The organism is Mycobacterium deserti (assembly GCF_025345615.1).
Lineage (GTDB): Bacteria > Actinomycetota > Actinomycetes > Mycobacteriales > Mycobacteriaceae > Mycobacterium > Mycobacterium deserti.
This window is the reverse complement of sequence record NZ_JAODWD010000004.1, coordinates 228,900-343,785: the sequence shown is the minus strand read 5'-3', so window position 1 is coordinate 343,785 and position 114,886 is coordinate 228,900. Positions and strand designations below refer to the sequence as shown.

Sequence of the window (114,886 nt, the reverse complement as noted above, 5' to 3'; positions counted from 1 at the left end):
TCGGGGATCGAGACGCCGAACTGGCTCGCGATCCGGATGATCGCGTCGCTGACTCGTCCTTCCCGCAGCGCCGACCAGATTCCGGCGGGCAGCGCGATCATCAAGGCGATCAGGATGCCGGCCAGAGCCAGGGACATCGTCGCGGGCAGGCGTTCGAGCAGGATCACCGTCACCGGGTCACCGTTGCGAAAACTGACGCCGAGATCACCGGTCACCGCCGAACCCAGATAGCCGAAAAACTGCTCGATCAACGGGCGATCCAACCCGCTCGCCGAGCGCAACGCCTCGTAGGCCTCGGGCGTGTACCGCGTCCCCAGCGCGATCCGCACCGGATCGCCGGGAACCAGATGCACGAGCGCGAACACGACGATCAACACACCGACCAGCACGACCGCCGAGTAGAGCAGCCTGCGCGCCAAAAAGCGCGCGATCGGGTGAGTCAGCCACCGTGTCATCGGCTGTCGTCCCGGCCAAGCGCCGCCGTGCGGAACCGGACCGCCGCGTCGCGGCGCGCTTCGTAGCCCGACAGGTTCGTCGCCCACGCTTGGATCACCGACGGGTTGTACAGGTAGAGATAGCTCACCTTGTCGGCGATGATCGTGGCCGCCCTGCGGTAAATCTCGGCACGCGCCGCACGGTCGGTTTCGGTGCGTCCGGCGTCGAGTAGTCGGTCGACTTCGGGGTCGGAGAACTTCTGCGCATTGCTCGTGCCGTCGGTGCGATGTTGCGCGTAGTAGAAGTCGTCGGGGTCGATGTTGCCCAGCCAGCCCATCATCAGCATGTCGAAGTTGCCGGTGTTCTGCTCGTCGAGCCAGGTGGCGAAGTCCACGGTGCGGATGTCGACGGTGATGCCAAGCGGGGCAAGGTTATCGGCGATGACCTGTGCGGCCGTCACCGTCTCGGGGTACTCGCTGGTGACGAGCATGTCGAGGTCCCCGCCCGCGACGCCCGCTTGCGCCAGAAGGCGTTTGGCTTCGTCGGTGTCGTAACGGTACCGGTGATAGTCGGTGTACCAGGGGTTCCCTTCGGGGATTGCGAGCTGGTTGGCGGCCGCGGTGCCGTAAGTCGTTGCGGCGATGATCGCGTCGCGGTCGATGCCGTAGGCGATCGCCTGACGGACCCGCACGTCGTTCCACGGCTTGCGCGCCTCGTTGAGCGCCAGGTACCAGTAGTCGTTGCTGGCGGTCACCGCGAGCCTGATCGAGTCGTCGTCTTTCAGCTGCGCCACCCGCTGCGGGGGAATCGAATCGGTCCAGTCGACTTCGCCGGCCTGAAGCGCCGACAGCGCGGTGGACGGTTCGGAGATGAACCGGAACGTGACGCCCGAAATCTTCGGCGGCCCTGCCCAATACGACCCGTTGGCCTTCAGAGTGATCGAGTCACCGCTCTTCTGGCTAGCGAACGCGAACGGTCCGGTGCCGATCGGATTGGTGGCGATCTGACCACTCTCGACGTTGCGCCGGTTGACGATCGCCATACCTTTGAAGCCGCCGATGTTGGTCAGCAGGTTCGGCGTCGGCTGCTTCACCCGAATCATCACCGTGACCGGGTCGCGTGCGCTGATGTCGGTGACGGCGCTGAACTTGTCGGCATTCGTCAGCTGCTCGTCGATGATCCGGCGGTAGGAGTAGACGACGTCGTCGGCGGTGAACGGGCTGCCGTCGTGGAAGGTGACCCCGCGCCGCAGACGAAATGTCCACAAGAGCTGATCGGGGCTGACGTCCCACGACTCGGCCAGTGCCGGGCGCATCTCGAGGTTGGCATCCGGCTCGACCAGGGTGTCGAAAACGTTCTCGAGCACCTCGAACGAGAAATAGGCGCTGGTCTTGTGGGGGTCGAGCTGATCGGGTTCACCCGCGATCGCGGCGATGAGACCCGCAGAACCGCCGCCGAGATCCACCCGTTCGCCGGTCGAGCAACCGGTCAGCGACACGACCAGCGCGACGATGCCCGAGACCGCGGCAACCACCGCCGGTCGTCTCATCGCCACCACCTGTGAACTCGTCCGCCGGGTGGCGCTTACCCGCTGGGCGCCCTCGCCGAAACGCCGAGCCGTCAAAAGCGGTGACGGCCGCTGGTGGACACTGGGATACTCTCCACGACGCTGTCGAAGCTCGCCGGTGAAAGGGATGCGCATCGTGAGGATCATCCGGACGTTCGCCGCAGTCGCGATCAGTGCGTGCGCTTCGGTCGGGCTCGCAGGTCCCGCCGCGGCCGACAACCCGCCGCCGCACCCCCAGGTGTTGGAGGGTGCCTACGACTACATCGAGAACGGCAAGAAGATCGGCACCTGGGAGATCTATCCCACGTGCGTGCCCACGGTCGGGGATCTGCGCGAGCCGCTCTACATTCCTGTCGGCTGCACCCTGCACGTCGCTCCGTCGGAAGACGTCACCGGCGGCAATGCGGTGATGACCAGCGGGGTGTGGCAATTCAGCACGCCCAAACGCAAAGGAATCCAGTGCCCCGACGGCAGTTGGGAGCAGGTCACCGAGACCATCAAGTTCGATCCCATCGCGTTGACCGGAACGCGCAAGGTGCTCACCACCGCCAACCCGGAGTGCAACCTGCGACCGTCGATGACCGACTTCCCGTTCACCCTCGTCAGGTCTGGACAGCTGCCGATTCCGGTCGATCGCTACCCGTTGATATGTGAGCCCGGTGGGCTCCGACGCTGCTTTTAGTGTGCGACGGTTCGTGAAGTGCCCGACGGCAAGGTCGTCGACCTGACCGGTCCCGGCCTGACCGACCGGTGGGGCGTGACCTGCACCGACCTGGGGCCGTCGGTGGTGGCGCCCAACGGCAAGCTGGTGTCGGTCTTCGGCGACACGTTCTCCGGACCGAAGGTCGGCGAGGGCGACTGGCGCTCGCCTGTCGTGCTGATCGGCACCGGCGACGCTGACCACGCGATCGTTTACGAACGCGCCGGTGGGGCGGATCCCGACTACGCCCATCAGCTCTGGCACTACATTCACGACGCCCCGCCGGGGTGGACCCGCGGCGGAATCAGCACCGTGCTTCCGTCGGACCTGTTGCGCGTGGGTGACTCGATCTATCTGCACGCGATGGTCAATCGGGGGTTTCCCCGGGTCATCTGGACCGAGATCTGGCGTTCCGACGACAGCGGGATCTCGTGGACGCACATGGGGGAGGGCGCCAAGTTCCCGGCGAACCTGCATGGCGGGCTCGGCCAGTGCTGGTCGTGGGACTACGACCCCGACGACGGCTGGGTATACGTGGTCGCCACCTCATTTCGACGGGATAAGGGCATTGTCCTGATGCGGGTCCGGCCGGATGACATCGGGAACCGGAGCCGTTATGCCAGTTGGGGATTCATCTCCGGCCGCTGGCAGTGGGGAACGACGGCGACGCCCATCACCCCGGCAGGGGAACGGTGGGGGGAGCTGACGTTTCGCCGGATCGAGCAAGGCAAGTGGGTTCTCGGGGGGTTCCTGGCCTCGCACTACGCGCTGGGGTACCGGGTGGTGAGCTCACCAGTGGCCAACATGCACACCGCGGCGATCCAGTCGCCGGTTGTCGGGTGCGCATGGGACTGCGAGAACCATCAGAAATGTGCGGTTGCGCAACTGTACGGCGGCTATGTGCTGCCGGGATCGCGCTTCGACCTCGACGGCGGTATGGGGCTGATCGTGTCGCAGTGGCACACCGTCGCCGGGTGGCCCTACCGGGTCATGCAGTTCAAGGCCACGCTGGCCGACAGCACGACGACCGAGCATGAACCGGACCCGATCAACCTGTGAGGGTGCTCAGCACTGCCACCATCAATGCGGGTTGCACGGCGATCATTCCCGTTAGGGTCGACGCGTGGCCACTGACTCTTCGAAGAAGCGCATCGTCGTGTGGGGCACCGGATTCGTCGGCACGATGGTAATCGCCGAGATCGTCAAGCACCCGCTGTTCGAGTTGGTCGGTGTCGGAGTGAGCAATCCCGACAAGGTGGGCCGCGACGTCGGCGACATCTGCGGCCTGGGACATTCACTCGGGCTGGCCGCCACCGACGACATCGACGCCCTGATCGCACTGAAACCCGACGCGCTGGTGCACTACGGCCCCACCGCGGCGCAGGCCGGCGCGAACATCGAAACGATCACCCGGTTCCTGCGCGCCGGCATCGACGTGTGTTCGACCGCGATGACTCCGTGGGTGTGGCCGACGATGCACCTCAACCCGCCCGACTGGATTCAACCGGTCACCACGGCGTGCGAACTGGGCGAGTCGTCGTGTTTCACCACCGGCATCGATCCCGGCTTCGCCAACGACCTGTTTCCGATGACGCTGATGGGCCTGTGCTCCGAGGTGCGCAAGGTGCGGGCGTCCGAACTGCTGGACTACACCGACTACACGGGCGACTACGACTTCGAGATGGGTATCGGCAAGTCGCCCGACTACAAGCCGCTGCTCGAGCATCCCGACATATTGATAATGGCCTGGGGCGCAACGGTTCCGATGATCGCACACGCGGCGGGCATCATGCTCGACGAGATCACCACGACGTGGGACAAGTGGGTGACACCCACCGACCGCAAGGCCGCCAAGGGCGTCATCGAGGCGGGCAACGTCGCGGCCGTCCGCTTCACCATCAACGGCGTCTACCGAGGCGAGACCCGCATTCAGTTGGAACACGTCAACCGGATCGGCAGCGACGCCGCGCCCGACTGGCCGACAGGCAACCAGGACGACGTGTACCGCGTGGAGATCGAGGGGACGCCGAGCATCTTTCAGGAGACGGCGTTCCGCTTCACCGACGGCTCTGGCCGCGACGCCGCCGCGGCGGGCTGCCTGGCGACCGGCCTGCGCGCGCTCAACGCGGTACCGGCGGTCAACGGGCTCTCGCCGGGTTGGGTCACCGCGCTCGATTTGCCACTGATACCTGGCAAGGGAACCATTCGCTGAGTAACACTATTGTCGGCCGATCAGATGGATAACCGGATAGGCGATCGAGCAGGACAGGAAGACATGTCTGACGGGGTAGGGCTGTCGGTCGGAGCGACCAGGCTGGCAGCCGTCGTAGTGGGGCGGACCGCGGTGACGCGTTCGCCGGTGTTGACGCGCTTCGCGCACCGGGCGCCCGAGGTCGGAGTGCCCAGCGAGAACCCGAACCTGACCGAGCGTGGGCTGATCATCACCGACTTCGTCGACCGGGTCGGTGACCCCGTCGACATCGTCGCCGCCGACGGGTCCTCGCACCGCGCCGACGGAGTCCTCGCCGACGCGCTGCGGGCGCTGCTGATCACGCTCGGTAGCGGCAGGCCACCCACCGACCCCGTCGCGGTGACGTATCCGGCACATTGGCGTCCCGCCGCCGTCGACGCGCTACGCAACGCCCTGTCGGCGATCCCGGAATTCCAGCGGCCAAAGGCGGCGCCCGTCTTGTCCGACGTCGCTGCGGCGGTCAAGGCCCTGCAGGACGACCCCGGACTGCCCACGCGGGGCGTCATCGCCGTGTGTGACTTCGGCGGCACCGGCACCAGCATCACGCTGGTCGATGCCGCCAACGGATACGCGCCGGTCGCGCCGACGGTACGCCACACCGACTTCTCCGGCGACCTAGTGGATCAGGCGCTGCTGACGCACGTGATCGACGACCTGTCGTCGGCGGGCACCATCGACCTGACCGGGACGTCGGCCATCGGGTCGCTGTCGCGGCTGCGTGCGCAATGCCGCGGGGCCAAGGAGCGGCTGAGCACGTCGGGCGTCACCTCGCTGGTGGCCGAGCTGCCGGGGCACCGGAGCGAACTCCGGTTGACGCGTAATGAACTCGACGAGGTGATCCGCCGGCCCCTCGACGAATTCATCGTTGTACTGCAGGAAACGTTGGACCGCAGCGGAATTCGAGGCGGTGCGCTTGCCGCGGTCGCGACCGTGGGTGGCGGTGCGCGCATTCCGATCGTCACCACCGCCCTGTCTGAGACCTTCAAGGTTCCCGTCGTCACGACGGCGCAGCCCGAACTGTCCGCGGCGATCGGCGGCGGGCTTGCGGCCGCGCGAGGCACAGCCGAGGACGGGATGACCGCGATGGCCGCCGCACCCGGTGTTGCTGCCGCCGCAGGGGCCGCCACCATGATGGCGCCCGAGGTCGGCCTCGCTGCTGACGAGATGGCGCCGCAGTCGAGCACGTTCGGCGCGCTCGCGTGGTCGGACGCCGACGATGTTCCCGACGTCTCGCCGACCGACCCCTATGACTACTCGGCGCCGGCCGACGCCGGGGCGGACGTCGTTCGCCCTCAGATGCAGTTCGAGCGCGAACCTCACGATCCGCCGGCCGCCCCGATCCCGTGGTACCGCCGTCCGGCGGTGGCGATGGGAACCGGCCTGGTGGTGCTGGTGGCAGCGCTCGGGGCCGCTGCGCTGTACGTCATGCGCGACGACACGGCGCCCACGCCTGCGTCGACCACCGCACCCGTGAGCACCACGACGGCGGCTCCGCCTGCCACGTCCGCTGCGCCCCCTCCGCCCGCCCCTCCGCCGGCGACGCAGGCTCCGCCGCCGCGGACCAGGACGGTGTATCAGGCGCCGCCGCGGCAGACGGCCACCGCTCCGCCGCCCACGCAGGAGCCGCCTCCGCCGCCCCCGCCGGAGAGTCCGTCCCCGCCGCCACCGACGTCGGAACCCCCGCCGCCGCCGCCTCCGACGACGCAGCCGCCGCTGATTCCGACGCTGCCGTACGAGACGATTCCGGGCCTGCCGTTTGTGCCTGCGCCGATTCAGCCGCCGCCGGCTCCCTGAGGCCTGCGCACTCCAGTCACCGGCGATCGCGGCAGCCGACCAGCGCGCGAGTGGCCGGTGAGCCGATCACCGTCGACGACGACATCGAAATCCAGGTTGAGTCTCATCGGTTTGGTGACGGACTGGCGCCACGTAACTCGTTGTCCCGCAACGACGATGTCGCGCAGCGGCACGGTTTCACCTTTGCCTGTCGCGGTGCCGTCCACGCGGCCGTCGATCTCGCTGAAGGTGTAGACGACAGCCAGAGAGGCGATCGGCGTCTTGATCGTTACGTCCCAGTCGCCGCCGATGCTCACGGTGACCACACCGTCCCGCGCCGCTCGTAGCCGAACAGCGACTCGACGGCCAGCGCGACGTCGGCACCGTACGTCCGCTGCAACAGGTGCAGGCCGAGGTCGAGGCCCGACGTGACCGCACCCGCCGTGACCAGGTCGCCGTCGTCGACGACCCTGGCGTGCACCGCATCGACCCCGGTGGCCTCGAGGACATCCATGCCGAGGTGGTGGGTCACCGCGCGACGCCCCTCGATGAGTCCGGCCATGGCCAGCGCCAGCGAGCCGCCGCAGACGGTCGCCACGGTGATGTCCGGATTGACCATTGCCTCGCGGATCAACGGGATCGCGGCCGTCTCACCGAATCGGGCGAGCAACACCGGGATGGTCGCGACCTCGTCGGGGTCGCCGTCGATGGGTCCGGACGCGCCCGGCACGATGACGAACCCCGCCCTGGACGGGTCCAGCCGACCAGTGGCCTGCAGCACCAGGCCGCGGGTACCGCTGATCACCGGCCGCGGCCCTTCGGCGGTCACCAACTCGACGTCGAGGTCGCCGCCCACCGTGTCGCCGCCGGCGGCGAGCACCTCGAATGGCGCGATCACATCAAACGGGTCGAAGCCGTCGAACAAGGCGATTTGCGCGTACACCCGGTCATCGTCTCGGGGATCCGCCGTCCGAGGCTAGTGGCCAGATCGCCAGCAAGCGACGGGATATTGCCACCGCGCCTGTTATCGTCCAGCTATGCACACCGTCGCAGTGCTCGCCCTTCCCGACGTCATCGGTTTCGACCTCTGCCTGCCCGTCGAGACGTTCGGTCGGGTTCAATTGGCTTGCGGCGAAAGGGGTTACCGGGTGGTGGTGTGCGGGACAGAACCGGTGGTCTCCGCTGGGCCGATGCGAATCGCCACCGACCACGGCCTGGACATCCTGGCGGATGCGGACACCATCGTCGTACCAGGGTGCAACACCGTCTCCGCTGGGCTCGGCGACGATGTGGCCGACGCGCTGAAGTCGGCGTTCGTCGCGGGCACGCGGATCGCCTCCATCTGCACGGGGGCGTTCACACTGGCGGGCGCCGGATTGCTGGACGGCCGACGGGCGACGACGCACTGGCTTGCCGCGGATGCCTTTCGGGCAGCCTTTCCCGCGGTGCAGCTGGACCCCGATGTGCTCTACGTCGACGAAGGGCAGGTGCTGACCTCGGCGGGCGCGTCGGCAGGAATGGACCTGTGCCTGTACATGATCGCGTGTGACTACGGCTCGGCGGTCGCGGCGGACGCCGCCCGGATGGCGGTGGCGCCCCTGCATCGCAGCGGCGGACAGGCACAGTTCATCATGCGAAATCGCGCGCCCATCAAGCACATTGCCGAACGCACGTCGCTCGACGACGTGTTGGCTTGGATCGAGCGGGAGGCGCACCGGGAGTTGACACTGCGCGACATCGCCGAGTGCGCCGCGATGAGTATCCGCACCCTGAACCGGCGATTTCAGGCCGAGACGGGGCAGACGCCGATGCAGTGGGTGACCGGCGTCCGGATCCGGCACGCGCAGCAGCTGCTCGAGACGACGCCGTACGGTGTGGAACGCATCGGCATGCAGGTGGGTTTCAGTTCGCCGGCGAACTTCCGCGAGCAGTTCCGGCGGCTCACGGGCGTTGCGCCGCAGAGCTACCGGACAACTTTCCGCGCACGCGAGGAGCGAAACAAAGAGGGCGCACGCGAGGAGCGAAACAAAGAGGGCGCACGCGAGGAGCGAAACAAGGAGGGCGCACGGTTGGCCGGCTGACTACTTCGGCCGCTTGACCAACACCAGGTGCGCCAGCGGAATCTGGATCTGCTCGGGCGCGGCGGCCAGGTGCGCCGCGACACCGGCCTCCAGCCGATCGAAGAACTGTGCGGTCCGCGGGCCGGTGATGCCGCCTTCGAGCGCGCTTGCCAGCGCCGGGAACACCGACGCCCGCAGGAAAGCGGCCCAGTGCGCTCCGAATGCCTTCGCATCTTTGTCTTTTCGATACTGCTCCCAGTACCGGTCCTCGGCGTCGAACAACTCCAGGTGTTCGATCTCGAGCCGCTCGAAGCGGCCCTTCGGTGCGAATGGGGCCAGAAAGTCGGCCTCGCGGCGCGCGACGGTGGGGATGCACATCCGGTGCGCTTCGTCGGCGGTGAGCAGACCCTCGGAGGTCAATTCGTCGATGACGTCCATCAACGCGGCCAGCACAGGGCGGTAGCCGAAGTCGCCGTCGTCGTCGACGGCCATGGTCATGATCACCAGCCGCCCGCCAGGGCACAGCTCGCGGCCGCGGAACGCGATGAACTCGTGCCAGTCGCGGGCCGCCTGCTTGGCGTAGGTGTCGCGGGTCTTCGCGTCGTGGCTGTAGGCAACCTGCACGTGGTCGGGAATGGGGGCGGGCACCCGGCTGAGCCATTGGATGGCCCAGGAGCTCCAGCCCAGATTCACGCTGTTGGACGGAATGATCTGCGAGTAGAACGACCGGCCGACGGCCGAGGCGAACGTTGCCGCATCCTTGCGCAGGTAAGAGTCCGGATCGTCACACAGTGTGGCGAACATCGCGGTGAAGTCGTTTCCCGGCACATCGGTATGGGCCACCAGGATCGAATGGTCGGCCCGAGTACGCTTGCGCAGCACCGAGACCGCGGCACACACCGGCAGTAGGGAATTGTGCCCTGTCGACGCGCCGTAGTCGGCGATGACGATGGGTTGCGGCGGTGTCGGCAGCGGCACCTCGGCGGCCGCTTCCTCGAAGAGCGCGATCGCGGGCCGCAGACCTGCGGCCTGCAGTCGCGAACTCGCCGTGTAGGACTCGCTCTCCAACGGTTGGGGCCGCACGACGATGCTTGACTCAGGCATCGTGACCTCCGGGGTGTGCGGGCTGACGTTCACCTGCGACGGTAGTCCTCGCACCGGCCGGGCGCCGCCGTCCTTGTGACAAAATTCGCCCATGACGCTCGCGCCGCGTATCGCCATCGGAGCTTCGGTCCTGACGCTGGTCGCCGCGATCATCGGCTTCGTCGTCGTGATCATCCTGAATGCGTTCGTGCTCGACGAGTACGACGCCTACGGCGAGGTCGCGATCCCGGGCGCTGGCACGGTCGAACTGCCTGAGGGCGAGGTGACGATCAGCTTTCACACGTTGATCACGGGTCGTCCCTCCGGCGGAGGGCTGCCGGTGCCGGATCTGCAGCTGTCGATCACCCCGCCCGAAGGCGCCCCGGATCCGCGGTTGGCCGAGAGCTTCGGCAGCACAACGACAGTCAACAACGACGCTCGCGTTCAGGTGTGGCAGGCACAGGTCTACGAGGCGGGCACCTACGGGATCGTCGCCGACGGCGAGGTCGGCGGCTACATCCAGCCGAGGTTGGCGTTCGGCAAGGACGGCTCGATGTACTGGCTGCTGTGGGTGTTCGGTGGGCTGTTCGGGATAGGCCTGCTGGAGTTGACCGCGTCGTTGATGTGGGCGGGCAGGGCAGGCAAGAAGACCAGGCCGCTCACGCCGCAGGAGCTGTCCACCCTCGACACGCCGACGTGGGCGCCGTCGCCGACAGTCAGCTATCCGCCGAGCGACCAGGGCGTGCGGCTCGAGCAGTTGAAGACGCTTGCGGCGCTGCGAGACTCCGGCGCGCTCACCAATGACGAGTTCGAAGCGGAGAAACGCCGCATCCTCGAATGGGGCCACAGCGGCAGCTAGGGGACTAGGACCCGCGAGCGACCCATTCGTCGTAGTGCACGATTTCGTCGCCGACGGTCGTCGTGTCCCCGTGGCCGGTGTAGACGATGGTCTCGCCCGGCAACTTGCCGAGTCGACCTGAGATCGACTCCAGAATCGTCGGGAAATCCGAGTATGAGCGACCCGTCGCGCCGGGGCCACCCTGGAACAACGTGTCGCCGCTGAACACCGCATTGAGGTCGGGCGCGTGCCAGCACACCGATCCCGGCGAGTGGCCCGGCGTATGCAGCGCGCGCAACTCGATGCCGCCGACACGGAGGGAGTCGCCGTCGCTGACAGCGCGGAAGTCCTTCTCGGGATGCGTCATCCGCCAGAGGACCTCGTCGGCTGAATGCATCAGTACGGGCGCGTCGAGCGCCTTACCCAGTTCGGGAGCCACCGTCACATGGTCGTTGTGGCCGTGGGTGCACACCACCGCCACCACGTGGCGACCGCCGACGGACATCACGATCGGGCCGGCGTCATGGGCCGCGTCGAACACGACGACCTCCGAGTCGTCGCCGACGACCCAGATGTTGTTGTCGACTTCCCAACTGCCACCGTCGAGTTCGAAGGTGCCGTGGGTGACGACGCGCTCGATGGGGTTGCTCACAGGACCACCACCGATCGCAGCACCTCGCCGTTGTGCATCTTGTGGAACGCCTCCTCGATGCCATCGAGTCCGATGCGTTCGGACACGAATTTCTCCAGCGGAAGCCGACCCTGCAGATAGAGGCTGATCAGGGTGGGGAAGTCCCGTTCGGGCAGACAGTCGCCGTACCACGACGACTTCAGTGACCCGCCACGCGAGAAGAAGTCGATCAGGGGCATCTCGAGCGTCATGTCCGGCGTTGGAACACCTACCAGCACAACGGTTCCCGCGAGATCACGTGCGTAGAAGGCCTGCTTCCAGGTCTCCGGTCTGCCCACCGCGTCAATCACCACGTCGGCGCCGTTTCCGTCGGTGAGGTCGGCAATGGTCTCCACCGGATCGAGCTCACGGGCATTGATGGTGTGGGTGGCGCCGAAGTCGCGGGCCCAGTCCAGCTTCTTGTCATCGGTGTCGACGGCGATGATGCGCTTGGCGCCGACCAGTCGAGCACCCGCGATGGCCGCGTCACCGACTCCGCCGCAGCCGATCACCGCGACCGTGTCATCGCGGTTGATGCCGCCGGTGTTGATCGCTGCGCCGATGCCCGCCATCACGCCACACCCCAGCAGCCCGGCGACCGCGGGGTCCGCAGCCGGATCGACCTTGGTGCACTGCCCCTCGTGGACCAGCGTCTTGTCCGCGAACGCGCCGATGCCCAGTGCCGCGGTCAGCTCGGTCCCGTCGGTCAGCGACATCGGCTGCGCGGCGTTGAAGGTGTCGAAGCACAGGTGCGGCCTGCCGCGCTTACAGGCCCGGCACTGGCCGCAGACCGCGCGCCAGTTGAGGATCACGAAGTCACCGGGCTCGACGTTGGTCACGCCCGACCCCACCGATTCCACTGTGCCCGCGGCCTCATGGCCGAGCAGGAACGGGAATTCGTCGTTGATGCCGCCCTCCCGGTATGTCAGGTCGGTATGGCACACCCCGCACGCGATGACGTCGACCACCACTTCGCCCGGCCCCGGATCGGGGATGACGACGTCCACCACCTCGACCGGCTCACCCTTCTTTCGGGAGATCACACCGCGCACCGTTTGACTCATGCGTACAACCTAATAGCTCAAATGCGCGAAGATTGAACCGCCCGCGGGGTCGTTTCCGTTGTGTCGACCGAACAAGGGCGCGCAAGACACCGAGGAGTCATCGATGACGACACTGAATGACAGCTCCACGACCGAAACAGGAGAGGAGTTCGCGGCACGCATCGCGGGCGCGGTCGATGCCGCCAGCCTCGCTCTTCTGCTGTCGATCGGACACCAAACCACGCTGTTCGACACTCTCGCCGGACTGCCCCCGTCCACCAGCGGCCAGATCGCCGACGCGGCGGGACTCGACGAGCGTTACGTGCGGGAGTGGCTGGGAGGCGTCGCATCGGCCCGAGTCGTCGACTACGACGCGGCCACACGGACATATGCACTGCCTGCCCATCGCGCGGCGGTGCTGACCCGCGCCGCCGGACCCGACAACCTCGCCCGCGTCGCACAGTTCATCTCGTTGCTCGGCGAGGTCGAGCAGAAGATCATCGGCTGCTTCGTTCGCGGTGGCGGCCTGGCGTACAGCGAGTATCCGCGCTTCCACACGCTGATGGCCGAGATGAGCGGTGAGGTGTTCGACGCCGCGTTGGTCGACGCGATCCTGCCGATGGCCGACGGGTTGGTCGACCTGCTCCGCGCCGGCGTTGAAGTGGCCGACATCGGTTGCGGCAGTGGCCATGCCGTCAATGTGATGGCCAAAGCGTTCCCGGCCAGCCGGTTCACCGGCATCGACTTCTCGGACGAGGGCCTCGGCGTCGGCCGGGCCGAGGCGGCACAGATGGGTCTGCGCAACGCCGAATTCGTCGCGGCGGACGTCGCGGCCCTCGATGTGGCCGAAACCTACGACGTGGTCACCGTTTTCGACGCGATCCATGATCAGGCGCAGCCGGCGCGGGTGCTGGACAACATTCACCGCATGCTCCGGCCGGGCGGAATTCTGCTGATGGTCGACATCAAGGCGTCGTCGCACCTCGAGGACAACGTCGGTGTCCCGCTGGCGACGTACCTCTATACGGTGTCGACGATGCACTGCATGAGCGTGTCGCTGGGGCTCGACGGCGCCGGGCTCGGCACGTGCTGGGGCCGCCAACTGGCCACCTCGATGCTCGCCGACGCCGGCTTCGCCGACGTGACGGTTCGCGAGGCGGAATCCGACCCGTTCAACAACTACTACATCGCGCGGAAGTAGTGTCGGTGCGCAATGAGCGCGTTGGATGCGGTGGCCGAGTGGCCCGTCGACGCAGTCGCCGCCGCGGTGGTCGGGCCGTCGGGGATTCTGGCCGAACACGGAGATAGCGCTCGCCGCTTCGCGCTGGCGTCGGTCACCAAACTGCTCGCCGCCCGCGCGGTGCAGGTCGCCGTCGAGGAGGGTGCCGTCGAACTCGACACCGAGGCGGGCCCGCCGGGGTCCACGGTGCGGCATCTGCTCGCCCACGCCTCGGGCTACTCGATGCGGTCGGCGAAGACGATGGCCGGGCCTGGCGAACGCCGGGTGTACTCGAACTACGGCTTCGAGGTGTTGGCGACGACACTGGAGCGGGCCTCGGACATCGAGTTCGGGCAGTACCTGACGGAGGCGGTGTGCGAGCCGCTCGCCATGACCGACACCTCGCTGGACGGCGGTGCCTCCGCTGCGGGGTTCGGGGTGACGTCGACGGCGTCCGACCTGGCCGCGTTCGCCGGCGACCTGTTGCGCCCGTCGACGGTGTCGCAGCAGATGCACGAGCAGGCGGTCGAGGTTCAGTTTCCCGGGCTGGCCGGCGTGTTGCCCGGGTTCGGGAGCCAGCGGCCCAACGATTGGGGATTGGGCTTCGAGATCCGCGACGGCAAGTCGCCGCATTGGACCGGGTCGGACAACTCGGGTGAGACGTTCGGGCATTTCGGCCAGTCAGGGACGTTTTTGTGGGTCGATCCGCAGGCCGATCTGGCCTTGGTGGTGCTGACCGACCGCGAATTCGGGGAGTGGGCCTATGAGCCGTGGCCGGCCTTGTCTGACGAAGTCCTGAGAGAATTCGCCGCAGACTAGCGCAACAGCCGCCACACGAGGCACAATAGACACGCACGACACAGCTGTAATTCGGTTTCAAGAGGCCGCTTGGGGAAGACGTCCCTCGTGGAGCCGAAGGAGCAGCAATGCGTGCGTCGAACCAGTTCGCCGAAGCGACGACGGGCGTGGTCTACATCCATGCCTCGCCCGCTGCGGTGTGCCCACATGTCGAGTGGGCGTTGTCGTCGACCCTTCAGTCGAGGGCGAACCTCAAGTGGACCCCACAGCCGGCCATGCCGGGGCAGCTGCGGGCGGTGACCAACTGGCTGGGCCCGGTGGGCACCGGCGCGCAATTGGCGAACGCGTTGCGGTCGTGGACGGTGCTGCGGTTCGAAGTGACCGAGGATCCGAGTGCGGGCGTCGACGGCCACCGCTGGTGTCACACCCCGCAGCTGGGTCTGTGGAGCGGTGCGATGAGCGCCAACGGCGACGTGATGGTCGGCGAGATGCGACTGCGCTCGCTGATGGCCTCGGGCGCCGACATGCTCGCCGCCGAACTGGACTCGGTGCTGGGCACGGCTTGGGACGAGGCGCTGGAGCCGTATCGCGATGGTGGGGACACCGCGGAGGTCAGCTGGCTCAACCGCGGAGTCGGCTGATTTCTTTTCCGCGAGCAGACGCAAAACTGCCCTAAATCAGGGCGAAAAGGGCATGTTTACGTCTGCTCGCGCTAGGGAGCTTGGGGCCGGAGGATCCTCAGCGCGCCGGGGACCGCGGCCACCTCGACCGGCAGCGGGCAGATGTACTCGCCGTCGGCGTAAGCGTTGATTCCGGGGGAGTCGACGGTGATCGTGTGCGCCCGCTCGGTGCGAACCTCGTCGAGATCGACATGCGTGCCCTTGAACACGGTGGGGAACAACCGGATCAACTTCGTGCGCGACGCCGAGGAGACCATCGTGACGTCGAGCATCCCGTCCTTCGGATCGGCGTTCGGGCAGATCAACATGCCGCCGCCGTAGCTGCGGGTGTTACCGAATGCGGCCAGTGTCAGTTCGGTGTCCAGCTCACGTCCGTCAAAGGCCAGGCGGAAGGGCAGAAGCCGCAACTTGGACAGCTCGGCCACCATCGCGAGGTTGTAGCGCATGCGACCGTGCGGCCACCTCATCCGATTGGTCCGGTCGGTGACCAGCGAGTCGAAGCCCGCGGCCATCACCGTGCCGAACCACGTCTGGGCGCCGTCGGCCGCCGTGACCCGGCCCAGGTCCACGGTGTCGACGACGCCGTCGACGATCACGTCGGCCGCGGCGCCAGGATCCCTTGCAGGGATACCGAATTCGCGCGCATGGTCATTGCCCGTGCCTGCCGGGACTATCCCCAGCGGGATCTCTGTGCAGGCAAGCACCTGTAGCGCCAGTGAGATGATGCCGTCGCCCCCGACAACCACCAGCGCGTCCATTCCGCGCTCGAGGGCACCCTCGACGAGTCGGCGCGCATGTTCGGCGTCGGTGCCCGCGATCGCCACCACGTCGACCCCGCGGCGATGCAACTGCGTGACGGCGCGCTCGGCGGCGTGGGGCGCGCTGCCGTGCCCCGACGCCGGATTCGTCAGTACCGTGACCCGGCCAATGGTCATGGAATGAGCTTGCCCGGATTGAGGATTCCTGCCGGATCCAGTGTGGCCTTGACGGCGCGCAGCACCGCCACACCCAGATCGCCGACCTCATCGCGCATCCAGGGCCGATGATCGGCACCCACTGCGTGGTGGTGGGTGATGGTGCCGCCCGTGCGCATCATGGCGTCCGACGCCGCGGCTTTGGCCTTGCGCCACTGCTCGATCGGATTGCCGCGCTGGGCGGAGACGACGGTGAAGTACAACGATGCGCCAGTGGGGTACACATGCGAAATGTGGCACAGCACAAGCGCGGCCGTGCCCGATTCACCCAGCGAATTCGTCAACGCCTCGGTCACCGCGGCCTTGAGCGCCGGGACGTTGGACCAATTCGTGGCGGTCTCCAGCGTCTCGCACAACGCGCCCGCAGACAGCAGCGAATCGCGCAGATAGGGTGCGCCGAAGCGGCCGTGTTCCCAGGCTCGTGCTGGTTCCTCACCCAGCGATGTCCCACCCGCGGCTTGCAGCACCGCCCGGGTCTCGGCATGACGGCTTGCGACATGGGCTTCGGTGCCTTCGAACGCCGTGATCGCCAAACACCCTCCGGTGATCTGCTTTTCGCCGATGTTCTCGGTGGTGGCGAGATTTACTCCGGTCTCGGCTTCGTCGGAGAGCCTGATGACCGTGGGGCCGGTGCCGGTCTGCACGACGGCCCGCAGCGCGTCGGCCCCGGTGGCGAAATCGGGGAAGGACCACGCTTCGTAGCGCGTTGCGGGCGGCACGGGATGGACCCGAACGCGTACCCGGGTGATGATTCCGAATGTGCCCTCCGAGCCGATCAGCAGCTGCCGTAGATCCGGACCGGCTGCCGATTCCGGCGCACGGCCGAGGTCCAGCACACCTGTTGGGGTCACCGCGCGCAGTCCGCGGACCATGTCGTTGAAGCGGCCGTACCCTGCGGAATCCTGGCCGGAGGACCGGGTCGCGGCGAACCCGCCGATCGTCGCGAACTGAAAACTCTGAGGGAAGTGGCCCAGCGAGAAACCGCGCTCGCCGAGCAACCGTTCGGCGTCCGGACCGGTCAGCCCCGCGCCGAGTTCGGCCTCCCCGGACACCTCGTCGATGCTGTGCAGCTCGTCGAGGCGCCGCAGATCCAGCGACACCAGTGCGGGGAAGTCGGCGCGGATGGGGTCGAGCCCGCCGACGACGCTGGTGCCCCCGCCGAACGGCACCACGGCGATGCGATGGTCGGTGCAGTAGCGCAGGATGGCCGCGATCTCGTCCTCGTCACGCGGGAGCAGGACGGCATCCGGTGCGTCCTGCTCGCCGGAATCCCTGCGCCGCAACAGGTCCAACGTGGACTTTCCGCCTGCCCGGAGCAGGCGGCCGAGGTCGTCGACCCGGCAGTAGTCCGCCCCGACGATCGCGGCCAGGCTGTCGCGGTCGGCGTCGGGAAGCCCTGACGGGCGCAACCGGACCTCGTCGGCCCCGAGTTCGGCGGCGGTGGACGTCTCGACCCCGAGCGCCTGTTCGAGCAGGGCGCGGATTCCGTCCGACAGCGGCTTCGCCTGCTCCGGATCGCCCCATGCGTTCCATTTCATCGGGGGTTCGAGCACGGTCTGATGAGCCTCCGGGCGAGTCATGCGTTACAGTATTACACATGTCGTCAATCCGTAACTCAGATGCGACGGTCGAGAAGCGCATCCTCGACGCCGCGGCCGCCTGCATCCTGGCCTTCGGCGTCGAGCGGACGACGATGACGGAGATCGCGCGGCGCGCCCGGGTCAGCAGGCCGACCATTTACCGTCGCTGGCCCGACATCCGCTGGGTGATCGCCGAGTTGCTGACCGTCCGCATCGCCGGCGTGCTCGACGACGTGCCCGACCGCGGTGTCGGTCGAGAGGCGATGGTGGACCGTGTGGTGCTCGTCGCCGAGCATCTGCGGGAGGACGAGATCGTTCAGTCGGTCATCCGCAACGCGCCGAGCCTGGCGATGGTCTACATCGCCGAACGCCTCGGCACCAGCCAGCAGATCCTGATCGACGCGCTGGCCGAGGCCATCAAGGCCGCGCAGGTCGAGGGCAGTGTCCGGCCCGGCGATCCGCATGAGATGGGCGCGATGTGCCTTCTCATCACGCAGTCGACCATCCAGTCGGCGCAGATGGTCGAGATGCTGCTGGACCGCAAGGCGCTCAACGTCGAACTCGCCCGGTCGTTGAACGGTTACCTGGCGCCGTGACGGGCTCGACTGCACTGACAGCGACCCGCCGCACCGCCGACCTCGGCGCGCTGGCCGACGGGCGCACCATCGACGTCGTCGTGATCGGCGGGGGCATCACCGGTGCGGGCATCGCCTTGGATGCCGCGACGCGTGGGCTGAGCGTCGCTCTGGTCGAGAAGCACGACCTGGCCTTCGGCACCAGCCGGTGGAGTTCCAAGCTCGTTCACGGCGGTCTGCGTTACCTGGCGACAGGCAACGTCGGCATCGCCAGGCGCAGCGCCGCCGAACGCGGAATCCTGATGACGCGCAACGCTCCTCACTTGGTCACGGCGATGCCGCAGTTGGTGCCGCTTCTGCCGTCGATGAACACCGCGTCGCGTGCCCTCGTGCGGTTCGGCTTCGCGGCAGGCGACGGACTGCGTCGGCTGGCGGGCACGCCCGCCTCGACGCTGCCACGGTCGCGACGGATCGACGCGCACCGCGCGCAGGAGTTGGCGCCGACCGTCCGCCGCGACGGCCTCGACGGGGCCTACCTCGCCTACGACGGCCAGTTGATCGACGATGCGCGACTGGTCACCGCGGTCGCGCGCACGGCGGCGCAACACGGTGCTCGCATCCTGACCCGCGTCGCGGCGTCGGACGCGACGGGAACGTCAGTGACGTTGACCGACCAGCGCACCGGGGAGTCGTTCGACCTCTCGGCCCGCGCGGTCATCAACGCGACGGGCGTGTGGGCCGGTGAGGTCGACGAGTCGATCACGTTGCGGCCGAGCCGCGGCACACATCTCGTCTTCGACGCCGCAGCGTTCGGCAATCCGACCGCCGCACTGACGATTCCGATCCCGGGGGAGATCAATCGGTTCGTCTTCGCGATGCCCGAACAGCTCGGCCGCGTCTACCTCGGGCTCACCGACGAAGACGCACCGGGGTCGATTCCGGATGTGCCACAGCCGACGTCCGAGGAGATCACCTTCCTGCTCGACACCGTGAACACCGCGCTCGATGCGGCGTTGGGTCCCGAAGACGTGCGGGGCGCGTACGCGGGGCTGCGACCGTTGATCGACGCCGGCGCCGGCCGGACCGCCGACGTGTCGCGCGAACATGCGGTGACGGCGTCGCCCGCCGGCGTGATCAGCGTCATCGGCGGCAAGCTGACCGAGTATCGCTACATGGCCGAAGACGTCCTCGACCGTACCGTGGCGCTGCGCGGGTTGGCGGCCGGCCCCTGCCGGACCCGGAACCTCCCGCTGGTGGGGGCGCCGCCGAATCCCGTTGCCACGCTGCGGTCCTCGGCGGATCTGCCGTCGTCGTTGGTGGCCCGCTTTGGTGCCGAGGCGCCGAATGTGATCGCCACGGCAAGTTGCGAGCGGCCGACTGAACCGGTGGCCGACGGCATCGACGTCATCAGAGCCGAATTCGAGTACGCGGTGACGCACGAAGGCGCACTGACGGCCGATGACATCCTGGATCGCCGTACCCGCATCGGCCTTGTCCACGCCGACCGCCAGCGGGCGGCAGCGGCCGCCGAGGAGATGCTGGCCACGATCGACTAGCGATTTCGGTGCGCAAACCGTCGCTCAGCGAACGTAGGCGCGCCGAAATCGCGAATTACAACGGGATGTTCTTGTGTCGGCCGCGGCGGGCGGGCGCCTCGGCCAGCGCCTGGGTCAGCCTGCTGCGCGTGTGCGCCGGATCGATCTTCTCGTCGACCACACCGATCTCGATCGCCGAATCCACTCCGCCGGCGATCTTCTCGTGCTCGACGGCCAACTGCTCGTGCAGCGCCTCGCGCTCGTCGGCGGGGGCGGCGGCCAGCTTCTTCTTGTGCAGAATGCCGACCGCGGCCTTGGCGCCCATCACCGCGACCTCGGCCTCGGGCCAGGCGAACACCTTGGTGGCGTTCAGCGATCGCGAGTTCATCGCGATGTAGGCACCGCCGTAGATCTTGCGGGTCACCAGCGTGACACGCGGCACCGAGGACTCGCCGAACGCGTGCAGAAGCTTGGCGCCGCGACGAACCACGCCACCCCACTCCTGGTCCACACCGGGCAGGTAGCCGGGCACGTCGACGACGACGACCAGCGGGATGCCGAACGCATCGCATAACCGCACGAAACGTGCTGACTTCTCAGCGCTTTCGGAGTTCAGGCAGCCGCCGAGACGGAGCGGGTTGTTGGCGATCACGCCAACCGTGCGCCCGGCCAGTCGACCGAGGCCGACCACGATGGACGGCGCCCATCGGGACTGGAACTCCTCGAACGGCACGCCCTCGTCGAGCAGAGCCTCGACCAACGGGTGCACGTCGTAAGCGCGCCGAGCCGACTCGGGCAGCAGCGCCTTGAGGTCGGTGTCACCGGCTTCAGCCTTGCTGCGGTCGAAATGGCCTTGCTGGCAGAACAACCCGACCAACCGGCGTCCACGCTCGTAAGCGTCGAGTTCGTCGTTGGCGACGATGTGGCACACGCCGGATTTCTTGTGGTGGGCGTCGGGACCGCCGAGGGACACCATGTCGACGTCCTCACCGGTGACGCTGCGGACCACGTCGGGGCCGGTGACGAAAACCTTGCTGTCCGGTGCCATCACGATCACGTCGGTCAGCGCCGGACCGTAGGCGGCACCGCCCGCGGCGAACCCGACCACGACCGAGATCTGCGGGATGTAACCGGACGCGCGGATCATGGCCTCGAAGACCAGGCCGACCGCGTGCAGCGCCTTGACGCCTTCGGCCAACCGCGCACCGCCGGAGTGCCAGATGCCGACGATCGGGCTCTGCTCCTCGATGGCCTGGTCGTAGGCGTTGACGATGTGCGCGCAGCCCTCCACGCCCATGGCGCCACCCATCACGGTGCCGTCGGTGCAGAACGCGATGGTGCGCACGCCGTTGACGGTGCCCGCCGCGGCCAGCACGCCCGAGCGGCCGCGCTCGTGCAGCAGTTCGACACTGTTGTCGTCGAAGAACGAGGATAGGCGCAGCATCGGATCGCGGGGGTCCAGCGATTCGGCGGCGGCCTCGGGGGCCATGATCGTCACGGGTGAACCTCCTGTAGCGCCGGGATTGGCGGGGATGTCAGTACTTGCCGAACGCGAGCGCGACGTTGTGCCCACCGAATCCGAACGAGTTGTTGATCGCGTATTGATAGTTGCCGGGTCGCGGCGAGCCGGCAACGACGTCGAGGTCGATCTCCGGGTCCAGGTTCTTCAAATTCAGGGTCGGCGGGATCACGCCCTCGCGCAGCGCCAGCACGGTGAGGATGGACTCGACCGCACCGACCGCGCCGACCGAGTGGCCCAGCGCGCCCTTGGGGGCGTAAACCGCAGGCTTGTGGCCGCCCATCGCGTTGTTGATCGCCTTGCCCTCGGCCACGTCGCCGACGCTGGTGCCGGTGGCGTGCGCGTTGACGTGGTCGATGTCGCTCGGTTGCAACCCGGCGAGCTCGATGGCCCGCGACATCGCGTGCCCGGCCTGCTCGCCGTTGGGGTCGGGGGCCACGATGTGGTAGCCGTCCGACGTGATGCTGGCGCCCATGACGCGGGCGAGAATCTCGGCGCCGCGGGCCTTCGCGTGCTCCTCGGTCTCGATGACCATCAGGGCGCCGCCCTCGCCGAACACGAACCCGTTTCGGTCCTTGTCGAACGGCCGACACGCGCCGGCGGGGTCATCGTTGGTGGTGGACAACACGATTCGCATCTGTGCGAACCCGGCGATCGGCACCGCCTCGATGCGCGTCTCGACGCCACCGCAAATCGCGACGTCGGCCTCGCCGAGCACGATGTTGCGCCACGCGTGCGCGATGCCCTCCGAGCCCGACGCGCAGGCCGACACCGGGGTGACCACCCCGGCGCGGGCCTTGCGCTCAAGTCCCACCGCGGCAGCCGCCGCGTTGGGCATGTACATCTGCACTGCCAGCGGGGATACCGCACGCAGGCCCTTGGCCCGCATGCCGTCGTAGCTGAAGACGAGTTCCTCGGTCGAGCCCATGCCCGTGCCGATCGACACCATCAGGCGCTTGGGGTCGACCTCGGGCGAACCCGCGTTGTCCCACACCCGCCTGCTCAGCACGGTCGACATCTTCTGCAGGTAAGACAGTCGACGCAGTTCGACCCGCGTCAACTCCGAATCGAAATCCTCGAGCAGGTGCCCCCCGATGCGCACCGGGAGGTCGTATTCCTCGACGAACGGATCCTCGAGCTTGCGGATGCCACTCTGGCCGTCCAGCAACCTCTTCCAGGTTTCGTCAGCACTGGTCGCCAACGCCGTCGTCATGGCGATGCCGGTGACGACGACGTTGGGGAACCCGTTCCCGGTAGCCAACCCTGCCATTACTGCCCGAAATTTCCCTTCGCTCAGTAGCGCCCGAAGGCCAGGGCGACATTGTGTCCACCGAAGCCGAAGGAGTTGTTGATGGCGTACTGGTAGTCGCCATACCGAGGCTCACCCGCAACGACATCGAGATCGATCTCGGGGTCGGGCGTCTCGTAGTTCAGCGTCGGCGGGATGACCCCGTCACGCAGGGCGAGCACGGTGAGTACCGACTCCAGGGCGCCGACGGCACCGATGGAGTGGCCCAGCGCCGACTTCGGCGCATACACCGCGGCATGCTCGACACCTGCCACCCGAATCGCGTTGGCCTCGGCCGTGTCACCGATCGGCGTGGCCGTGGCGTGCGCGTTGACGTGCTGGATGTCCTTGGGGTCGAGCCCCGCGGTCTCCATTGCACGCTTCATGGCCTGACCGGCCCGCAGACCGTTCGGGTCCGGCGCGACCATGTGGTACGCGTCGGAGGTGATGCCCGCGCCCATCAACCGGGCCAACGGCTTGGCGCCGCGGGCCAGGGCGTGCTCCTCGGTTTCGATGATCATGAGCGCACCGGCCTCACCGAACACGAAGCCGTCCCGGTTCTTGTCGAACGGGCGCGACGCGCCTGCCGGATTCTCGTTGTTGGTCGACATCGCGCGCATCATCGAGAACGCCGCAATGGGCAGCGCCTCGATGCCGCCCTCGACGCCACCGCAGACCGCGAAGTCCGCATCACCCATGACGACCTGGCGCCATGCGTGGGCGATGGCCTCTGATCCGGATGAGCACGCCGACACCGGGGTGATGACCCCGGCGCGGGCGCCCAACTCGAGACCTGCGACAGCGGCAGCGCCGTTTGGCATGATCATCTGAACGGCGAGCGGGGACACCTTGCGGGGCCCGCCCTCGTTCATCGCGTCGTACGTCTCGACGATCTTCTCGCCACCGCCGAGACCGGTGCCGATCACCACGGCGAATCGGTCCGGATCGACCTCGGGCTTGCCCGCGGTTTCCCAGAGCCGACCGGCCAGCAGCTTCGACATACGCTGCACGTAGGACATGCGACGCATGTCGATGCGGGTCATGTGGTCGTCGACGTTATCCACGAGATGACCGCCGATTCGCACCTGCAGATCCCACTTGGACACGAACTCGTCCTCGAGGATGCGGATGCCGCTGTCGCCGGCCAGCAGACCCTTCCACGTGCTTTCGATGTCCGCAGCGAGGGCCGTGGTGGCCTCAACAGCGGTCACCACGACGTTGGGAAAACCGCCGTTAGCAGTGGAAGGTCTGCTCATGCGCGGTCGGCTTCGATCTGAGCGCGGATCGCCGCGGCGGCTTCCGGGTTCTCTTCTTCGAGCTTCTGGATGTAGTTGACGACGTCACCGACGGTACGCAGACCGGCGAGGTCCTCGTCGGGGATCTTCACGCCGTACTTGTCCTCGGTCTGCACGGCGATCTCGACCATCGACAGCGAGTCGATGTCCAGGTCGTCGACGAACGACTTCTCCGGGGTGACCTCGGAGGGCTCGATACCGGTGACCTCTTCGATGATCTCAGCGAGACCCGAGATGATTTCGTCCTGACTGGCGGCCACAATGGCTCCTTCTAATTGGGTTGTTATTACTTGGGATTGACGTGCTTATGTGGTTGTTCTGGTCGGGCGGGGCGTTAAAGTTGCGCCAGCCCGTCCAGGTCAGCGGGGGACTTGACGGCGTGCGCCGGTACCCCCCGAAGTTCGCGCTTCGCGATTCCGGCGAGTGTCCCGGCGGGCGGGAACTCGACGATCGCGGTCACGTTGAGCTGACGCATGGTCTCGGTGCACAGATCCCAGCGCACGGGCCGGGTCATCTGGGCGACGAGCTTGCCCATCGCGTCGGCGGCCGAGGCCACCTTCTCGCCGTCAGCGTTCGACAGTAGCGTCGTCGTCGGTTCGGACGGCGTTACACCTTGCGCCGCAGCGGCGTAGCCGTCGAGTGCCGAAGCCATGTAGTGCGTGTGGAACGCCCCTGCGGTGGCGAGCTTGCGCACCCGCGCCTTCGCCGGGGGATCCTCGACCAGCTTGTCCAGCGCTGCGACCGCACCGGCAGCGACGATCTGCCCCGCTGCGTTGCGGTTGGCGGCAACCAGGTCGAGCGCCTCGAGGCGGGCGAGCACATCGCTCTCCTCACCACCGAGCACTGCAGCCATGCCGGTGGGCTCGACGGCGCAGGCCTTGGCCATTTCGGCGCCGCGGGTCGCGGCCAGCTTGACCGCGTCGTCGGCGGAGATGACACCCGCGATCGCGTATGCCGCGATCTCACCGACGGAATGGCCCGCCACCACGGAGTCCTTACCCGCGAGCAGGCCGCGCTTGGTGAGCTCCCCGTGCGCCAGCAGCGTGGCCGCTACGACGAGCGGCTGCGTCACCGCAGTATCGGTGATCTCTTCAGCGGTCGCGGTGGTCCCCAGACGTGCCAGATCCAGTCCACTGATCTCCGACCAGGCGGCCAAGCGCTCGGCAGCACCGGGCAGCTCGAGCCAAGCGGCGAGCATGCCGGGAGTCTGTGAGCCCTGTCCGGGCGCGAGGAGTGCAAGCACGTATTTAAGAGAACACTGTGAAGACGGTTTTGCGCGGTGTAAGAGATTATGAACCTCGTCTTATGTTTTTGTACAGTCTCCACAAAACCGCATGTGATGGGACTCCATTGATACCTCGCCGCGATGTGTGCAGACGGGACTAACCCGCACGATGACGGCTCGCGGCCGGCGAACGGGCCGCGGCGGACGGGTCGGCTCTGGCGTTTGCCGTGCTCGTGTGATGTACCTGACGGCCGAGCCTGCCGACGGTTGCGGCGACGCGAAGTACATACGCGTCACGCGGCACGGTCGGGTCGCGGCCGGTGAAGTCGGCGATCCGCTTGAGGCGGTAGCGGACGGTGTTTGGATGAACGAACAATTTGCGAGCGCAGGCTTCTATGGCCCCGCCGGAGTCCAGATAGGCGTCGAGCGTTTCAGTCAGCGCCGGGCCGGCATCGGCCAGTGGTCGCATCACCTCGAGCTCGAGGGCCGCCGCCGCCGTCGCGTCCCCGAGCAGCGCGCGTTCGGGCAGTAGTTCGCGCGCTGCGACCGGCCGCGGAGCCCCGCTCCACCCTGCGACGGCGTTCATGCCCGAGATCGCCTCGGTGGCGCTGCGGTGAGCCGCCCCCAGCGTCGGCGCGGTCGGCCCGACCACCACGGGCCCGTCAGCGAACACCTGGGCCATGTCGGCGAGGAAGCGGTCGGTGGGCGACAGGACGCCGGACACGATGGCGACCAGCCAGGTGCCGTGCACGTCCGACAGCGCCGCGCGCCCGTTGCGGCTGACGACATCGCGAATGTCGTCGCTGACGAGGTCGATGCGATCGGGTTGCGGCAGGCCGACGATCACGGTGGCGGGCGCGGTGGCGTCCCAGTTCAGTGCGGCGGCCTGCGACTGCAGTTCGGGTCCGGTGTCGCCGCGGACCACCGCATCGACGACGTTGGCCTCCATCCGGGTGTCCCACGCGCCGCGGGCCTCGGCCTGATCGGCGTAAGCGCTGGCGGCAGCGAACGCGAGATCGCGGCTGTAGCGCAGGATCCCGGCCGTCAGCGCGGTCAACTGCTCTTCGGTGCGGGCCAGCAGCGGCACCACTTCCTCGAAGAACTCCATGGTGATGCGGACCATCTCGACCGACTGTCGCAGGGCGATGCGTCGCCGAAGGTCCTGCGGCACGACCTCGAACGCCTGCGCGGTGTACCCGACGTTGCTCTTCGGATCGCGCATCCATTCGACGAAGTTAACCACGGCGGTCTGCACCACCAACTGCACGCTCGAGCGCTGCGATGCTTCGAGTTCGGCGAAGAACGGCAACCGTTGCTCCATGGCGTGCACCGCTTCGGTGGCCAGGCGTCCCGAATACTGCTGCAGCCGGCGCAGCACCGAGTCGGGCACCGTCTCGAGAACTTCGACGGTCGACGCCGGAGGAACGAACCGATTGTCGGCCATCCCTAAAGAGTACGGGACGGCTCTGTCGGAAACCTCCAAGCGGTTACGCGACGCCGGGGTCAGACGTCTGCTCGGGCGCCGCCATCACGTCGTCGATCTCGTACTTGCGCGCCGCCTCGACCGCCACCGACTGGTCGATGTTGCCGTCGCGGGCCAGGCCCTCGAGCACGGCGACCGCCACCGATTCGCCGTCGGTGTTGTAGTACCTGCGCGCGGCGGGCCGGGTGTCGGAGAACCCGAACCCGTCGGTGCCCAGCGTGATGTAGGTGCCAGGGACCCAGGGTCGGATCTGCTCGGGCACGGCCCGCATCCAGTCCGACACCGCGACGACAGGCCCGGCCGCATCGGCGAGCGCCTGCGTCACATAGGGCGTGCCCGCGGGCCGCTCGGGGTGACGCAGCATCTCCTTCTCGATGGACACGCCGTCGCGGTTGAGCTCACCCCAGCTGGTCACCGACCAGACGTCGGCGGCGACGTCCCAGTCGTCGGCCAGCAGTTCGGCCGCCTTCATCGCCGACGGCATCGCCACCCCCGAGGCCAGGATCTGCGCGGTGTTGGCGCGTTTCTCCTTCGCGGGCTGGTAGCGGTACATACCACGCAGCAGGCCTTCCACATCGAGGCCGTCCGGCTCGGCCGGCTGGATGTACGGCTCGTTGTAGATCGTCATGTAGAAGTACACGTTCTCGGGGTTCTCGCCGTACATGCGGTGCAGTCCGCTTTCGATGATGTAGGCGATCTCGTACGCGAAGGCCGGGTCGTACGCGACGACGGCGGGGTTGGTCGCCGCCAGCAGCAGCGAATGCCCGTCGGCGTGCTGCAGACCCTCGCCGACCAGCGTGGTGCGTCCTGCCGTCGCGCCCAGCGCGAAGCCGCGGGCCATCTGGTCGGCTGCCGCCCAGAGCCCGTCGCCGGTGCGCTGGAACCCGAACATCGAATAAAAGATGTAGACCGGGATCATCGGCTCGTTGTGGGTGGCGTATGAGGTGCCCGCCGCGGTGAACGTCGCGGTGGAGCCGGCCTCGTTGATGCCCTCGTGCAGGATCTGGCCGATCTCACTTTCCTTGTACGCCAACATCAATTCGGCGTCGACCGACGTGTAGAGCTGACCGTTGCGGTTGTAGATCTTGAGGCTCGGGAACCACGAGTCCATGCCGAACGTGCGGGCTTCGTCGGGAATGATCGGCACGATCCGCTTGCCGATCTCTTTGTCGCGCAGAAGTTCTTTGAATGTGCGGACGGTGGCCATGGTGGTGGCCACTTCTTGCTTGCCCGAACCTTTCTTCAACACCTTGTAGGTGTCGCGCCCGGGCAGCGTCAACGTCTTGGCCTTGGTCCGACGCTCGGGCAGGAACCCGCCGAGAGCGCGTCGGCGTTCAAGCAGATAGCGGATCTCAGCCGCCTCCGGCCCCGGGTGGTAGTAGGGCGGCAGATACGGGTTGTCCTCGAGTTGTTTGTCGCTGATCGGGATGCGCTGGGCGTCGCGAAAATCCTTGAGGTCCTGCAACGCAAGCTTTTTCATCTGGTGCGTGGCGTTGCGGCCCTCGAAGTGCTTGCCCAGCGTGTAGCCCTTGATGGTCTTGGCCAGGATCACCGTCGGCTGACCCTTGTGTTCGATCGCTGCGCGGTAGGCGGCGTACACCTTGCGGTAATCGTGGCCGCCGCGCTTGAGGTTCCAGATGTCGGTGTCGGACAGGTTCTCGACCAGCGCCTTGGTCCGCGGATCGCGGCCGAAGAAATGGTCGCGGACGTAGCCGCCGTCGTTGGCCTTGTAGGTCTGATAGTCACCGTCGGGCGTGGTGTTCATCAGGTTGACCAGCGCACCGTCGCGGTCGGCGTGCAGCAGCGCGTCCCACTCGCGGCCCCACACCACCTTGATGACGTTCCAGCCGGCGCCGCGGAAGAACGATTCCAACTCCTGGATGATCTTGCCGTTGCCGCGCACCGGTCCGTCGAGGCGCTGCAGGTTGCAGTTGACGACGAACGTCAGGTTGTCCAGTCCTTCGAGCGCGGCGACGTGCGTGAGGCCCCGGCTCTCCGGCTCGTCCATCTCGCCGTCGCCGAGGAAGGCCCACACATGTTGGTTCGAGGTGTCCTTGATGCCGCGGTCGTGCAGATAGTGGTTGAACCGGGCCTGGTAGATGGCGTTCATGGGACCCAGGCCCATCGACACCGTCGGGAACTCCCAGAAGTCCGGCATCAGGCGGGGGTGCGGATAGGACGGCAGCCCGCCGCCGGGGTGGCTGTGTTCCTGGCGGAAACCGTCGAGCTGTTCGGCGGTGAGCCGGCCCTCGAGGAAGGCGCGGGCGTAGATGCCCGGCGAGGCGTGGCCCTGGATGAAGACCTGATCGCCTCCGCCGGGATGGCTCTTGCCGCGGAAGAAGTGGTTGAAGCCGACCTCGTAGAGCGCAGCAGACGACGCGTAGGTCGAAATGTGGCCGCCCACACCGACTCCCGGACGCTGAGCGCGGTGCACCATGATCGCGGCGTTCCATCGGATCCACGCGCGGTAACGCCGCTCGACGTCCTCGTCGCCGGGGAACCATGGCTCGAGTTCGGTCGGAATGGTGTTGACATAATCGGTCGACGTCAACGCGGGGATGGCGACGCGTTGCTCACCGGAGCGTTCAAGCAGCCGCAGCATCAGATAGCGCGCCCGTGCAGGCCCGGAGCGCTCCAGCATGTTGTCGAACGACTCCAGCCATTCACTGGTCTCGTCGGGATCGATGTCTGGCAAATACGACGCGACACCTTCGCGGATGACTCGAACCCGGTCGGGTTCTGCTGCGGTGCCGGAGTTTTGAGCCAGGTCTTGGCGCACGAACTCGGTGGTCAACTTCCGCTCCTTATCAGGCGGTTGAGTGCTGCAGGTGCGGACGCGGTGGGCGCAGAGGTTTTCTGTGCCCGAGCGTGCGCATTTCTCCATCCTTCTCTTTTCCTGCGCCGAATGCATCGTCGGGGGTGACGAGGGCAATGATCCGCCGATCGGCGGGCGAACCGGTAACGTCTCCAGCCGTGCGCAGGGGTCGGCTGGGGCGGAAGCGGCTGCGAGTCGCCGCGCTGGTGGTCGGCAGTCTGGCCGCGGCGGCGATGGTCATCGTGGGCTGCAGCAATGTCACCGAAGGCGCGCCGCAGGTCGACGCGGCCGAGGCGCCGGTGTACCGGGCATCGGTCTCGGCATCCATCGAAGAATCGGAAGCCAGCTCCAGCGCCAAGGAGTCCGAGCGCCAGGAGTCGCTCACCACCGAAGCGATCCACTCTTCCTGCGAATCGCTCAGTTCCAGCAGCGTCGAGGCGATCACCGCGGTCAACGACTACGTCGACGCGTTCAACGCGAGCGCAAGCGATGCGGCCGCCAAGGCGGGGCCGGCGACCGACGCGCTCAACCACAGCGCGGATGAGGTGGCGCGAAGCCTGACGGACCCGTTACCCCCCGAATTGAAGGATGCGATGAACGGTTGGGTCGACGCCGCTCGGGGTGTTGCCACCGCGGTCGCGGGCAATTACGGGCCCGAAGAATTCAACGTCGCGATCACCCGGCTGAACGACACGAAGACCACCGCGCTGAATCTCTGCGACGCCGCATATTGACTAACTTGCCGTCAGGCGTCGGCTCCGGCGCCTCGGCGTGCGACGATAGGGCCCGAACATGTGAGGTGCGCACGGTGCGCCCGAGCTGGCTGAAGGAGGACCGACGGTGGTCGCGGCGGACGACGACGCCCCGAACTACGCCCGCAGACTGGGCATCCAAAAAGATCAGGTTGTGCAGGAGTTGGGCTGGGACGAGGACACCGACGACGACATCCGGGTCGACATCGAAGAGGCGTGCGGCGCCGACCTGCTCGACGAGGACGCCGATGAAGTCATCGACGTGGTGCTGCTCTGGTGGCGTGACGGCGACGGCGACCTTGTCGACACCCTGATGGATGCGATCACTCCGTTGGCCGACGACGGGGTTATCTGGGTGGTCACACCCAAGACGGGAAAGCCCGGGCATGTGCAGCCCGCCGAGATCGCCGAGTCGGCGCCGACGGCGGGGCTGATGCAGACATCCTCGGCCAACCTCGGCGGCTGGATCGCCAGCCGCCTGGTGCAGCCCAAGTCGAAGGCGGCGGGAAGAAGATAGATGAGCGCTGGCGCGAAGAACGGAAGGCCATAGTGCTCGAGGTCGGAACCGAAGCGCCGGATTTCACCCTCAAGGACCAGAACGGGCAGCCGGTCACACTCAGCGACTTCCGCGGGCAGAAGAACGTGCTGATGGTGTTCTTCCCGTTGGCGTTCACGGGTATCTGTCAGGGCGAGCTCGACGAGATCCGGGATCATCTCACCGAATACGAGAACGACGGCACGGTGACGCTGGCGATCTCCGTCGGACCGCCGCCCACCCACAAGGTCTGGGCGACGCAGAGCGGCTTCACGTTCCCGGTGCTGTCCGACTTCTGGCCGCACGGGGAAGTCGCCAAGGCCTACGGCGTGTTCAACGACGACGCCGGGTTCGCCAATCGCGGCACCTTCGTGGTCGACACGTCGGGCGTGATCCGGTTCGCCGAGATGAAGCAGCCGGGCGAGTCGCGCGACCAAGCCGCGTGGACCGGCGCGCTAGCGGCGCTGAAGGCGGGCTGACGGATTTCGTGCCGCGCGTCGTCGGCGTGTAATTTGCCTGGCGAGGGGCGCGTAGCTCAGTGGTAGAGCTCTGGTTTTACACACCAGCGGTCGGCGGTTCGATACCGTCCGCGCCCACCATCGTCGGCGCCGGTCAGGGTGTTTTGAATGGGGATTGCCGAACCCCCGTGGTGCCAAGATTGTGCCAGCGTCGATCGACCGGACCCGACGGCTTGGGGCCACTCCGACGCGTCGCGACCCACGGGTTTGACGAACCACATGGCATGGGTAGGCCGGTCGTCTGTCGGCGCGGAATGTCTCGGCGACCGTCGTGGACGCCAGTAAGCTCGCGGCGTGACCGGCGAACCCCGCCCTGAGCTGCAGCGCGACGCCGAGCGCACCCGCGCCGATCTGCTCGCAGTTGCCACGGAGGTTTTCGCGGAGTCGGGATTCTCGGGCGCTCGGGTCGACGAGATCGCCGAACGCACCCGCACCACCAAGCGGATGATCTACTACTACTTCGGCGGTAAAGAGGGCCTGTACATGGCCGTGCTGGAGAACGCTTACCGGGGGATTCGCGAGGCCGAACAGCGCCTGCAGGTCGACCACGTCGATCCCGTGATCGCGATGCGCAGGTTGGCCGAACTGACCTTCGATCACCACCTCGACCACCAGGCCTTCATTCGCCTGGTGGCGATCGAGAACATCCACCGGGGTGAGTACATCAGCCGTCTCGACTCCCTTCGGAGCCTGGCGCAGCCTGCGACGGCGCTGCTGGATGAACTTCTGGCCCGAGGCCGCGAGCAGGGCGTCTTCCGCACCGGCGTCGAGGCTCTCGACGTGCACCTCTTGATCAGTTCCTACTGCGTCTTCCAGGTCGCCAACCGGTACACCTTTGGTTTCCTCTTTGACGTGGACTTCACCGAGGTCACACAACGAGCCCACCTGCGCCGCATGATCGGCGACATCGTCATCGGTTGGCTGACCTCCATCTGATCTGCGACTCAGCTCACTTGATTTCCTTGACGAGGCGTAGGCCACAATGCTGTACTGAGCTACGAACGTACTAGTTAGTACATTAAGCAAGGACGGTGGAGGGTGGCTCCCAGCGCATATCTGGTCGGTCTCGTCGGCCAGGGAGTCGGTCCGTCCCTGACCCCTGCGCTGCACATGGCCGAGGGCCGTGCCAACAACCTCGACTACGTCTATCGCACCATCGACCTCAACACCGTCGGCCTCGCACCTGAGCGGATCGGGGACATCCTGACGTGGGCGCGCACACTCGGATTCGACGCGCTCAATGTCACGCACCCGTGCAAGCGACTGGTGATTCCGCACCTCGACGCGCTCGACGACGAGGCGGCAGCGCTGGGCGCAGTGAACACCGTGGTCTTCGAGCATGGCCGCACGGTCGGCTTCAACACCGACGCACCGGGATTCCGCATCGGATTCGTGGAAGGTCTGCCCCGCGCCGCGACGTCGAACGTGGTGCTGCTCGGAGCGGGGGGCGCGGGAGCAGCGGTCGGACACGCGCTGCTCGACCTGGGCACCGAGCATCTGACCGTCGTCGACCTCGACGTCGACCGTGCCACCGTCCTGGCCGGTGAACTTGCGGCGCGACATCGCGGCACGCACGTCGATGCGTCGGCGTTCGACAAGCTCTCGATTCTGTTGCCGCACAGCGACGGTGTCGTGCATTGCACACCCACCGGCATGGCCGACCACCCGGGCATCCCGTTCGACGCAGCGCTTCTGCACCCCGGCCTGTGGGTAGCCGACATCGTCTACCGGCCGTTGAACACCGCGCTGCTCACCGCTGCGCGGGCGGCCGGTTGCGCAACGCTCGACGGCGGCTACATGGCCGTGCACCAGGCGAGCACCGCCTTCGAACTCATCACTGGGATCACCCCGAACGCCGAGCGCATGTCACGGCACTTCCGAAGTCTCGCCGAGTAGATCAGCAGGCAAAACCCACTTCAACGAGGAATGCAGGAGAAGCCGATGAGTATCACGAACAGCAATCCGCCAGATGGTGTGCCCGCGGGCGCACCCGAACGGACGCCGAAGAAGGCTGCGCTGGCCAGCTTCATGGGTAGCGCCGTCGAATACTATGACTTCTTCGTATTCGGATTCGTTGCCGCACTGGTCTTTCCGAGGGTCTTCTTTCCCGAGGGCGACGAGACCGTTGCGCTGGCCCAGTCGTTCGCAACGCTCGGTGTCGCCTACATCGCCCGGCCGATCGGCGCCTTTGTGATCGGACACTTCGGTGATCGGATCGGCCGCCGCAACGTACTGATGTTCACGCTGCTTCTCATGGGCGTCTCGACGTTCGCCATCGGATGCCTGCCGACATACGAGTCGGTCGGGGTGCTCGCTCCCATCCTGCTGGTGACATGCCGCCTGCTGCAGGGCTTCTCCGCTGCGGGTGAGCAGGCAGGCGCGAGTTCGCTGACGTTGGAGCACTCACCGGACGACCAGCGTGCCTTCTTCACCTCCTGGACGCTCACCGGCACCCAGGGTGGTCTGATCCTGGCCTCGCTCGTGGTCATACCGATCGTGGCGCTGCCCGACGAGGACCTGTACGCATGGGGTTGGCGAGTTCCGTTCTGGCTCAGTGCCGTCGTAGTGGTGGTCGCCTACTTCATCCGGCGCCGGCTGCACGAGACCCCGGAGTTCGAGGACGCCAAGGCGGCGGGCACGATCGCGCGGATGCCGTTGATGCCGCTGATGCGCAACCACTGGCGTGACGTCATCCGCGTGATCTTCTGCGCGTTCATCGCCGCCGTGTCAACGGTATTCGCCAACCTGGCCATCGCCTACGGCAAGAAGATGGGCCTCGACTCGGACGTGACGTTGTGGCTGGTCGTCGTCGCGAACATCGTTGCGCTGCTTACCCAGCCGCTGTTCGGCAAGCTCGCTGACCGCGTCGGCCGCAAGCCGGTGTACATCTACGGTGCACTGTCGTCGGCCGCGCTCATGCCGTTCTATCTGCTCTCGATGAGCAGTGGCAACAACCTGTTGATGTTCGCACTGGCAATCGCCACTTTCTCGTTCGGCTACGCCGCAGCCAATGCGGTATGGCCGTCGTTCTACGGCGAAATGTTCTCCACCCGAGTCCGTTTCTCGGGGCTGGCCATCGGGACCCAGTTGGGCTTCTTGCTCGCCGGTTTCGCGCCGGCCATCGTCACCGCATTGGGCGGTGTGGAGGAAGGCGGCTGGGTGGTCATCAGCGTCTTCACCGCGGTCGTGTGCCTCATCGCATCGGCAGCGGCGCTGACCGCACGCGAGACCAAGGACGTCCCGACCACGCTATTGGGGGAGAAGTCGCCGGGGTCTGCCGAGACCCTCGTCCGTCACTGAGCGCAAACCGATGACCTTCTCTTCCCTGAGACCGCAGGAGTCCACCGACGTGTACGACACGAAAGCAACTATCGACATCGGTTCCGACAGTGCCACAGCGACCCAGCAGGCGATCAGCGCGGAGATGGCGACGATCGCGTCCGACTACGAGCGCTCGGGGGTCGAGGAGACGCAGCCGCGCCTGGGCTTCCCGCCCTACCGCAGCAGCCTGCTCCGGCACCCGACCAAGGATCCGCACCACGCCGACCCCGAAGGTGTCGAATTGTGGTCGCCGTGCTTCTCCGAACGCGACGTCGACCCGCTCGAAGCCGACCTCACGGTCCAGCACGGCGGCGAACCCATCGGGGAGCGGATGGTGGTGACCGGTCGGGTGGTCGACGGCGCTGGCCGACCCGTCCGTCGCCAACTCGTCGAGATCTGGCAGGCCAATGCGGGCGGCCGGTACATCCACAAGCGCGACCAGCACCCCGCCGCGATCGACCCCAACTTCACGGGCGTCGGCCGCTGTCTGACCGACGACGACGGCACCTACCGGTTCACCACCATCAAGCCGGGACCCTATCCGTGGAAGAACCACCGCAACGCCTGGCGGCCTGCGCACATCCACTTCTCGCTGTTCGGAACGGAATTCACGCAGCGAATGATCACCCAGATGTACTTCCCGAACGATCCGCTGTTCGCCCTGGACCCGATCTATCAGGCCATCACCGACCGCAAGGCGCGTGACCGGCTGGTGGCCACCTACGACCATGACGTCACGACCCACGAGTGGGCCACCGGCTACCGCTGGGACATCGTGCTCGCCGGCACAACGCGGACGCCGATCGAGAGCGAGCACTGATGAGCCCCCTTCTGACCGCCACCCCGGGGCAGACCGTCGGGCCCTTCTTCGGCTACGCCCTGCCGTTCGACCGATGCCACGAATTGGTGCCGTCCGGTTCGCCCAACGCCGTCCAGTTGTGGGGGATCGTCGCCGACGGTGACGGCCGCCCCGTCCCCGACGCACTGCTGGAGATCTGGCAGGCCGACGCCGACGGTGGGGTTCCCAAGGCCTGCGGCTCGCTGCGCCGGGACGGTTTTACCTTCACCGGGTGGGGCCGGGCGAGCACGGGTGACGACGGACGGTACTCCTTCTCCACCGTGATCCCCGGCCCGTCCCGACCCGGAGCCGCTGCGTTCATCCTGGTTACCGTCTTCGCCCGCGGACTACTCAACCGGCTGTTCACCCGCGCCTACGTACCCGGCGAACACCTCAGCGAGGACCCGCTGCTGGCCTCGCTCCCGCCCGACCGCCGAGAGACGCTGATCGCCACTCGCGACGCAGGAGGCTTGCGCTTCGACATCCAATTGCAGGACGCGCCAGGCAAACCGGAGACAGTCTTTCTGCGCTACCCCGGGCACCAGCGGTGACGGATCTGTACTGGCCGGGGGACCACCTCGCGGGCGACCTGATGAGCGATGCCGCCTTCCTCGCTGCGATGGTGGCCGTGGAGCAGGCGTGGCTCGGCATTCTCGTGGACGCGGGCATCGCCCCGCGGGACGCCCTGGCCGACCTGACTGTCTCGGACGGCGACGCGGAGGCCGTCGCCCGCCACGCCGACGTCGACGGTAACCCGGTCAGCGCACTGGTCGCGATCCTCCGGGGCCGATCGGAGCCGTCGACCGCGCGGTGGCTGCACCGCGGTCTGACGAGCCAGGACGTGCTCGACACGGCGGTGATCATCTGCGTGCGTGACGTGCTCATCAGGATCGGCGTCGAGTGCGCCGCCCAGGTCCGGGCGCTCGCCGACCTTGCCGAAAGGCACCGCAGCACACCGGCACTGGCGCGAACGCTCACCCAGGCGGCGCTGCCAAGCACGCTCGGCGCCAAGATCGCCCGCTGGCTCGACGGCGTGCTCGACGCGGCGGAGCCACTGGCCGGCCTGAGGACATCGCTGCCTGTTCAGGTAGGGGGCGCGGTGGGGACCCTCGCGGCGTCTACGGAACTCGCGGGATCGGTCGACGACGCCATTGCTCTGAGCGATGCGCTGGCCGAGCGAGTCCGACTGGCACCCGCGCTGCCCTGGCACACCACGCGGTCCACGATCACCCGGATCGGGGACGCGCTGGTGACCTGTTGCGACGCGTGGGGGCACATCTCGACCGACGTCGCGACGGGCAGCCGCCCAGAAGTCGGTGAACTGTCCGAGGGGAGCGGCGGCGGGTCGTCCACCATGCCGCACAAGAACAATCCGGTGCGCTCGGTGTTGATCCGGCGGGCCGCGATCACCGCTGGCCCGCTCGGCGCCACGCTGCACGCCGCGTCGGCCGCGAGCGTCGACGAACGCTCCGACGGCGCCTGGCACGCGGAGTGGGCCACGCTGCGGACGCTGGCGCGACACACCGTCGTCGCCGCCGCGCACACGTCCGAACTCGTCTCCGGGTTACGGATCGACGATTCCCGCGCCGCCGCCAACCTCGCCGCCGCCGACGGCCTGCTCTCCGAACAACGATCGATGAGCGAATTGACCGGCAGGACAGCGCTTCCCGACTACACGGGCGCGGCTGATCGCTTCGTCGACGCGGTGCTGAGCCGGGCCCGCCGCTTCATCGAGGAGGCCCGGTGACCATTCCCGTTCTCGCCGCGGTCGACTTCGGCGGACCCAGCGACGCACCGCTGATCCTGCTCGGACCGTCCCTGGGGACCTCGGCGGCCACGCTGTGGGGTGGGGTCGCCGACAGGCTCACCGCGCGGGCCCGGCTCATCGGCTGGGACCTCCCCGGCCACGGCCGGAGCGGACCGGCCGACGCGTTCACCATCGCCGACCTCGCCGCCGCGGTACTCGCGCTCGCAGACCGACTTGGTGCCGAGACCTTCCACTACGCGGGCGATTCCGTGGGCGGCGCCGTCGGTCTACAGCTCGCCCTCGACGCCCCCCACCGGGTGAGTAGCGCGACGCTGTTGTGCACCGGTGCGGTGATCGGCACGCCGGACGGGTGGCACGAACGCTCCGCCGCCGTGCGCGCCGGGGGCATCGCGCCGATGGTCGCGGCCGCGCCCGAGCGCTGGTTCGCCCCCGGCTTCGTCGAGCGGCGCCCGGGCGTCGCGGCAGCGCTCCTCGACGGTCTGAGTCACACGGATCCGGAGTGCTACGCGAAAACCTGCGAGGCGCTGGCCGACTTCGACGTCGTGCAACGGCTACCCGAGATCGTCACACCCGTCCTTGCGGTCGCAGGCCGCGACGACGTACCGACCCCGCCGGAGTCGTTGCAGCGCATCGCCTCCGAAGTCACGGACGGCGAGCTCGTCGTACTCGACGGCGTGGGCCACCTCGCGCCGGCGGAGGCGCCCGACCGGGTCGCCGCACTGGTCGCGGAGAACGTCGGGCTGTCGCGGTCAAGCTCCCCCGACACCGTCGATGACATCTACCGGGCCGGCATGGACGTACGCCGCGAGGTGCTCGGCGACGCGCACGTCGACCGGGCCGTGGCCGCCACCACCGACCTGACCTCCGACTTCCAGCGCATGATCACCGAGTACGCCTGGGGCGGCATCTGGACGAGACCCGGTCTTGACCGCCGCAGCCGCTCGATGATCACGTTGACGGCCCTTATCGCGCGCGGCCACCACGAGGAGTTCGCGATGCACCTGCGCGCCGCACGCCGCAACGGCCTGACCAACGACGAGATCAAGGAGCTGATCATGCAGACCGCGATCTACTGCGGCGTCCCGGACGCGAACTCTGCGTTCCGGATCGCCGCCGACGTGCTGTCCGACTACGACGCTAAGGGCGGTGCCCGATGACGCTGATCACCGGTGACGCAGGAGAGGCGGTGGCCGGGATCGCCGATGGGTCGACCGTGCTGGTGGGCGGCTTCGGCATGGCCGGCATGCCCACGGTGCTGATCGACGCGCTCATCGACCACGGCGCCACCGACCTGACCATCGTCAGCAACAACGCGGGCAACGGCGACACCGGACTGGCCGCGCTGCTGGCGGCAGGGAGGGTGCGCCGGATCATCTGTTCATTTCCGCGGCAATCCGATTCCTATGTGTTCGACGAGCTGTACCGCGCGGGCAGGATCGACCTCGAGGTGGTCCCGCAGGGCAACCTCGCCGAACGGATGCGGGCCGCAGGCGCCGGCATCGGCGCGTTCTTCTGTCCTACCGGCTTCGGCACCGACCTCGCGAAGAACAGGGAAACGCGCACGATCGACGGGCGCGACTACGTTCTGGAATATCCGATCCGGGGGAACGTGGCCCTGATCGGCGCCCATCGCAGTGACCGGATGGGCAATCTCGTCTACCGCAAGACGGCACGGAACTTCGGACCGGTCATGGCGACGGCGGCCGACCTCACCATCGTCGAGGTGTCCGCCGTCGTCGAAACCGGCAGCATCGATCCGGAAGTCGTGGTGACACCGTCGATCTACGTCGACCGGGTCCTGGACCTCAGCGCGGCGACCACCTCGGTAACGGAGGCCTCGTGACCATCGCACTCACCGTGTCGAACACCGTCGAGAACGTCGACCGTGGACCACTCGGACGGGACGAGATCGCGCGAGCGGTCGCCGCCGACATCCCACCCGGATCGTTCGTCAACCTGGGGATCGGACAACCCACGAAGGTGTCCGACTACCTGGCCCCCGACAGTGGGATCGTCCTGCACACCGAAAACGGCATGTTGGGCATGGGGCCCGAGGCCGTCGGCGACGAAATCGACCCGGATCTGATCAACGCCGGCAAGACCCCGGTCACCGAACTGCCCGGTGCGGCCTACTTCCACCACGCCGACTCGTTCGCGATGATGCGCGGCGGACACCTCGACGTATGCGTCCTCGGAGCCTTTCAGGTGTCCGAGCACGGCGACCTGGCCAACTGGCACACCGGGGCGCCCGGGGCGATCCCCGCCGTCGGCGGCGCCATGGATCTGGCGATCGGCGCCAAGGACGTCTTCGTGATGATGTCGCTGTTCACCAGGGACGGAACTCCGAAACTGGTGCCGCAGTGCACATATCCGCTCACCGGGCTGGCGTGTGTCAGCAGGGTGTACACCGAACTGGCGACCTTCGCGGTCGGCGCCGACGGGATCCGGGTGATCGCCACTTACGGAGTCTCGTTCGCCGAACTCCAGGAACGTCTCGATCCGACGCTCCGGCGCGTGGAGGAGTAGCCGGTGCCGACCGTCCTCGTGCTGAACGGGCCCAACCTGAACCTGCTGGGCACGCGCGAACCCGTCCACTACGGGTCGCAAACCCTCACCGACGTCGAGGAACTCTGTCGAGAGGTGGGCCACGACGTTGGTGTCGACGTCGACTTCCTGCAGTCCAGCCACGAGGGCGTACTGATCGACAGGATCCACGCCGCAGGCGCCGAACACCGATCCGGATCACTGCTGGGCGCGGTGTTCAATCCCGGCGCGTTCGCCCACACCTCGGTTGCGCTGCACGACGCGATCGTCGCTGTCGAGTTTCCCGTCGTCGAAGTGCACGTCTCGAACATCTATCAGCGGGAGCCCTTCCGGCAGCACTCCTACGTCGCACCAGCAGCCGTCGGCATCGTCATCGGTCTGGGTACGGCTGGTTATCAATGGGCCATCAGGGCCCTTGTCGCGAAAGAAGGCCACTGGCAATGACTCTCACGCCCACCCGCCACGACAAGACCATCGCGACGGTCTGCTTGTCCGGAACGCTGGACGACAAGCTCGTGGCCGCCGCCCATGCCGGTTTCGACGGCATCGAGCTGTTCGAACCCGATCTCGTCTCATCGACGTCCAGTCCGGCAGAGGTCCGGAAGCGGTGTGAGGAACTCGGGCTGGATATCGTCCTGTATCAACCTTTCCGGGACCTCGACAGCACCGACCCCGCGCAGTTCGAACGAAACCTGGTCCGGCTCGACCGCAAGTTCGACGTCATGGCTGAACTCGGCGTCGACCTGATCCTGGTCTGCTCCAACGCGTCCGCGGACGCAGTCGCCGACATGGATGATCTGGCAACGCAATTGCGCGCGGCGGGGGAACTCGCCGAGCGGCGTGGGATGCGAATCGCTTACGAGGCCCTGGCCTGGGGGCGCAGGATCGATCTCTGGCAGCAGTCGTGGGACGCGGTCCGCCGGGCAGACCATGCCGCAGTGGGGCTGTGCCTGGACAGCTTCCACATCCTGTCGAGGTCCTCCACCATCACCGAACTCGGCGAAGTCCCAGGCGACAAGATCTTCTTCCTCCAGCTCGCTGACGCACCGCACAAGGACATGGACGTGTTGCAGTGGAGCAGGCACTACCGGCTGTTCCCGGGTGAGGGAGCCTTCGACCTCGTCGAGTTCACCGCCGCCGTCCTGGGCGCCGGATACCGGGGTCCCCTGTCGCTGGAAGTGTTCAACGACGTCTTCCGCCAGTCAGCGCCAGTGCGAACCGCCATCGACGCGGTGCGCTCTTTGGGCGCACTCGAAGCCGGACTCGACGATGCGCTGCCGCGACAGCGGTTCGAGGCGGCATTCGTCGAAATGAGCGTCACGCCGACCAATCTCGCCTCGGCGGAACATGCACTGTCCGCGCTGGGATTCACGCAGTCCGCGACGCACCGGTCAAAGCGCGTCACGGCATGGACGCAGTCCGATGCGACCATCCTGGTGACCGTCACGACCGATGCGCCCGAGGACGACTCCTCGGCAATCGCCGCCATCGCGTTCGACGCGGAGGACCCCACGGGCTTCGCTGCGTCGGCCGAGGGCCTGAACGTCTCCGCCTTGCCACGTGTGGTCCGGCCGGGGGAGGCCGACCTGCCCGCTGTCGCGGCACCCGACGGCGTGTCGATCTTCTTCGTCTCCACCGCGGGCGACGATCTGGACTGGCGCCGCGACTTCGAGCCCGTGCCGCCGACCGATGTCGCCACCAGCGCGGGCATCACCGGGATCGACCACGTGTCGGTCACCGCGCCTTACGACCGGTACGACGAGTGCGTCCTGTTCTACCGCTCGGTGCTGGGGATGCGTACCGACGAGGTGGCGGAGTATCCCGGGCCCTACGGATTGGTGCGCAGTCATCTGCTCCGCGCGCCGCACCCGTCCGGATTCGGTGTGGCGCTGGATGGTCCGCTGCTGCGGCGCGGCAAGTGGACGCCGGGCGTCCAGACCCCGCAGCACATCGCGTTCCTCACCGACGACATCCTCGGCACCCTGAGCGCGCTGCCGGCGGATGCCCCAGTCCTGCGCATCCCCGACAACTACTACGTCGATCTGCAGGCTCGCCTGGATCTCACCGATGAGTTCGTGAACCGGATCCGGCGGCTGAACGTGCTCTACGACCGCAACGCCGACGGGGAATACCTGCACGCGTACACCACGGTGATCGGGTCCCAGGTCTACTTCGAGATCGTCGAGCGGCGCGGCGACTACCGCGGCCGCCCTCTTGCCGATGCCCCGGTCCGCATGGCCGCTCACGTCGCCGCCCGTCGCGGCATGGCGCGTACGTAAGCTCAACCCGAATTGCTGCTCCGGCCGGTCGGCGGTTCGATACCGTCCGCGCCCACCACCTTCTCCTAGCTCGGCGGAGCGAAGAACTCCAGCGCGATGCCGTCGGGGTCGCGGAACGACAGCCCCGACCCGTATGGCGCGTCGACAATGCCGCCGTGCCCGACCCCGAGACTGTCGAGCCGGGCGACCCACTGCTCGAGCTCTGTTCGGGTGGCGCAGCCGAACCCGACGTGGTCAAGGCCGGCGCGGAACTCGGTGAAATCCTCTGCGCCGACGGCCCGGTCGTGTTGATGAATACCGAACAGCGTGCCGTTGTCGAACTGCCACACGAGATGGCGGAAGCCGGCTTCGGTGTGCTCATCAAGTACCGGGTCGGCGCCGATCAGTTCTCGGTACCACGGGCCACTGACGTTGAGGTCGTGCACGGTGAGAGCCACGTGGTTGAGTGCCGGAAAGGTCATCTGAACTCCTCGAAGTACGCCGGACACACTGGCGGCGGGGCCGGTCCGCCTCACCGTTCATCATCGGCTGTTGCCGCGTCCTTCGGAGAACATTCGTTTTCCGACCTGGAAATCACTTTGGTGGTCTAAGAGTCGAGTGGGTTTGCAGTTCGTCGACACGAAATGCGGTAGCGAGCTGTCCAGCAAACGCGATTTACCCACTTTAGACGTTTTTCTAGGGCATATAACTAACGCTTACGTTAAATTTGCCAAACTTGCAGCTGTTTACTCAAGGCCGCCCGCTGGAGCGCAGCTTCGACGTGAACGCGCAGGTGAAAACGGAGTTTTCGATTCATTTGCGATTGGTGATCAAGATTGCTGGGAACAAGATGAATGTATCGATGAGTCCGGTGCGGGGGCCGGGGAGGGTGTGAATACGAAATGGAGATACTGATGCGGCAAAGAGAACTTGGGCGGCCTGAGCGGCCGCTCATCAAGATCGGTTTAGCTGTGACGGCTTCGGCGCTGATGTCCGCCGGGGCCGTCAGTATGGTGGGGCAACCCGCCGATGTGGTGACGCTGCCGTTTGCTCTCACGGCGGCGGTCAACACCTCGAACACCACGGTCGGTTTCGCCGATTCGGATCTGTACGGAATGACTCACGAGGACATCGACCGCACCCTGGATGAGATGCAGGCGATGGGGGTCAACAACGTCCGCGTTCTGATTCCGTGGGCAGGCATCGAGTTGGCGGACGACTACTACTACTGGGACACCATGGACTACGTCGTCGAAGCGGCCGACAGTCGTGGCATGGGCATCCTCGGGGTGCTGAACTCGACGCCGGCGTGGGCGACCGAACCAGGGATGCCTGCGGTGATCAGCCCGCCGGCCGACACCGCGGAGTATGCGGAGTTCGTCGGGCTGGTGGCCGAACGTTACGCGGGCCAGGTCGGTGCCTACGAGGTCTGGAACGAGCCGAACGCCTACTTCTATTGGGCGCCCGCACCGGATCCGGCCGCTTACACCGAGCTGCTGCAAGCCGCGTACCCGGCGATCAAGGCGGCGGATCCGGACGCGACCGTCGTCGGCGGCGTCGTCGGATGGGTGAACGACGTACCGGGCCTCGCCTACAGTCCGGCGAACTACGTGGAGGGGATGTACGAAGCGGGCGCACAGGGCTATTTCGACGCACTGTCGTACCACCCGTACCACTACACGTTGCCGTTCTCTCAGGGCAGGCCGTATGGCGACATCTCACCGATTCGCCAACTCGAGATCATGCATGACCTGATGGTGGCCAACGGAGACGGCGAAAAGCTAATTTGGACAACCGAATACGGCGAGCCGACGTCGGTTGCCACGGAGGCGCAGCAAGCGGCCTTCATTCAGGACTATCTGACCACGTGGAGCACCTACGACTACACGGGTCCGTCGTTCATCTACACCACGCGCGACCGCAACACCGAGGGCACCACGCCCGACGAGACCCTCGGGGTGCTGCGCGACGACTGGACCTGGAAGCAGGCGGCGTATGTGATCCAGAACTGGACGACGATGCACCCGCAGACGGTGCCGGACGCGGTCACGCTCACGGCCATGACCGCCGATTTGGAAGAGGCGACTGTGGCACCTGCGCCGACGCAGGAGGTCACCACCGCGGGTACTGCGCCGATGACCGTTGCCCCGATGGAGGCGACCGAGGTGCCGACTACCGCATTGGCGGCGCCCACCCCGGTCGAGCCGACCACGGTCGAGCCGACCACGGTCGAGCCGGTCGCGCAGACGCCGGAACTCACCGCAGCGCCGGAGGGCGGCACGGACGAGCCTGCTGCCGAGTCATTGACGGACCCGGTCGAGGAGGCTCCGGCCGAGTCGACGGCTCCGGCCGAGTCGACGGGCACCACGGACACGACAGGGTCGACTGGATCCACCAGTACGACAGGGTCGACCAGTTCGACGGATTCCGGGTCGACCGGCTCAACGGATTCGTCGGGTTCGACGGGCGGCACCGGCGGCAAGAAGGCCGGTGGTAAGAAGGCCGCGTAAATCGAGGGGAGCCACGGCAGGCGGGTCACAGTGACTCGCCTGCCGTGGTGCGCTCGGGGCTGTGAGACGCTGCCGTGGTGTTCACCCCAGCCCGCCGCGCTCGCATCGTCGGAATCGCGGCGGGCTGGCTTGCCGATCGGCTGCTCGGCGACCCCCAGCAGGGTCATCCTGTGGCCGTCTTTGGAAGTGGCGCAGCGGCTTTCGAGCGGCTTACCTATGTCGACAACCGCCGGGCGGGGGTGCTGCACACCGCCACGTTGCTCGGCGCACTCGCGGTCGCCGGACTCGCCGTTGAGCGGGCGACCGCTCGGCGAGGGCACCTGGCGGCAACGGTCGCCAACGCGGTGGCGGTGTTCGTGGCGTTGGGCGGGACGTCGCTGACCCGCACGGGCGACCGGATGGCCGCCCTGATTGCCGTCGGAGACGTCGACGCGGCCCGGGGACTGCTGCCATCGCTGTGCGGACGCGACCCTTCAGTCCTCGATACGGAGGGCCTCACGCGTGCCGCCCTGGAGTCCATCGCCGAGAACACCTCCGACGCCCACGTGGCGCCTCTGCTGTGGGCCGCCCGCGGCGGCATACCCGCGGTGCTCGTCTACCGAGGTGCGAACACCCTGGACGCGATGATCGGCAACCGCTCACCCCGCTACGCCCGATTCGGATGGGCCGCAGCCCGATTCGACGACGCCGCGAACTATGTCGCGGCGCGCGTGACCGCGGTTCTGGTGGCGGTGTGCGCCCCCTTCGTCGGCGGTTCGCCTGCGGGTGCCGTGCGGGCGTGGCGACGCGATGCCGCGCGCCATCCGAGCCCCAACGCCGGGGTGGTTGAGGCCGCCTTCGCCGGCGCTCTGGGGGTGCGCCTCGGCGGGCCGACGCAGTACGCCCACGAACTCGAAATCCGGCCGACCCTGGGCGAAGGCCCGCCGCCACAGATCGCCGACCTCGCGCGGGCCGTGCGGCTGTCCCGCGCAGTACAGACGGCCGCAGTCGGCGTTGCGGTGACGGTCAGCGCCGTCGGCCGTAGCGGTCGGCGAGCTTCGCCTCGGCCGTGACCGGCGCGCCGGGTTCGGCCGCCTCCCGCGCGGCGTTCTCCCGTCGGCGCTGACGCACCTCGGCATACACGAAGTAACCGACCCCGATCGGCGCGAGTATGCCGAACGCGATCCACTGGATTCCGTACGACAGGAACGGCCCGGCCTCGAGGTGCGGCAGGCCGATGACGCCCAACCCCCCGGGCTGATCGTCGATGAGTTGCAGATACGAACCGGTCAGCGGCACCCCGGTCAGCGACGCGATCTGAGCGGTGTTGATGGAGTACACCTGCTGCGCGCCGTCCTGGCGGAACGGCTCCTTGCCCTGCGCGAGCAGTTCCGAGTCGCGCAGCCTGCCGATGACGGTCACCGGCCCGGTGGGCGGCGGGGGAATGGACGGCAGCGAAGATCCCTGCACCGGCCGCACATAGCCACGGTCGACCAATACGGTTGGACCGCCGTCGACGGCGAACGGCACCAGCACCTCGAACGCGGGCTCGCCGTCGATGACCCGCAGCCTCGCGAGCACCTGAGCCTCGGCCAAGTACCGCCCTGTCGCGGTCACCCTGCGCCACTGGTCATCGGGAGCCGACGAATCCTGTTCGGGCAGAAGCGTTGTCACCGGGACGGGATCGGCGTCCAACGAGGAAGCGATCTGAGAGTTCTCCCGAGAGGTCTCGGTGTTCTTGCCGAGTTGCCATGGCGCAAGCACCGTGAAGCACAGATAGGCGAACGCGATCGCCACCACGAACAACGCCAGCCAGGACGGCCGCAGCAGAAAGGCCCAGCGCCGCATCAGCTCGCCATTCCCCGGCTTGCGAGTTGTTCGTCGACCCACTGATGCAGGCCCGGCAACGCCGACTCGATGACGGTGAACACGTCCTCGAAGTCGTCCTGGGTGCCGTAGTAGGGATCCTCGACATCGAGCGGGTGCGCCGCTGAGCGCGGGTCGAACGACCGGAGCATCCGGATCCGCTCGTCCGGCACACCCATGTCGCGCAGGATGCGGACGTGGTTGCGTCCGAGCGCCACGATCAGGTCGGCCGACAAATGGTCGTCGGCGATCTGCGCCGCCCGGTGCGCGGAGGGATAGCCGTGCTCGCGCAGTACGTGGCAGGCCCTGCGGTCGGCCCCGTCGCCGGCGTGCCAACCGCCGGTGCCGGCGCTGGTCACCCGGACCGCGCTCGAGAGCGCTCGCTCGTTGATCTGGTGGGCGAACATCTTCTCCGCCATCGGCGAGCGGCAGATGTTGCCGGAGCAGATGAAGGTGACGTGCAGGGGATCAGACACCGGAGCCGCCCGGCCGGCGACATCAGACACCGAGCACCTCGCGCAGGTCGTCGACGGTCGAGACGTGGGCGAGCGCGGCGGCACCAGTCGGTTCGTCGAAGTCCCCGCTGCCGTATCCCCACGCGACGACGACGGTGTCGATGCCGTGTTCGGCGGCGCCTTCAACGTCGTGCGAGCGATCGCCGACCATCAACACCCGGTCGGGAATCTCGTCCAGTTGTGCCAGCGCGTGCGCCACCACATCGGCCTTGGCGGCGCGCGAGCCGTCGACGCTGGCGCCGGCGATAACATCGAAGTGCTGGTCGAGTCCGAAGTGCGCGAGGATCCGCTGCGCCGTCGGCTCCGCCTTCGAGGTGGCGACGGCCAGGCGAATTCCGGCGGCCCGCAAGTCCTCGAGCAGGCCGGGGATGCCGTCGAACAGCCGGTTGATCGCCCACCCGCGTGTCAGGTAGTCCTCCCGGTAGGCTGCGATCGCCGCGTCGGCCTGGTCGCCGAGGCCCATGTCGCGCAGGGTGTGGTGCATCGGCGGGCCGACGACCATGTTGGCGAGGTCACCATCGGGCACGACCGCGCCGACTGAGCCGAGTGCATGGCGAAAGCTCGACACGATGCCCTGAGCCGAGTCGGTCAGGGTGCCGTCGAGGTCGAAGATCACCAGTTGCGGGCGTGCCGTCACGATCTCATTGTCCCCGACGGCCCACTACTGTCGTGATGTGGCAAGACCTTCCCGCGCGGCCGCGCGCTACCACGGTGATCAGGCCGCGGTACCGGGCATGGTGGACTTCGCCGTCAACGTCCGCGCTGACGAGCCGCCCCGGTGGCTGCTCGAGCGCCTGCGCTGCCGTCTGGCCGACCTCGCGCGGTACCCCAGCGCGGCCGACGAGCGCCGCGCCGTCGCGGCGGTAGCCGAACGCCACGGCCGCGGTGAGGATGAGGTGCTGCTACTGGCCGGGGCGGCCGAGGGATTCTCGCTGTTGGCCGATCTGCGGCCGCGGCTGGCCGCGCTGATCTCGCCGTCTTTCACCGAACCGGAAGCGGCACTGACCGCCGCGGGCGTGCCGGTGACGCACGTCGTGCTGCCTTCGCCGTTTGAGTTGTCCGATCCGTCGGTGCCCGACGAGGCCGACCTTGTCGTCGTGGGCAACCCCACCAACCCGACGTCGGTGCTGCACACCCGCGAACAGATCTTGGCGTTGCGCAGGCCGGGCCGCATCGTGGTGGTCGACGAAGCGTTCAGCGACGGGATTCCCGGCGAGCCCGAGTCGCTCGCGGGTGAGGCGCTACGCGACGTGGTGGTGTTGCGGAGCCTGACCAAGACCTGGGCGCTGGCAGGGCTGCGCGTCGGCTATGCGCTCGGTCCCGCTGACGTACTGCGGCGCCTGTCAGCCCGGCGGCCCCACTGGCCCCTGGGCACCCTGCAACTCGAGGCGATCGCCGCGTGCAGTTCACCCGACGCGGTGGCCGAGGCCGACCGCAGCGCACGCGAGGGAGCCACACTGCGCGCCGGCATGGTGGCGGGGTTGGCTAGCATCGGCGTCGATGTCGTCGACGGATGCGCCCCGTTCGTGCTGTTCTCAGTGGCAGACGCCGAATTGATGCGGAAACATCTGGCTGACAAGGGTATTGCAGTGCGGCGCTGCGATACCTTCGTCGGCTTCGAGGACCAGTACCTGCGCGTTGCAGTGCGCCGGCAATGGCCGGTCCTGGTCGAAGCTATGGCCGAGGTGCTGCAGTGAGCGTTGCGTTGCGCGACATCATCGACGTGCTGGACGCGGCGTACCCGCCCGCGCTGGCTCAGGACTGGGATTCGGTCGGACTGGTCTGCGGTGATCCGGCCGAGACCGTCGACCATGTGACCGTCGCCGTCGACGCCACCGCCGATGTGGTCGCCGAGATTCCCGACGGGGGCCTGCTCGTCGCGCACCACCCGCTGCTGTTGAGGGGGGTGGACACCGTCGCCGCCAACACGGCCAAGGGGGCGTTGCTGCACCGGATGATTAGGACCGGGCGGGCGTTGTTCACCGCGCACACCAATGCCGACGCGGCGGCGCCCGGTGTGTCAGATGCGCTGGCCGACGCGCTGGGCGTGCGGGTCGACGAAGTCCTCGACCCGGTGCGCAGCGGGTCCGACCTCGACAAGTGGATCGTCTTCGTGCCCGTCGAGGATGCGGACGCGTTGCGGGAGGCGATGTTCGGCGCAGGTGCAGGGCACATCGGGGACTATTCGCACTGCAGTTGGAGCGTGACGGGCACCGGCCAGTTCCTCCCACACGACGGCGCGTCACCGGCTATCGGCAGCGTGGGCAGCGTCGAGCGGGTGTCCGAGGACCGCGTCGAGGTGATCGCCCCGTCGCGCCTACGCGGGCATGTGCTCGCCGCGATGCGCTCGGCGCATCCCTACGAGGAGCCGGCGTTCGACATCGTCGCGCTCGAGCCCATTCCCGACAATGTCGGTATCGGGCGCGTGTGTTCGCTGCCGCAGCCGGAGCCGTTGTCGGATTTCGTCGCTCGAGTCCGCACTGCACTGCCGCAGACCTCGTGGGGTGTGCGCGCTGCCGGTGACCCTGACGCACAGGTGTCACGGGTCGCGGTGTGCGGCGGTGCGGGGGACTCTCTGCTCAGCGCGGTGGCGCGCACCGATGTACAGGCCTATGTCACCGCCGATCTGCGCCACCACCCCGCCGACGAGCACCGGCGCGCCTCTGAGGTGGCGCTGATCGATGTCGCGCACTGGGCCAGCGAGTTCCCGTGGTGCGCCCAGGCGGCGCAGGTGCTGCGACGCCGTTTCGGGGACGCGCTGCCGGTTCGGGTGTCGGCGGTACGTACCGATCCGTGGAACGTGGAGAGAACGGAAGCATGAAAGCAGAAGTAGTGCAACAACGTTCGTTGCTCGAGCTGGCTGAGTTGGACGCCCGGCTCAGCCGCGTCGACCACCGGGCCAACCACCTTGCCGAGCAGCCGCGGCTCGAGCAGGTGCAAGCCGCGCATCGCCAGGCCAACGACCGGCTTGCTGCGCTGCAGATCGCGCTGGACGATTTGGACGAGCAGGTGGCGAAATTCGAATCCGAGATCGACGGGGTGCGTCAACGCGAGGAGCGCGACCGGTCATTGCTGGCAGGAGGAGCCGTCGACGCCAAGGCTCTCACCGAGATCCAACATGAGCTGGAGACCCTCGAGCGGAGGCAATCCAGTCTGGAGGACTCGCTGCTGGAAGTCATGCAGCGCCGAGAGGAACTGCAATCCGACCAAGCCAACGAGTTGACGAAGATCGACGAGCTGCAGAGCGAACTCAGCCAGGCGCAGACGGCCTGCGATGCCGAGCGAGTCGAACTGACGCAGCTGCGACACCAATACCTGTCGCGCCGTGACGAACTCATCTCCGCCATGGACGGGCAGCTGATCGCGCTGTACGAGCGGCAGCGGGCTGGTGGCGGCGCGGGCGCCGGAGTACTGCAGGGTAAGCGCTGCGGCGCCTGCCGAATCGAGATCGATCGCGGCGAGCTGGCCAGGATCTCCGCGGCAGCCGAGGACGAGGTGCTGCGCTGTCCTGAATGCGGCGCAATCCTGCTGCGGGTCAAGGGCGGCGCATGAAGGTCATCGTCGAAGCAGACGGAGGCTCACGCGGCAACCCGGGGCCCGCGGGTTTCGGCGCGGTGGTGTGGACCGCGGAGCGCAGCGCCGTACTGGCCGAGAACAAGCAGGCGATCGGCCGTGCCACCAACAACGTCGCGGAGTACAGCGGGCTGATCGCGGGGCTGGAGGAGGCGGCCAAGGTCGGCGCCACTGCGGTCGACGTCTGTATGGACTCCAAGCTGGTGGTGGAACAGATGTCGGGCCGGTGGAAGGTCAAGCATCCCGACATCACGCCGCTGCACCAGAAGGCCACCGCGTTGGCGACGCGGTTCGACCGCGTGACCTACACGTGGATTCCTCGCGCGAAGAACAGCCACGCCGACCGATTGGCCAACGAAGCGATGGATGCCGCCGCCGAACTAGTCACGCCCGCAACCGAATCGACGGCTGTACCCGCGTCGAGTCCGGCGCGGTGGACCGGCGCACAGGGAGCGCCGACCCGGTTCCTTCTGCTGCGCCACGGGCAGACTGAACTTTCCGTCGAGCGCCGGTATTCGGGTCGCGGCAATCCCGCGCTGACCGAACTCGGACGACGACAGGCAGAGGCCGCCGCACAGTACCTGGGGCGCAAGGGTGGCGTCGCGGCGGTCATCAGCTCGCCGCTGCAGCGGGCGTACGACACCGCCCAGGCGGCGGCCAAGGTACTCGGCCTCGACGTCGTCGTCGATTACGACCTGATCGAGACGGATTTCGGCGGGTGGGAAGGGTTGACGTTCAGCGAGGCGGCCGAACGGGATCCGGAGCTGCACAAGCGGTGGCTGCGCGACACCAGGGTGTCCCCGCCGGACGGGGAGAGCTTCGACGCCGCGGCCGAACGCGTGGGGCGGGCCAGATCGCGCATCATCTCCGAGCACCCGGGTGAGACGGTGCTGGTGGTATCGCATGTGACGCCGATCAAGACGCTGCTGCGGGCCGCGCTGGACGCCGGACCCACCATCCTCTATCGGCTGCACCTCGACCTGGCGTCGTTGTCGATCGCCGAGTTCTATCCCGACGGCGCGGCGTCGGTGCGCCTGGTCAATCAGACCGCCTATTTGGACTAGCAGCCATCGTCGTCTGCGGTCAGTACTGATCGGCGACCGTGAACTGTGGACCGACGGCGACGTCGTAGACTCCGCGCTCCGGGTCGCCGGCAATACCGGCGAATGGAGCCTTCGAGCAGCATTTTCACTTAACGGGCCGATGCGCGCTCAACGGTACCGAGCCCAGGACATCGCACTAGTCGTGCAGGTGAAGCCGCTCTCCGTGCGGCCCGAAGATCGTGATGGCCTCGACGGGGCCGTCGACGACGCCGAACCAATGCGGCGTCCAGGTCGAGAACTCTACGGCCTCACCGGGTTTAACGGTGAAATCGCGCTCGCCGAGGATAAGTCTCAACTGTCCGGACAGTACATACATCCAATCCTGTCCTTCGTGCACGGGTAACTCCGCGGGCGGCTTGCGGCGGCGCGCGCTGATCCGGATCTTGAACGCGTGCAGGCCACCTGCCGTCTGCCGGGTCAGCGGCCAGTAGGTGATGGCGTGGTGCGTGTGCGAACCCGCACGCACCCGCGGATCCTCTGCCTCAGGGGCGCGCAGAAGCTCATCGGTGGTGACCGACAATGCGCCGGCGAGGCGGGGGAGATGATCGAGCGCAAGGCGTCGCTTGCCGGACTCCAGTCTGCTCAGAGTCGACACGTCGATGTTCGATCGGCTCGCGACCTCTTCCAGCGTCAGGCCGTACTGCAACCGGAGCTGACGAAGCCGCTTGCGCACCCGCGTGTCCACGTCGTCGTTTGCCTGCATGGCAAAGGAGTTTGCACGAAGTACCCGGGGTTCGGCAAGCTCGACTCATGGAATCGATATGGGACTGCGTCATCGTCGGCGGCGGCGCGGCGGGCTTGAGCGCCGGGCTGGTGCTTGGCCGGGCGCGACGGCGCACGCTGCTGATCGACGGTGGGACACAGAGCAATCTGCCCGCACACGGCATCGGCGGCCTGTTGGGCCACGACGGTCGTCCGCCCGCGGAACTCTATGAGATGGGCCGGCAAGAGCTGGCGGCGTATCCGAGTGTCGAGGTGCGCTCCGGTGAGGTGCGGTCGGGTGAACGGGGCGACGACGTGTTCGTGCTGACACTCGCCGACGGCACGCGCGAGCGCACCCGGCGAGTGCTGTTGGCGACGGGTATGGAATATCGTCCGCCGGCGGTGCCGGGACTGGCCGAGTTGTGGGGTCGCTCGGTGTTCCATTGCCCGTTCTGCCACGGCTGGGAGGTGCGCGATCGGCCGCTGGGCGTGCTCGCCCGCGGAGCGCGCGCGGTGCACTCGGCGTTGCTGCTGGGGGGCTGGAGCGACGACGTCGTGCTGCTTACCGACGGGCCCGCCGAATTGGAGGACGAGGACCGCGCCCGGCTGGCGGCCGCGGGCATCACCGTCGACGAGCGGCAGGTCGCCGAACTTGTCGCGGAGAACGGCGAATTGACGGCTGTGGGATTCACCGACGGCACCTCGCTCGCGCGTACGGGGCTGCTCGTCGCCACCACAATGCATCAGCGATCAGCGCTGGCCGCGCAACTCGGCGCGGAAGTCGGCGATCCGACTCCTGTCGCGCAAGACCCCGTCGCGGTGGACGGGATGTACCGCACGGCCGCACCCGGCGTCTTTGCCGCTGGCGATCTCAGCGTGCAGATGCCGCAGGTGGCCGCGGCGGTGGCTAGCGGATCACTCGCCGCTGCGGCGGTGGTGCAGAGCCTGCTCGCCGACGATCATGGTTTCGCGAATGCTGAAGGGAAACGACATGTCAACGCCTGATGCCAAGGCCCACTGGGAACAACACTACGGAGAACGCGAGCGGGTGTGGAGCGGACGGGTCAATGTGCGCCTCGCGGAGATCGCATCGGCGCTGACGCCCGGCCGGGCCCTTGACCTCGGTTGCGGTGAGGGTGCCGACGCGGTTTGGCTGGCCGAACGGGGCTGGGAAGTTGTCGCTGTCGACATCTCCGAAACGGCGCTGCAACGCGCGCGCTCGGCGGCCGAGGCGCGCGGTGTGAGTGAGCGGATCGACTTCCAGCAGCACGACCTGGCCGAATCGTTCCCGCAGGGCAGCTTCGACCTGGCGAGCGCTCAATTCTTCCATTCCAAGTTGCCGCTCGACCGGCCACGGATTCTGGGGCTTGCGGCACAGGCGATCCGCCCCGGCGGAACGTTGTTGATCGTCGATCACAGCGGACCCCCACCATGGGCCTCAAAGCTCGACCACGAGCACTACTTTCCGAGCGCCGACGAGGTCGTGCAGGGGTTGAATCTCCCTGAGGCGCAATGGGAGCAGGCGCGCACTTCGTCGGTCGAACGGGAAGTGGCACGACCGGACGGTGAGACGGTGACGTGGATCGACAACGTCATCGTCCTGCGCCGGCGGTGACCTTCCAGGCGCGGTACCGGTCTGGCAGACATCGCGCGCACGGCCGGTAACCAGCCACGACGGCGGTGGCTTCGTCAGCGAAGAACACCCGCTGCGCGACGTAGCCCCCGTTGGCGATCGCGCGGCGTGCGGACGCACAGTCCAGGCGCCCGTAGATCTTTGCCGCGCGATGGCCGCCCACTGTGCCTGGTTGGATCGACCAGTAGGCGTTGTGGCGCCCGTCGATGAGCCTGTAGCGCTTCACCGATCACGCCGCGTCGTGGAAGACCAGGCCCAAGGTGAACCTCTCACCCGAGCGCACGGCGGATACGCCGTGGCGCACCGGTGCCGCCGACCAACCCCGCGTCGACCGCACGGGCCGCTCGCGGGTCGTGAACACGAATCCGTGGCCGTGCGGCAGGAGCGTCGCAGTACCGCGGGACTGCGCGCGCGGACGCTGCTCGACCAACAGGAACTCGCCGCCGCTGTGATCGACGCCGGGTTCGCTCAGGTTGATCACTACTTGCAGCGGGAACACCAAGTCGCCGTACAGATCTCGGTGTAGGGCATTCCAGTCGCCCGCGCGGTAGCGGAGCAGGATGGCCGTGGACCGCGACTGACCCGCCGCGTGGCACATGTCCAGCCAGTCGTCGAGGGTGTCTGGCCACGGAGGCACGCGGCCCAACCGGTGCCACCAGTCCCGGGCGATCGGCAGCAGACGCGGATACAGCGCCTGCTTCAGCCCTTCGATCGGTTCGGGGTACGGCGCCTGGAAGTAGCGGTACTCGCCTTCGCCGAAGCGGTAGCGGCGCATGTCGATCGTCGAGCGGAACAGCCCGTCCTCGGCGTACATGTCGCGAACCAGCCCGGCCTCGGCCGAGGTGAGTAGTTGGGGGAGCATGGCGCCGCCGAAGTCGTTGACCTCGGCGGTGATCGCGTCCCAATCGCCCGACTCGACCCGATGTTGCCACTTCGCCGCAGCCATCAGAACAGCCTCGCCGCTGTCCTGTCGGTGGGCTCTTCGAGTTCGAGGAGGAACTGCTTGCGCGCCAGCCCGCCCGCGTATCCCGTGAGGCGCCCGCCGCGACTTACCACCCGATGACAGGGGACGACGATGCTCAGCGGGTTGCGGCCGACAGTCTGTCCCACCTGTTGGGCGGTCGTGCCGTCGGCGAGCGCGGTGGCGAGTGCGCCATAGGTGACGGTGGCGCCGTATTCGATGGTGTTCAGCATCTGCCACACCCGGCGCTGATCTTCGGTGCCGCGCAGGGTGAGCGGAAGGTCGAAGTCGGTACGGCGGCCCGCCAGGTAGTCGGTCACCTGATCGCGTGCAGCGTCGAGGACGTCGTCGCAGTCTGCCTCGACCCGCCTGCCGAGCCCGTCGTGCGCGGGGCGGTACCAGTGTTTGTCGAAGTAGACGCCGGTCAGCGCCCCGTCGTCAGCCACCAGTGTCAGTTCGCCGAGCGCGCTGTCGACCATCGCATGTCGTCTCGTCATGTGCCGTCCTTTCCTCACTGTGTAGACGACGCGACATGCCGCTTCGTGAGATTGGGTCGCGGGCGGTGTCGGACCCATTAGCCATAATCGAACGTATGTTCGAGACCTCTGATTCGGAGTTGATCACCTTCATGGGTGAGGAGGCCCGCGAGGAGGCGGCGGCGGTGGGGCGGCGGTTGGCGTTGGTGGGGGAGTTGTATGCGCGGCGGCATCCGGAGCTGGAGGTGTTGGATTTGCATTGTGCTGATGCGGTGGCTGCGGTGGCTGCCGAGATTTCTCCGGTACACAACATCAGCCATGCCCGGGCAGTCAGCCAGATTCACACCGCGATCACGTTGCGGCATCGGTTGCCGCGGGTGGCTCAGGAGTTGCGGTCCGGGGTGATCGATTACCGGATGGTGGCCACCATCATCGCGCGCACCGAGAACGTCGATGACGTGGTGATCGGCGAGCTTGATGAGGCGATCGCGCAGCATGCGATGAAGTGGATGAAGCTGTCGACCCCGAAGTTGCGCGACCGGATCGATCAGTGGGTGACCAAATTCGATCCGGCCGGGGTGCGGGTCACCCCGCAGGTGGAACAGAGCCGCTACCTGGAGGTGGAGCCGACCCAGGTGGGGATGGCCGGGGTGTCGGGCAATATCCGCGCCGAAGACGGCGCCGCGCTGACTCAGCGGCTGGACGCGTTGGCGGCCACGGTGTGCGAAAAGGATCCGCGCACCACGTCGCAGCGCCGCGCTGATGCGTGCGGGCCGTTGGGGCGCGGGGAGGCCACGCTGGCGTGTCGGTGCGGATCCGATGACTGCCCGGCGGCCGCCGAGCGTGCGGCGTCGGCGACGGCGATCATCCATGTGCTGGCCGAGCAGTCCACCCTCGACGGTTCCAGTGATAACCCGGGCTATCTGCCCGGGTTCGGGATCCTGCCGGCCGAATCGGTGCGGGCACTCGCCACCACCGCCACACTCACGCCGGTCGCCCTGCCCGCACCCGACGCGGCGACTGAGCCGGGGTATCGGCCCAGTGCGGGGTTGGCCGATTTCGTGCGGTGGCGCGATCTGACGTGCCGCTGGCCCGGCTGTGACCGGCCGGTGATGAAATCCGACATCGATCACACGCGGGCTTGGCCCTACGGCCCGACTCATCCGTCGAACACCAAGTGTTACTGCCGCATCCATCATCTGGTCAAGACGTTCTGTCCCGGGTTCGACGACTATCAGCTGCCCAACGGTGATCTGGTGCTGAGCACCCCCAGCGGACACTCCTACCGTCGTGAACCCCACGGCGCCACCCTGTTTCCCGCGCTGTGCCGCAACACCGGCACCCTGGATCTGCCCGACCCGCCACCCCCATCTGGGACCGATCGCTGCGCGATGAGCCCCAAACGCCGACAAACCCGCGAACAAGACCGCCGAGACCGCATCACCACCGAACGCCAACAACGCGCCCAAATCATCGCCGAAGCCCAACGCGAACGCGCCGACCTCAAACGGAACACCGACCCGCCACCGCCCCAGAACAACGACCCACCACCGTTCTGAGGCGCCCCGTCTAACTCGGGTTCAGCTGGGTCAGACGCACACTGTTGCCCGAGGGATCGCGAAATCCCGAATCGATGCCGTAGGGCATCTGATTCGGCGGCTCGGTGAACTCGACGCCGCGCGCCGTCATCTCCTGATACGACTTCTCGATGTCGTCGGTGACCAGGAAAACCGTGCCCGCGAAACCCTTTGCGGTGAGGTCGAGCACCTGCTTGCGGGTCGCCTCGTCCATCACCGGTTCGCCAGGCACCGCCATCAGCACAAGGCTGACGTCGTCATGTCCGCGCGGACCGACTGTGAGCCAACGGAAGTCGCCCATCTCCTCGGGGAACGACACATCTTCACGCACCTCCATACCGACCTTCTCAGTCCAGAACTTCAGTGCCACTTCTTGATCATGGACCCACAGGTGGGCGCTGCCGATTTTCATCATGGCAACGACGCTACGGTCGGTCAGCGGTGCCCGTCTTCTCCCCGTGTGCTGTCTTCACGCGACTGTCGGCACGAGGGCGGGTGTCGCGCTGCAGGATGCAACTGGGCACGCGCGCGTAGATCGCTGCGGGCGGCATGCTGGCCCGGTACGCGGCAGGCGTCTTGCCGTACACCCGGGCGAAGCTGGTGGTGAACGACCCGACGCTGCGTAGTCCGACCATCACGCAGATGTCGGCGACCGAACGGTCGGTGTGGCGCAGCAGTGCGGCGGCGCGTTCGAGCCGTCGGGTCTGCAGGTAGGCGCGCGGCGACTCGCCGAAAGTGCGGGTGAACATCCGGCTGAAGTGCGCACGCGACAGTCCGGCCGCGGCGGCGAGGTCGTCGACCGTGATCGCCTCGGCGTAGCGCGCGTCGACCAGATCCTTGGCCCGCAGCAGATAACGGGCCGGTGGAACGTGGGTCATGCGTTAAGTTTATGGAGCGGATGAGTTGGCTGGGCGGCCGCGGACCTATCGGTTCGAGGAAAGTCCGGACTTCACAGAGCAGGGTGATTGCTAACGGCAATCCGAGGCGACTCGCGGGAAAGTGCCACAGAAAGCAGACCGCCACCTCGCGGTGGTAAGGGTGAAACGGTGCGGTAAGAGCGCACCAGCAGTCCGGGTGACCGGAGTGGCTAGGCAAACCCCACCCGAAGCAAGGCCAAGAAGACCGCACCCGGTGCGGTCGCGCAGGCGCTCGAGGGTTGCTCGCCCGAGCCTGCGGGTAGGCCGCTCGAGGCACCCGGCAACGGTGTGTCCAGATGGATGGTCGCCGCCTCGTCGCCGTGGTGATCCGCGGTGGCGAGGAACAGAATCCGGCTTACAGGCCAACTCATCCGCCCTGCGGGCGCTCAGCGCGCCTTGCGCACCGTCTTGTCGAGTTTCTTGAGCGCGGCGTCGAGCTGTTCTTCTGCGCGGCGTGCCACGTCGTCTTCGAGCCGATACAACAACCCGTACGTGAACGTGTCCTCACCGGCCGCGTGGGCGGCCCACGCCTGCTCGCTCAGGTGGCTGCGGCTGACGACGCTGTCCTGGTGATCGCCCAGCAACGATTGAATGCTCTTCGCCCGATCGGACACCTTGGCCTGCCCCGTCGCCGACGCGGTGTAGCGAAGTTGCTTGGCGCGCTTGCGGATTCGATGCAGCGCCTCGTCGTGGTCGTCATCTGAGGCCGCCGCGGCCTTGGTCGCCTTGCGGATCTTCTTGTACGCGCTGTCGATGGTGACCGGCCCGCGCTCCTCCTCGCCGGGCTGCACCGGGGCCGGCTCGGCGGCCACCAGCCCTTCGAGCGCGTCCAGCAGCCGGAAGTAGCGCTCCGAGCGCATCGCGATCAGTGACCGTCGCAGCCCCGACGCGTAACGCCGTTTCGCTCCTTCGACCAGCCGCTCCCGCACCGGACCGCGCACCAACTCCGGCGGTAGCTCGTCGAGCGCGTGTTCGTAGCGCTCGGCGAGCACCTCCGCGTCGCGCGCCACGCCCAGCACGCCAGCCAACTGGCGCAGCTCGTCGAGGATCCAGGCGTCATCGGAGATCCCGAACGCGCCTTCCGAAGCCTGCAACAGACTGCGGATCTTGCGCGTTGTCACCCGCATTTGGTGCACCGAGTCGTACACGTCCTCTCGGACGGCGCGGTCCCACACCAGCAGCTCGTCGACCTGCTCGGCCACCGCGCGGTGCACCGGGTCGGCGGGACGGTCGGCCGTCGGTTCGGGGTCGGTCTCGAGCACCCGCGCCAATTTGGAACCGCTACTGGCCGGCACCGCCCCTGCGTCGAGCAGGCGGTTCGCCAACCGGTCGAGCAGCTCACTGTCGCCAACGCCGTCCGCCAGCTCCAGCTCCCACTCGCGCCAACGCTGCTCCGGTCCGTCCTCGCCGGCTTGCGCGGTCACCTGGTCATCACAGAACTCGGCTAGCGCGGCGCCGTCGTGCCCGTAGAGCATGTCGACGGTGCGGGTGGTGGAGATGCGCGCCACCGGCGCCAGCGGGCGGTCGCGGACGATTGCCAGCACGAGGTCTCGCAACGCCTCGGGGACCTCGTCGTCCCCGTCGTAGCCGAGTGGGTGCCGCACCTCGGTGCGGGCGTCCGGCCCGGCCGGCAACTTGAGATGCCAACCGGCGTCGGGGCCACCCGTGCGCCTGCGCAGCGTTATGCGATGCGCGGCCAGGTCATGGTTCGGGGTGTCGAAGTAGACCGCGTCGAGTTGTTGCACCGGTGAGCGCTCGACCCGCGCGACTGACGACAGGCCGTCGAACGACGGCGCCACCGTCGCATCGACGACGTCGAACTTCCGCTCGACCTCCAGATACGTCGACTTCGACCGTTCAGCGGATTTACCCATGGTGCCGAAAAGACTGCCATACCGAAGTGAACAACCCGCGGGGGCGGGCGCACTGCGCTGTGAGATCACCGCCACAGCTAAGGTCGGCGATGTGACCGAATACCAGACCATCACGTTCGAAGCGTCGGGGCCCATCACCCGAATCACGCTCAACCGTCCCGATGCGGCAAACGGCATGAATCACACCATGACTCGCGAGCTCGCCGATGCCGCGCGGCGCGCCGACAACGACACGACCAAGGTCGTCGTCCTCACCGGAACGGGACGCTTCTTCTGCGCCGGGGGCGATCTTAAGGAGTTCGCCTCGGCACCGGACCGGGGCGCGCAGATCAAGGCAGTCGCCGACGATCTGCACCGGGCGATATCCAGCTTCGCGCGGATGAACGCGGTGCTGATCACCGCGGTCAACGGCGCAGCCGCCGGGGCGGGCTTCTCCATCGCGGTGACCGGCGATCTGGTCCTCGCAGCCGAATCCGCCTCGTTCACGATGGCCTACACCCGGGTGGGGCTGAGTCCGGACGGCAGCTCGTCGTACTACCTGCCGCGCCTGATCGGCATCACCAGGACCAAGGAACTGATGCTGACCAACCGCACCCTCTCAGCGCAGGACGCGTCGCAGTGGGGTCTGGTCACCGAGGTGGTCCCCGACGCCGCATTGGCCGACCGTGCCAGCAAGCTCGCCGATCAAATGGCCGCCACCGCAGCGGGATCGAACGGCGGCGTCAAGAACCTGCTGCTCGCAACGTTCGGCAACGGCCTCGAGGAGCAGATGGAGCTCGAGAGCCGGCTGATTGCCGAGCGTGCCCGGTCGGCCGACGGCCGTGAGGGCGTCGACGCGTTCCTTGCGAAGCGCAAGGCCGACTTCGCTTAGAAGGAGTGCTCGTCGGCGGGGAACACGCCGCTGGCGACTTCGTCCGCGTATTGCGTTGCGGCACGGTGCAATTCGATACCGACGTCGCCGAACCGCTTGACGAATTTGGCGGTCTTGCCACTGGTGAGGCCGGCCATGTCCTGCCACACGAGCACCTGCGCGTCGCAATTCGGTCCGGCGCCGATGCCGATGGTGGGAATGGTCAGCTTGCCGGTGATCTGCGTCGCCAACTCGGCGGGCACCATCTCCATCACCACCGAGAACGCGCCCGCTTCCTGAACCGCGATCGCGTCGTGCACGGTCTGCTCGGCCGCGTCACCGCGGCCCTGCACGCGGAACCCACCGAGTCCGTTGACGCTCTGCGGCGTGAACCCGATGTGCGCCATGACGGGGATGCCCGCCGCGGTGAGAATGGCGATCTGCTCGGCGACGCGCTCGCCGCCCTCCAGCTTCACCGCGTGCGCGCCCGTCTCCTTCAGGAAGCGGGTCGCTGTGGCCAGGGCCTGCTGCGGGCCGGCCTCGTAGCTGCCGAACGGCAGGTCGGCGACCACCAGCGCGTGTGGTGCGCCGCGGACCACGCCGCGCACCAGCGGAATGAGCTCGTCGATGCTGACGGGCACGGTGGTGTCGTAGCCGTACACCACATTGGCTGCGGAATCACCGACCAGCAGCACCGGGATGCCCGCGTCGTCGAACACCCGGGCGGTGGAGTAGTCGTAGGCCGTCAGCATGGCCCACTTGTGGCCCTCGGCCTTCCATTTCTGCAGGTGAAGCGTGCGGACTTTGGTCCGCGGTGCGGACGATTCGGAAGAGGTCCGCGGTGCGGACGATTCGGAAGAGGTCCGCGGTGCGGACGATTCGGAAGAGGTCCGCGGTGCGGACGATTCGGAAGAGGTCCGCGGTGCGGACGATTCGGAAGAGGTCCGCGGTGCGGACGATTCGGAAGAGGTCCGCGGTGCGGGCTCGGCAGCTCCATAGACAGTCTGCTCAGACATCGTTGTCCCCCAGAGGGTGAGTCGGGTCGAATCCTCGAGGCCGTCACGGTCCCCGGGTTCGTCTGACGTGCACCAGTGTGCCACCTCGACCGACGGTTGTGGAAAGCCGCCTGAGTGGATTTGCTCACAGTCCAGACCGTCGCGCCTAAGCTCGGCGGCATGCAACGGCTCAGCGGACTCGACGCCAGCTTCCTCTACCTCGAAACCCCGGCGCAGCCGTTGCACGTGTGCTCGATTCTCGAGCTCGACACCTCGACCATGCCGGGCGGCTACGCCTTCGACAAGTTCCGAGATCTGCTGTCCGAGCGCATCAAGGCCATGCCGGAGTTCCGCGAGAAGCTGGCCGACAACCGGTTCAACCTCGATCACCCGGTGTGGGTGGACGACAAGGACTTCGACGTCGACCGCCACCTGCATCGCATCGGCTTGCCTGCCCCCGGCGGACGACGCGAGCTCGCGGAGATCTGCGGCCACATCGCCTCGCTGCCGCTGGACCGCACCCGCCCGCTGTGGGAGAAGTGGGTGATCGAGAGCGTCGACGGCACCGATCCACGTGAGGGAGGCCGCCTGGTGGTCCTGACGAAGGTGCACCACGCCGGTGTCGACGGGGTCAGCGGTGCCAACCTGATGTCGCAGTTGTGCAGCACCGAACCCGACGCCCCGCCGCCCGAACCCGTCGCCGGGCCGGGTGACGCCAACGCGATCGAGATCGCGCTCACCGGTGCATTTCGGTTCGCCACCCGGCCGCTGAGGCTGGTCAACGCGCTGCCGGTGACGGTGTCCAGCGTGCTCGACACCGTCAAACGCGCCCGCGAGGGCCTGACGATGGCGTCGCCGTTCGCCGCTCCCAAGACGGCGTTCAACACCAACGTCACCGGCCACCGCAACGTCGCCTTCGCCCAACTGGACCTCGAAGACGTCAAGAAGGTGAAGAACCACTTCGGCGTAAAGCTCAACGATGTGGTGATGGCGCTGGTGTCCGGCGTGCTGCGCACCTTCCTGCGCAGCCGCGGTGAGTTGCCCGAGAACTCGTTGGTGGCAATGGTTCCCGTTTCGGTGCGCGACGAGTCCGACCGGCCCGGCCGCAACCAGGTTTCCGGGATGTTCGCCCGCCTCGAGACCCACATCGAGGACCCCGCCGAACGCCTCAAGTCGATAGCGGATGCGAATTCAGTTGCCAAGCAACACAGTTCGGCCATCGGAGCGACTCTGCTGCAGGACTGGAGCCAGTTCGCCGCCCCCGCGGTGTTCGGAATCGCGATGCGCGTCTATGCCGCCAGCCGGCTCAGCGGCGCCAAGCCCGTACACAACCTCGTGGTCTCCAACGTCCCCGGCCCACAGATGCCGCTGTACTACCTGGGCTGCGAGGTCGAGGCGATGTATCCGCTGGGGCCGATCTTCCACGGCTCGGGCCTGAACATCACCGTGATGTCGCTCAACGGCAAGCTCGACGTCGGCATCGTGTCGTGCCCCGAATTACTGCCTGACCTGTGGGACTTGGCCGACGATTTCCCTGTCGCCCTCGACGAACTGCTCGACGCGACGCGGTAACGGCGCAACCCGCCCCGCCTGCATCGATGCCGGTTCATGGCAGCATGTGGTGCCATGAACCTCAAAGCCGGGGTCCTCGCGACTTTCGCCGCGCTGTCACTTGTTGCCGGCTGCGCCACTGTCGTCGACGGACGCGCCGTCATCGCGGTGCCCCCACCCGGCTCACCGATCCAGTGGGCCACGTGCGAGGCAGCCGCCCCGGCCGACGAGTCCCGGATCGCGCCCGGCGCCGAGTGCGGGATGTTGTCGGTCCCCCTGGACTACGAGAAGCCCGACGGCGACGTCGCGCGGATCGCGATGATCCGGTTCAAGGCGACCGGCGACAAGATCGGGTCGCTGGTCATCAATCCCGGCGGGCCCGGCGAGTCGGGCGTCGAGGCCGCGGCATCGCTGGTCAGCAGGATCCCGCAGTCGGTGCGCGAGCGCTTCGACCTCATCGGCTTCGACCCCCGCGGCGTGGCGAACTCGACTCCGGCGGTGTGGTGCAACTCCGATGCCGACAACGACCGACTGCGCGCCGACCCCCAGGTCGACTACTCACCCGAAGGTGTTGCGCACATCGAGAAGGAGACCAAGGACTTCGTCCAGCGCTGCGTCGACAAGATGGGTGAGGACTTCCTGGCCAACGTCGGGACCGCCAGCGTCGTCAAGGATCTCGAGGCGATGCGGGAGGCGCTCGGCGACGAGAAGCTGACCTACCTCGGCTACTCCTACGGCACCCGGATCGGATCCGGCTATGCCGAGGCCTATCCGGACAGGGTGCGCGCCATGATTCTCGACGGTGCCGTCGATCCCAACGCCGACCCGATCGAGGCCGACATCCGCCAGGCCGCCGCGTTCCAGACGGCGTTCAACGACTACGCGGCCGACTGCGCCGCGACCGACCCGGCCTGTCCGCTGGGCACCGACCCCGCCAAGGCCAACGACGTCTATCACAGCCTGGTCGACCCCCTCGTCGAAAACCCGGTCAAAACCGAAGATCCACGCGGGCTGAGCTACTCCGATGCGATTGTCGGAACGATTCTGCCGCTCTACTCGCCGAACCTGTGGCGGCATCTGACCCAGGGTCTGTCGGAGCTCAAGGAGGGCACCGGCGACACGATGCTTGCATTGGCCGATCTCTACATGGGCCGCGACGAGCAGGGGCACTACAAGAACTCCACCGACGCCCGGGTGGCGATCAACTGCGTGGACCAGCCCGCCGTGACCGACCGCGCGAAGATTGTCGAGGAGGACCGGCGGGTGCGTGAGGTGGCGCCGTTCATGAACTACGGCGAGTTCACCGGGCACGCGCCGCTGGGCACGTGCGCGTTCTGGCCGGTGCCGCCCACCAGCCAACCGCACGAGATCAACGTCGACGGGCTGCCGCCGCTACTGGTGGTGTCGACGACGAACGACCCCGCGACGCCGTACCAAGCCGGTGTCGACCTCGCGAGGCAACTCAAGGGCACCCTGCTGACGTTCGACGGCACCCAGCACACCGTCGTATTTCAGGGCAACCCGTGCGTCGACGACATCGCCGCGCGCTACCTGGTCGACGTGACGGTCCCGCCGCCGGACACCCGGTGCTCCTGACCACTGCCGGCACCGCCGACCTGCCCGACCTGTTGCCCATGGTGCGGGCGTACTGCGACTTCTATCGGCTCTCGCCGTTCGACGAGCGGCTCACCGCGCTGGCACTCGCGCTGATCGCCAGCCCGGCCGAGGGATGCCACACCGCCCCCGACAACCCAAGAGCGCAGCGACTTTACGACGGCATCGGGGCCGCGAACTCGACGCCTGATCACAACCAGGTCACCGTTGTGTTCCGACCGCAGACCGCTGACGGGTGCGCGTGCAACCATGTCAGCCATGTGGCGGGTGGGCTCCTCGACCGCGCTCGCGATCCTTCTGGCATCGGCGGTCGTGGGTCCGACAGCGTCGGCGTCCCCTGAGGGGCAGTCGCTTCAGCGCTACGGGCAGCCGCCCGTATGGGGTAGCTGCGAACAGTTCGTCGCCAAGGCCTCCCCGTCGGCCCGCTGCGGGTTCGTGTCCGTACCGGTCGACTATGCGAATCCCGATGCGGCGCAAGCACAACTGGCCGTCATCAAAGTACCCGCCAGTGGCGACCGAATCGGCGTGCTCGTGGTCAATCCGGGCGGGCCGGGGGCGTCGGCGGTCGACACCGTTGCGGGGATGGGCACGGCGCTCGCCGACACCGAGATCGGCCGCCGCTTCGATCTGATCGGCATCGATCCGCGCGGCGTCGGCCGTTCGACACCGGAGGTGCGCTGCCGCACCGACGCCGAGTTCGACGCATTCCGCCGCGAGCCGCTGGTCGACTACAGCCCCGCGGGTGTCGCGCACATCGAGGACCTGCACCGCGAATTCGCGCAGTTGTGCGTCGATCGGGTGGGCGCAGATTTTCTGGCCAACGTCGGCACCGCCTCCTCGGCCCGCGACATCGACGTCGTGCGGGAGGCCCTCGGCGAACAGCAGATCAACTATCTCGGCTTCTCCTACGGCACCGAATTGGGCGCGGCCTACGCCGAACGCCACCCAGACCGCGTGCGAGCCATGGTGCTCGACGGTGCGGTCGACCCGCTGCTCGACCCGGTCGCGAGCCGGGAACGCCAATTGGCAAGCTTCCAAACGGCTTTCGACGACTACGCGGCCGACTGTGCGCAGTCGCCGGGTTGTCCGCTCGGCACCGACCCGACGCAGTTCGTCAACCGCTACCACCAACTGGTGGATCCGCTGGTCGACAAGCCCGCCCAGACGTCGGACCCGCGCGGGTTGAGCTACCAGGATGCGATCACCGGAACGGTCCACGCGCTGTACTCGCGGCGTTTCTGGACCTACCTGACCAGCGGACTGCTCGGGTTGCAGCGCGGTACCGACGCCGTCGACCTGCTGCTGCTCGCCGACGACTATCTCGAGCGCGACGAGTCGGGCCACTACAGGAATCAGCAGGACGCCTTCGCCGCCATCCGGTGCGTCGACGCGCCGTTCCCGACCGATCCGGCCGCGTGGTCCGCCGCCGACCGCCGCGAGCGCGCCGCCGCGCCGTTCATGTCCTACGGCACCTTCACGGGCTTCGCCCCGCGCGACGGGTGTGCGTTGTGGCCGGTGCCGCCGACGTCGGCGCCGGCACCCGCGTCGTCGCCGGGCCCCGGCAAGGTGGTGGTGGTCTCGACCACCCACGACCCGGCCACGCCGTATCAGGCCGGCGTCGACCTCGCGCGCCAGATGGGCGCCTCGCTGATCACGTTCGACGGGACCCAGCACACCGTGGTGTTCAACGGGGACGCCTGCGTCGACACCGCGGTGGTCGGGTTCCTCGTCGGCTCGGGCGCGCCGCCCGCCGGGCTACGCTGTTGACCGCGCACGCGAGGCGCAGACCCCTTACGGCAGCGGGCGTGTAACACAGAATTAACAGCACGGACCTACGCTGCGGACATGGACCGGCAGAAGGAATTCGTGCTGCGCACGCTGGAGGAACGCGACATCCGCTTCGTCCGGCTGTGGTTCACCGACGTGCTCGGTTACCTCAAATCCGTCGCCATCGCCCCCGCCGAGTTGGAGGGTGCGTTCGAAGAGGGAATCGGGTTCGACGGCTCCGCGATCGAAGGCTTCGCCCGGGTGTCGGAGGCCGACATGGTGGCCCGGCCCGACCCGTCGACATTCCAGGTGCTGCCATGGACCAGCAGTGCCGGCGAGCACCACTCCGCGCGGATGTTCTGCGACATCACGATGCCCGACGGCTCGCCGTCGTGGGCCGACTCGCGGCATGTGCTGCGCCGCCAGTTGTCGAAGGCCAGCGACCTGGGCTTCTCCTGCTACGTCCACCCGGAGATCGAGTTCTTCCTGCTCAAGCCCGGCGACGACGACGTGCCGCCGGTGCCTGCCGACAACGGCGGCTACTTCGACCAGGCTGTGCACGACTCGGCGCCGAACTTCCGCCGCCACGCCATCGACGCGCTCGAGCAGATGGGCATCTCGGTCGAGTTCAGCCACCATGAAGGCGCGCCGGGGCAGCAGGAGATCGACCTGCGCTACGCCGACGCGCTGTCGATGGCCGACAACGTGATGACGTTCCGCTACCTGGTCAAGGAGGTGGCGCTCGGCGACGGGGTGCGCGCGTCGTTCATGCCCAAGCCGTTCGCCGAGCACCCGGGCTCGGCGATGCACACCCACATGAGCCTGTTCGAGGGTGAGACCAACGCATTCCACAGCCCCGACGACGTGCTGCAGCTCTCCGACGTCGCCAAGTCGTTCATCGCGGGCATCCTGGAGCACGCCAACGAGATCAGCGCTGTCACCAACCAGTGGGTGAACTCCTATAAGCGGCTGGTGCACGGCGGCGAGGCACCGACCGCGGCGTCGTGGGGTGCGGCCAACCGCTCGGCGCTGGTGCGGGTTCCGATGTACACCCCGCGCAAGGCCTCCTCGCGCCGCATCGAGGTGCGCAGCCCCGACTCGGCGTGCAATCCGTACTTGACGTTCGCCGTGCTGCTGGCCGCCGGACTGCGCGGAATCGAGAAGAACTACGTGCTCGGGCCGCAGGCCGAGGACAACGTCTGGAACCTGACCCCCGAAGAGCGCAGCGCGATGGGGTACAACGCGCTGCCGGGCAGCCTCGGCGCCGCGCTGGAGCAGATGGAGAACTCCGAGCTCGTCGCAGAAGCGTTGGGGGAGCACGTGTTCGACTACTTCCTGCGCAACAAGCGCGCCGAGTGGGAGAACTACCGCAGCCACGTCACGCCGTTCGAACTCAAGGCCTACTTGTCCCTCTAGGGCCGTGTCGCCCTGACGCAGTGCGCTAACGTCGAGCTGTGGCCAAACCTGCGACGCAGCGCCCGAAGCTGCCCAGGGCAGGCCGGCTCGGGCTCGTCGAACCGACCGCCCCCGCAGACCTGGACCGGCTCGGGTGGAACACCGAAGCCCACGTCGAGCTGCTGTGGTCACTGTCGCGTGCCCCCGACGCCGACGAAGCGCTCAAGGCCATGGTCCGGCTGACCGAGGCGCTGGGCGCCAACTGGGCCCAGCTGCGCGACGCGTTGCTCAAGGACAAGGGTCTGCGCGGCAGGCTGTTCGGGGTGCTGGGGTCGTCGCTGGCGCTCGGCGACCACGTGGTCGCCAACCCGGACAGCTGGCATTTGCTCTCGGGCGACGTGACGCTGCCGTCGGCCGACGAGTTGCGGAGCATGTTCATCGACCTGGCTGAAAAGACAACGGACGCAACGTCGGCGCTGCACCCACTGCGCAGGCTCTACCGTGACCGGCTGCTGGTGCTCGCGGGCCTCGATCTGGCGTCCACGGTGGAGAATGAACCCGTCGTGCCGTTCGTCGATGTCGCCGCGCACCTGTCCGACATCGCCGATGCGGCGCTGGACGCCGCCCTGACTGTCGCGCTGCGACAGGTGGGCGGCGACGCGCCGCGGATCGCAATTATTGCGATGGGCAAATGCGGTGCGCGCGAACTGAATTACGTCAGCGACGTCGACGTCATCTTCGTCACCGACAACGCCGACTCCGTGACTATCCGGGTGGCAGGCGAGATGATGCGCTTCGCCGCCGACGCGTTCTTCGAAGTCGACGCGGCGCTGCGGCCCGAAGGCAAGCACGGCCAGCTGGTGCGGACGTTGGAGTCGCACGTCGCGTACTACCAACGGTGGGCCAAGACGTGGGAGTTCCAGGCGCTGATGAAGGCCAGGCCCGCGGCCGGTGACCTCGAGTTGGGCCGGCAGTATATCGACGCCCTGATGCCGATGGTGTGGACGGCGTCGGAGCGCGAGGACTTCGTCGCCGAGGTTCAGGCGATGCGCCGTCGGGTGGAAGAACTGGTGCCCGCCGACGTGCGGGTGCGTGAGATCAAGCTGGGCACCGGCGGACTGCGCGACGTCGAGTTCGCCGTGCAGCTACTGCAGTTGGTGCACGGGCGCAACGACGAATCGCTGCACGTCGCGTCGACGGTGGATGCGCTGCACGCGCTGGGCGCCGGTGGCTACATCGGCCGAGACGACGCGGCGAACCTGACCGCGTCCTATGAGTTCCTCCGGCTGCTCGAACACCGTCTGCAACTGCAGCGGCTCAAACGCACCCACATGCTGCCCGACGAGGACGACGACGAGGCGATGCGCTGGCTGGCGCGCGCGGCGCACATGCGCCCCGACGGCAGGCACGACGCCCCAGGGGTGCTGCGCGAAGAGCTCAAGCGGCAGAACCTGCGCGTCTCGCGGCTGCACGCGAAGCTGTTCTATCAGCCGCTGCTGGAGTCGGCGGGTCAGCCGGCGATGTTGACGACCAAAGCCGCCGAACGTCAGCTCGCCGCACTGGGCTACGAGGGCCCGTCGAGCGCGCTGACGCACCTGACCGCGTTGACCAGCGCCAGCGGCAGGCGCGGCCGCGTGCAACAAGTGCTGCTGCCCACGCTGCTGGACTGGCTGTCCGACACCCCCGATCCCGACGCGGGCCTGCTGTCCTACCGGCGCATCAGCGAGGAGCTGTCGGAAGCCAGGTGGTACCTGTCGACGCTGCGCGACGAGGGTGCCGTCGCCAAACGGCTGATGCGGGTGCTGGGCACGTCGGCGTACGTACCGGAACTTTTGATGCGCGCACCCGAGGTCATCCAGTCCTATGCCGACGGGCCCGACGGTCCGAAATTGCTCGACGTCGAGCCCGACGGGCTGGCGCGGGCGTTGGTGGCCTCGGCGGGCAGGCACGCGGATCCGTTGCGCGCCATCGCAGCTGCGCGCACCCTGCGCCGGCGGGAGCTGGCCCGCATCGCCTCTGCCGACCTGCTCGGCATGCTCGAGGTCACCGAGGTGTGTCAGGCGTTGACGTCGGTGTGGGTCGCGGTGTTGCAGGCCGCGCTCGATGTGGTGATCCGGGACAACACGCCGGAGTCCGGCGTGCCCGCGCGGATCGCGGTGATCGGCATGGGCCGCCTCGGCGGTGGCGAACTGGGGTACGGCTCGGACGCCGACGTGCTGTTCGTGTGTGAACCGAACGACGGAGTCGACGAGTCGGTCGCGGTGCGGTGGTCGGTGTCGATCGCCGAGAAGATTCGGACACTGTTGGGCACCCCGAGCGCCGACCCGCCGCTGGAGGTCGACGCCAATCTGCGGCCCGAGGGACGCAGCGGGCCGCTGGTGCGCACGCTTGCCTCTTACGAGGCGTACTACACGCGCTACGCCCAGGTCTGGGAGGTGCAGGCGCTGCTGCGCGCCCATCGCGTCGCCGGCGATCTGGACCTGGGCGAGCGATTCTTGAAGATGATCGACAAGACCCGCTATCCGCCGGGCGGGGTGTCGGCCGAGGCTGTGCGGGAGATCCGGCGGATCAAGGCGAGGGTGGACGCCGAGCGCCTGCCACGTGGCGCCGACCCCAACACTCACACCAAACTGGGCCGCGGCGGCCTGGCCGACATCGAATGGACCGTGCAGCTGCTGCAGTTGCGCCACGCGCACGAAGTGCCCGCGCTGCACAACACGTCGACGCTTGCGTCGCTCGACGCCATAGGCGCCGCCGAGCTGATCGCAGAAGGCGACGTCGATCTGCTGCGGCAGGCGTGGCTGACCGCCACCCGGGCCCGCAACGCGCTGGTGCTGGTGCGCGGCAAGCCCATCGACCAGCTGCCGGGACCGGGCCGTCAGCTCAACGCGGTCGCGCTGGCCGCGGGCTGGGACACCGACGACGGTGGCGAGTTCCTTGACAACTACCTACGAGTGACCCGCCGGGCAAAAGCGGTGGTGCGAAAGGTTTTCGGCGCATGAGCATGGATTTCGGGTTCGATGTCATCAGCGCCAAGGAGTACGAGCGCCAGCGCGTGCTCTATGAGCCGTTGACCGCGGCGATCCGCAACCTGATCGATGCGGGCATCCACACCGACGTCGACGAGGCGACGGCCCGTGAGGCTCAGGCCGCCGTCGAGGCGGTGACCGAACTGCTCGCGGGCAAGCGACGGACGGTGACGACGACACTGCGTCACGAGGACACCGGACGCCCGCTGGCGTGGGCGAATCCCGCTGTGGGACTGCGGAATGCGATCGCCCCGCCGATGGTCATCCACCACGAGGACGACGGCCGCGCCTGGAGCGACTTCAGCCTCAGCGGCGCCTACGAAGGACCGCCGGGATGGGTACACGGTGGCATCTGCGCGCTGGTGCTCGACCACATCCTCGGCGAGGCGGCCAGTGACGGCCTGACCAAACCGAAGTTCACCGGCACCATCACGCTGCGTTATCTGCGCGGCACGCCGCTGGGGCCGTTGCGTGCCGAGGCGTACATCGACCGTGTCGAAGGAGTGAAGACGTTCGCGCGCGGCTTCCTGCGCGACGCCGACGGAACGACTGTCGAGGCCGAAGGGGTGTTCATTCAGCCTGTGTGGGCGCGAGACGCCGGATGAAGTTCTATGTCAGCACTGCGTTCCTCGACACCGCAGAAGCGGTTGAAATTGCCAAGGCCGCAGACGATCTCGGGTACGACGGGATGGGCATCCCCGACCATGTCATCAATCTCGAGACGCTGAACACGCCATACCCGTACACCAAGGATGGCAAGAGGCGCTGGGAGGCGTTCACCGACTGGCCCGACCCGTGGGTGATGATCGGAGCCATCGCGCTGGTAACCAGCCGGTTGCGATTCGTGACAACCGTCTATCTGCCCGCGATGCGTGATCCCTACTCGGCCGCGAAATCCATTGGTACGGCAGCGGTTCTGGCGGGTGGGCGCCTCGAGCTCGGCATCGGGGTCGGCTGGTGCGAGGAAGAGTTCACGTTGATGGGGCAACGGTTCGACCGCCGCGGCAAGCGCACCGACGAGATGCTCGAACTGATGAAGGAACTCTGGGAGCCGGGGTGGACCGAGTTCGAGGGGGAGTTCTACGCGACGCCCCGGCTGGAGATGGAGCCGACGCCGCCGCACATCCCGATCTACGTCGGCGGACTGTCCGATATCGCGCTTCGCCGTGCGGCCCGCCACGACGGCTGGATCGGTGACCTCATCACCACCGAGCGTGCGATCGAGCGCGTCGAGAAGCTACGCGGGCTGCGCGCGGAGCGGGGCCTGTCGATGGACGGCTTCGAGGTGCTGACGCCGCTGACCGACGCCTTCACCCCCGAGCACTACGAGCACGCTCAGGCGAGCGGGATCACCGGCATCATCACGATGCCGTGGATGTTCTACGCAGGCCCGCAGGCGTCGCTGGCCGAGAAGATCGACGGTATGCGCAGGTTCCGCAAAGACCTGACCCTCGACTGAGCAAAGGGGCAACTCTAGGGAAACACCCGATTCCTCGACGCCCGCTGACTCGTAGCGTTTGCAAGCAACGCAGTCATCGTGGTCTAGGGGGAATCGGCATGAAGTATTCGATGTACATCGGGCGGGTCGGGGCTTTGGCCGTCGCTCTGGGAATCGGGGCCGCGGTCGCGTCCGGTCCGGGTATCGCATTAGCCGATGACACCGAGTCGAACGGCTCGCCCGCAGGCGCCGAAGCGCCGTCGAGTCCACCCGCTGACCAGCCAGAAAACGCCGCCGAGGGATCCGGCGGCGGGACCGACAACGAAAACAAGGTGACCGACCCGCCCGACATGCAAGTCTCCGGCTCAACGGTGGACACCGGGACGCACGACGACGACACCGTCGTCATCGACGAAGCGGACGCCGGCGGCGACGTCGACGAGGAAACCGAAGACGGGATCGACGAATCCGAGGGCACCGACGTCACCGACGGTCTGGTCGACGGGGACGGAAACGCGACCGATAAGAGCGGCCTGGGCGGGGCTCAAGGCGACGGGTCTGTTGGCGCACCTGCGCCGCCGTCGAACACTGCGAACATTCAGCCACCGGTCATGTCGAACGCCGCGAACACGGGCAATGTTGCGGGTGCGCAGCGGTTGGCCGGCGGGGGAGCCGACGACAACTCCGCTGACATCCCATCGTTCAGCACCACCGCACTCGCCGATCCAACCGTCGAGACCGAGACATTCAGCGTGCATGCGCTCACCCAAGCCGCACCGGCACCTCAGAACCCGATCAGTGCTTTGTTCACGCTGCCCCTTCGCATCGTGAGCGATGTGCTGACATCGATCGCCGGCGGGCCGAACATGCCTCCGGGCGAAAACCCGTTGTTTCTCGGGCTGTTAGCTTTTGTGCGTAGGCAATTCGCGCCCTTCGAGCGCACCTTCTCGAACCAAGCGCCGATCATCACCGGTGCGCTGGTTGACGAGAACGACGACGGCTCGTTCACCGTCACGGTGCGACCTTCCGACGCGAGCGATCCGGACGGCGATGCTCTGACGTTCAGCGCCGGCGACGGAGCCGAGGGCACCGTCGAGAAGACGGGCGCGAACACGTTCAAGTACACGCCGGGTGAGGACTTCGACGGCGATGACGCGTTCACGCTGACCGCCAGCGACCCCGGTGGGCTGTTCGGGTACAACCGTAAGTCCGCAACGGTGACGATCGACATCGTCGCCCCCGACGACGGCGACCCGACGCAGCCGGAAAACCCGCAGCCGCCGGTCCAGAACGAGGACGGCACCGCCGAGGCGGAGTTGCAGTTCGACCCGGACAAGGTGACCAACGTGACCGTTGCGCCGGGCTTCGAACCGAAGTACTGGACGTACCAGGAGACCTACAACGCGGAGACGGGCGAATACGAGGTCGTCCTCACGCCCACGCAGGCGGGCATGCTTCGAGCCTCTCTCGGACTCGACACCACCGACTCGTTGGGTCTCGCGGTCACCACCACCGAGACGCAGACGATTCAGACGTTCGCGCTGCGGTCCGCATCGTTCGCGGCGGCGGCTGAAGAGCCGGATTACACGATCAACCTGCCGGACGTACCCGCCGGCCACTTCGAAGTCCGCGATCCCGTCTTCACCAGTCCTGACGATGCGGCTCCCGAGAAGTCCTATCCGGCCGGCGTCGTGGTCACCGATCGGTACGCCTATGCCCTGAGCTCGCATCTGCTCGCCGGAGGTACCCCCACGCTGTCCGTGATCGGAGCGGATCCGGATAAGGCGGATTACCTGCAGGTGATCGACGAGATTCCGATCGGCGGCACCGCGATGTTGCTCACCCAGTCGGGCGATCGCCTCTACATCGCGTCTGGCAATTCGCTGCAGGTGATCGACATCGACGGCACGGACCCGATCGATGAAGCCGACGACAACGCGCTTCTAGCCCCGATCGATTTTGGCCAACCCGGAGCAGCTGTTCCGATCGCCAGTCCTGACGGCAAGACGCTTTACGTGATCAACCAGCAGGCGCGGAAAATCTTCGTTGTCGACACCGACCCGGCGAACATCACCACTTACCACACGGTCATCGATGAGATCGCCGTGGCTGACAGTCCGACTGTCGTCGACAACGGCGACGGGACGAGAACGGTCAGTGCCCAGTTCCCTCTCAGCGCCGCGTTCAACGCCGACGGGACGCGGATGTACTTGGTTCGTAATGGCCAGGCGTACACGCAGAACACCACGACCTTCGCGATCTCCGATTTCAGATACTCCGGCGAGATCGTCACGATCGATACGACGACCAATGAAGTGGTCGGCACCCCGCTTCCGCTCGACGGCGATTACGGCTACTTCGCGTCGAGCGACGGGAAGTACCTCTACGTTCCGGCGCTGACGATGAACGGCTTCGACCCGACACAGGACACCGATATCTCGCAGGTCACCGGTTCGGTCAACGTGGTCGACGTGCAGGACCCCGACAACCCCGTCATCGTCGCCAATCTGCCGACCGGAAACCTGCCGGTGAACGTCGCATTCAGCCCTGATAAGAGCCTCGCCTACGTCGTGGACGCCGGCACGGGCACCATCTGGGTGATCGACACCGTCAACCAGGAAGTGCTCGATATCGACCCCAATACGGTAGAAGTCGATGGCCTCGTCTTCGACACCGAGCCGTCCGCGACGCTGGGGCAGGTCTTCAACGTGATCGCGGCCAGCCCGAACGGCAGTCGACTGTTCGTCACCAACTTCAGCAAGGGGACGGTCGTCCCGCTCGAGTTCGTGCTCGACGACGTGGTGTAGCGCTAACCCCATCGACTGATGACGTCGCCCACCGGCTGATTGCTGGCCAGGGCGGCGATCATCAGCACTCGGGCTTGGCTCGCGCGCAGATTCGGCACCATCACCGCCCCTGCCTTCACCATGTCGTCGCCCGGCCCGTACTCGGCGACGACAGGTCCGTTCGGTACCCGGGTGGAGATGGCGAAAGCCACGCCCGCAGGCGCATGCCGACGCACTGCGTCTACGACGCCCTCGCCGGCATTGCCACTTCCCAACGCCTCCAACACGATTCCGCGGGCGCCCGCGGCCACCGCCGCGTCGATGGGCCCCGGCCCGTCGCCGGGATAGGCCGCGACGATGTCGACGCGCGGTGCGCCGGCCGCCGACACGTCGGCCACGAACGGCCGCCGCGCCGGCTGGAGGAATGTGAACGCGTCGCCGCTGACCGTGCCGATCGGCGCTGTGCCGCCGAAGGGCGAGAGCCCGGCGGTGTCCAACTTCCGGGTTCCCAGGGCCTGAAAGACCTTGCCGTCGAACGCGATCAACACCCCTTGATCACGCGCCGCCGGGTTGGCGGCGACCGTCAGGGCGTCGCGCAGGTTCTTCGGTCCGTCCGCGTCAGGGGCGTCGGAACTGCGCTGCGCTCCGGTCAACACGATCGGTGGGCCGCCTTGATAGGTGACGTCGAGCCACATCGCGGTGTCTTCCATCGTGTCGGTGCCGTGGGTGATCACGACGCCGTTGGCGCCGTTGGCCACCGCATTCTTGGCCGCCGCACCTATGGCGTCCCAGTCCGCCGGCGTCAGCTGCGAACTGTCCTTTTTCATCAGGTCCACGACCTCGACGTCGAGGCCCGCCGCGAGTTCGGTGCCGCCCACTGTCGGACGTCGGACGCCGCTGGGGTCGGTGCTAGTCGAGATCGTTCCCCCGGTGGTGATCACGACGAGGCGAGCCGCCTGCGCGGTGGCGGGCGAGACAGAGGGTCCGAACGTTGCCGCGGTGACCGCAATCACCGCGGCAGCGACGAGGATTGGATTGCGCATCGCTGCGCTATCGCCGGAAGCGGCTGAGCAGTCCGCCCCGCCGGACGGGCTGGCCGGTCGCATAACCGTCGCCGGTCGCATAACCGCCGGGCGCCGCGGTGCCTGTGACCCCGCCGGGTGCGACCCGGCCTGCCCGTGGGCGGCGCCTGGAGTCGATAGACCACGCGCCCGCGCCCAGCGCGGCCAGGAGCAGGAAGGCGAAGCAATACATGATCGCGGCCTCTCCGCCGTTACCGCCCATGCCCGCGTCATAGGGCCAGAAGCTGGACGACGGCCCCTCCAGCGGTGGCCAGTGCATCCAGAAGTAGGCGACAGCCATGTGGCCAGCGGCAATGAATGCCGCGATGCGGGTGAACAGCCCGACGGTGATCAGTAGGCCGGTGACCAGTTCGATCAGTCCGGCCCACCAGGCCGGCCAGGTGCCGACCGGAATCGATTCTCCGAGCGGCCAGCCGAACAGTTTCATCGATCCGTGCAGGGTGAACAGCAGACCGAAGATGATCCGGAAGATGCTCAGCGCGGGGGAGGAGTAGCGGGCGAAGCGGGCGTCCAGAGTGGTCGTCATGGGCTGACCTTACGACGAACGGCAACGCGGGGCAGAGGAAAACCCCTGCCCCGCGTCGTGCGTTTTGCGCTTACACGTCGAAGTAGAGCGCGACCTCGTACGGATGGGGACGGATCTGCACGGGCAGAATCTCGTTCTCCCGCTTGTAGGAGATCCAGGTCTCGATCAGGTCCTCGGTGAAAACGCCACCCTCGGTGAGGTATTCGTGATCCTCCTCGAGCCGGTCGATGACCGCCGAGAGTGAGGTCGGCGCTTGCGGGATGCTGGCGGCTTCGTCCGGGGGCAACTCGTAGAGGTCCTTGTCGACCGGCGCCTGCGGCTCGATCTTGCGCTTGATGCCGTCGAGGCCGGCCATCATCATCGCCGAGAACGCGAGGTACGGGTTGCCCGAGCTGTCCGGGCACCGGAACTCGAGGCGCTTGGCCTTCGGGTTGTTGCCGGTGATCGGGATGCGCACGCACGCCGACCGGTTGCGCTGGCTGTACACCAGGTTGATCGGTGCCTCGTAGCCCGGAACCAGGCGCTTGTAGGAGTTCACCGTCGGGTTGGTGAACGCCAGCAGCGACGGCGCGTGGTGCAGGATGCCGCCGATGTAGTGGCGCGCGGTGTCCGACAGGCCTGCGTAGCCAGACTCGTCGTGGAACAGCGGAGCGCCTTCCTTCCACAGCGACTGGTGGCAGTGCATGCCTGAGCCGTTGTCGCCGAACAGCGGCTTGGGCATGAACGTGACCGTTTTGCCGGCCTGCCACGCGGTGTTCTTGATGATGTACTTGAACAGCAGCAAGTCGTCGGCGGCATGCAACAGCGTGTTGAACTTGTAGTTGATCTCGGCCTGGCCGGCGGTGCCCACCTCGTGGTGGCCGCGCTCGAGTACGAACCCGGCGTTGATCAGGTTGGAGCACATCTGATCGCGCAGGTCGACGTAGTGGTCGTACGGCGCGACGGGGAAGTAGCCGCCCTTCGGACGGACCTTGTAACCGCGGTTGGGGCTGCCGTCGGCCTCGACCGGCTCACCGGAGTTCCACCAACCGGAGATGGAGTCCACCTCGTAGAAGGTCCCGTTCATCTTCGAGTCGAACGCGACCGAGTCGAAGATGTAGAACTCGGCCTCGGCGCCGAAGAATGCCGTGTCGGCGATGCCGGTGGAGGCGAGGTAGTTCTCCGCCTTGCGGGCCACGTTGCGCGGGTCGCGCGAGTACGCCTCACGGGTGAAGGGATCGTGCACGAAGAAGTTGAGGTTCAGCGTCTTCGCCGCGCGGAACGGGTCGATCTGCGCCGTCTCGGGGTCGGGGAGCAGCATCATGTCCGACTCGTGAATGGACTGGAAGCCGCGCACCGACGAACCGTCGAACGCCAAACCGTCCTCGAACACGCTTTCGTCGAATGCCGACGCAGGGATCGAGAAGTGCTGGACGACGCCGGGCAGATCGCAGAACCGGACGTCGACGTAAGCGACATCCTCGTCCTTGATCAACTTCATGATGTCGTCGGCGGTCTTTTCTGCCACTGAAGATTCTCCTTAGATCTGGTAACCCGCGCGTTGACGCTATGGACACGATGTTGCACGGTGGTCAACCGCATGTTGCGCCGAAGTTACGCAATACCGGTGTCGGCGGCGGCCGGTGGACCCGGTCGCGTCCCGCATATCCTGACAGTATGGCCCGCACATTGGGGTCCTGGATGTCGGGGTCCGATCCGGACAGCGGCGTTGGACCCAACGATTACCCTGGCCAGCGTCTTGGTTTGCCCGAATCCGGCCCCGGCTCCATCGCCCGGTTCGGCAGACGAATCGCTGCGCTGCTGATCGACTGGTTCATCGCCTACGGCCTCGTCGGGCTCGCGGTCGGCGTCGGTCTGGTCAGTCGGCAGGACTTCCTCTACACCCAGTTCGGGTCGACGTCGATCGCGCTGGTGTGGGTGCTGCTCGGCGTCATCTCGGTCCGAATGTTCGGATTCACCCCAGGCCAACTGGCCCTCGGGCTACGGGTGGCATCGATCGACAACCGGATGCATGTCGGTATCGGCCGCGCGACGGTTCGCGGGCTGCTGGTGTTCCTGGTCATTCCGGCGCTGTTCACCGACAGCGACTTCCGTGGCTATCAGGACCGCTTCACCAACACCGCCGTCGTCCGCCGCTGACACCCCCGCACAGTAACTCGCCGAACGTTCCGTACCACTCGAATCTTCGGCGATTTCTCGAGTGGTAAGGAACGTTCGCGCCCAGAGGGGGCGACTCAGCGGCGGCGGACGGTGCGCTGCACGCCGCGCATCTTGGCCTGCGCCGGCAGCGGGCCCTTGGGCATCGCCGCCGGCCCGACCTTGGTGCCGAGTGCGGCCAGCCGCGACTCCAGCGAGTCCATCTGCTTGACGGTGATGTTGGAGGGCAGCTTGGTGAGATGGCGTTCCAGCTTGGCCAGCGGCACCTCGCCCTCGCCGTTGCCGATCACGATGTCGTAGATCGGAGTGTCACCGATCAGCCGCGCGGTGCGCTTCTTCTCCTGCGCAAGCAGCGGCTTCACCCGGTTGGGTGAGCCTTCGCCGACGAAGATGACGCCGGGACGGCCGATCACGCGGTGCACCGCGTCGAAGTGTCCGGTGGCCGCGACACCCGGGGTCACACGCCACTTGCCGCGCAGATTCTCCAGCGCCCACGCCGCCGCGCCGGTCTGTCCCTCGGCCTTGCGATACACCGACTTCTGCGCCCGGCGGCCGAAGATGATGAACGCCACCAGAGCCCCGAGCACGATGCCGAGCGGAATCATGAGATAGGTCGTCAACCCGCCGGCGAAGATTCCGAGTGCGACCGACGCGCCGACGATCAGCACGAACGCGCCGATCATGTACGGCAGCAGGCGTTTATCCTCTTTGCGCTGGAGCTGGAACGCTTGCCACAGCTGGCCGCGACGTTGTTTCGAGGCTGCCTTGCGGGCCGCCTTCGCCTCGGCCTTGGCGGCCTTGACGGCCTCAGGTTTGCGGGTCTTCGCCATTGGATCAGGATACGGAGTCGGATGTCGCCGCCGCGGCGGCTCCCGCAGGTCGCGAACGGGCGGCCTCGGCATACAGCCTGCCCGCCCGGTACGACGAACGCACCAGCGGTCCGGCCAGTACTCCGGCGAAGCCGACCTCCTGAGCGAACTTCTCGTGCTCGACGAACTCCTCCGGTCGCACCCAGCGCTCCACGGGGTGATGACGCACGGACGGTCGCAGGTACTGCGTGATGGTGACGATGTCGCAGCCCGCGTCGTGCAGATCGACCAGCGCCGTGCGGACCTCCTCAACTGTCTCGCCCATGCCCAGGATCAGATTCGACTTGGTGACCAGACCGAACGCCCGAGCCGCGGTCAGCACCTCGAGGCTGCGCTCATAGCGAAATGCCGGCCGGATCCGCTTGAAGATCCGGGGTACCGTTTCGACGTTGTGCGCCAACACTTCCGGGCGTGACTCGAAGACCTGCCGCAGAAGTGCCGGGTCGCCGTTGAAATCGGGAATCAGCAATTCCACGCCGGTGTTCGGGTTGAGCTCCTTGATGGCGCGCACCGTCTCGGCGTACAGCCACGCGCCGCCGTCGGGCAGATCGTCGCGGGCAACGCCGGTCACAGTCGAGTAGCGCAGTCCCATCGCCTGCACGCTCTCGGCTACGCGGCGCGGCTCGTCGCGGTCGAGTTCGGTGGGTTTGCCCGTATCGATCTGGCAGAAGTCGCAGCGGCGGGTGCATTGCTCACCGCCGATCAGGAAGGTGGCCTCGCGGTCCTCCCAGCATTCGAAGATGTTGGGGCAGCCGGCCTCCTCGCACACGGTGTGCAGGCCTTCGCGCCGGACCAGAGCCTTGAGCTCCTTGTACTCCGGACCCATCTTTGCCCTGGTCTTGATCCACGGCGGCTTGCGCTCGATCGGAGTCTCGGCATTGCGCACCTCGAGACGCAGCAGCTTTCGCCCTTCGGGAGTCACGCTCACTGCGTCAACGCTACTCTCAGCCGCCCGTCGAGCGCGGCAGCCACGGCCTCGGCCACCGGCCCGAGCACGTCCTCGACGCCGACGCGACGCCCCAGTTCGGCCGTCAATGACGTGACGCCCGCGTCGGTGATGCCGCACGGCACGATCGAGGAGAACGCCGCCAGGTCGCAGTCGCAGTTGAGTGCGAAGCCGTGCAGCGTCGTCGCCCGGGACACCCGGATACCGATGGCGGCAATCTTTCGCGCCGGGCGCGCGGCGTCCGGGGGCACCCAGACCCCGGAGCGGCCGTCGACCCGGCCCGTCTCGAGGCCAAAGTCCGCGCACACCCTGATCAGTGATTCCTCAAGGCGCCGAACAAAATTCACGACGTCGAGCGGTTCAGCCAGTCCGATGATCGGATAGCCGACCAGTTGGCCCGGGCCGTGCCAGGTGATCTTGCCGCCGCGGTCGGTGTCCACGACCGGGGTGCCGTCTGCGGGCCGTTCCTCGGACAGGGTGCGCCTGCCCGCGGTGTAGACCGACGGGTGCTCCAACAGCAGGAGCGTGTCGGACCCCCCTGCCACTCGGGCGTCGGCGAGTTCGCGCTGCAGCTGCCACGCCTGCTCGTAGTCGACCGTGCCCATCCGCCGGATGTCGATCGGTGCCGTCGACGCTCGAATAGACGGTGCTACCACGGTTTTCAGGCTACTCTCACGTGCCGTTAGGCGCCGTGGCGAAGCGTAGCGCCTCACCGATGGTGTTGTGGTGGAACTCGAAGCCAGCGCGCTCGAGCGCGGCCGGGATCGCCCGCTGACCGCCGAGCAGACCCTCGTCGGCGAACTCGCCGAGCGCCGCGCGCAACGCGAATCCGGGGACCATCAGCGGTGTCGGCCGGTTCACCGCGCGACCGAACGCCGTGGTGAACTCCGCGTTGGTGACGGGCGCGGGTCCGGTCAGATTCACCGGACCGGACAGCTCGTCGGACGAGATCGCGAAGAGCAAGGCGCGAACTTCGTCCTCCAGGCTGATCCACGGCATGTACTGGCGGCCGTCGCCGAGGCGGGCGCCGAGGCCGAAGGAGAACAGCGGCTTGAGCCGGCCGAGCACTCCGCCGGACGGCGCCAGCACCAGGCCGGAGCGCACCAAGGCCACGCGCGCACCGTCCTGTTCGGCGGGCGCCGTCGCCGCCTCCCAGTCCTGGCACAGCTGCGCGAGGAAGCCCTCGCCGGGTGGGGCGGTCTCGTCGACCGTGCGGCCGTTGGTGTCCCCGTAGAACCCGACCGCGCTGGCGTTGATCAGGACCGGCACTCCGGCCTCGGCGACCGCGGTGGACAGCACCTCGGTCGGCCCGATGCGGCTGTCGCGCAGGCTCTGCTTGAACGCCCCCGACCAGCGCTTCTGCCCGACGTTGACGCCGCACATGTTCACCACCGCGTCGACCCCGGCCAGCGTGCCCGGGTCGAAGTCGCCGGTGTCGGGGTTCCAGAAGATCTCTTCTGAGTTCGACGGCGCCCGGCGCACGATGCGCAGCACCCGGTGGTCGGTGGCGCGCAGCGCATACACCAGCGCCGTGCCGATCAGCCCCGAGGAGCCCGCTATGGCGATGACGGCATTGGACACGCTGGTTTTTCAGCCCCTCTACAGCCCTAGGTCGGCCTCGAACGCGCCGTCTTCGAGGCGGCGTTTGACGGTCGTGAGGAAGCGTCCGGCATCGGCGCCGTCGATGAGCCGGTGATCGTAGGTCAGCGGCAGGTAGGACACCGAGCGCACGCCGATCGACTCGTTGCCGACCTCGTCGACGATGACCCGCGGCCGCTTGACGATCGCCCCGGTGCCCAGCATCGCCGCCTGCGGCGGCACCAGGATCGGGGTGTCGAACAACGCGCCCTGGCTGCCGATGTTGGTGATCGTGAACGTCCCGCCCGACAACTCGTCGGGTTTGAGGTCGCCGGAGCGCGCCCGCGCGGCGATGTCGGCGATCGCCCGGGCCAGCCCGGCCAGCGACAGGTCGCCGGCGTTCTTGATCACCGGCGACAGGAGTCCCTGCTCGGTGTCGACCGCGAAGCCGAGGTGCTCGGCGTCGTAGTAGGTGATCTCCTTGGTGTCCTCGTTGTAGCTGGCGTTGACGTTGGGATGGGCCTTCAACGCGTCGATCACCGCGCGTGCGATGAACGGCAGGTACGTCAGGTTGACGCCCTCGCGCTCGGCGAACTCCTTCTTCGCGCGTGCCCGCAGCGCCACGATCTTGGTCATGTCGACCTCGTGGGTCTGCGTCAATTGCGCTGTCGCCTGCAGGGATTCGCGTGTCTTCTTCGCGGTCAGCTGCCGGATGCGGGTGGCCTTCTGCGTGGTGCCGCGCAGGTGAGCCAGCGGGGACGACGACGCGTTGGCGTCCGCGGACGCCATGGCCGCCGCCGGTGCCTTGCCCGGTGCTTCTGCGGCCTGCTCGTCCGACTTCGGCGCCTTGTCCGCTTCGGCCGCCGCCAGTACGTCCTGCTTGCGGATCCGGCCGCCGACACCGGTGCCCTTCACCGAAGCGAGGTCGACATTGTTCTCGGCGGCCAGCTTTCGCACCAGCGGCGTGACGTAGGGGCCCGCCTCGGCTGACGTCGGCGACGTCTCGGGCTGCGGCGTAGGCGTCGGCTCGGACTTGGGAGCCTCCTTTTTCGGAGCTTCCTCTTTCGGGGCGTCCTCCTTGGGAGCGTCCTCCTTGGGAGCGTCCTCCTTGGGTTCGGGCTCCGGCTCTTCCTTCTTTTCCTTCGGTTCCTCTTCCTCTTCCTTCGGTTCCTCTTCCGGCTCTTCTTCCCCGGAATCCTGCTCGGATTCGGGTTCCGAGTCGGGCTCGTCCGACGGCGCCGCGTCGGAATCGCCGATCTTGGCCAGCTCGCCGCCCACCTCGACGGTGTCGTCCTCCTCTGCGGAGATCTCCAGCAGCGTCCCCGCGACCGGCGACGGGATCTCGGTGTCCACCTTGTCCGTCGACACCTCGACCAACGGCTCGTCGACCTCCACCGAGTCGCCGACCTTCTTCAGCCAGCGCGTGATGGTGCCTTCGGTCACCGATTCGCCGAGTTCGGGCATCTTCACCGACGTCGACTCGCCACCACCGGACGCGGCAGGCTTGGACTTCTTCGGCTCCGGCTCGTCGTCCTGGTCCTCGGACTCTTCGGCGTCGGAGTCCTCGGCGTCTGACTTCTCCTCTTCGGCCGGTTCTTCGTCGGCCGGTTCTTCGTCGGCCGGTTCTTCGTCGGCCGAATCTTCGTCGGACGCGGACTCGTCCTGGTCTTCGGTTTCCTGCGCATCGTCGTCGCCGTCGCCGTCGCCGTCGTCGCCGTCGCTGTCGCTGTCGCTGTCGCTGTCCTCGTCGGCGTCGCCGATCACGGCCAGCTCACCGCCCACCTCGACGGTGTCGTCTTCCTGCGCGACGATCTTCTTCAGCACACCCGCGGCGGGCGAGGGGATTTCGGTGTCGACCTTGTCGGTGCTGACCTCGAGTAGCGGTTCATCCTGTTCGACCGTGTCACCCTCTTGTTTGAGCCACCGGGTGACTGTTCCCTCGGTGACGCTCTCACCGAGTGCCGGCATCTGAACGGATGTGGCCATGGGTGTCGACTCCCTCGCTCTCGTGAACGGTCAGTCAGCAGTACCTTCAACGGTCGGCTGTGCCCATCCTGTCATGTCCGCGCGCACAGTTCGCCGCAGACCGTCCGACCCGCTCCTCTGGCACTATCGAAGGAGTCAGTGCCCACGTGAGCGGGCAGGAGTGGAGCGTTTCAGTGGGATTGTTCGACAGGCTTCGGCGTGGAGGACGCCGCGGGGGCACCGGAGGCAGTGATCCTGCCGCCGATCTGAAGTATCTGCGCCAATGGGTCGCCGAGCACCACGGTGTCGAGGCCTTCGTCGAACCCAAGACCACCGTCACCGACGTCACCGTCGTGCTGGTCGCCGCCGACGGCGAGTGGACCAGGCGGCGCGCCGGGGGAGACGCCGGCGCGCGTCGGCTCTCCGACCGGCTCAACATTCCCGTGTACGACGTGCAGAAGGTCGGCTACCCCCAGCGCATGCGTGACTACGACGAACGCAGACGCATCGAACGTCGCCGCGCCGCCCGACAGGAGCTCGAGGAACGTTGATCGGCACCGGCCCGACGAGGCAACAGCCCCGATACGGTACCGGTGGTCCTACTAACTCTCGGGAGGTGTGATGCGGGTGATCACCGAGCGCTACGTCGATAGCGGCGAGGACGTGCGCATCGCGGTCTACGAGCAGGGCAACCCCGACGGCCCCACGCTGGTGTTGGTGCACGGCTGGCCTGACTCGCACGTGCTGTGGGACAGCGTGGTGCCGTTGCTTGCGGACCGCTTCCGGATCGTGCGCTACGACAATCGGGGGGTCGGCAATTCCTCTGTGCCGAAACGTGTTTCGGCTTACACGATGGCACGCTATGCTGACGATTTCGCTGCGGTGATCGCCGAGATCAGCCCGGGTGGGCCCGTCCACGTGCTGGCCCACGACTGGGGTTCGACGGCGATATGGGAGTACCTCGCCCGGCCGAACGCCGGTGAGTCCGTTGCGTCGTTCACCTCCGTTTCAGGGCCCAGCGCCGACCATCTCAACCGATACGTGACCGGCAACCTGATGCGCCCATATCAACCGCGACGGTTCGCGCGGGCGCTCGCCCAGCTGCTGCGCCTCACATACGTGGGACTGTTATCCATCCCGGTGCTGCCTGCGGTGCTCGCCCGCTGGGCTTTCCGTGCGGGCGCTATGGAGCGCGTACTGACTCACAGTGACGGAGTTCCCGCCGACCGCGTCAACCTCTCACCCGATCTGCCCGTCGACGCGGCGAACGGGATCAAGGTGTACGCCGCGAACTACCTGCGGTCGATGACCAGGGCCCGCGACGACCACTACGTCGACGTGCCCGTCCAGCTCATCGTCAACCTCAAAGACCGGTTCGTGCGCCCCTATGTCTACGAGGACACCAAGAACTGGGTGGGGCGGCTGTGGCGCCGCGACATCGTGTCCGGTCACTGGTCTCCGATGTCGCATCCCCACGTGCTCGCGCAATCCGTACGCGAACTCGTCGACCACCTCGACGGCCAGCCGCCTGCGCGCGAACTGCTGCGCGCCCAGGTCGGTCGCCCCCGCGAATACTTCGGCGACACAATGGTTTCGGTGACCGGCGCCGGTAGCGGCATCGGGCGTGAGACGGCGCTCGCCTTCGCCCGTGAAGGCGCCGAGATCGTCGTCAGCGACATCGACGAAGCCACCGCCAAGGAGACCGCGGCGCAGATCGTCGCCCGCGGAGGTGTCGCGCACGCCTACACCGTCGACGTCTCCGACCCCGACGCCGTCGAGTCCTTCGCCGAGCAGGTGTGCGCCGAGCACGGGGTGCCCGACATCGTGGTCAACAACGCCGGCGTCGGTCAGGCCGGACTGTTCCTCGACACGCCGCGCGAAGAGTACGACCGGGTGCTGGCCATCAACTTCGGTGGAGTGGTCAACTGCTGCAGGTCTTTTGGTCGCAGGCTCGTCGACCGCGGCCTCGGCGGGCACATCGTCAACATCTCCTCGATGGCCGCCTACTCGCCCCAGCAATCCATGAACGCCTATGCCACCAGCAAGGCGGCGGTCTTCATGTTCGGCGACTGTCTGCGGGCCGAACTGGACCGGGCAGGCGTCGGGCTGACCACGGTGTGCCCCGGCGTGATCAACACCAACATCGTGCACACCACCCGTTTCGACGTGCCCATCGAGAAGGCCGGTCGCGTCGATGCGCGCCGTAAGCAGATCGAGAAGGGTTTCGCGGCGCGCCGGTACGGTCCGGAGAAGGTCGCCAAGGCCATCGTCTCGGCAGTCAAGAAAAACAAGCCGATCCGGCCCGTCGCGCCCGAGGCCTACCTGGTGTACGGCGTCGCCCACCTGCTGCCACCGGTGATGCGCAGCACCGCGCGTGCCAACGTCGTATAGCCGCGCCGTCCGGGCCGGCGATCAGCCGTGCGCGGCGATGTCCTCCAGTACCGCGAACATCGTGCGGGTCGGCACGCCCGTTCCGCCCTTGCCGGTGTAGCCCCACGGGCCGCCGGTGTTGTAGGCGGGCCCGGCGATGTCGATGTGCGCCCACGCCACCCCTTCGGCGACGAATTCGCGCAGGTACGTGCCCGCCACCAGCATGCCCGCGTACCGCGAACCGCTGACGTTGGCCAGGTCGGCCACCGTCGATTTGAGATCGTCCTTGAGTTCCTCCGGCAGCGGCATCGGCCAGGCGTTCTCGCCGACTTCCTGCGACAGCGCAGCCACCCGGTCTCGGAACTCGTCGCTACCCATGACGCCGGGTGTGCGGGCACCGAGTGCGACGGTCTGAGCACCGGTGAGGGTCGAGGTTTCGATCAGGTAGTCGGGCTTGTCCTCGCAGGCCCGCACGATCGCGTCGGCCAGGATGAGCCTGCCCTCGGCGTCGGTGTTGAGTACCTCGACCGTGATGCCGCCGTACTGCGTGAGCACGTCGCCGGGCCGCTGCGCGGTCGACGACGGCATGTTCTCAGCCATCGGCACCGTGGCGATCACGTCGAGCGGCAGCTTCTGCTTGGCCGCCACGACCACGGTCGCGATCACCGCGGCGGCGCCCCCCATATCGGAGGTCATGTGGTGCATGTTCGCCGCGGGCTTGATGGAGATGCCGCCGGTGTCGAACGTGATGCCCTTGCCGACGAGTGCGACCTTCTTGCCCTTACGCTTGGCGCCCCGGTGCGCCAGCCGCACCAGCCGGGGCGGGCGCGACGAACCCTTGCCGACTCCGATGATGCCGCCGTAGCCGTTCTTGGCCAGCGCCTTGTCGTCGAGTACCTCGACGTCGAGTCCGAAGGCCTTACCCAAAGCCTCTGCACGCTTTGCGAATTCGTCGGGGAAAAGGTGACTGGGCGGGGTGTTGACGAAGTCACGGGCGGTGGCCACCGCGGTCGCGATGTCGGCCGCGCGCGACGCTGCGTCCTTTGTCTTCGGCTTCGTGTCCGCCGTCAACGCGGTGATCGCCCGCAAGCCGGCGTCCTTCGGCGCGGTCTTGTCACTACGGAAGTCGGTGAACCGGTACGAGCCGAGAATCAAGCCCTCGACTGCGGCTTCCAGGTCGAGGCCCGAGAGGGTGGTGACAACCGCCTCGGTGCCGTTGAGCGACCGGGCCGCGACACCCGCGGCGCGCCTGATCACCTCGGGCGTCCACGTTTCGCGGTCCTTGCCGAGGCCTACTGCGAGCACGCTGCCGACCGGCAACAACGGTGCGACGACGCGAGTGACCTGCTCGGTGCCGCCCTTGGCGCCCAGCGCCTTCAACGCGCCTTCGATCTCTGTGACAGCCTTCGCGTCGAGGAACGAGCTCGCGACGACGGCCGCGGTCGCGTCGTCGTCGGTGCCGTTGACGATGGGCACGATGAGAACCGTCGCGTCGTCTGCGCGTTTGGGCAGCGATGCGGCGACGGAGACGCTGGGGGCCTGGTAACCGGCAGATGCATGGCTCACGGGGTTTCACCCTAGCTTCAGCCGCCGACATGCAGGTCGTAGGCCGTCACGGGGCCGTCGAAGCCTTTGAGCGTCAACGGGTCCAGTCGGGTCGCAGGCCAGTCGGGCAATTCCTCGCGTACACCGGCCGCGGCGAGGATCTGGCCTGGCGCCGCGGCGCCGACCAGCCTGGCGGCCAGGTTGACCGGAGTGCCGAAGTAGTCGCCGCCGATCGCCAGCACCGAACCAAAGCCCAGACCGGCACGGACGTGCAGGCCCGTCTCTCGAGCGCGTGGATGCTCGACGAGGTCGACGGCCACCTTCATCAGAAGCTCAGGCGTCGAGGTCACCCACATCACCTCGTCGCCGATGAACTTGACCACCCGGCCGCCGTCAGCGTGCACCACGTCGCTGACCGCTCCGCTGAACTCGACGAGCAGCTCCGAGAGTTCGGTCGGGGTGAGCCGCTGCGTCAGCGCGGTGAAACCGGACAGATCCGCGAAGCCGACCCCGCACATCACACTCTCCGAAGTATCCCGGATCACGCCTTCGAAATGCGTTCTCGCGCCGACCAAGTGGTGGCGCAGGAGCGTGTCGATCATCGCCCCGGTGCGGGGAATGAACTCCGCGATGGCGCGATACGCCTTGGCGGTGGCCAGCTCGTCGTGGGTGTGTTCGAGCTGTATCTCCGGCCAGCCGGCGCGGACGACGGCGGACTGCGCCTCGGCGAGCCTGCCCAGGGTGGCGCCGATGACCCTGAGCAACCCGAGCGCGCGCTCGTCGCCGATGAACTTCTTCAGATCGACCCAGGTGGCAAGCGCATCGATGTCGGCCTGGCTGAGGGCGAGCTCGTCCGGCTTGGCGGCGGTAAGGCCCAGCGCCGCCCACGCGCGTTCGACGTCGGCCAGGGCCACGCCGAGATGTTCGGCGGCAGCCCGTGGCGTGTAGGTCTGGCGTCCCGACCACTGCAGCGCGTCGCCGGCGAGCCCGAAAAGGCGGCCGTGACGTTCGGCCTCGACCATCTCCTCGGCGGTGAACCCGAGCGAGTCCAGGTATTCGATCAGCCCGGCGCGACCGCGCGCGTCGGCGATTCCGGCCGCAGCCAGCGCATCGAAATCGACCACGACCCGAGTCTGCCAGCGAGAACACCGCGGTTAGGGTGGTTTCCCGTGAGCGACGTGTTGCACGGCCCCCTCGAGGAACGTCACCGCCAACTGGGCGCGAGCTTCGCGGAGTTCGGCGGCTGGCTCATGCCGGTTTCGTACGCGGGGACGGTCAGCGAGCATACGGCGACCCGCACAGCCGTCGGTCTTTTCGACGTAAGCCACCTCGGCAAGGCGCTCATTCGCGGTCCGGGCGCCGCCGAGTACGTCAACTCCGCGCTGACCAACGACTTGGGCCGCATCGGGCCCGGCAAAGCGCAATACACATTGTGCTGCACTGATTCCGGTGGTGTGATCGACGATCTCATCGCCTATTACGTGTCCGACGAGGAGATTTTTCTCGTGCCCAACGCCGCCAACACCGCTGCGGTCGTCGCGGCGCTGGCCGAGCGCGCGCCTGACGGCTTGACCGTCACCGACGAGCACCGCTCCTTCGCGGTGCTCGCGGTGCAGGGACCCAGATCCGCCGACGTCGTCGGCGGGCTCGGGCTGCCGACCGACATGGACTACATGGGCTACGCCGATGCCGAGTTCCGCGGCGTGCCTGTGCGGGTATGCCGCACCGGTTACACGGGTGAGCACGGTTACGAGTTGTTGCCGCAGTGGGATCGCGCCGACGTGGTGTTCGACGCGCTCGTCGACGCGGTCGGCGCCGCGGGGGGTGAGCCGGCCGGGTTGGGGGCGCGCGACACGCTGCGCACCGAGATGGGCTACCCGCTGCATGGTCATGAACTGTCGGAGGACCTCTCTCCGCTGCAGGCCCGCAGCGGTTGGGCCATCGGTTGGAAGAAGCCCGCGTTCTGGGGGCGCGAGGCGTTGCTGGCCGAAAAGGAGGCAGGCCCGCGCCGCTTGCTGCGCGGGCTCAAGGCCGTCGGGCGCGGGGTGCTGCGGGGCGACCTCACGGTCTCCGACGGCGACCGGCCGGTCGGAGTGACCACCTCGGGAACCTTTTCTCCCACATTGAAAGTCGGCATCGCACTCGCGCTGATCGATACCGACGCCGATGTCGCCGACGGCCAGCGTGTCTCGGTCGACGTCCGCGGCCGCGCGCTCGAATGCGAAGTGGTCAGGCCACCGTTCGTGGAAGCGAAAACTCGCTAGTCAGCGGATATACAATCGCTGCATGACTGACGGCCCCCTCGAGTTCACGGTTGAGCGCAACGCGAATCCGGCGACCGACGAGGTACGGGCCTCAATTCTGGCCAATCCCGGCTTCGGCCGGTTCCACACCGACCACATGGTGTCGATCGACTATGTCGACGGTGACGGCTGGCACAACGCGCGGGTCATTCCGTACGGCCCCATCGAACTGGACCCGTCGGCGGTTGTCCTGCATTACGCGCAGGAGATCTTCGAGGGTTTGAAGGCTTACCGCTGGGCCGACGGCTCGGTGGTGTCGTTTCGCCCGGAGGCCAACGCCCGACGGCTGCGGACGTCTGCGAAGCGGTTGGCGATTCCTGAGCTGCCCGAAGAAGTCTTCATCGAGTCGCTCCGGCACCTGATCGCCGCCGACCAGCAGTGGGTGCCGCGCGCGGGCGGTGAGGAATCGCTGTACTTGCGGCCATTCGTGTTCGCCACCGAGCCGGGACTGGGGGTGCGGCCCGCGACCGAGTACCGGTACATGGTGATCGCCTCGCCGGCGGGTGCCTACTTCAAGGGCGGCATCAAGCCGGTCAGCGTGTGGTTGTCGACGGAGTACGTGCGCGCCTGTTCCGGCGGCACCGGCGCGGCCAAGTTCGGCGGCAACTACGCCGCGTCACTGCTGGCCCAGGCCCAGGCCGCCGAGAACGACTGCGACCAGGTGGTGTGGCTGGACGCCGCCGAACGCCGCTACGTCGAGGAGATGGGCGGCATGAACCTGTTCTTCGTTTTCGGCAGCGGCGGGTCGGCCCGGCTCGTCACGCCGGAGTTGTCCGGGTCGATCCTGCCAGGTGTGACGCGAGATTCGTTGCTGCAGTTGGCAACCGACGCAGGTTTTGCCGTCGAGGAGCGCAAGATCGACGTCGACGAGTGGCAGAAGAAGGCAGCCGCGGGCGAAATCACCGAGGTGTTCGCGTGCGGGACCGCCGCGGTCATCACACCGGTCGCGCGGGTCAAGCACGCCGAGGGCGAGTTCACCATCGCCGACGGCGGGCCGGGCGAGATCACGATGGCGCTGCGCGACACGCTGACCGGAATCCAGCGTGGCACGTTCGCCGACACTCACGGCTGGATGGCCCGGCTCAGCTGACGCTGCTGAGCCGATGGTCAGGGGTGGCCGACGGCGAGGCCGACGGCGGTCACCGTCGTCGTGACCTCGATCGCGGCACCGAGCACGTCGCCGGTGACGCCGCCGAACCGGCGTACGCAGTGCGCCACCAGGACCGCGCTGCCCACGATGGCGACGACGATGGCCAGCGGGCCCTGCCACGGTCGGGCTCCGGCGAAGACCGCCAGCGTCGCGACCGCCGCGATCCACGCCGCCACGACGATGGCCGGTTGCGTACCCGCGACGCGCACGCCCAGCGAACTTCCGGTCGCGGCGGGCACATTTCTGCGGCACGCCATGACGGCCGCGACCCGGCCCGCGGTCACCGCGGTGATCGCCCCGAGAGCGTCGAGCTCGGCAAATGCCAACGCCTGCACCAGGATCGCCACGACCAGAGCGGCTACGCCGAACGGGCCCGCGGAGCCGTCGCGCATCACCTCCAGCGCGCGCTGCGGCGGCCCGTAGCAGCCTAGACCGTCGGCGGTGTCGGCCAACCCGTCGGCGTGCAGGCCTCGCGTGGCGAGCAGCAGCACAGCCACAGCCAGCGCGCCGCCCAATGGGTGACCGGGCCCGAACGCCTCCGCCGCCACCCACAGCGTGGCTCCTGCGAGCGCGCCCAGCGCCACACCGACGAGCGGAAGCGCCGTCAGTGCGCCGCGGCCGACGGCGGCCTGGGTGCGCACCGGCAGAACGGTGCCGAACGCGAACGCCCCAGCGACCGAGGCGATCATGTCGAGATGCCGGCCTCGTCGAACGTCGCCATCGAGGCAAGTGCGGCCACCGCGGCGCGCACGACCGGCAGCGCCACCGCAGCGCCGGTGCCTTCGCCGAGGCGCATCCGCATGTCGACGATCGGTTCGAGTTCCAGCCGCCGCAGTACCACCGCGTGGGCGGGTTCGGTGGAGCGATGACCCGCCTGCCACCAGTGCCGCGCGCCCGGCGCGAGCTTCTCGGCGACCAGTGCTGCTGCGGTGACCACCATGCCGTCGAGCAGTAACGGCGTTTTGCGCACGGCGGCCTGTGCGCAGAAACCGGCCATCGCGGCCAGATCGGCGCCACCGCAGATCCGCAGCAGGGCAACGGGATCGGCGGTCGATCGACGGGACCGGTACAGAGCGTCGCGCACCGCCGCGGTCTTGCGCGCCCAGCCGGCGTCGTCGACGCCCGTACCCCTGCCGACGACCGCCACCGGCTCGGAGTCCGTTAGTGCAGCGACGAGAGTGGTTGCCGCCGTGGTGTTTCCGATGCCCATGTCGCCTGCGATCAGCAGGTCGGCGCCGGAGTCGACCTCCTCGTCGGCGGTCCGCCGTCCCGCGTCGATCGCGGCCAGCGTCTCATGCTCGGTCATCGCGTCTTCGACGGCGATGTTTCCGCTGCCGCGGCGCACCTTGTGCGCGCCGATCGACGCGGACAGCGGCTCTGTGGAATCGACGGCGATGTCGAGTACGCGGACGGTGGCGCCCGCCGCTTCGGCCAGCACGTTGATCGCCGCGCCCCCGGCGGCGAAGTTGGCGACCATCTGCGCGGTGACCTCGGCCGGGTACGCCGACACACCATCCGCTGTGACGCCGTGGTCGCCGGCGAACACCAGCACGCGCGGCCGCTGGAACTGACGGGGCGGGCATGCGCCCTGGCAGGAGGCCACCCAGACGGCGAGGTCCTCGAGGCGGCCCAACGAGCCGGGCGGCTTGGTCAATCGGTCATGACGGGCGCGTGCCGCGGTCGCAACCTCGGGGTCTGGCGGGACGATGGCGGGGAATCCGGCGGCGGCGTCGAGCTCGTCGTCGCTCACCGCACAGGCTCTTTCACGGTGACCGGTTGGCCTGCGACCACCAGCACCACCCGGTCGCACAGCTCGGCCAACCGTTGGTTCAGGCTGCCCAACTCGTCGGCGAAACGTCGTCCGGCCGCCGTGGCGGGCACCACGGTCAGGCCGACCTCGGGGCTGACCAGGACGAGGGGAGCGACGAAGTTGCGCACCGCGTCGAGCAGGTCATCAGTGGCGGCCGACACCGAGCCGCCGTCCCACGCACCTGCCCGGTCCATGGCCGAAGTCAGCCACATTCCCATGTCGTCGACCAGGGTCGCCGTGCTCTCGGATCGCAATATCGTTGCGGCGTCGGCGCTTTCGACCGTCGACCAGATGGACGGCCTGCGGCGGCGATGTACCTGCACCCGCGCCGACCATTCGGCGTCGTCGGCAGGTGCCGGACCCGTGGCCAGGTAGCGCACGGGCGACCTGTCGCCGGTGCACCCGGTGATGGCGGTTTCGGCCCAGCGGGACTTGCCCGATCTGATTCCGCCGAGCACGAGGATGCGCACCGTAGGCCCGGGTTCCGTCAAACGACCTGAGCGCCGCGATCCACCTGCGGCCGCGGCGCCCGCATGCGGCGAATCTGCGAGGCGCGGCTGGCCGCGTAGAAGCCGAGCTTCCAACCGGTTTCGGTGTTGTCGGGGAACTTCTCGTCCACCAGCCGGTTGACCTTGCGTCCGATGATGAAGCCGTCGATGACCATGATCAGGACGAGCACCAGCATCGCGGGTGAAATCAGGCGCTGCACCTGAATCGAGGGCACGGACAGCATCACGAAGATCAGGCCCAGCGCGGCGGGCATGAACAATCCGAGCACGCTGCGCCGCGCGTCCACCACATCTCGGACGAACCGCCGGACGGGACCGCGGTCGCGGGGCAGCAGGTAGGCGTCCTCGCCCGCCATCATCTTCTCGCGCCGTTCGGCCATGACGGCGCGGCGCGTGACGCGCTCGGCCTTGCGCTCCTGTCGGGTGAGCTTGCGCCCGCCGACTTCTTTGCGGCGCCTACGTGCTTCGGCGGCGGTCATCGGGGCGGGGGCGACCGGACCACGCCTGCCGGTGGTGCGCTTCGGTGTCGGCCTGCCTTTCGGCGCGGTGGTTCGACGTCCGCTGCCGGCGTCGTCGGGGCCGGCGTCCGCGGTGTCATCGGAGGCATCTGCGTCCGGAGGTTGCGGGTTGTCCTTCTTACGGCCCAGCAGGTTCACGCCTGCCAGGTTACTTCCACCCGGGACGGGCGTCCGGTGGCGACCTGTGGACAAAGTCGGGAATAGCGGCGAGAAGGGGTACCGTTGACTCTGTAAGCCCCACACGATGAGGCCTAACAGGAGACGTAATGACAGTTCAGGAAGAGTCGGCCACCGGAACCGCCACCCATGGCGTGGTCCTGACCGATGCCGCTGCCACCAAGGCCAAGGCGCTGCTGGATCAGGAGGGTCGTGACGACCTTGCCCTGCGCATCGCCGTGCAGCCGGGCGGGTGCGCCGGGTTGCGCTACAACCTGTTCTTCGACGACCGGTCCCTCGACGGCGACCTGACCGCGGAGTTCGGCGGCGTCGCACTCACCGTGGACCGGATGAGCGCGCCGTACGTGCAGGGCGCAACGATCGATTTCGTCGACACCATCGAGAAGCAGGGCTTCACGATCGACAACCCCAACGCCACCGGCTCGTGCGCCTGCGGCGATTCGTTCAACTGACCTGCGGCTCGACCTCGGGTCAGTACTGACCCGAGGTACGCGGCAGGTACGAGCACACCAGAACCTCATCACCGTTGGTGAGCAGTTGCGCGACGCCCTGGTGTTCTTCTGCGGCGGGGTCGTCGGCGCCGGACCCGGCCGCTGGTAGGGCCTTCATGGTGAACAGAACCTGGGCCTGACTCGGTGACCACATCACCATTTTGTCGATCGAGGTCACCTCGGCGCCGTCGTACTGCTTGCGGAAGGCGTCGCCGCTGAGCCCGGCCAGCGCCAGGTCCGAGCGGCGCTCCTTGACCGCGTCGAACAGTCCGCACAGGGTGTGTCGCGCGACGGTCTCATCGTCCCCGTCGCTCAACGCGTTCAGGTATTCCTGGATCGCCGCCTTCGCCGAGGCGTCGGTCAGCCCGGTCGATCCGGATGCGTCGTCGCCGCGGCCCGCGAGCATGATGCCGGCCACAACCGCAGCCAACACCACCACGCCGAGCACCGCCCCGGCGATCAGGGGCCAGCGCCGCTTCTTGGGGTAGTGCACCGGCGGAGGCAGCATGCCCGGGTACGCCGACGGGACGTTCTCCGGATAGGGAACCCCCCCTTGATATTCCGGGTACATTTGCGGGCTTTGCGGTCCAGCGCCGTATTGGGGCGGGTACGGACCAGCCATGGATTTGCTCCCCAAGGGTGTGGGTCGGAATTCGCCTGTCTACAGTGACCGAACGGGCACTTGTAGGCAGGTTAGCGCACCGCAGCGCGTCGGCGACAAACGCGAAATGTGGCCCCGGTACTGTTATCTAGACGGTTTAACTATTGAGGAGTGCAGTTCGTGACGATCGCCGTGACCGGATCAATCGCAACCGACCATCTGATGCGGTTTCCCGGCAAATTCTCCGAACAACTCCTTCCCGAACACCTGCAGAAGGTGTCGCTGAGCTTCCTCGTCGACGATCTGGTGATCCACCGCGGCGGCGTCGCGGGCAACATGGCCTTCGCGATCGGTGTGCTCGGCGGAGACGTCGCGCTCGTCGGCGCGGTCGGACGGGACTTCGACGACTACCGCAGCTGGCTGGAATCCGTGGGGGTGGACACCGAGAGCGTGCTCGTCTCTGACAGCGCGTACACGGCGCGGTTCGTCTGCACCACCGACGAGGACATGGCGCAGTTGGCGTCGTTCTATCCCGGGGCGATGTCGGAGGCCCGCAACATCTCGCTGGCCGACGTCGCGAAGCGGATCGGCACGCCGGATCTGGTGATCGTGGGCGCCAACGATCCGGAGGCGATGTTCCTGCACACCGAGGAGTGCCGCAAGCTCGGCATTGCGTTCGCCGCTGATCCGTCCCAACAGCTGGCCCGGCTGTCGGGTGAGGAGATCCGCAGGCTGATCGACGGGGCCAGTTATCTGTTCACCAACGACTACGAGTGGGATCTGCTGCTGCAGAAGTCCGGCTGGAGCGAGGCCCAGGTGATGGGCCAGATCGGCCTGCGTGTCACGACTCTCGGGCCCAAGGGCGTCGATCTGGTCAGCTCCGACGGAACGTTCATCCACGTCGACGTGGTGCCCGAGAAGCATCAGGCCGATCCGACCGGCATCGGCGATGCGTTCCGCGCCGGCTTCCTCACCGGCCGCAGCGCCGGGCTGAGCCTGGAGCGGTCGGCGCAGCTGGCCTCGCTGGTGGCCGTGCTGGTGTTCGAGGCGCCGGGACCGCAGGAGTGGAGCTGGGACCGCGAAGAGGCCGTGCGCCGCCTGTCCGACGCCTACGGCGCCGATGCCGGCGACGAGATCGCACAAGCGCTCGCCTAGAGCTGCACGGGGTAGTGCGGCTCGCTGATCTGCGGGCTGATGGTGCCGTCGACGAATATCGCGTGCCACAGCATGAAGATCAGCACCGTCCACAGCCGCCGGCTGTGATCGCTTGCCCCACTGCGGTGTTCGTCGAGCATCGTGCGCACCCCCGCGAGGTCGACCAAGTCGCCCGCCTGTGACGAACCCACCATCGAGTGCGCCCAGTCCAGCAGCTCGCCTGCCCGCAGCCAGTGCCTGATGGGGACGGGGAAGCCCAGCTTGGGTCGGTTCAGCACATGCGCCGGGACAATCGGCTCCAACGCCTTGCGCAGCGCGAATTTCGTCGTAACTCGCGTGATTTTCTGATCGGCGGGTAGTCGCGACGCGACCGCGAACACTTCGGGATCCAGGAACGGCACGCGCAACTCCAGTGAGTTGGCCATGGTCATCTTGTCGGCCTTGACCAGGATGTCGCCCCGCAGCCAGGTGAACAGGTCGATGTGCTGCATCCGCGCCACCGGGTCCCAGCCACTTGATGACGCGTAGACCGGTGCGGTGACGTCGGTGTGCGTCCACTCCTGCTGGAAGTCCGGGAGCACGGCGCGCAGTTGCGCGTCGGAGAAGCTGCGCGCGTTGCCGTAGTAGCGCTCCTCGAGCGTCAGCGATCCGCGGTGCAGCAAGCTCTTGCCGCGCATCCCTTCCGGCAACGGCCGCGACGCCCGGCCGAGCGACCGCCGCACCGGCCGGGGGAGGTACTCGAAAGGCTTCAGCGACAGCGGTTCCCGGTAGATCGTGTAGCCGCCGAACAACTCGTCGGCGCCCTCTCCGGAGAGCACCACCTTGACGTGTTTTCGGGCCTCGCGGGCGATGAAGTACAGCGGCACCAGCGCCGGGTCGGCGACGGGTTCGTCGAGATACCAGACGATTTCGGGGAGCGCGGCGACGAACTCGGCCTGGTTGACCACCTTCGTCACGTGCCGGGCGCCGATGGCCTCCGCGGACGCGACGGCGACGTCGACTTCCGAGAAGCCCTCGCGTTCGAACCCGGTCGTGAAGGTGATCAGCCGCGGGTTGTGCCGCATTGCCAGCGCCGCGATCGCGGTCGAGTCGATGCCACCGGACAGGAACGCCCCAACGGTCACGTCGGCGCGCATGTGCTTGGCAACCGAGTCCTCGAGCACCGCGGTGATCTCGTCGTAGCGGGCCTGCTCACCGTTGCCGAACGGCTTCGCGTCGAACCGCGGCGTGAAGTAGCGGGTCACCTCCGGCGGCGTGCCGGGTCGAACCCGGGCGTAGCTGCCGGACTCCAGCCTGCGTATCCCGGTGTGCAGCGTTTCAGGCTCGGGCACGTACTGCAGAACGGTGTAGTGCTGTACGGCGCGGCGGTCCAGCGAGGCGTCGAAGCCGATCGACTCCGCGAGGTCGAGCAGGCACTTCTTCTCGCTGCCGACAGCGGTACCGCCGGGGCCGGTCGCCATGTACAGCGGCTTGATGCCGAACGGATCGCGAGCGCAGAGCAGTTCATGGGCAACGGTGTCCCACAGCGCGAACGCGAACATGCCGCGCAGACGGGTCAGTGCTTCGGTGCCCCAATGGTGATATGCCGCGATGATGGCTTCACCGTCGCCGTCGGTGGCGAACACGGCACCGAACTCGGAGCGCAGTACTTCGCGGAGTTCCAAGTAGTTGTAGATCTCGCCGTTGAACACCAGGACGTAACGGTCGGGGGCCTCGGGTGGGCCCCAGCGCAACGGTTGGTGGCTGTGCGCGATGTCGATGATCGACAGCCGGTTGAAGCCCAGCACGACCTCGCCGTCGGACCATGTGCCCGGCTCATCGGGGCCGCGGTGACGCATGAGGTGGGACGCGCCGGAAACGGTGTCCACCAACGCGGGGGAGACTCCACCGGACGGGTCGGTCAGCATGGCCAGGAGTCCGCACACGGCGCCAGTATGCCGAATCGGCTCGTGCGCTCGAGAAGCGAAGTAGCCGCGCGGCTAGGGATCGAATGACGGAGGTGTGTCGAGACCGGCGTCCGACGGTGGTCTACGCTGCGTAGTATTCGGCTTGCACTACCGACTTCTAGGAGGCGCCAGCGTGACACCTCGCGGTGTGAGGGTGGTGGCGTTATCGCTCGTCCTCGGTGTTACAGCGTTGCTGCTCACCGGTTGTAGCTGGTCCGAGGTGCTTGGATTGGGCTGGCCCAAGGGCATCACGCCCGAGGCGCACATCAACCGGGAGTTGTGGATCGGCTCGGTGATCGCGTCGCTGGTCGTGGGCGTGATCGTCTGGGGCCTGATCTTCTGGGCCTCAGCGTTTCACCGGGCCAAGAAGACCGACACGGAGCTACCGCGTCAGTTCGGCTACAACATGCCTTTGGAACTGGTGCTCACCGTCGTGCCGTTCCTGATCATCTCGGTGCTGTTCTACTTCACGGTGGTGGTGCAGGAGCGGATGCTGCACGAGGAAGAACCGGAAGTCGTCGTCGACGTCACGGCCTTCCAGTGGAACTGGAAATTCGGCTACCAGAGTGTGAACTTCTCCGACGGTACCTACACCTACGAGGGTGGTCAGCCGGAGCGCCAGGAAGCGGTCGCATCGGGGCCCGAGGGCGTCGAAGGTGAACATGGGGGCGAATACGGCGCGATCGCCGGCAAGAACCCCGAGGACCGCTCGTACTTGGCGTTCGATGAGGTCGAGACACTGGGCACGTCCACCGAGATTCCCGTCCTGGTGGTGCCGTCCGGCAAGCGCATCGAATTCCAGATCGCCTCGGCCGACGTGATTCACGGCTTCTGGGTGCCGGAGTTCCTGTTCAAGCGCGACGTCATCCCGAACCCGGAGGCGAACAACTCCGACAACACGTTCCAGGTCAGCGAGATCAACCAGACCGGCGCGTTCGTCGGCCGCTGCACGGAGATGTGTGGCACGTACCACGCGATGATGAACTTCGAGCTGCGCGTCGTGGAGCCCAACGACTTCAAGGCCTATCTCGACCAGCGTCGCGCCGGCCGGACCAACGCCCAGGCGTTGAAGGCGATCAATCAGTCGCCCACCGCCGAGACGACCAGACCGTTCGACACGCGGCGCGGCGAGGGAGCCCCCGAAGTGCCGCAGGCCAGTAAGTAGGGACCACATGCACATCGAAGCCAGGCTGTTCGAGTTCCTGACCGCTTTCTTCGTCCTCGCCGCTGTCGTGTACGCGGTCCTGACCGCGGTGTTCCAGTACGGCGGCGTCGAGTGGGCCGGAACGACCGCGTTGGTGCTTACCGCGGGGCTGACGTTGATCACCGGCACGTTCTTCCGGTTCGTGGCCCGGCGCCTGGACACCCGGCCCGAGGACTACGAGGACGCCGAGATCAGCGACGGCGCGGGCGAGTTGGGCTTCTTCAGTCCGCACAGCTGGTGGCCGGTGTTCATCGCGCTGTCGGCGTCGGTGACCGCCGTCGGCGTCGCGCTCTGGTTGCCCTGGCTCATCGTCGCCGGCGTCTGCTTCGTCCTCGCGACAGTGGGGGGCCTGGTGTTCGAGTACTACACGGGCCCCGAGAAGCACTAGGTCACAATCGGGACACCACTTCGCCCGCAACGTGCCGCGGAATTCGTTGCTGCCCCTGCGGTTGGGTAGTGTTGCCGAGGCACGGTCTTGCCGCTTATGGCGTGTCGCGCCGATAAGTTGTCGAGAAGGATAGGCGTAGATGAGCGGGCCGAACCCCCCGGAGAACGAAGGGGCCGGGCTTCCCGGTGAGGAGCCGGGCAGCAGTGCTTCCGGGCCGGAGACCAGCGAAACGGACATGTATTCGCAGGCTTACTCGGCCCCTGAGTCCGAGCAGTTCACCAGCGGGCCATATGTGCCTGCCGACTCGTCGCTGTACGACTACGACAGCTACGAGACTCCTGAAGTGGTCGAGCAGGCCCCGCCGCCCCGGTGGCCGTGGGTGGTCGGGGTCGCGGCGATCATCGCCGCCATCGCGTTGGTGGCCTCCGTCTCGGTGTTGGTGACCCGCACCGACACCGACAACCTCGCAGATCCCGACACGTCGACGTCGACCGCGCCGCCGGTGCAGGACGAGATCACCACGACCACGCCGCCGCCCCCGCCGCCACCGACCACGACGGAGCCGCCACCCCCGCCACCGCCGCCGGAGACCGTGACGGTGACGCAGGAGCCGCCCCCGCCTCCTCCACCGCCGCCGGCGCCCGCCGAGCCGCCTCCGCCGCCCGCGCCGGAGACCACCGCGCCGCCGCCGTCACCGCCGCCGACCACGACGACCAGGTCCGGTCCGCGTCAGGTCACCTATTCGGTGACCGGGACGAAGGCGCCGTTCGACATCATCAACATCACCTACATCGACGCCTCCGGTCGAAGCCGCACGCAGCGCAACGTCTACATCCCGTGGTCGATCACGGTGACGCCCATCTCGCAGTCCGAAGTCGGCTCGGTGCAGGCTCAGAGCGTATTGCTGACCAGCCGGCTCAACTGCTCGATCACGACGAGCGACGGCCAGGTGCTGTCCTCGAACACCAACAACGCCGCACAGACAAGTTGCTGATGACCTACGACACCGACACGACGGGCCGGTCGAGGCTGAGTCCCCGCCTGGACACCGGCGAATTCGACCGAATCGACCGCATCCTGCTCGGGTCCTGCGCCGGCATCTGGCTGGTGGCGCTGGGCACCGGCGTCGCCGCGACGGTCGCCCTCGTCGACCTGGCCTCGGGCGACACCGCGTCGTCGGCCGACTCCGATACACCCTGGCTGCTCTACACCGTCATCGCGATCTCCGCGATCGTCATCATCGGCGCCGTTCCGCTGCTGCTGCGTGCGCGGCGGGAGGCCGCGGCAGACGTGCACCCGCAGGAGCGGCTCGACCCACGCCCGTCACTCGGCCGCAGCCAACCGCCCGAGCCGGGCGTCGCGCCTGCACCGTTGCGGGCCGGGGGACCGGTGATAGGCCGTCCTAGTGCCGCAGCGCCGGTGAATGTGCTGGCCGGCGCCCCGGCATCGCCGACAACCGCTGCCGCCGATCAGCTTTCGCTGCGCTGCGCGCTCGCCATCGCGTGCGCGATCGGCATCGCGACGGTGGCTATTGGTGTCGGCACCTATCTGATGGCGGTCGGAAGCACGGTCGCGGCGTGGGTGTTTCTGGTCCTGGCGGGGCTCGTCACGCTGGCCATGGCTGCAGTGCCGTGGTACTTCCTGCGCGAGCTGCGCGCCCTGCTCGACAAGTAGGCCGAGCAGGGCGCGCAGCTGCGCAGTCGGATCAGTGATGCCCGTTCGTCTGGCCGTTGCCGTGCCCGTTGGACGAGCCGTTGCCGTGCCCGTTGGACGAGCCGTTGCGCTCCTGGTGCTCGCGCAAAGCGGTGAGAGCCCGGCGTTCTGAGGCGTGCACCGCCTCGGTGATCGCTTCGTGCTCGGATAGCGGATCGGCGGACAGCAGGCTGCCGGTACCCGGCGCACCGGCAGAACCCAGCTTGTTCATCCGCTTCGGGACGGCCGCGCCCTGGTATTCCAGCGGAATCGGGTGCCCGTGCGCGTCGACCGGGCCCAGCGGCTGGTGCAGTTCGATGTAGGCACCGTGCGGCAGCCGCTTGATGATGCCGGTCTCGACGCCGTGCTCGAGCACCGCACGGTCACTGCGCTGCAAGCCGACGGCCCACCGGTAGGCGATGTAGTACACGATCGCAGGCAGCACCACCATGCCGATGCGTCCGATCCACGTGGTCGCGTTCAGCGAGATGTTGAACTTCAGCGCGATGATGTCGTTCATCGCGCTCAGCGTCAGCACCATGTAGAACGCGATGGCCATCGAGCCGATCGCCGTGCGCACCGGGGCGTCACGTGGCCGCTGCAACAGGTTGTGGTGCGCGTCGTCGCCGGTGAACCTCTTCTCCAAGTACGGCCATGCCGGCAGCAGGATGAAGATCAGGCCCATGGCCAACGCGACCCAGACCGGTGACGGAATGGTGTAGTTGCCGAGGTAGATCTCCCACGGCGGGAAGATGCGCGCCAAGCCTTCTGTCCACATCATGTAGAAGTCGGGCTGGCTACCCGCCGACACCTGAGAGGGCCGGTAGGGGCCCAAGTTCCAGATCGGGTTGATCTGCAGCAAACCGCCCATCAGGCCGAGGATGCCGACGGTCATCGCAAAGAATGCGCCGGACTTCACCGCGAACACCGGCATGACGCGCACACCGACGACGTTGGTCTCGGTGCGGCCCGGCCCCGGGAACTGCGTGTGCTTCTGGAACCACACCAGTGCCAGGTGCAGTCCGATGAGCGCCAACATGATGCCCGGTATCAGCAGAATGTGCAGCGCATACATTCGAGGTATGAAGAATCCGTCCGTCATACACTCGTAACCGACACCGCCACAAGGGAAGTCGCCGCCGAACAGCGCCCAGTGCAACCAGGTTCCGATGACCGGCATGCCGAGTGTGATCGACGACAGTGCGGCCCGCAGTCCGATGCCCGATAGCAGGTCGTCAGGCAGCGAGTAGCCGAAGTAGCCCTCGAACATGGCGAGGATCAACAGCAGCGACCCGATCACCCAGTTCGCCTCGCGTGGGCGGCGGAACGCGCCGGTGAAGAAGATTCGCGCCAGGTGCACCATGATCGATGCGGCGAACAACAGGGCCGCCCAGTGGTGTACCTGGCGGACGAACAGCCCACCACGGACCTCGAAGGTGATGTCGAGGGTGGACTCGTAGGCCTTTGACATCTGCACACCGCGCAGCGGTTGGTAGACACCGTCGTAGGTGACCTCGGCCATCGACGGGTCGAAGAACAGGGTGAGGTACACGCCGGTGAGCAGCAGCACGATGAAGCTGTACAAGGCGATCTCGCCCAGCAGGAAGGACCAGTGGGTGGGGAAGACCTTGTTCAGTTGCCGCCGCACCGCGGCCGACGGGTGGTAACGCGAGTCGATCGCGTCGCCCTGTCCGGCGGCGATCTGAGCCATGTTCGGCGGTTTAGGCAGTGTCGGACTCATGTTGTCTTCCGTTCCCAGAATGCCGGTCCAACGGGTTCGATGAAGTCCCCGTTGGCGACCAGAAACCCGTCCTGGTCGATGGTTATGGGCAGCTGCGCCAGCGCGCGCGCAGCCGGGCCGAATATGGGTTTCGCGAAATGCATTGCATCGAACTGCGACTGGTGGCACGGGCACAGAATGCGATACGTCTGCTGTTCGTACAGCGATGCGGGACAACCCAAGTGGGAGCAGACCTTGGTGTAGGCGAACAGGTCACCGAAGTTGAAGCTCTCCTGACCCTTGCGCTTGACGACGCGCGGCATGTCCTGCGACTTGATCCGGATGAGCATGACGGGATTGCGCACGCCCATCGCGATCTCGGCCAGATGGTGATGTGATTCGACGGTGGTGCCGTCGCCGTCGGATTCGCGCCATGGGAACACTGTCTCCATGCCGCCCGCGTCGATGTCTTCGGGGCGCATCTTGACGAACGGCGACTCACCCGGCTTGCCGGTGGAGCGCGCCAGGTAGATGGTCTCGCCGGCGTAGCGCGGTGTCCATCCCGACGTCCACAGCACGGCCTTCTTGCCTTCTGCGGTCTGTACGACGGGCTTCCACGGGTTCTTGATTAGCCCGCCCGCGAACGCGACCAGGGTGCCGAGCCCGAACGCGCCGAGCCCCACGCCCAGCGACAGCCCGACGAGCTTGCGCCGCTTGATGGTCGAGGTTTCCAGGGCGTCGGAGAGGTTGGCGACGACGGTCTTGCGTTGGATCTCGGGGGAGCGGCCGTCATGGCGCTGCTGTATCGAGATCTCCTCGGGGATGAACTTCTTCTGGTACAGCACCGCGCCGATGCCGATGGCCAGAATCGACAGCCCGAAGGTCAGCCCGTACAGGGGAGTGGCCAGCGTGTAGAGGAATTCGCCCTCCGAGCCGTAGGGCTGGTACTCCCACGGCCAGAACAGGAACACCAGCAGCAGCGCCAAGCCCGAAAAGCCGCCGAGCAGAAGCCAGAACGACACTGAGCGTTGCGCGCGTTTCTCGGCTTTGGTACCGGCGACCGGCCAGCGGTCTTCCTTGAAGACGGTCTCGACGCCGTCGAGCTTGCCGCCCAGTTCCAGCAGCTCCTCGCGCGACATCTTGGCCAGTTCGGCGTCGCTGGGCTGGCCGGGAACCCCGGCGTGGCCGGGGGCATCGGTGCCCTTCGGCGTGTTGTCCGCGGCGTCACTCATGCTCGGGCTCCGATCCACAGGGCCGCCGCGATGACGGCCACCATGCCGATGATCCAGGCCGCCATGCCTTCCGACGAGGGGCCGAAGCCGCCGAGGCCGTAGCCGCCGGGGCTCGGCGTCTCCGCCGACTCCGTGACATAGGCGACGATGTCGCGTTTCTCCTCCGGCGACAGCTGCCGGTCGGAGAACTTCGGCATGTTCTGCGGACCGGTCAGCATCGCGGTGTAGATCTGTGCGGGCTTGGCGCCCCCCAGATCGGGGGCGTACTTACCCGACGACAGCGCCCCACCCTTGCCGGTGAAGTTGTGGCACGACGCGCAGTTCAGCCGGAACAGGTCGCCGCCGCGGGCCACGTCGTCACCGATCAGCGACTCCTGCGCGAGTTGGCCGTTCTCGTCGCGCGGAACGATCGGCCCGCCGCCGTTCGCCTGCACGTAGGCGCCGATGGCGTCGGTCTGAGCCTCGTCGAATTGCGGTGGCTTGTCCGGTGCCTGGGCCTCGCCGCGCATCGCAGGCATACGGCCGGTGGACACCTGGAAGTAGACGGCCGCCTCGCCCACGCCGATCAGGCTGGGTCCGCGGTCGGCCACGCCCTGCAGGTTGGCGCCGTGGCAGGTGACACACGAGGTGTCGAACAGCTGCTTGCCGGTGCGCAGGAGCGCCGACTGCGACTCGTCTGCGACCGCCACCTGCGGCGTCGGCGTGAGGGTGGCCGCCAGGCCACCGGCGACTGCCAGTCCGGTCAGCAGCAAGAGTGCCGCTGACAGGCGCCGGCGCAGCCGACGGCGAGACTTGTCGGTCATCGAACCCCTTCTCATCGGACCGATCGAAGCGATCATCGGACGAAGTAAATGACGGCGAACAGCGCGATCCACACGATGTCGACGAAGTGCCAGTAGTACGACACGACGATCGCCGCGGTGGCTTGCGCCGGGGTGAACTTGCTCATGGTGGTGCGGGCCAGCAGGAAGATGAACGCGATGAGCCCGCCGATGACGTGCAGGCCGTGGAAGCCGGTGGCCAGATAGAACACCGAGCCATATGCACTGCTGGAGATCGTGGTGCCGTGGTGGACGAGCTGGATGTACTCGTAGCCCTGGCCGAGCACGAAGAACAGGCCCATCAGGAACGTGATGACGTACCACCGGCGAAGGCCGAACACGTCGCCACGCTCGGCGGCGAACACACCCATCTGGCAGGTGAACGACGACGCGATGAGCACAAGCGTCACCGGCACCGCCTGGACAAGGTTCAGTTCGGTGGGCGGCGTCGGCCACTCCCCACCGGCCTGCGAACGCGCGGTGAAGTACATCGCGAACAGCCCAGCAAAGAACATCAGCTCGCTGGACAGCCAGACGATCGTGCCGACACTGACCATGTTCGGTCGGTTCAGCGAATGTACTCGCGACGTGATTGCGGTTCCCGAGGTCCCTACAGCGCTCGTCACAGAACCAAGTATGACGCTTTGTAGTTGATGAACTCCACCCGGGTCGAGCAATTCGTCATAATCTCGGGGTGACTTCCGCTGACGCTCCCACCTGGCCGCAGGTCCTCGGTCGCCTCACCACTGGTCAGGCCCTGGCGCCCGGCCAGGCGGGGTGGGCGATGGACCAGATCATGACCGGCGTGGCGACCCCCGCGCAGATCGCGGCGTTCGGCGTGTCGATGCGGATGAAGCGCCCGACATCGGCCGAGGTCACCGAGCTGGCCGACATCATGCTCAAGCACGCGCGCCGGGTGCCGACCGACGTGATCGGCAACGAGACCGTCGACGTGGTCGGCACCGGCGGCGATGGCGCGAACACGGTGAACCTGTCGACCATGGCGGCGATCGTGGTGGCCGCCGCGGGTGTGCCCGTGGTCAAGCACGGAAACCGGGCCGCGTCGTCGCTGTCCGGAGGCGCCGACACGCTCGAGGCGCTGGGCGTGCGCATCGATCTCGGCCCCGACCAGGTCGCGCGCAGCGTGGCCGAGGTGGGCATCGGCTTCGCCTTCGCCCCGCAGTTTCACCCCTCGTATCGGCACGCGGGGGTGGTGCGGCGCGAGATCGGGGTGCCGACGGTCTTTAATCTGCTTGGGCCGCTGACGAATCCGGCCTCCCCGCGGGCCGGCCTCATCGGTTGCGCATGGGGCGATCTGGCCGAGGTGATGGCGGGCGTGTTCGCCGCCCGCCGCTCGAGCGTGCTGGTCGTCCACGGCGACGACGGCCTCGACGAGCTGACCACCACGACGACGAGCACGATCTGGCGGGTGCAGGCCGGCACCGTCGAACGGCTGACGTTCGACCCGGCCGCGTTCGGGTTCAAACGGGCCGAGCTGTCCGAATTGGTGGGCGGCGACGCTGAATCCAACGCCGCGGAGGTGCGGTCGGTGTTCGGCGGGGCGACCGGGGCGGTGCGCGACGCGGTGGTACTCAACGCCGCAGGGGCCATGGTGGCGCACGCTGGGTTAGCCAGCGACGCCAAATGGGTGCCCGCCTGGGAGTCCGGTCTGGCCAGAGCGACCGAGGTGATCGACTCGGGGGCGGCCGAACAGCTGCTCGCGCGTTGGGTGCGGTTCACTCAGAAGCTCTGAGTCCTCGATCTGTTTGGCGGCCAGCCGCGCCGAGCGCGCGGTCGCGGCCCATGACGACCACCGGCCGGCGGCCGCGACGGGTGACGCATAGCCGGGGTCGGCTCGTACGATGCGCACACCGGGCTGCGCGAGCCAGCGCGCGATGAGCGCGGTCTCCTCGACCAGGGCCCCGCCCAGCGGCGCCTCGGCCTGCAGAACATGTTGTGCGCCAGCGCATATCACGTCGACTACAGGCATCGGCGGCACGCCTCGGCGGGCGCAGCCCGCTGCCGCCAGCTGACCGCACCGGATCACCGCGAGGTCCCAGCCGCCGCTCCCGTCGGGGCGCGCGGCCACCATCTCGGTGACGGCGGCGAGCGCGCGCAGTCGTTGGCCCCGCCACAGGACGTCGATGGCGGTGGCGGTGTGGTCCCGCAGCCGGGCCGCGGTCTCGTAGCGGCTTCGGTCGGCCAGGTCGGCGATGTGCGACAGCACCTCGGCCAGCGCGCGGCCGTCGCGGCCCTCGATCAGTTCGACGGCGCGCGCCGGGGCGGCGGCGTAGTCGACGGCGCAGACCTCCCGCGGCGCTGGACACGGCGCGAGTTCGCGTTCGGGGCACCTCGGGCCGTGCAGCGCGGAGCGGGCGAGACGCGCCGTGCAGGTCCGCACCCCGGTGTAGCGCGCCAGCAGCGCCGCGGTCTCGACGGCGTCGGCCCTGGCCCGGAACGGACCGATCGTCACATCGTGTTTCGGTGCCCGCACCGCGGCGAAGCGGGGGAACGGTTCGTCGGTGAGCACCACCCACCACCACCGGTGCGGGAACTTCGACCGCCGGTTGTATGGCGGCGCGTGCGCAGCGAGCAGCCGCAACTCGCGCACCCCGGCCTCGAGGTCGTGCGCGCACTCGACATGGTCGACGGCGGTGGCCAGCGACGCCATCTCCTTGATGCGCGTTCGCGGGTCGGCCCCGTTGAAGTACTGCCCCACGCGGCGGCGTAGGTCCACCGCCGTCCCGACGTAGAGAACCTCCGCGCTGGGTCCGCGGAACAGGTACACGCCAGGGCGGTGGGGCAGCGTCTGGGCGAGGTGGCGGTTGCGGCGCTGGGCCGGCGTCACGTCGGGCAGGTAGGAGCGCAGCTCGGTATAGGTGTGCACGCCCTGGTTGCCGACCCGTTCGATGAGCCCGTGCAGCACGTCGACGGTGGCGCGCGCGTCGTCGAGTGCGCGGTGCGTGGGAGTCGTTGCGGCATTGAACAGTTGGGCCAACGCGGACAGCCGCACACTCGGCGCCTCCTCCCGAGAGAGCACGCGGCGGGCCAGCTTCACCGTGCACAGCACCGGCGGCCGCGGCCAGGCGATCTGCGCCCGTTCGGCGGCCGCCCGCAGGAATCCGATGTCGAATCCGGCGTTGTGCGCGACCAGGACCGCGCCGCGGGAGAACTCCAGGAACGCGGGTAGCACCGACTCGATGGTCGGCGCGTTGTAGACCATGGCCGTGGTGATCCCGGTGAGCGCGACGATCTGCGGCGGGATGGAGCGCCCCGGGTCGACGAGCGTGGCGAGTTCGCCGAGCACCTCACCACCGCGGACTTTGACCGCGCCGATCTCGGTGATGGCGTCGTGGCCCTCGCCGCTGGCGCGGCCACCGGTGGTCTCGAGGTCGACAACGACGAACGTGGTCTCCCGCAGGGAGACGTCGGCTTGCGGGTTCACGTCAGCGAAGCTGAGCTGGCCCATGCGCTGAAGGTAGGCAACGGCACCGACAGCCGGCGGTTGCCACGCGGCGCGCTCGCTTGTCGGTGCCCGCCGATACGGTGCGGACAGCACCGACCGAGAGGAGCCATTGTGGGCACGGTGAAGATTGACTGCGACGACTGCGCAGTGCGCGGACCGGGCTGTCAGGACTGCGTGGTGAGTGTTTTGCTGGGCACGCCCGAGACGTTGCTCGACGACGAGCGGGAGGCTCTCGAGGTACTCGCCGACGTCGGACTCGCGCCGCGGTTGCGGCTGGTGCCGATCCACCGCGGCCGCGATTCGGGGGTGGCCTGACGACACGCGTTTACGACGGCCGCGATAACTATTTCTGAGACTGCTGTTAAATTTGCGGCTTCTGTTGGACAAGGCCGATGCCGTTTCGTAACCTATCTGAGACCTCAGAGCACTTCGACGCGGCTTCGTCAGGCACTTGAAGGACGCAAATCTTGAGTTTTGACCGCACCGACCGGCGCATAAGCCGGTTCAGGCGATCCGTCATCACTGTCATAGCCGGATTAACGGTGCTCGGAGGATTCCTCTCTGGGAATGTGGCCGCGGACCCGGCGGACGACGCGCTGGCAAAGCTCAACCAACTCTCGCGCCAAGCCGAGCAGACCACCGAGGCGATGCACTCGGCTCAGCTCGACCTCAACAACAAGTTGGCAGCCCAGCAGGCGGCGGAGGCCAAGCACGCGGCGGACACCGCGGCTGCGCAGACCGCACGCGCGGAGCTGGCCAAGTTCCAAGTTTCCGTCGACAAGGTCGCCGCGGCCCAGTACATGGGCGGCAGGGCCAATGGTCTGGATGCGATTCTGACCGCCCCGTCGCCGCAGGGCCTCATCGATCAACTGTCGGTGCAGCGCGTGATGGCTGCCGAGATGTCGGCGCAGATGAAGGGCTACCGCGAGGTCGGCGCGCGCGCCGCAGTCGCCGAACGTGAGTCCGCCAAGTCCGCCGCCGACGCGAAGACCGCCGCCGAGCAGGCCGCCGCGGTGCGCGCGGATCTGCAGAGCAAGCAAAGTCGGCTGCAGGTGCAGATCGCGGTCGTCAAATCGCAGTACGAGGCGCTGACGCCGAACCAGCGCGAAGCGTTGGCCGCGATGCCACCCGCGCCCGCGCCGCCACCGGCCGGCGACCCCGCGATTCTGGCCGCCCCGCCCGGCCCCGTGCCGCCGGGCGGCATCCCGCCGGGAGACATGGCACCTCCGTCGGGACATTCGTCCACCGTCATCCAGGCCGCGCTGAGCCGCATCGGATCGCCCTATTCGTGGGGCGGATCGGGGCCGAGCGCCTTCGACTGTTCCGGGCTGGTGATGTGGTCGTTCCAGCAGGCCGGCATCTCGCTGCCGCACTCCAGCCAGGCGCTGGCCGAAGGCGGGCAGGCGGTGTCCAGGGACCAGATGCAACCGGGCGACCTGGTGACCTACTACTCCGATGCGTCGCATGTGGGCATCTACATCGGTGACGGAATGATGGTGCACGCCTCGACCTACGGCACGCCGGTGCGAGTCGCCCCGGTCGACAATGCGCCGATCTACAACGTCCGCCGCTACTGATCGTCGACGGCTCGCCGCGTTCCTTCTGGCCGAGCTGATCTGCGCGCTCTTCTTGATCGGGCGCTCCGATGCGGCACCCCCCGGGCCGACGCTGGCTGCACCCGCCTCGCTCACCACGCCTACCGCGCCCGCGACGAGCGTCGAGCTGACCGACGGACGGACAGTGCGCCTCATCGCGCTCGGAGGGGCGCAGAGCGCTTCGCTGCTCAGCCGGGTCGCAGGCCACCTCGACGCCGCAGTCTCGGCCGTCACCGCCTTCTGGGGCCCGGACTGGCCGCGTGACATCGTGATCGTGGCGGCGGCCTCACCGGAGCAGTTCGCCACCCTGGCCGGCGGCACTGCGGATACCGCCGCCACCACCACCGTCGATCGCATCATGTTCGCACCGGGCGCGGCCGGCATGGACGACACCTCATTGCGAATCGTGTTGCGCCACGAACTGTTCCACTTCGCCGCGCGGGCCGACACCGCCGTCGACGCCCCGCAGTGGCTGACCGAAGGGGTTGCTGACTACGTCGCCAGGCCCGCGACGGACATTCCGCCGCTCGCCGACGAACTCATGGTGCTGCCCACCGACGCCGATCTGGCCGCTGCGGGGCCGGAACGCTCGACGGCCTATGACCGCGCGTGGCTGTTCAGTCGCTTCGTCGCCGAACGATACGGTCCGGCAGCGTTGCGCGCGCTGTACATGCGCGCATGCGGGCACCGCCACCCCGATGTGACGACCGCGGTGCGCGACACTCTCGGTACCGACCTGGACACCGTGCTGGCGCAGTGGCGGCAGTGGTTGTGAGTCGGGTTCTGCTGGTCACCAACGACTTTCCGCCGCGTCGCGGCGGCATCCAATCGTATCTACACGAACTGGTGCGCCATCTGGTCGATACCGGCCGGCACACGCTCACGGTGTACGCACCCGCGTGGAAAGGCGCCGAGGAATTCGATGCAGACGCCAGCGGCGGATATTCCGTGGTGCGGCACCCTGGCACGTTGATGCTTCCCGTGCCGTCGGTGGCCAATCGGATGAAGCGGCTCATCGACCGCCACGGCGCCGAGACGGTCTGGTTCGGTGCGGCCGCGCCCCTTGCGCTGATGGCCCCGCTGGCCCGCGATGCGGGCGCCGGTCGCGTCATCGCCAGCACCCACGGCCACGAGGTTGGCTGGTCGATGTTGCCCGGTGCGCGAACCGCGCTGCGCCGCATCGGAACTCACACCGACGTGGTGACCTACGTCAGCAACTACACGCGCAATCGCTTCGCGTCGGCATTCGGGCCGAAGGCGGCGCTCGAGCATCTGGCGCCCGGGGTCGACCCGGACAGATTCGCACCAGACGAGGTCGCACGGGCCGAGTTGCGTGCTCGGTACCGGCTGGGCGGTCGGCCGGTGGTGGTGTGCGTGTCCCGGCTGGTGCCGCGCAAGGGCCAGGACATGCTGATTCGCGCGCTGCCCGCGATCCGCGAGCGGGTGAACGGCGCCGCATTGGTCATCGTCGGCGGTGGACCGTACCGGTCAGCCCTGCACCGGCTGGCGCACGACTTCCGCGTCGCCGAGCACGTGGTGTTCACCGACGGGGTGCCCGGCGACGAACTGCCCGCCCACCACGCGATGGCCGACGTGTTCGCGATGCCTTGCCGCACCCGCGGGGCGGGGCTGGACGTGGAGGGTCTCGGCATCGTCTATCTGGAGGCGTCGGCGACGGGTGTGCCCGTGGTGGCCGGACGCTCCGGCGGGGCGCCCGAAACCGTTCGTGACGGTGAGACCGGCGTGGTCGTCGACGGCTGGGACGTCGGCGCCATCGCGGCCTCTATCGGTGACCTGCTCGCCAAACCCGACCGGGCGGCGCGCATGGGTGCGGCGGGCCGGCAGTGGGTGCTCGAGAACTGGCAGTGGCGCTCCAAGGCGCAGCGACTGGCCGAGTTGCTCTAGCCGGCTCAGCCGGCGCATGTCTGATTGCCGGCTCAGCCGGCGTACAGCGCGTCGATCTCGCTGGCGAACTTCTCGGCGACGACCTTTCGCTTGACCTTCATCGTCGGTGTCAGCTCGCCGGTGTCCTCGGTGAAGTCGACGGCCAAGATGCGGAACTTGCGGATCGCCTCGGCCTTCGACACCGCCTGGTTGGCCTCCTTGACCGCCAGGTCGATCTCGGCGGTGAGGTCGGGGTCGGTGGCCAGATCGCCCACCGATGAGCCGGAGTTCTTGCCCTTGCGCTCCTTCCAGCCGTCGAACGCCTCCGGGTCGATCGTGATCAGCGCCGCGATGAACGGCTTCGCGTCGCCGACCGCCATCGCCTGGCTGATCAGCGGGTGCGCGCGCAGCCGGTCCTCGAGGATCGCGGGCGCGACGTTCTTGCCGCCCGCGGTGACGATGATCTCCTTCTTTCGGCCGATGATCTTCAGGAAGCCGTCGTCGTCGATGGCGCCGAGGTCGCCGGTGTGGAACCAGCCATCGGTGAAGGCGGCGTCGGTCTCTTCCTCGTTGTGCCAGTAGCCACTGAACACCACGCCGCCGCGGACCAGCAGCTCGTCGTCGTCGCCGAGGCGCATGCTGTTGCCCGGCAACAACTTTCCGACCGTCCCGACCTTGACGTCGTCGATCCGATTGACGGTGATCGCGGCACTGGTCTCGGTGAGGCCGTAACCCTCGTAGATGGTCAGGCCGACACCGCGGTAGAAGTGGCCCAGCCGTTCCCCGAGCGGCGCGCCGCCCGAGATCGCACCCCGGCAGTCGCCACCGAGTGCGGCGCGCAACTTGCCGTAGACGAGGCGGTCGAACAGCGCGTGCTTGGCCCGCAGCAGCAAACCCGCCCCGCCGGTGTCTTGGGCTCTGCTCCACTCGATGGCGGTGTCGGCCGCCCGTTCGAAGATCGCGCCCTTACCGCTGTTGCGCGCGTTCTGTTCGGCCGTGTTGTAGACCTTCTCGAACACCCGCGGCACCGACACCACCAGCGTCGGCTTGAACACCCCGAAGGTGGGGACGAGATTCTTGATGTCGCTTGTGAATCCGAGCGTCACCTTGTTGGTGAAGCACGCCAGCGTGATCGCCCTGGCCAGCACATGCGCCAGCGGCAGGAACACCAGCATCCGCTCGCCCTTGGCCAGCAGCGTGGGAAAGCAGTCCGACGCCCCGCGGATCTCGTACACCAGGTTCGCGTGGGTCAGCTCGCAGCCCTTCGGCCTGCCGGTGGTGCCGGAGGTGTAGATCAGGGTCGCTGGATCGGCGGACTTCAGGCCGGCGAGTCGCTCGTCGAGTTGCGCGACGTCCACCGAACGGCCCGCTTCGGCGAGCGCGTCGAGCGCGGGCGTGCCGGAGCCGTCGATGCGCAGAACTTTGCGCAGCTGGGGCAGCTCGTCGGTGAGGTGCTCGATCTTGTCGGCGTGCGCGTCGGTTTCGGCGAAGATCAGCACGGCGCCGGAGTCCTCCAGCACGAATTTGACCTGCTCGGCCGAACTGGTCTCGTAGATCGGCACCGTCAGCGCGCCCACCGCGAGGATCGCGAGGTCCAGCAGTGGCCACTCGTAGCGTGTCGCGGAGAACAGGGCGACCCGGTCGCCGGGCGCGACTCCTTCGGCGATCAGCCCCAGCGCCGCGGCGCGGATCTGATCAGCGGCCTGTTTGCATGTCACATCGGTCCATGTGCCGTCCACGAGGCGCTGGAAGACCACATGGTCGGGATCGTCGCGCTCGTGTTCGAACACGGAGCTGACGATGTTGTCGCGTTCACCCACGGGGAAGGAAGCGGGAACGGTGAACTCACGCACGGTTATGGCCTCTCGACTAGCGGCTTTGCCGCTGCCAGCCTAGTCGGCCCCGTGTGGCGGAAAGCGGCGCATGTGTGAAGCTTGTAGGCCATGAACAGCATCCAGATCGCCGACGAGACGTTCGTCGCGGCCGATCCGGCCGAGGTCGGGCGGGCTGTCGCCGATCCCGCGAGCTGGCGGCGGTGGTGGCCCGACCTGCGACTGACGGTCGTGGAGGACCGCGGGGCGGTGGGGCACCGCTGGACGGTGACCGGTGCGCTGATCGGCACCATGGAGGTCTGG

Annotated in this window: 109 protein-coding genes, 1 tRNA gene, 1 other RNA gene and 2 pseudogenes (2 of these 113 only partly in view); 63 read left to right on the top strand and 50 right to left on the bottom strand. The window is 67.6% G+C overall.

The genetic code is table 11. The features are described 5' to 3' along the window. Both N4S67_RS17990 and N4S67_RS17985 read right to left on the bottom strand, forming a co-directional pair. Positions 1-455: the beginning of an ABC transporter permease gene (locus N4S67_RS17990; RefSeq protein ID WP_260994362.1), read on the bottom strand. The gene continues 514 nt to the left of window position 1, outside the view; 455 of the gene's 969 nt are visible here — the first part of the coding sequence; the start codon lies at positions 453-455; the stop codon falls past the left edge of the window. Beyond that, positions 452-1,984 (bottom strand): ABC transporter substrate-binding protein, encoded by a 1,533-nt coding sequence (locus tag N4S67_RS17985; protein WP_260994361.1) that lies wholly within the window; start codon positions 1,982-1,984, stop codon positions 452-454. The genes N4S67_RS17990 and N4S67_RS17985 overlap by 4 nt, the downstream gene beginning before the upstream one ends. A 145-nt stretch (positions 1,985-2,129) precedes the next feature. Between N4S67_RS17985 and N4S67_RS17980 the strand changes: the two genes are divergently transcribed. The 4 genes from N4S67_RS17980 to N4S67_RS17965 all read left to right on the top strand — a co-directional run bounded on the left by N4S67_RS17980 (position 2,130) and on the right by N4S67_RS17965 (position 6,747). After that, positions 2,130-2,684 (top strand): hypothetical protein, encoded by a 555-nt coding sequence (locus N4S67_RS17980; RefSeq protein ID WP_313959959.1) that lies wholly within the window; start codon positions 2,130-2,132, stop codon positions 2,682-2,684. Between the two features lie 18 nt (positions 2,685-2,702). After that, entirely contained in the window at positions 2,703-3,761 is a 1,059-nt protein-coding gene (locus tag N4S67_RS17975) for a DUF4185 domain-containing protein (RefSeq protein ID WP_260994359.1), read from the top strand. Positions 3,762-3,885: 124 nt separating this feature from the next. Continuing rightward, positions 3,886-4,914 (top strand): NAD(P)H-dependent amine dehydrogenase family protein, encoded by a 1,029-nt coding sequence (locus tag N4S67_RS17970; protein ID WP_390893446.1) that lies wholly within the window; start codon positions 3,886-3,888, stop codon positions 4,912-4,914. Between the two features lie 63 nt (positions 4,915-4,977). Beyond that, the gene (locus tag N4S67_RS17965; protein ID WP_260994357.1) at positions 4,978-6,747 is read left to right on the top strand and encodes an Hsp70 family protein; all 1,770 of its coding nucleotides are present in this window, start codon (positions 4,978-4,980) and stop codon (positions 6,745-6,747) included. Here the strand turns inward: N4S67_RS17965 and N4S67_RS17960 are convergent. Beyond that, positions 6,726-7,043: a hypothetical protein gene (locus N4S67_RS17960; RefSeq protein WP_260994356.1), complete on the bottom strand. Its 318-nt coding sequence runs from the start codon at positions 7,041-7,043 to the stop codon at positions 6,726-6,728. The two genes, N4S67_RS17965 and N4S67_RS17960, sit on opposite strands and share 22 nt — an antisense overlap. Continuing rightward, the gene (locus N4S67_RS17955) at positions 7,040-7,669 is read right to left on the bottom strand and encodes a DJ-1/PfpI family protein (RefSeq protein ID WP_260994355.1); all 630 of its coding nucleotides are present in this window, start codon (positions 7,667-7,669) and stop codon (positions 7,040-7,042) included. Before N4S67_RS17955 ends, N4S67_RS17960 begins: the two co-directional genes overlap by 4 nt. Positions 7,670-7,763: 94 nt before the next feature. Between N4S67_RS17955 and N4S67_RS17950 the strand changes: the two genes are divergently transcribed. Beyond that, complete coding sequence (locus N4S67_RS17950) at positions 7,764-8,807, top strand: GlxA family transcriptional regulator (protein WP_260994354.1); 1,044 nt, start codon at positions 7,764-7,766, stop codon at positions 8,805-8,807. Here the strand turns inward: N4S67_RS17950 and N4S67_RS17945 are convergent, their stop codons facing one another. Next, the gene (locus tag N4S67_RS17945; protein ID WP_260994353.1) at positions 8,808-9,890 is read right to left on the bottom strand and encodes a class I SAM-dependent methyltransferase; all 1,083 of its coding nucleotides are present in this window, start codon (positions 9,888-9,890) and stop codon (positions 8,808-8,810) included. Positions 9,891-9,981: 91 nt separating this feature from the next. On the opposite strand from N4S67_RS17945, the gene N4S67_RS17940 reads away from it, so the two are divergent. Continuing rightward, positions 9,982-10,728: an SHOCT domain-containing protein gene (locus N4S67_RS17940; protein WP_260994352.1), complete on the top strand. Its 747-nt coding sequence runs from the start codon at positions 9,982-9,984 to the stop codon at positions 10,726-10,728. A 4-nt stretch (positions 10,729-10,732) separates the two neighbouring features. Here the strand turns inward: N4S67_RS17940 and N4S67_RS17935 are convergent, their stop codons facing one another. Together N4S67_RS17935 and N4S67_RS17930 are read right to left on the bottom strand one after the other, a co-directional pair. Beyond that, a complete protein-coding gene (locus N4S67_RS17935) occupies positions 10,733-11,359 on the bottom strand; it encodes an MBL fold metallo-hydrolase (RefSeq protein ID WP_260994351.1) in 627 nt (208 codons plus the stop codon). Then, on the bottom strand, positions 11,356-12,441 hold the full coding sequence (locus N4S67_RS17930) for an S-(hydroxymethyl)mycothiol dehydrogenase (protein WP_260994350.1): 1,086 nt from the start codon (positions 12,439-12,441) through the stop codon (positions 11,356-11,358). Before N4S67_RS17930 ends, N4S67_RS17935 begins: the two co-directional genes overlap by 4 nt. A 103-nt stretch (positions 12,442-12,544) precedes the next feature. Here N4S67_RS17930 and N4S67_RS17925 point away from each other — a divergent pair, with 103 nt between their 5' ends. The 3 genes from N4S67_RS17925 to N4S67_RS17915 all read left to right on the top strand — a co-directional run bounded on the left by N4S67_RS17925 (position 12,545) and on the right by N4S67_RS17915 (position 15,078). After that, a complete protein-coding gene (locus N4S67_RS17925) occupies positions 12,545-13,621 on the top strand; it encodes a class I SAM-dependent methyltransferase (RefSeq protein WP_260994349.1) in 1,077 nt (358 codons plus the stop codon). 12 nt (positions 13,622-13,633) lie between these two features. Further along, the gene (locus tag N4S67_RS17920; protein ID WP_260994348.1) at positions 13,634-14,458 is read left to right on the top strand and encodes a serine hydrolase domain-containing protein; all 825 of its coding nucleotides are present in this window, start codon (positions 13,634-13,636) and stop codon (positions 14,456-14,458) included. A gap of 107 nt (positions 14,459-14,565) precedes the next feature. After that, entirely contained in the window at positions 14,566-15,078 is a 513-nt protein-coding gene (locus tag N4S67_RS17915) for a DUF3145 domain-containing protein (RefSeq protein ID WP_260994347.1), read from the top strand. A 71-nt stretch (positions 15,079-15,149) separates the two neighbouring features. Here the strand turns inward: N4S67_RS17915 and N4S67_RS17910 are convergent, their stop codons facing one another. Together N4S67_RS17910 and N4S67_RS17905 are read right to left on the bottom strand one after the other, a co-directional pair. Next, positions 15,150-16,052, bottom strand: a complete 903-nt coding sequence (locus N4S67_RS17910) for a diacylglycerol kinase (RefSeq protein WP_260994346.1) — start codon at positions 16,050-16,052, stop codon at positions 15,150-15,152. After that, positions 16,049-17,629 (bottom strand): FAD-binding oxidoreductase, encoded by a 1,581-nt coding sequence (locus tag N4S67_RS17905; protein ID WP_260994715.1) that lies wholly within the window; start codon positions 17,627-17,629, stop codon positions 16,049-16,051. The genes N4S67_RS17910 and N4S67_RS17905 overlap by 4 nt, the downstream gene beginning before the upstream one ends. 59 nt (positions 17,630-17,688) lie before the next feature. Here N4S67_RS17905 and N4S67_RS17900 point away from each other — a divergent pair, with 59 nt between their 5' ends. Further along, positions 17,689-18,267 carry a TetR/AcrR family transcriptional regulator gene (locus N4S67_RS17900; protein ID WP_260994345.1) on the top strand — a complete coding sequence of 193 codons (579 nt, stop codon included), beginning with the start codon at positions 17,689-17,691 and terminating at the stop codon, positions 18,265-18,267. Next, positions 18,264-19,802: a glycerol-3-phosphate dehydrogenase/oxidase gene (locus tag N4S67_RS17895; protein WP_260994344.1), complete on the top strand. Its 1,539-nt coding sequence runs from the start codon at positions 18,264-18,266 to the stop codon at positions 19,800-19,802. The genes N4S67_RS17900 and N4S67_RS17895 overlap by 4 nt, the downstream gene beginning before the upstream one ends. 55 nt (positions 19,803-19,857) lie before the next feature. On the opposite strand, the gene N4S67_RS17890 is transcribed toward N4S67_RS17895, so the two are convergent. The 7 genes from N4S67_RS17890 to aceE all read right to left on the bottom strand — a co-directional run bounded on the left by N4S67_RS17890 (position 19,858) and on the right by aceE (position 29,385). Beyond that, positions 19,858-21,279: an acyl-CoA carboxylase subunit beta gene (locus N4S67_RS17890; protein WP_260994343.1), complete on the bottom strand. Its 1,422-nt coding sequence runs from the start codon at positions 21,277-21,279 to the stop codon at positions 19,858-19,860. A 37-nt stretch (positions 21,280-21,316) separates the two neighbouring features. After that, entirely contained in the window at positions 21,317-22,570 is a 1,254-nt protein-coding gene (gene kasB, locus N4S67_RS17885; RefSeq protein WP_260994342.1) for a 3-oxoacyl-ACP synthase KasB, read from the bottom strand. A gap of 23 nt (positions 22,571-22,593) precedes the next feature. Then, complete coding sequence (gene kasA, locus N4S67_RS17880) at positions 22,594-23,844, bottom strand: 3-oxoacyl-ACP synthase KasA (RefSeq protein WP_260994341.1); 1,251 nt, start codon at positions 23,842-23,844, stop codon at positions 22,594-22,596. Further along, positions 23,841-24,143, bottom strand: coding sequence for a meromycolate extension acyl carrier protein AcpM (acpM, locus tag N4S67_RS17875; RefSeq protein ID WP_260994340.1), 303 nt, complete (start codon positions 24,141-24,143; stop codon positions 23,841-23,843). The genes kasA and acpM overlap by 4 nt, the downstream gene beginning before the upstream one ends. A 74-nt stretch (positions 24,144-24,217) precedes the next feature. Beyond that, entirely contained in the window at positions 24,218-25,126 is a 909-nt protein-coding gene (locus tag N4S67_RS17870; RefSeq protein WP_260994339.1) for an ACP S-malonyltransferase, read from the bottom strand. A gap of 139 nt (positions 25,127-25,265) precedes the next feature. Then, positions 25,266-26,552: a PucR family transcriptional regulator gene (locus tag N4S67_RS17865; RefSeq protein ID WP_260994338.1), complete on the bottom strand. Its 1,287-nt coding sequence runs from the start codon at positions 26,550-26,552 to the stop codon at positions 25,266-25,268. Positions 26,553-26,595: 43 nt separating this feature from the next. Next, positions 26,596-29,385, bottom strand: coding sequence for a pyruvate dehydrogenase (acetyl-transferring), homodimeric type (gene aceE / locus N4S67_RS17860; RefSeq protein WP_260994337.1), 2,790 nt, complete (start codon positions 29,383-29,385; stop codon positions 26,596-26,598). 179 nt (positions 29,386-29,564) lie between these two features. On the opposite strand from aceE, the gene N4S67_RS17855 reads away from it, so the two are divergent. The 15 genes from N4S67_RS17855 to N4S67_RS17785 all read left to right on the top strand — a co-directional run bounded on the left by N4S67_RS17855 (position 29,565) and on the right by N4S67_RS17785 (position 41,961). Further along, positions 29,565-30,140, top strand: a complete 576-nt coding sequence (locus tag N4S67_RS17855; protein ID WP_390893415.1) for a hypothetical protein — start codon at positions 29,565-29,567, stop codon at positions 30,138-30,140. A 106-nt stretch (positions 30,141-30,246) separates the two neighbouring features. Then, the gene (locus N4S67_RS17850) at positions 30,247-30,675 is read left to right on the top strand and encodes a DUF3052 domain-containing protein (RefSeq protein WP_260994336.1); all 429 of its coding nucleotides are present in this window, start codon (positions 30,247-30,249) and stop codon (positions 30,673-30,675) included. Between the two features lie 32 nt (positions 30,676-30,707). Continuing rightward, positions 30,708-31,172, top strand: coding sequence for a peroxiredoxin (locus tag N4S67_RS17845; RefSeq protein WP_260994335.1), 465 nt, complete (start codon positions 30,708-30,710; stop codon positions 31,170-31,172). Positions 31,173-31,217: 45 nt separating this feature from the next. Next, positions 31,218-31,292 (top strand) — tRNA-Val (locus N4S67_RS17840). 213 nt (positions 31,293-31,505) lie between these two features. Then, complete coding sequence (locus tag N4S67_RS17835; protein ID WP_260994334.1) at positions 31,506-32,147, top strand: TetR/AcrR family transcriptional regulator; 642 nt, start codon at positions 31,506-31,508, stop codon at positions 32,145-32,147. 102 nt (positions 32,148-32,249) lie between these two features. Next, positions 32,250-33,107 (top strand): shikimate dehydrogenase, encoded by an 858-nt coding sequence (locus N4S67_RS17830; RefSeq protein ID WP_260994333.1) that lies wholly within the window; start codon positions 32,250-32,252, stop codon positions 33,105-33,107. Between the two features lie 45 nt (positions 33,108-33,152). Then, positions 33,153-34,511 carry an MFS transporter gene (locus tag N4S67_RS17825; RefSeq protein ID WP_260994332.1) on the top strand — a complete coding sequence of 453 codons (1,359 nt, stop codon included), beginning with the start codon at positions 33,153-33,155 and terminating at the stop codon, positions 34,509-34,511. Positions 34,512-34,521: 10 nt separating this feature from the next. After that, positions 34,522-35,352, top strand: a complete 831-nt coding sequence (gene pcaH / locus N4S67_RS17820; protein ID WP_260994331.1) for a protocatechuate 3,4-dioxygenase subunit beta — start codon at positions 34,522-34,524, stop codon at positions 35,350-35,352. Then, positions 35,352-35,921 carry a protocatechuate 3,4-dioxygenase subunit alpha gene (gene pcaG / locus N4S67_RS17815; RefSeq protein ID WP_260994330.1) on the top strand — a complete coding sequence of 190 codons (570 nt, stop codon included), beginning with the start codon at positions 35,352-35,354 and terminating at the stop codon, positions 35,919-35,921. Before pcaH ends, pcaG begins: the two co-directional genes overlap by 1 nt. Beyond that, positions 35,918-37,117, top strand: coding sequence for a lyase family protein (locus N4S67_RS17810; protein WP_260994329.1), 1,200 nt, complete (start codon positions 35,918-35,920; stop codon positions 37,115-37,117). The genes pcaG and N4S67_RS17810 overlap by 4 nt, the downstream gene beginning before the upstream one ends. Beyond that, positions 37,114-38,295 carry a bifunctional 3-oxoadipate enol-lactonase/4-carboxymuconolactone decarboxylase PcaDC gene (gene pcaDC / locus N4S67_RS17805; protein ID WP_260994328.1) on the top strand — a complete coding sequence of 394 codons (1,182 nt, stop codon included), beginning with the start codon at positions 37,114-37,116 and terminating at the stop codon, positions 38,293-38,295. The genes N4S67_RS17810 and pcaDC overlap by 4 nt, the downstream gene beginning before the upstream one ends. Then, positions 38,292-38,981: a 3-oxoacid CoA-transferase subunit A gene (locus N4S67_RS17800; protein ID WP_260994327.1), complete on the top strand. Its 690-nt coding sequence runs from the start codon at positions 38,292-38,294 to the stop codon at positions 38,979-38,981. Before pcaDC ends, N4S67_RS17800 begins: the two co-directional genes overlap by 4 nt. Next, complete coding sequence (locus N4S67_RS17795; RefSeq protein WP_313959958.1) at positions 38,978-39,664, top strand: 3-oxoacid CoA-transferase subunit B; 687 nt, start codon at positions 38,978-38,980, stop codon at positions 39,662-39,664. The genes N4S67_RS17800 and N4S67_RS17795 overlap by 4 nt, the downstream gene beginning before the upstream one ends. A 3-nt stretch (positions 39,665-39,667) precedes the next feature. Then, positions 39,668-40,126: a type II 3-dehydroquinate dehydratase gene (gene aroQ, locus N4S67_RS17790; RefSeq protein ID WP_260994326.1), complete on the top strand. Its 459-nt coding sequence runs from the start codon at positions 39,668-39,670 to the stop codon at positions 40,124-40,126. Further along, positions 40,123-41,961, top strand: coding sequence for a sugar phosphate isomerase/epimerase and 4-hydroxyphenylpyruvate domain-containing protein (locus N4S67_RS17785; RefSeq protein ID WP_260994325.1), 1,839 nt, complete (start codon positions 40,123-40,125; stop codon positions 41,959-41,961). The genes aroQ and N4S67_RS17785 overlap by 4 nt, the downstream gene beginning before the upstream one ends. 65 nt (positions 41,962-42,026) lie before the next feature. On the opposite strand, the gene N4S67_RS17780 is transcribed toward N4S67_RS17785, so the two are convergent. Beyond that, positions 42,027-42,422: a VOC family protein gene (locus N4S67_RS17780; protein WP_260994324.1), complete on the bottom strand. Its 396-nt coding sequence runs from the start codon at positions 42,420-42,422 to the stop codon at positions 42,027-42,029. 432 nt (positions 42,423-42,854) lie between these two features. Here N4S67_RS17780 and N4S67_RS17775 point away from each other — a divergent pair, with 432 nt between their 5' ends. Both N4S67_RS17775 and N4S67_RS17770 read left to right on the top strand, forming a co-directional pair. Continuing rightward, a complete protein-coding gene (locus N4S67_RS17775; RefSeq protein WP_260994323.1) occupies positions 42,855-44,450 on the top strand; it encodes a cellulase family glycosylhydrolase in 1,596 nt (531 codons plus the stop codon). Positions 44,451-44,527: 77 nt separating this feature from the next. Beyond that, positions 44,528-45,502 carry a cobalamin biosynthesis protein gene (locus tag N4S67_RS17770; protein ID WP_260994322.1) on the top strand — a complete coding sequence of 325 codons (975 nt, stop codon included), beginning with the start codon at positions 44,528-44,530 and terminating at the stop codon, positions 45,500-45,502. Here N4S67_RS17770 and N4S67_RS17765 read toward each other — a convergent pair. From N4S67_RS17765 to N4S67_RS17755, 3 genes are read right to left on the bottom strand one after another with little or no spacing between them, the layout of a single operon-like run. Then, complete coding sequence (locus tag N4S67_RS17765; RefSeq protein WP_260994321.1) at positions 45,456-46,277, bottom strand: SURF1 family cytochrome oxidase biogenesis protein; 822 nt, start codon at positions 46,275-46,277, stop codon at positions 45,456-45,458. The genes N4S67_RS17770 and N4S67_RS17765 overlap by 47 nt on opposite strands. Next, positions 46,277-46,771, bottom strand: a complete 495-nt coding sequence (locus N4S67_RS17760) for a low molecular weight protein-tyrosine-phosphatase (protein WP_260994712.1) — start codon at positions 46,769-46,771, stop codon at positions 46,277-46,279. Before N4S67_RS17760 ends, N4S67_RS17765 begins: the two co-directional genes overlap by 1 nt. Before the next feature lie 22 nt (positions 46,772-46,793). After that, positions 46,794-47,447: an HAD-IA family hydrolase gene (locus N4S67_RS17755; protein WP_260994320.1), complete on the bottom strand. Its 654-nt coding sequence runs from the start codon at positions 47,445-47,447 to the stop codon at positions 46,794-46,796. A 37-nt stretch (positions 47,448-47,484) separates the two neighbouring features. Between N4S67_RS17755 and cobC the strand changes: the two genes are divergently transcribed. From cobC to N4S67_RS17735, 4 genes are read left to right on the top strand one after another with little or no spacing between them, the layout of a single operon-like run. Then, positions 47,485-48,507 (top strand): Rv2231c family pyridoxal phosphate-dependent protein CobC, encoded by a 1,023-nt coding sequence (cobC, locus tag N4S67_RS17750; protein WP_260994319.1) that lies wholly within the window; start codon positions 47,485-47,487, stop codon positions 48,505-48,507. Continuing rightward, positions 48,504-49,631 carry a Nif3-like dinuclear metal center hexameric protein gene (locus tag N4S67_RS17745; protein ID WP_260994318.1) on the top strand — a complete coding sequence of 376 codons (1,128 nt, stop codon included), beginning with the start codon at positions 48,504-48,506 and terminating at the stop codon, positions 49,629-49,631. Before cobC ends, N4S67_RS17745 begins: the two co-directional genes overlap by 4 nt. Beyond that, positions 49,628-50,362 carry a zinc ribbon domain-containing protein gene (locus N4S67_RS17740; RefSeq protein ID WP_260994317.1) on the top strand — a complete coding sequence of 245 codons (735 nt, stop codon included), beginning with the start codon at positions 49,628-49,630 and terminating at the stop codon, positions 50,360-50,362. Before N4S67_RS17745 ends, N4S67_RS17740 begins: the two co-directional genes overlap by 4 nt. Next, entirely contained in the window at positions 50,359-51,447 is a 1,089-nt protein-coding gene (locus N4S67_RS17735; RefSeq protein WP_260994316.1) for a bifunctional RNase H/acid phosphatase, read from the top strand. Before N4S67_RS17740 ends, N4S67_RS17735 begins: the two co-directional genes overlap by 4 nt. Before the next feature lie 175 nt (positions 51,448-51,622). Here N4S67_RS17735 and N4S67_RS17730 read toward each other — a convergent pair whose 3' ends face one another. Continuing rightward, positions 51,623-52,189 (bottom strand): helix-turn-helix domain-containing protein, encoded by a 567-nt coding sequence (locus tag N4S67_RS17730; protein WP_260994315.1) that lies wholly within the window; start codon positions 52,187-52,189, stop codon positions 51,623-51,625. A 47-nt stretch (positions 52,190-52,236) separates the two neighbouring features. Here N4S67_RS17730 and N4S67_RS17725 point away from each other — a divergent pair, with 47 nt between their 5' ends. Both N4S67_RS17725 and N4S67_RS17720 read left to right on the top strand, forming a co-directional pair. Then, entirely contained in the window at positions 52,237-53,193 is a 957-nt protein-coding gene (locus tag N4S67_RS17725; RefSeq protein ID WP_260994314.1) for an NAD(P)/FAD-dependent oxidoreductase, read from the top strand. Beyond that, positions 53,180-53,803: a class I SAM-dependent methyltransferase gene (locus N4S67_RS17720; RefSeq protein ID WP_260994313.1), complete on the top strand. Its 624-nt coding sequence runs from the start codon at positions 53,180-53,182 to the stop codon at positions 53,801-53,803. Before N4S67_RS17725 ends, N4S67_RS17720 begins: the two co-directional genes overlap by 14 nt. On the opposite strand, the gene N4S67_RS17715 is transcribed toward N4S67_RS17720, so the two are convergent. The 3 genes from N4S67_RS17715 to N4S67_RS17705 are packed head-to-tail and all read right to left on the bottom strand — an operon-like array spanning position 53,781 to position 55,279. Beyond that, the gene (locus N4S67_RS17715; RefSeq protein ID WP_260994312.1) at positions 53,781-54,047 is read right to left on the bottom strand and encodes an Ada metal-binding domain-containing protein; all 267 of its coding nucleotides are present in this window, start codon (positions 54,045-54,047) and stop codon (positions 53,781-53,783) included. The genes N4S67_RS17720 and N4S67_RS17715 overlap by 23 nt on opposite strands. 3 nt (positions 54,048-54,050) lie before the next feature. Further along, a complete protein-coding gene (locus N4S67_RS17710; protein ID WP_260994311.1) occupies positions 54,051-54,767 on the bottom strand; it encodes a 2OG-Fe(II) oxygenase in 717 nt (238 codons plus the stop codon). Further along, entirely contained in the window at positions 54,767-55,279 is a 513-nt protein-coding gene (locus N4S67_RS17705) for a methylated-DNA--[protein]-cysteine S-methyltransferase (RefSeq protein ID WP_260994310.1), read from the bottom strand. Before N4S67_RS17705 ends, N4S67_RS17710 begins: the two co-directional genes overlap by 1 nt. Positions 55,280-55,374: 95 nt before the next feature. Here N4S67_RS17705 and N4S67_RS17700 point away from each other — a divergent pair, with 95 nt between their 5' ends. After that, positions 55,375-56,817: an HNH endonuclease signature motif containing protein gene (locus N4S67_RS17700; RefSeq protein ID WP_260994309.1), complete on the top strand. Its 1,443-nt coding sequence runs from the start codon at positions 55,375-55,377 to the stop codon at positions 56,815-56,817. Positions 56,818-56,827: 10 nt separating this feature from the next. On the opposite strand, the gene N4S67_RS17695 is transcribed toward N4S67_RS17700, so the two are convergent. Further along, entirely contained in the window at positions 56,828-57,250 is a 423-nt protein-coding gene (locus tag N4S67_RS17695; protein ID WP_260994308.1) for a VOC family protein, read from the bottom strand. Between the two features lie 10 nt (positions 57,251-57,260). Continuing rightward, positions 57,261-57,713, bottom strand: a complete 453-nt coding sequence (locus N4S67_RS17690; RefSeq protein WP_260994307.1) for a helix-turn-helix transcriptional regulator — start codon at positions 57,711-57,713, stop codon at positions 57,261-57,263. 21 nt (positions 57,714-57,734) lie between these two features. On the opposite strand from N4S67_RS17690, the gene rnpB reads away from it, so the two are divergent. Next, an RNA gene (rnpB, locus tag N4S67_RS17685) (RNase P RNA component class A) lies at positions 57,735-58,126 on the top strand. Positions 58,127-58,138: 12 nt separating this feature from the next. Here rnpB and N4S67_RS17680 read toward each other — a convergent pair. Then, complete coding sequence (locus tag N4S67_RS17680; protein ID WP_260994306.1) at positions 58,139-59,626, bottom strand: CYTH and CHAD domain-containing protein; 1,488 nt, start codon at positions 59,624-59,626, stop codon at positions 58,139-58,141. Positions 59,627-59,717: 91 nt separating this feature from the next. On the opposite strand from N4S67_RS17680, the gene N4S67_RS17675 reads away from it, so the two are divergent. Next, positions 59,718-60,497: an enoyl-CoA hydratase/isomerase family protein gene (locus N4S67_RS17675; RefSeq protein WP_260994305.1), complete on the top strand. Its 780-nt coding sequence runs from the start codon at positions 59,718-59,720 to the stop codon at positions 60,495-60,497. On the opposite strand, the pseudogene panB reads toward N4S67_RS17675, so the two are convergent. Further along, positions 60,494-61,297, bottom strand: a pseudogene (panB, locus tag N4S67_RS17670) (3-methyl-2-oxobutanoate hydroxymethyltransferase); the annotation flags it as partial. The gene N4S67_RS17675 and the pseudogene panB overlap by 4 nt on opposite strands. Positions 61,298-61,651: 354 nt before the next feature. Between panB and N4S67_RS17665 the strand changes: the two are divergent. From N4S67_RS17665 to N4S67_RS17625, 9 genes are all read left to right on the top strand, one after another. Then, entirely contained in the window at positions 61,652-63,043 is a 1,392-nt protein-coding gene (locus N4S67_RS17665; protein ID WP_260994304.1) for a WS/DGAT/MGAT family O-acyltransferase, read from the top strand. A gap of 54 nt (positions 63,044-63,097) precedes the next feature. After that, positions 63,098-64,618 carry an alpha/beta hydrolase gene (locus N4S67_RS17660; protein ID WP_260994303.1) on the top strand — a complete coding sequence of 507 codons (1,521 nt, stop codon included), beginning with the start codon at positions 63,098-63,100 and terminating at the stop codon, positions 64,616-64,618. Then, positions 64,609-64,977, top strand: a complete 369-nt coding sequence (locus tag N4S67_RS17655) for a hypothetical protein (protein ID WP_260994302.1) — start codon at positions 64,609-64,611, stop codon at positions 64,975-64,977. The genes N4S67_RS17660 and N4S67_RS17655 overlap by 10 nt, the downstream gene beginning before the upstream one ends. Next, positions 64,886-66,403 carry an alpha/beta hydrolase gene (locus N4S67_RS17650; protein WP_260994301.1) on the top strand — a complete coding sequence of 506 codons (1,518 nt, stop codon included), beginning with the start codon at positions 64,886-64,888 and terminating at the stop codon, positions 66,401-66,403. The genes N4S67_RS17655 and N4S67_RS17650 overlap by 92 nt, the downstream gene beginning before the upstream one ends. Before the next feature lie 78 nt (positions 66,404-66,481). After that, positions 66,482-67,819: a glutamine synthetase family protein gene (locus N4S67_RS17645; protein WP_260994300.1), complete on the top strand. Its 1,338-nt coding sequence runs from the start codon at positions 66,482-66,484 to the stop codon at positions 67,817-67,819. 38 nt (positions 67,820-67,857) lie between these two features. Beyond that, positions 67,858-70,800, top strand: coding sequence for a bifunctional [glutamine synthetase] adenylyltransferase/[glutamine synthetase]-adenylyl-L-tyrosine phosphorylase (locus tag N4S67_RS17640; protein WP_260994299.1), 2,943 nt, complete (start codon positions 67,858-67,860; stop codon positions 70,798-70,800). Continuing rightward, entirely contained in the window at positions 70,797-71,432 is a 636-nt protein-coding gene (locus N4S67_RS17635) for a PaaI family thioesterase (protein WP_260994298.1), read from the top strand. Before N4S67_RS17640 ends, N4S67_RS17635 begins: the two co-directional genes overlap by 4 nt. After that, a complete protein-coding gene (locus N4S67_RS17630) occupies positions 71,429-72,286 on the top strand; it encodes a TIGR03619 family F420-dependent LLM class oxidoreductase (RefSeq protein ID WP_260994711.1) in 858 nt (285 codons plus the stop codon). The genes N4S67_RS17635 and N4S67_RS17630 overlap by 4 nt, the downstream gene beginning before the upstream one ends. A gap of 98 nt (positions 72,287-72,384) precedes the next feature. After that, a complete protein-coding gene (locus N4S67_RS17625) occupies positions 72,385-75,072 on the top strand; it encodes an Ig-like domain-containing protein (RefSeq protein ID WP_260994297.1) in 2,688 nt (895 codons plus the stop codon). Between the two features lie 2 nt (positions 75,073-75,074). On the opposite strand, the gene N4S67_RS17620 is transcribed toward N4S67_RS17625, so the two are convergent. From N4S67_RS17620 to glnA, 3 genes are all read right to left on the bottom strand, one after another. After that, positions 75,075-76,094, bottom strand: coding sequence for an asparaginase (locus tag N4S67_RS17620; RefSeq protein WP_260994296.1), 1,020 nt, complete (start codon positions 76,092-76,094; stop codon positions 75,075-75,077). A 7-nt stretch (positions 76,095-76,101) separates the two neighbouring features. After that, complete coding sequence (locus tag N4S67_RS17615; RefSeq protein WP_260994295.1) at positions 76,102-76,659, bottom strand: DoxX family protein; 558 nt, start codon at positions 76,657-76,659, stop codon at positions 76,102-76,104. Positions 76,660-76,729: 70 nt separating this feature from the next. Continuing rightward, a complete protein-coding gene (gene glnA, locus N4S67_RS17610; RefSeq protein WP_260994294.1) occupies positions 76,730-78,166 on the bottom strand; it encodes a type I glutamate--ammonia ligase in 1,437 nt (478 codons plus the stop codon). Between the two features lie 149 nt (positions 78,167-78,315). Between glnA and N4S67_RS17605 the strand changes: the two genes are divergently transcribed. Continuing rightward, positions 78,316-78,798 carry an RDD family protein gene (locus N4S67_RS17605; protein ID WP_260994293.1) on the top strand — a complete coding sequence of 161 codons (483 nt, stop codon included), beginning with the start codon at positions 78,316-78,318 and terminating at the stop codon, positions 78,796-78,798. A gap of 95 nt (positions 78,799-78,893) precedes the next feature. Here the strand turns inward: N4S67_RS17605 and N4S67_RS17600 are convergent, their stop codons facing one another. From N4S67_RS17600 to sucB, 5 genes are all read right to left on the bottom strand, one after another. Further along, entirely contained in the window at positions 78,894-79,646 is a 753-nt protein-coding gene (locus N4S67_RS17600) for a DUF4191 domain-containing protein (protein WP_260994292.1), read from the bottom strand. A gap of 4 nt (positions 79,647-79,650) precedes the next feature. Further along, positions 79,651-80,613: a lipoyl synthase gene (gene lipA / locus N4S67_RS17595; protein ID WP_260994291.1), complete on the bottom strand. Its 963-nt coding sequence runs from the start codon at positions 80,611-80,613 to the stop codon at positions 79,651-79,653. Then, a complete protein-coding gene (gene lipB / locus N4S67_RS17590) occupies positions 80,610-81,236 on the bottom strand; it encodes a lipoyl(octanoyl) transferase LipB (RefSeq protein WP_390893444.1) in 627 nt (208 codons plus the stop codon). Before lipB ends, lipA begins: the two co-directional genes overlap by 4 nt. 67 nt (positions 81,237-81,303) lie before the next feature. Beyond that, positions 81,304-82,212, bottom strand: a complete 909-nt coding sequence (locus tag N4S67_RS17585; protein ID WP_260994289.1) for a TIGR01777 family oxidoreductase — start codon at positions 82,210-82,212, stop codon at positions 81,304-81,306. A gap of 18 nt (positions 82,213-82,230) precedes the next feature. Further along, a complete protein-coding gene (gene sucB, locus N4S67_RS17580; protein WP_260994288.1) occupies positions 82,231-84,195 on the bottom strand; it encodes a 2-oxoglutarate dehydrogenase, E2 component, dihydrolipoamide succinyltransferase in 1,965 nt (654 codons plus the stop codon). Between the two features lie 173 nt (positions 84,196-84,368). On the opposite strand from sucB, the gene N4S67_RS17575 reads away from it, so the two are divergent. Both N4S67_RS17575 and N4S67_RS17570 read left to right on the top strand, forming a co-directional pair. Next, the gene (locus N4S67_RS17575; protein WP_260994710.1) at positions 84,369-84,725 is read left to right on the top strand and encodes an oxidoreductase; all 357 of its coding nucleotides are present in this window, start codon (positions 84,369-84,371) and stop codon (positions 84,723-84,725) included. A gap of 70 nt (positions 84,726-84,795) precedes the next feature. After that, on the top strand, positions 84,796-86,565 hold the full coding sequence (locus N4S67_RS17570; RefSeq protein WP_260994287.1) for an SDR family oxidoreductase: 1,770 nt from the start codon (positions 84,796-84,798) through the stop codon (positions 86,563-86,565). 21 nt (positions 86,566-86,586) lie between these two features. Here N4S67_RS17570 and N4S67_RS17565 read toward each other — a convergent pair whose 3' ends face one another. After that, positions 86,587-88,110, bottom strand: a complete 1,524-nt coding sequence (locus tag N4S67_RS17565; RefSeq protein WP_260994286.1) for a leucyl aminopeptidase — start codon at positions 88,108-88,110, stop codon at positions 86,587-86,589. A 17-nt stretch (positions 88,111-88,127) separates the two neighbouring features. After that, positions 88,128-89,213: an adenylate/guanylate cyclase domain-containing protein gene (locus N4S67_RS17560; RefSeq protein WP_260994285.1), complete on the bottom strand. Its 1,086-nt coding sequence runs from the start codon at positions 89,211-89,213 to the stop codon at positions 88,128-88,130. A 45-nt stretch (positions 89,214-89,258) separates the two neighbouring features. Between N4S67_RS17560 and gcvT the strand changes: the two genes are divergently transcribed. Both gcvT and N4S67_RS17550 read left to right on the top strand, forming a co-directional pair. After that, the gene (gene gcvT, locus N4S67_RS17555; RefSeq protein ID WP_260994284.1) at positions 89,259-90,353 is read left to right on the top strand and encodes a glycine cleavage system aminomethyltransferase GcvT; all 1,095 of its coding nucleotides are present in this window, start codon (positions 89,259-89,261) and stop codon (positions 90,351-90,353) included. A gap of 22 nt (positions 90,354-90,375) precedes the next feature. Then, entirely contained in the window at positions 90,376-91,482 is a 1,107-nt protein-coding gene (locus N4S67_RS17550; protein WP_260994283.1) for a branched-chain amino acid aminotransferase, read from the top strand. 17 nt (positions 91,483-91,499) lie between these two features. On the opposite strand, the gene N4S67_RS17545 is transcribed toward N4S67_RS17550, so the two are convergent. From N4S67_RS17545 to N4S67_RS17530, 4 genes are read right to left on the bottom strand one after another with little or no spacing between them, the layout of a single operon-like run. After that, entirely contained in the window at positions 91,500-92,231 is a 732-nt protein-coding gene (locus N4S67_RS17545) for an adenosylcobinamide-GDP ribazoletransferase (RefSeq protein ID WP_260994282.1), read from the bottom strand. Beyond that, a complete protein-coding gene (gene cobT / locus N4S67_RS17540; RefSeq protein WP_260994281.1) occupies positions 92,228-93,292 on the bottom strand; it encodes a nicotinate-nucleotide--dimethylbenzimidazole phosphoribosyltransferase in 1,065 nt (354 codons plus the stop codon). The genes N4S67_RS17545 and cobT overlap by 4 nt, the downstream gene beginning before the upstream one ends. Further along, positions 93,289-93,822 carry a bifunctional adenosylcobinamide kinase/adenosylcobinamide-phosphate guanylyltransferase gene (locus tag N4S67_RS17535; protein ID WP_260994280.1) on the bottom strand — a complete coding sequence of 178 codons (534 nt, stop codon included), beginning with the start codon at positions 93,820-93,822 and terminating at the stop codon, positions 93,289-93,291. Before N4S67_RS17535 ends, cobT begins: the two co-directional genes overlap by 4 nt. Positions 93,823-93,839: 17 nt before the next feature. Then, a complete protein-coding gene (locus tag N4S67_RS17530; RefSeq protein ID WP_260994279.1) occupies positions 93,840-94,517 on the bottom strand; it encodes a DUF3043 domain-containing protein in 678 nt (225 codons plus the stop codon). Between the two features lie 128 nt (positions 94,518-94,645). On the opposite strand from N4S67_RS17530, the gene N4S67_RS17525 reads away from it, so the two are divergent. Then, entirely contained in the window at positions 94,646-95,008 is a 363-nt protein-coding gene (locus tag N4S67_RS17525; protein ID WP_260994278.1) for a HesB/IscA family protein, read from the top strand. Positions 95,009-95,027: 19 nt separating this feature from the next. Here the strand turns inward: N4S67_RS17525 and N4S67_RS17520 are convergent, their stop codons facing one another. Continuing rightward, positions 95,028-95,669, bottom strand: coding sequence for an Rv0361 family membrane protein (locus tag N4S67_RS17520; RefSeq protein ID WP_260994277.1), 642 nt, complete (start codon positions 95,667-95,669; stop codon positions 95,028-95,030). 159 nt (positions 95,670-95,828) lie between these two features. Between N4S67_RS17520 and N4S67_RS17515 the strand changes: the two genes are divergently transcribed. Next, positions 95,829-96,803 carry a carbohydrate kinase family protein gene (locus N4S67_RS17515; protein WP_260994276.1) on the top strand — a complete coding sequence of 325 codons (975 nt, stop codon included), beginning with the start codon at positions 95,829-95,831 and terminating at the stop codon, positions 96,801-96,803. Here the strand turns inward: N4S67_RS17515 and asnB are convergent. Next, complete coding sequence (gene asnB / locus N4S67_RS17510; protein ID WP_260994275.1) at positions 96,800-98,728, bottom strand: asparagine synthase (glutamine-hydrolyzing); 1,929 nt, start codon at positions 98,726-98,728, stop codon at positions 96,800-96,802. The two genes, N4S67_RS17515 and asnB, sit on opposite strands and share 4 nt — an antisense overlap. Before the next feature lie 154 nt (positions 98,729-98,882). On the opposite strand from asnB, the gene ctaC reads away from it, so the two are divergent. From ctaC to N4S67_RS17490, 4 genes are all read left to right on the top strand, one after another. Continuing rightward, positions 98,883-99,914 carry an aa3-type cytochrome oxidase subunit II gene (gene ctaC, locus N4S67_RS17505; RefSeq protein WP_260994274.1) on the top strand — a complete coding sequence of 344 codons (1,032 nt, stop codon included), beginning with the start codon at positions 98,883-98,885 and terminating at the stop codon, positions 99,912-99,914. A gap of 7 nt (positions 99,915-99,921) precedes the next feature. Beyond that, entirely contained in the window at positions 99,922-100,341 is a 420-nt protein-coding gene (locus N4S67_RS17500) for a cytochrome c oxidase subunit 4 (RefSeq protein WP_260994273.1), read from the top strand. A 139-nt stretch (positions 100,342-100,480) separates the two neighbouring features. Beyond that, positions 100,481-101,335: an MmpS family protein gene (locus N4S67_RS17495; RefSeq protein ID WP_260994272.1), complete on the top strand. Its 855-nt coding sequence runs from the start codon at positions 100,481-100,483 to the stop codon at positions 101,333-101,335. Beyond that, positions 101,335-102,015 carry a DUF2561 family protein gene (locus N4S67_RS17490; protein ID WP_260994271.1) on the top strand — a complete coding sequence of 227 codons (681 nt, stop codon included), beginning with the start codon at positions 101,335-101,337 and terminating at the stop codon, positions 102,013-102,015. The genes N4S67_RS17495 and N4S67_RS17490 overlap by 1 nt, the downstream gene beginning before the upstream one ends. A gap of 31 nt (positions 102,016-102,046) precedes the next feature. Here N4S67_RS17490 and qcrB read toward each other — a convergent pair whose 3' ends face one another. Genes qcrB through ctaE form a run of 4 tightly spaced genes read right to left on the bottom strand, consistent with a single transcriptional unit; the run spans position 102,047 to position 106,432 of the window. Beyond that, complete coding sequence (gene qcrB / locus N4S67_RS17485; RefSeq protein WP_260994270.1) at positions 102,047-103,774, bottom strand: cytochrome bc1 complex cytochrome b subunit; 1,728 nt, start codon at positions 103,772-103,774, stop codon at positions 102,047-102,049. Further along, the gene (qcrA, locus tag N4S67_RS17480; RefSeq protein ID WP_260994269.1) at positions 103,771-104,985 is read right to left on the bottom strand and encodes a cytochrome bc1 complex Rieske iron-sulfur subunit; all 1,215 of its coding nucleotides are present in this window, start codon (positions 104,983-104,985) and stop codon (positions 103,771-103,773) included. Before qcrA ends, qcrB begins: the two co-directional genes overlap by 4 nt. Continuing rightward, positions 104,982-105,824 carry a cytochrome bc1 complex diheme cytochrome c subunit gene (gene qcrC / locus N4S67_RS17475; protein WP_260994268.1) on the bottom strand — a complete coding sequence of 281 codons (843 nt, stop codon included), beginning with the start codon at positions 105,822-105,824 and terminating at the stop codon, positions 104,982-104,984. Before qcrC ends, qcrA begins: the two co-directional genes overlap by 4 nt. Beyond that, on the bottom strand, positions 105,821-106,432 hold the full coding sequence (gene ctaE / locus N4S67_RS17470) for an aa3-type cytochrome oxidase subunit III (RefSeq protein WP_260994267.1): 612 nt from the start codon (positions 106,430-106,432) through the stop codon (positions 105,821-105,823). The genes qcrC and ctaE overlap by 4 nt, the downstream gene beginning before the upstream one ends. 68 nt (positions 106,433-106,500) lie before the next feature. Between ctaE and trpD the strand changes: the two genes are divergently transcribed. Continuing rightward, positions 106,501-107,559: an anthranilate phosphoribosyltransferase gene (gene trpD / locus N4S67_RS17465; protein WP_390893411.1), complete on the top strand. Its 1,059-nt coding sequence runs from the start codon at positions 106,501-106,503 to the stop codon at positions 107,557-107,559. On the opposite strand, the pseudogene N4S67_RS17460 reads toward trpD, so the two are convergent. Next, a pseudogene (locus tag N4S67_RS17460) lies at positions 107,497-109,275 on the bottom strand (DEDD exonuclease domain-containing protein); the annotation flags it as partial. The gene trpD and the pseudogene N4S67_RS17460 overlap by 63 nt on opposite strands. 108 nt (positions 109,276-109,383) lie before the next feature. On the opposite strand from N4S67_RS17460, the gene N4S67_RS17455 reads away from it, so the two are divergent. From N4S67_RS17455 to N4S67_RS17440, 4 genes are all read left to right on the top strand, one after another. After that, positions 109,384-109,587, top strand: coding sequence for a hypothetical protein (locus N4S67_RS17455; RefSeq protein ID WP_390893410.1), 204 nt, complete (start codon positions 109,384-109,386; stop codon positions 109,585-109,587). Positions 109,588-109,739: 152 nt separating this feature from the next. Then, positions 109,740-110,849, top strand: coding sequence for a peptidoglycan hydrolase RipC (ripC, locus tag N4S67_RS17450; RefSeq protein ID WP_260994266.1), 1,110 nt, complete (start codon positions 109,740-109,742; stop codon positions 110,847-110,849). Next, positions 110,818-111,642, top strand: coding sequence for a peptidase (locus N4S67_RS17445; RefSeq protein WP_260994265.1), 825 nt, complete (start codon positions 110,818-110,820; stop codon positions 111,640-111,642). The genes ripC and N4S67_RS17445 overlap by 32 nt, the downstream gene beginning before the upstream one ends. Next, complete coding sequence (locus N4S67_RS17440) at positions 111,639-112,772, top strand: glycosyltransferase family 4 protein (protein ID WP_260994264.1); 1,134 nt, start codon at positions 111,639-111,641, stop codon at positions 112,770-112,772. The genes N4S67_RS17445 and N4S67_RS17440 overlap by 4 nt, the downstream gene beginning before the upstream one ends. 32 nt (positions 112,773-112,804) lie before the next feature. Here the strand turns inward: N4S67_RS17440 and N4S67_RS17435 are convergent, their stop codons facing one another. Beyond that, positions 112,805-114,604, bottom strand: coding sequence for an AMP-dependent synthetase/ligase (locus tag N4S67_RS17435; RefSeq protein ID WP_260994263.1), 1,800 nt, complete (start codon positions 114,602-114,604; stop codon positions 112,805-112,807). Between the two features lie 90 nt (positions 114,605-114,694). Between N4S67_RS17435 and N4S67_RS17430 the strand changes: the two genes are divergently transcribed. Next, a protein-coding gene (locus N4S67_RS17430) for an SRPBCC family protein (protein ID WP_260994262.1) crosses the window boundary here: on the top strand, positions 114,695-114,886 show its start. 198 nt of this gene lie beyond the right edge of the window; only the first 192 of its 390 coding nucleotides appear in the window; it begins with the start codon at positions 114,695-114,697; its stop codon lies off the right edge, out of view.

Coding starts and splice junctions, on each gene's coding strand:
- N4S67_RS17985 (WP_260994361.1), bottom strand. CDS start 1,984: ATGAGACGACCGGCGGTGGTTGCCGCGGTCTCGGGCATCGTCGCGCTG.
- N4S67_RS17980 (WP_313959959.1), top strand. CDS start 2,130: ATGCGCATCGTGAGGATCATCCGGACGTTCGCCGCAGTCGCGATCAGT.
- N4S67_RS17970 (WP_390893446.1), top strand. CDS start 3,886: ATGGTAATCGCCGAGATCGTCAAGCACCCGCTGTTCGAGTTGGTCGGT.
- N4S67_RS17965 (WP_260994357.1), top strand. CDS start 4,978: ATGTCTGACGGGGTAGGGCTGTCGGTCGGAGCGACCAGGCTGGCAGCC.
- N4S67_RS17950 (WP_260994354.1), top strand. CDS start 7,764: ATGCACACCGTCGCAGTGCTCGCCCTTCCCGACGTCATCGGTTTCGAC.
- N4S67_RS17945 (WP_260994353.1), bottom strand. CDS start 9,890: ATGCCTGAGTCAAGCATCGTCGTGCGGCCCCAACCGTTGGAGAGCGAG.
- N4S67_RS17940 (WP_260994352.1), top strand. CDS start 9,982: ATGACGCTCGCGCCGCGTATCGCCATCGGAGCTTCGGTCCTGACGCTG.
- N4S67_RS17930 (WP_260994350.1), bottom strand. CDS start 12,441: ATGAGTCAAACGGTGCGCGGTGTGATCTCCCGAAAGAAGGGTGAGCCG.
- N4S67_RS17925 (WP_260994349.1), top strand. CDS start 12,545: ATGACGACACTGAATGACAGCTCCACGACCGAAACAGGAGAGGAGTTC.
- N4S67_RS17920 (WP_260994348.1), top strand. CDS start 13,634: ATGAGCGCGTTGGATGCGGTGGCCGAGTGGCCCGTCGACGCAGTCGCC.
- N4S67_RS17915 (WP_260994347.1), top strand. CDS start 14,566: ATGCGTGCGTCGAACCAGTTCGCCGAAGCGACGACGGGCGTGGTCTAC.
- N4S67_RS17910 (WP_260994346.1), bottom strand. CDS start 16,052: ATGACCATTGGCCGGGTCACGGTACTGACGAATCCGGCGTCGGGGCAC.
- N4S67_RS17905 (WP_260994715.1), bottom strand. CDS start 17,629: ATGAAATGGAACGCATGGGGCGATCCGGAGCAGGCGAAGCCGCTGTCG.
- N4S67_RS17900 (WP_260994345.1), top strand. CDS start 17,689: ATGTCGTCAATCCGTAACTCAGATGCGACGGTCGAGAAGCGCATCCTC.
- kasB (WP_260994342.1), bottom strand. CDS start 22,570: ATGGCAGGGTTGGCTACCGGGAACGGGTTCCCCAACGTCGTCGTCACC.
- kasA (WP_260994341.1), bottom strand. CDS start 23,844: ATGAGCAGACCTTCCACTGCTAACGGCGGTTTTCCCAACGTCGTGGTG.
- N4S67_RS17865 (WP_260994338.1), bottom strand. CDS start 26,552: ATGGCCGACAATCGGTTCGTTCCTCCGGCGTCGACCGTCGAAGTTCTC.
- N4S67_RS17825 (WP_260994332.1), top strand. CDS start 33,153: ATGAGTATCACGAACAGCAATCCGCCAGATGGTGTGCCCGCGGGCGCA.
- pcaH (WP_260994331.1), top strand. CDS start 34,522: ATGACCTTCTCTTCCCTGAGACCGCAGGAGTCCACCGACGTGTACGAC.
- pcaG (WP_260994330.1), top strand. CDS start 35,352: ATGAGCCCCCTTCTGACCGCCACCCCGGGGCAGACCGTCGGGCCCTTC.
- N4S67_RS17800 (WP_260994327.1), top strand. CDS start 38,292: ATGACGCTGATCACCGGTGACGCAGGAGAGGCGGTGGCCGGGATCGCC.
- N4S67_RS17785 (WP_260994325.1), top strand. CDS start 40,123: ATGACTCTCACGCCCACCCGCCACGACAAGACCATCGCGACGGTCTGC.
- N4S67_RS17780 (WP_260994324.1), bottom strand. CDS start 42,422: ATGACCTTTCCGGCACTCAACCACGTGGCTCTCACCGTGCACGACCTC.
- N4S67_RS17775 (WP_260994323.1), top strand. CDS start 42,855: ATGCGGCAAAGAGAACTTGGGCGGCCTGAGCGGCCGCTCATCAAGATC.
- N4S67_RS17765 (WP_260994321.1), bottom strand. CDS start 46,277: ATGCGGCGCTGGGCCTTTCTGCTGCGGCCGTCCTGGCTGGCGTTGTTC.
- N4S67_RS17740 (WP_260994317.1), top strand. CDS start 49,628: ATGAAAGCAGAAGTAGTGCAACAACGTTCGTTGCTCGAGCTGGCTGAG.
- N4S67_RS17735 (WP_260994316.1), top strand. CDS start 50,359: ATGAAGGTCATCGTCGAAGCAGACGGAGGCTCACGCGGCAACCCGGGG.
- N4S67_RS17730 (WP_260994315.1), bottom strand. CDS start 52,189: ATGCAGGCAAACGACGACGTGGACACGCGGGTGCGCAAGCGGCTTCGT.
- N4S67_RS17725 (WP_260994314.1), top strand. CDS start 52,237: ATGGAATCGATATGGGACTGCGTCATCGTCGGCGGCGGCGCGGCGGGC.
- N4S67_RS17720 (WP_260994313.1), top strand. CDS start 53,180: ATGTCAACGCCTGATGCCAAGGCCCACTGGGAACAACACTACGGAGAA.
- N4S67_RS17710 (WP_260994311.1), bottom strand. CDS start 54,767: ATGGCTGCGGCGAAGTGGCAACATCGGGTCGAGTCGGGCGATTGGGAC.
- N4S67_RS17705 (WP_260994310.1), bottom strand. CDS start 55,279: ATGACGAGACGACATGCGATGGTCGACAGCGCGCTCGGCGAACTGACA.
- N4S67_RS17700 (WP_260994309.1), top strand. CDS start 55,375: ATGTTCGAGACCTCTGATTCGGAGTTGATCACCTTCATGGGTGAGGAG.
- N4S67_RS17695 (WP_260994308.1), bottom strand. CDS start 57,250: ATGATGAAAATCGGCAGCGCCCACCTGTGGGTCCATGATCAAGAAGTG.
- N4S67_RS17690 (WP_260994307.1), bottom strand. CDS start 57,713: ATGACCCACGTTCCACCGGCCCGTTATCTGCTGCGGGCCAAGGATCTG.
- N4S67_RS17680 (WP_260994306.1), bottom strand. CDS start 59,626: ATGGGTAAATCCGCTGAACGGTCGAAGTCGACGTATCTGGAGGTCGAG.
- N4S67_RS17665 (WP_260994304.1), top strand. CDS start 61,652: ATGCAACGGCTCAGCGGACTCGACGCCAGCTTCCTCTACCTCGAAACC.
- N4S67_RS17660 (WP_260994303.1), top strand. CDS start 63,098: ATGAACCTCAAAGCCGGGGTCCTCGCGACTTTCGCCGCGCTGTCACTT.
- N4S67_RS17650 (WP_260994301.1), top strand. CDS start 64,886: ATGTCAGCCATGTGGCGGGTGGGCTCCTCGACCGCGCTCGCGATCCTT.
- N4S67_RS17645 (WP_260994300.1), top strand. CDS start 66,482: ATGGACCGGCAGAAGGAATTCGTGCTGCGCACGCTGGAGGAACGCGAC.
- N4S67_RS17635 (WP_260994298.1), top strand. CDS start 70,797: ATGAGCATGGATTTCGGGTTCGATGTCATCAGCGCCAAGGAGTACGAG.
- N4S67_RS17630 (WP_260994711.1), top strand. CDS start 71,429: ATGAAGTTCTATGTCAGCACTGCGTTCCTCGACACCGCAGAAGCGGTT.
- N4S67_RS17625 (WP_260994297.1), top strand. CDS start 72,385: ATGAAGTATTCGATGTACATCGGGCGGGTCGGGGCTTTGGCCGTCGCT.
- N4S67_RS17620 (WP_260994296.1), bottom strand. CDS start 76,094: ATGCGCAATCCAATCCTCGTCGCTGCCGCGGTGATTGCGGTCACCGCG.
- N4S67_RS17615 (WP_260994295.1), bottom strand. CDS start 76,659: ATGACGACCACTCTGGACGCCCGCTTCGCCCGCTACTCCTCCCCCGCG.
- N4S67_RS17605 (WP_260994293.1), top strand. CDS start 78,316: ATGGCCCGCACATTGGGGTCCTGGATGTCGGGGTCCGATCCGGACAGC.
- N4S67_RS17600 (WP_260994292.1), bottom strand. CDS start 79,646: ATGGCGAAGACCCGCAAACCTGAGGCCGTCAAGGCCGCCAAGGCCGAG.
- lipB (WP_390893444.1), bottom strand. CDS start 81,236: ATGGGCACGGTCGACTACGAGCAGGCGTGGCAGCTGCAGCGCGAACTC.
- sucB (WP_260994288.1), bottom strand. CDS start 84,195: ATGGCCACATCCGTTCAGATGCCGGCACTCGGTGAGAGCGTCACCGAG.
- N4S67_RS17570 (WP_260994287.1), top strand. CDS start 84,796: ATGCGGGTGATCACCGAGCGCTACGTCGATAGCGGCGAGGACGTGCGC.
- N4S67_RS17550 (WP_260994283.1), top strand. CDS start 90,376: ATGACTGACGGCCCCCTCGAGTTCACGGTTGAGCGCAACGCGAATCCG.
- N4S67_RS17545 (WP_260994282.1), bottom strand. CDS start 92,231: ATGATCGCCTCGGTCGCTGGGGCGTTCGCGTTCGGCACCGTTCTGCCG.
- N4S67_RS17525 (WP_260994278.1), top strand. CDS start 94,646: ATGACAGTTCAGGAAGAGTCGGCCACCGGAACCGCCACCCATGGCGTG.
- N4S67_RS17520 (WP_260994277.1), bottom strand. CDS start 95,669: ATGGCTGGTCCGTACCCGCCCCAATACGGCGCTGGACCGCAAAGCCCG.
- N4S67_RS17500 (WP_260994273.1), top strand. CDS start 99,922: ATGCACATCGAAGCCAGGCTGTTCGAGTTCCTGACCGCTTTCTTCGTC.
- N4S67_RS17495 (WP_260994272.1), top strand. CDS start 100,481: ATGAGCGGGCCGAACCCCCCGGAGAACGAAGGGGCCGGGCTTCCCGGT.
- N4S67_RS17490 (WP_260994271.1), top strand. CDS start 101,335: ATGACCTACGACACCGACACGACGGGCCGGTCGAGGCTGAGTCCCCGC.
- qcrB (WP_260994270.1), bottom strand. CDS start 103,774: ATGAGTCCGACACTGCCTAAACCGCCGAACATGGCTCAGATCGCCGCC.
- qcrA (WP_260994269.1), bottom strand. CDS start 104,985: ATGAGTGACGCCGCGGACAACACGCCGAAGGGCACCGATGCCCCCGGC.
- qcrC (WP_260994268.1), bottom strand. CDS start 105,824: ATGATCGCTTCGATCGGTCCGATGAGAAGGGGTTCGATGACCGACAAG.
- N4S67_RS17445 (WP_260994265.1), top strand. CDS start 110,818: ATGCGCCGATCTACAACGTCCGCCGCTACTGATCGTCGACGGCTCGCC.